Here is a 115,343-nt window from a genome sequence, read left to right as displayed (position 1 = left end):
ACCCAATATTGCAAAGAGCACCGTCAGTGCGATCAGTAGCCAACCGGCACTGAGGTGCAGGTTGACCACCCATTCGGCAAGCATGGCAGGAAGGCGCAGAAACCCCATGGCCACTGTCAGCAGGTTGGCACCGGCAAGGATCAGCAGGATCATCGCCGACATGCAGGCGGCACCGATCAGACTGGTCTTAAACATATCCCAGCTTAGGCTACCGGTGCACCAGGCCAACGCCAGAGAACCGACCACTCCAAGGGTTGCGGCTTCGGTCGCAGTGGCCCAGCCCAGGTAAATGGAACCAATGACAAAAGCAATCAGCGATAGGATGGGAAACAATTGCCGGGTATGGCGAAGTTTCTCGACCAAGGTCATGGAGGTGTTTTCCCGTGGCAATTTACTCGGGTTCAGCAATGACCAGATCACCACATAGGACATAAACAAGCCAATCAGCATAAGCCCGGGCAGGGCACCGGCCATGAACAGCCGTGAGATGGAAACCTCTGCAGAAACGCCATAGACGATCAGGATAATCGATGGCGGAATCAGAAAACCAAGGGTACCGGAGCCTGCCAGAGTACCCATGGCCATGCTCTCGGCATAACCACGGGCGCGCAGTTCCGGCAGACTCATTTTGCCTATGGTTGCAGTGGTAGCGGCGGAAGAACCCGATACAGCCGCAAAAATTCCACAGCCGATAATGTTCACATGCAGCAGCCCTCCTGGCAGCTTCGCCAGCCAAGGGCTTAAGCCTTTGAATAAGTCTTCCGACAGCCGGGTGCGAAAGAGAATTTCGCCCATCCAGATAAACAATGGTAAGGCACTGATGGTCCAGCTCGAAGAACCGCTCCAGATAGTGGTGGCCAGAATCATATCGATAGCACTTTGCTGGTTCAGTATCAGTGCCAGAATAGCCACGGAAAATAAGGTGGTTGCCACCCAGAATCCCAGACTCAGCAGGGTAAACAGGGCAATCAGCAGAATGATGGCAATTTGCAAGGTATCCATAAGGTTTACTCGCTGCCTTTGCCATTGTTTTCCGCGTTCAGGAAACTGGGTTTGCGACCAAATAGAATGCCGAACCAGTCTTGCAATACTGCCAGGAAAAACAGCGCCATGCCTATGACCATGGAGCTTTGTGGAATCCACAGCGGTATGGCAATAAAACCGGTGCTGACATCGTGAAACTCATAAGTTTCCAGACAGAATGCTGCCAAGGCGTAGGTGCAATAACTGATCAGTACCAGTAATAGTGTCAGGTTGAGTCGTTCCATCCATAAACGTTGGCCGCTATTCAGGCGCCCAAGTAGAAATATCACCCGAATATGACTGTTATGGCGATAACTGTAGGCCAGTGCATAGAACAGACTGGCCGCCAGCAGATAGCCGGAAAAATCCTCGGAAGATGGGATGATCAGGCCAAACCAGCGACCCACAATCTGCGCCAGTATGAGCAGACAGATACTGCTCATACTGACTGCTGCGATGACGATGCCTGTTTTATAAAGCGCATCCAATGACTTCTGCAACATGATGTATATGCCTGCCAATACGAAGGTTATGGTTTCAGTTCGGACAGAATTTGCTGCCCTTTCGGACCCATTTCCTGTGCCCATTCATTGGCCATGATTTGGCCGATCGCCGCGAGGTCAGACGCAAATTTGGCTGATGGCTGATAAACCGTCATACCGTTTTTGGCCAGTTCAGCGGTTTTGGTGTCAGTTTCTGCTTTCGCCATCTTCCAGCCACGGGCTTCTGCTGCCGTAGCGGCTTCCATGACAGCTGTTTGTACTGATTCCGGCAATCTGGCAAATGCTCGGGCATTAACGAACACCATGTTTTTTGGAATCCATGCCTGACTGTCGAGATAATAAGCGGTGTAATCCCAGGCCTGGCTGGATACTCCGGTGGTGGGTGAGGTAATCATGGCGTCGATAATGCCGGTGCTGAAAGCCTGTGGAATTTCCGGTGTTTGTACCGTCGTGGGCGACGCTTCGAGCAGCTCCGCGAGTCGCGAAGTGGTTGCGCTGTAGGCGCGCATCTTTATGCCTTTGAGATCGCCGATGTCTTCAATCCTGGTTTTAGTGTAGAAACCCTGTGGTGGCCATGGCACAGAAAACAACAGTTTCAGTCCTTGTTTCTGCAGGCTTTTTTCCACTGCGGGACGAGTCACCTGCCATAGTGTGTGAGCACCATCAAAACTGCTCACCAGAAATGGAATATTGTCCACCTGATAGATAGGGTTGTCGTTACCCAACAATCCCATGAAGATCTCGCCAATAGGCACCTGACCAGAGCGAACGGCCCGGTGAATTTCCGGGTGTTTAATCAGCGACGCACCGGAATGCACCACAATGTTTAACTCGCCATTGGTTTTCTCTGCAACTTCGGCAGCAAACTCGCGAATATTCTGAGTATGGTGGGTGCCATCACCGTAAGGGGTCGGCATGTCCCATTTGGTGGCGGTTATCGAAACACAGGACAAACTTGCCAATAAGCCTGCTATCAATGGTTTCATCACGTTTCTCATTGGGGGACTCCTCTACGAGTGGCATATATATTTTTATGCGTTTTGCATTCAAATTGGATGCGATTTGTATTTAAACAGCAAACAATAAGCCAATAATCTGCAGTTGATTAAAAGTCGTTTGGATATCAAAGAGTTATGAATAATTAGCAGGTAGGGTACGACCAAGCGATGCGGTTGTTTCGGTGCAGAAGTTACGATACTGCACCATAAACGATGAACATACAGACCCGATGTTACCTGTCTCAATCATGGGCGTGATGCGGCTGCAATGGAGGGCTGATATCGCTGTTTCAGGGATGGCTGTGTCCATACTGCGCGAAGATTCGGGTATGGATAAAAGCCATCTCTGTGGTCGTCCTGCATGGTCAAAGAGATGACCAGTACCCGATTTAGTGTGTTATTGGCGGCGCTGTTATGAGGCCAGTCCGTCATAAATCAGTTTGGTGCCGATCACTGCCAGAAACCCATAGCACAATTGGTAGAACAGTTTGTCCGATACCCGGCTATGCAGAAAAATACCCAAAATAATGCCGATATAGGCGAATGGCAGCAGAATCAGAGATTCAAACAGACGGGTGCCGTGTAATTGACCGAGAAAATAATAGGGAATCAGTTTGACATAGTTGATCACCGCGAAGAGCAGAATCGTGGTGGCCAGGTACTCAGTTTTCGGTAATCGCAGAGGCAGCAGATAGACATTGATCGGCGGTCCCCCTGCATGGGCAACAAAACTGGTATAGCCGGTTACTGCCCCCCAGAAGCCACCGGCGAGAGGCGAACCGGCGGAAGCGGCCTGATGACGTTTGAGCAGACTGTTGGCCACAAACGCCAGGCTCAGCAGACCGAGAATCAACTTCAGTACCTGTTCATTCATATACGCAAATGTCAGTGTACCGAGCACGATCCCCACTATGGCCGCGGGTATCAGTAATCTCGCCACCTGCATATTCCATTTCCGCCAGAACTTCTGTACCCCGAATATATCCATAAAACACAGTACCGGTAGCAGAATAGCCGCTGCTTCAACCGGACCCATTATTAATGTCATTGCCGGTACACCCATGACACCAAGGCCACCGCCAAAGCCGCCTTTGGAAATACCGATGAGCAGCACCACTGGGATGGCAACGAGAAAAAAATGCAGATAAGAAATATCCAACTGGGTTCCTTATATTGGCCCAACAAAACGGCTCACATGTTAAGAGAAATCCTCTTGTCTGATAAGCACCACAGAGCACAGCTTGTTCCAGACCACGAACAGCGGGCAGTGCGTGCCCGTTATGGTCGAGATCAATCGATACCTGATCAGGATTGCAGCACCAGATTCCTGCTCATAGAGGGGGAGCGGGTCATCAATACCGGAAACACGCTCTGGGGGATAGCCAATATGAAGGCTAAATACTCTTAACCCGACTGGTGTCAGGGGAAGTTAATAAAAGGGATTTTCATGGCTGGCGGTGGCTGAAATCAGCAAAAAAAGTGGGCATGATGCCCACTTCAGAATGGGAAAACCGTCGTTATTCAAACAACCAATATTTCCCAAAGGAGTAACACAATGGCTTACAAACCCTGTGACAGGTGATAGTAAGCAGCGTTCTGGCGTAGCTCGTTTTTGAACTCGCGGATGCTGGTGTTTTCATCAATCACCACCATCTCAACACCTGCCATTTCGGCATAATCAGCAATGTTTTCAACGGTCAGGTTCTGGCTGTATACCGTGTGGTGTGCACCACCGGCAATGATCCATGCGGCGGCGGCTACCGACAGGTTTGGTCTTGGCTCCCACAGCGCATGAGCGACTGGCAGGTTTGGCAGTTCCTGTGGTGGGGTAACGGTATCGACCACATTTACCAGAATGCGGAAACGATTACCCAGATCGATCGGCGATACGTTAATAGCCGGGCCGGCTTTGGCACTGAAGATCAGACGGGCGATATCTGCTTTACAGCCAATGGTATGGCGCTGTACTTCGATGCGTGGTTTTTCTGCCGCGATAGACGGACAGACTTCCAGCATGTGTGCACCCAGAGCCTGATCTTTGGCCCCGAAGTTATAGGTGTAATCTTCCATAAAGGAGTTGCCACCGTTACGGCCTTCAGACATGACTTTCATGATCCGCAGCAGAGCTGCTGTTTTCCAGTCACCCTCAGCACCGAACCCATAACCCTGGCTCATCAGTCGTTGAGTGGCCAGGCCCGGCAGGCTTGACAGACCGGTCAGGTTTTCAAATGTATTGGTGTAAGCACCAAAGTTGCCGTCTTCGAGGAACTTTTTCATACCCAGTTCCAGACGAGCTTCATTTTTGAGCATTGTCAGAGAATGTTCGTCTTTCAACAGCTCAGGGGCAATGACGTATTCAGAACCGTACAGATCCAATTGATGCGCGATATCGCTGTCAGACACACTGTTTACAACGTCAGACAGATCGCCCAGACCATAGGCATGCACTTCATAACCAAACTGGATTTGCGCAGAAACCTTATTGCCTTCAGTTACGGCCACCTGGCGCATATTGTCGCCGAAACGGGCCACTTTCAGGTTCTGACCTTCGTTCCAGCCTCTGGCAGCGCGGACCCAATCATCGATCTGAGCCTGTACCGCAGCATTTTTCCAGTGACCCACAACAATTTTGCGCTCTTCGCGCAGACGGGTACCGATGAAACCAAACTCACGGCAACCGTGGGCGCTCTGATTCAGGTTCATGAAATCCATATCGATCTCATTCCATGGCAGCGCATCATTGAACTGGGTATGTAAATGCATCCATGGTTTGTTCAATGCTTTCAGGCCAGCGATCCACATTTTGGCTGGTGAGAATGTATGCATCCACAGTACCAGGCCAAGACAGCTTGGATCAGAATTGGCTTCCAGACACACGCCCAGAATTTCTTCAGGGGTTTTTACCGTGCCTTTGTAAACTACGGGGGTGGAAATATTCCCGGCTGCATTCAGGTCATTAACAATGCTGGCGCTGTTGGTAGCAACCTGCTCAAGAACTTTAGGGCCATAGAGATGCTGTGACCCGGTAACAAACCATACCGCTTTTGAAGGTCGGGACGTGCTCATAGAAGAAACCTCTGGTGTGTACGTGTCTGTCGAAAACAGACGTCTTTATAAAAAATCAATTATGCGTCATTAAGGCCACAAGCCAGATTGACATGGATAATTTCCCTGCCAACGGCACATGTTCATTGAGTGAAAAAACACAGCCTGAGCGGCATGGCTACTTATTATTTGGCAGTATAGTGACTAAATTATGTGCGGGAATGAATGGAGAATTCGGGCGAACACCATGGAAAAAATTGCAAACAAAGCAAGTAATGATGTCTAAAGGTGAAATTATGTAAATGACTGACTGAAAATAACGTCAAAATCGTTCGCTGACCTCCGAATCGTCCCACCGAAATCCAACGATACCATTCGGCGCGTATAATCTGCTATCACAGGTTTAATGCTTCGTTGTACAAGTCAAAATACACCCGTTCGATAGAGGTTGAACTGGTGAGATACTGGGTACGGATTGACCCTATAAACGGATATTTTCCATGCTAATAACATGGATATAATGTAATCAATAGGTGAGTCTCCTGAATAACGACTCATCTATCCGCGATTTAATGCTTTCCACCGCTTGGTCAATAACAATTTATTGCCCTTAACGCTGATGATCCAGGAGCTGTTCTGCGAGTAAAACTGGAGCATTAACATGGATTTACCTATTGTCGCCAGATACCTGAAAAACCTCATTGGTTATCTAGTTTGTGACTATTGATACTACGAGACCGACTATGATGCCAGACTTTCAAAGTTGTATGCGACCGTTGTTGAATGCTTTGGCTGATGCTCAGGTATGTACCTTTAACGAAGTCTTCGGGCAGACAAAAGTGTCGTTCGTAACCGGGTTCACTGGACGAGGCCCCTTACGGTAAATTGACGGTCACTCCAAGAAACTGATCGCTGAAGGATTCTGTTCAAGTGAGTGTGCCCGAAAAAGATGATAAAGCGCCCACCTAGGGTGAATTATTGGATAATCATGCTGCGAGATTGAAATACGAGTTGCGTCTGTCTGCGAATCATTGTATTTCAGAGCTCAAATCCAATATCCTGAACTTGTAATTCTGGGCCAATTGAAAGGATCGTTGTTTTGGCGGTCCTTCTAAGAACTCATACCAGAATAGGATTACAAAAATGGAATTAACCTGTCACTGCGAAAATATTCACTTCACTGTTGAACGACCTAAACAAATCACTTCCTGTAATTGTTCTATATGCAGGAGATATGGCGCTTTGTGGGCCTACTACGACCCAGGAGCCGTTAACACAACGATCGGAAAATATGGGGTTGAGACTTATATCTGGGGAGATAAAGAAGTCGAATTTGTGCGTTGCGCTCACTGTGGTTGTATTACTCATTATCAAACCTTCGAAGGGGATCCGGAACCCAGAGTAGCGGTAAACTTTCGGATGGCCGATGAAGAATGGGTATCGGGTATTGATGTCAGATATTTTAATGGTAAAGAAGCCTAGGGAAACTCTGAAAAATGGCCTATTTTCGCGTAGGACGTTGTCAGCCCCAGTCTCACACTCTCATTTATGCCAGTACATTTCGGTGTTGCGAATGGTGCTTCCTTGCCTGCATCAAAACTATTCCTATTTTTCAGAGGTCTGCTAGTAAATGCAGCTGTTCGATGGCTGTGATCTCGGCATTGAAAGATAATTCATGCCTCTTTAGGTGCGATTTGGTCCCTGAATCTGAACCCCTGGAGCAATGATAATGACAGCATGCAGAACATTTCTTATATGCGGAATATTGCTGTATTTTTCATTGTTAAATGTATGCGGTTTTGGTGCTGTTTTCCGGTCAGTTATCCAACAATAAGCCATGAAAAACATCAGATAATTATGTCATTTATGGTGTATTAAATTTATGGTCTATGATGAGAAAAGTGTAACTGGCTTTATGTTTTTAGTAATTATGATAATCAAATTTTCGAATCGATCGTGCGAAGCACGACGCTAAACTACAATGACCTGCCTTAACTATTAAAATTAATAAAAATTCCGGAAAAATACATGAATGAAAAACAACAAGAATACCTTGATAAATATCTGAACACACTCACTGATGCAGAGCGTTCCAGCATTCCCCTGGTTTTAGCGGACTACTTTTGTGCCGATGAATTTAACGCCAATGAATGTGCCCGTCTGGTGAATACCGGCATTAAACGGGCATCGTGCAGTTTGAAGGCAGCATACGATGTTGCCAATGAACCATTTCCTGAAGTCGGCGCGCTCACGGTAGTGTTGAACTGGGCTCAGGAGCCGGTATGTATTATCAGGCTAACCGAAGTGTCTACATGCCCTTTTAATGAAGTGACAAGGGAATTTGCAGAGGCAGAAGGTGAAGGTGATGGAACTTACGAGTGGTGGCGTGAAGCCCATATTGAGTTTTTTACGCAATACGCCAGCGAAATCGGAGCTGAATTCACCGAAACTTCAGAATTGGTACTTGAGCGATTTGAAAAAGTGTATCCGCTGTAATTAACGGGAAATATTGAGGATAAGTTGTTTTCGTGACGTGTGATGGTATCTGTGTTGTCTGGCAGAAGCGTAATTATCAGAAATACTGACCATTTGGATGCTGCTATAAATTGAAAACTGCGATATGCCCCCGTCATCTGCTGGCGGGGGCTCTATCATCATGGCTAAGTATTGGTATTTACAGATGCCCTTCCCGGTACTCTCTTGGACTGACACCCAGTTTCTTTTTAAACACCCGCGAAAAATACAGGGCATCCTGATAACCCAGATGCCGCGATACCTGGTTAACTGCCAGGTTGGTGGTGATCAGCAGTTGTCGTGCCAGGCTGACGCGCTGATCTTCGATCCATTGTCGCACCGGCACGCCGAGCTGCTGCTTGAATAAATGCGAAAAACGGGAATTAGACATGCAGGCGATTTTCGATAATTCGGTGATGCTGAGTTCGGAGCCAAGATGTTCGTGGATGTATTGGCAGACCTGGTGGATTCGTTTGTCGATGGGAAACTGTGGGCGATTGGTATCGAGTTCGCAGCATCGGATCAGAATCTGTTCAAGCAGGTTGAAGGATAGCTCTTCCGATAACATGGTTTCGGAGTGGCTGACCCGTTCGACATCTTCAAACAGGCTTTCAATGCGTTGCATGGAGGCATCTGAGTCAATGCTGAGGAATCCGACGCCGGCAATCAAGTTGGCCCATTTGAGCCATTCGCTCCAGGTAGCTCGGGGGCGAAAATAGATCCATCGGTGATGCCACTGATCGACTTCAGGTGCCCGACCATAGTCGTGTTGTACACCGGTTGGCAGCAGCATCATGTCGCCCGGATGTACCCGGCGTTCATCTTCAGTGCGTGGAAATACCAGTCCGGTACCGGCAACTGTCAGGTTGATAATGAAACCTTTCAGGCCGGATGCACGGTTGATCCAGAAGTCCAGGTCACCATGTTTGTGAATTGGCGTGGAGCCGGCTACCAGATGGGCATTAAACGGATAGCCTGGTTTCAACGGGTCCAGCTGCGGTTCTCGGGTATCAAACTTATGTAGCATAAACGTCTTATTTTTATTGATTTATGGCAGGAGAAATATCCATGTATTGATGCTAAACCTCAATACACACCAAAACAACGTTTAATACTCAAACAGCTCTATATTTCTCAAAAAATACTTATAAATCAAATATTTATGAGAAAATATAAAAATGAGATAGTTAAGATTCTGAAAAATAATAGCGTAGTTGTCAATATACGCAGCAGTTTTTTCTATCACAATGTAGTCCATGTCAGGCCGCATAATTGTTGTCCTCCTTTATAGCCTGATCCTGGAACAAAAATAATGACTCAGAAAACAGTAATTGGGGTGGATTTCGGGAGTGATTCGGTACGCTCTCTGCTGATTGATGCAGAAACCGGCGCCGAACTCGCATCGTGTGTCGCTGAATATCAAGACTGGAAGCAGGGCAAATATTGTCAGCCGGATGCCCAGCAGTATCGTCAGCACCCCGCCGATATCCTTAAGGCCCTGACCCGTTGTATTACCGATTTACAGCCGATTGTCGGCGCAGAGATGATGAAAACCGTCGTAGGTATCGGTGTCGATACCACTGGTTCCACGCCAATTGCGATTGATCATGATGGTACCGCTCTGGCATTAAAAGAAGAGTTTGCAGTTAATCCCAATGCGATGTTTGTGTTGTGGAAAGATCATACCGCGATCATTGAAGCTGAGCAGTTGACGGCCAAAGCCAAGAGCTGGTCAATCGACTATACCCAATACGTAGGCGGTACTTATTCGTCCGAATGGTATTGGGCCAAGTTGCTGCATGTACTCCGTGAAGATGCGCAGGTTGCCGCCAATATTCATAGCTTCGTGGAAATGTGTGACTGGATTCCCGCCACGCTGACCGGTACGACCTCCCCGGCACAATTGAAGCGATCTCGCTGTGCTTCCGGACATAAGATTTTATGGCATGAACGCTGGGGCGGGCTGCCTGAGGATGCATTTTTCACGGCAGTTGATCCGTTGTTGAGCGGTTTTGTTGATCGTATCGGCCAGGACTCCTACACCAGCGATGTTTCTGTGGGTCAGCTGACTGCAGAATGGGCCGAACAGCTTGGTTTATCACAAACGGTGCAGGTGGCCGTTGGTGCATTCGATTGTCACATGGGCGCTGTGGGCGCAGGTGTCACTGCGAATGATCTGGTTAAGGTGATTGGCACTTCCACCTGCGACATTATGGTGGTGGATTATGATGCTATTGGCGATAAAGCCATTGCTGGTATTTGTGGTCAGGTGGACGGCTCGGTCATTCCTGGCATGGTGGGTCTTGAGGCCGGACAGTCTGCCTTTGGTGATTTCTATGCCTGGTACAAGCGCCTGCTGGCCTGGCCGCTGGCATTGCTGGGGGATTCACAGCTGGCTGAAAGTGTGGAGGCCAAAATTCTGCCGGAATTGGGAAAACAGCTGGCAGACTATCCACTGAGTCTGAAACAGCCATTGGCTACGGACTGGGTCAATGGTCGTCGTACACCACACGCCAATCAGCGGCTGACCACGGCCATTTCACAGCTGAACCTGGGCTCAGATGCGGTGGATATTTTCCATGCCGTGGTGGAGGCGACAGCGTTTGGTGCGCGGGCGATCAACGAGTGTTTCGAAACTCAGGATGTGCCGATTAACCGGGTGATTGCGATTGGTGGCATTTCCAGAAAATCAGCGGTAATCATGCAGTTGTGTGCAGATGTCATGAATAAGCCACTGGAAGTCAAAGCCTCCGATCAGTGTTGTGCTTTGGGAGCTGGTATTTTTGCTGCAGTTGCTGCCGGGGTGTTCCCTGATGTGGCCACAGCACAACAGGCCCTGGCCAGTAAAACCGAAAGTGTTTTTGAGCCACGGGCCGACAAAGCAGCACTCTATGGCCAACGTTATCAGCGCTATCAGGCGCTGGGTGGATTCATTGAAACGAGCGTGGCCAAGGAGTAACTATGTTGTTAGCAGAATTGCGTGAACAGGTCTGTGCGGCCAATAAAGAACTGGTGACGCACGGGCTGGTGACCTTTACCTGGGGCAACGTCAGTGGTTTTGATGAGGCTTCAGGGCTGATTGCCATTAAGCCCAGCGGTGTCGAATATGACCAGTTAACGCCTGAGAAAATGGTCATCGTTGATCTGGAGGGTAATGTGGTCGAGGGGGATTTACGGCCGTCTTCTGACACCCCGACTCATGCCGTGTTGTATAAGCGGTATCCACAGATCAAAGGCATCGTTCATACCCATTCATCGTATGCCACTGCATGGGCGCAGGCTGGCAGAGGTATTCCCGCATTGGGAACCACGCATGCGGATTATTTCTATGGTGAAATTCCATGCGCCCGGGCACTGACGGATGATGAAATAAACGGGGCATACGAACTTGAGACCGGTCACGTGATCATAGAAACCATTGCTGATGGTGACCCGATGGAAGTGCCCGGTATTCTGGTTCGTGAGCACGCTCCGTTTGCCTGGGGAAAAGATCCTCACAATGCTGTACACAATGCGGTAGTCGTGGAAGAGGTTGCTAAAATGGCCTTACATACGATGATGCTCAACCCGCAGGTGAGCAGTGTGAACCAGACCCTGCTGGACAAGCACTACCTGCGTAAGCACGGAAAGAATGCCTATTACGGGCAAAAATAATCCTTTCGGTTATATCGTTACCAGAGTACTGAACGCACTCTGGTAACTCTTCCTTTTATAGCTCTTTGTCCGCTAAAACGGCACAAATGTTACTTTACCAGCAGGTGCTGCTGGTATCTGTACCACTGGAGTCGCTTGCGCCTCTGACCCCGGTTTGGGTTAGGCTGAATACCGCGCACGCAGTGTCATTGGCCTGAACTTTTCCACTAACGGGAGTCGCTTTTAACAGGTAGCTGGTGGCGGTCAGATCGGCGTCTGCCACTTTGACGACATAATAACCTTCTCCAGAAACGATGCCGGATCCGGTAATGCTATCCACCACAGAGCATGTGCCCGCAGTGGATGGCTTGTAGGTGCCAACAGCGGTAAAACACCGTTGTAGTTGTTGGGCGACATTACTCAATATCACTTTGGCATCACTGCGATTGCTCTTTCGAACCTGGGACATATAGCTCGGATAAGCAACCGCCGCCAGAATGCTGATGATGGCAACGACGATCATAACTTCAATTAATGTAAAACCGGAAAATTTCTGTTTCATATATTTCTCTACTTAATCTGCCGCCAGGATATACGCCCTTTAGAACCACTCACGCCACTACCGACAAACGTTGAGATTGATGGTTTGCCATTGCCATCCGTATCACCAAGATCACTGGCGAGCAGATAAATGGTTTCTTTATCGACCACAGGTACCAGGTCACTCAGGATAGCATTATCCAGTTTGGTATTGGCATCCTCATTCAGGACAGAATAGTCTTTGTCATATAAACCTCCGACGCCGACCAGTTCCATAAGCCAGCCGACACCACCATAATCACATTGATTATCCGATGGCGTAAAGGTCGTTATAATCACACGATCATAGAGCAGCACAGGTTTGGTCAGAATACGCTCGCCTTCAGGATCGACATTGGCTGCCGGTGGTTTTAAATCCAGGAACCATCCTGCCTCATTTTCCCAGTCCACAGCAGTACTGCCGTCATCGTTGTCTCTATCGCCACTGATGACTCGCTTGCCTGAGGTTTCAGAGGTAATTTCCTTTTTGTGTAGCAGCGTGCTGCGGTTGGCCTGGCTCAGGTCAATACTGTTACCGTCATCCACAATGGCATAAAGGCTTTGTACATCGTCCACACCCACATCGGCGTTGGAATAGTATTTACCCGTACCGAAATAGACCATAACAGAATCCACATCCTGACTGCCGGTGGTATTCTTGCGCAGACTGTTCAGCCCAAGCGTGGGTGTTGCTGTGATGGGTTGAGGCTTGCCATCTTTATCAATAACTTTGATTAGCGGTTCGAGTTTAGAACCGGATTTATAGGCAACTTTCCAGCTGTTGGAGCTGCTGGCACTTAAGTCGAATTTCCACATATTGCCCATGATATCGCCGCCATAAGCATAAACTGCAACACCATGACCGTTTGGCAGCAACGATGCGCCAGTTAAACCGTTATCGTCTGCACCGGTAATTTTTGCCTCTGTGTCAATCGATTGATAGTCTGTGGCATCTTCAAGGTTAATAGTGAAAAGCCGGGCAGTACCGCTGGTGCTGTTGGTGCCGTTGGCGAAGACCGCAGTCCAGTTACCGTCAGCCGTAGGAACAATGATTGGACGACTCTGGACAAAACCCAGGCCATCTTTATAGGCAAGACCGCTATCATCGGCGCTGACATCAAAAATAACCTCTGGAACTTTGGTGTTATCGTCCAGAACGTCGGTGACATCCAGGGCAAAAAAACCTTTCGCTCCGGCACCGAAACCACCGACCAGTACAGTGCGCCATTTATCATTAAGATAAGCATCCCCGACATAGAGCGGACCATCCACAAGATACTGGTGGTTATAATCGGTATCGCTCAGCGTCGCGAGTTTGGGAAATACCGCCCGGGGTACATAGGCAAATATTTCAGTACCAGTACTGGCGTTGAAAGCATGCAACATGCCGTCGTTGGCACCAACAAAAACGACTGGATTCCGACCCCCTTTGTGATCGACATAAGCATTGTAGCTGGCAGAGCCATAGGCTGCTGGTAAGGCGTTATAGTGTTGAGATGCACTGCCGGCAAAAGCAGGGTCAGAATTGACAATATCACCCAGAACGTTATCTCGTGGCCGCAAGGTTGGGTCATCGGTGCCGAGCAGCCATTGAAAACGCTTAAAAGCCAGGGTGGCATCAGTGTCCGAGGCTTTTGTCAGCGCAGTTTTAAGATCCGGCAGGTTATTATTATTCCAGTTTGCCGAGTTGAGTTGACGCAGGCTACGGGCAGCAGCAGTACCATCATATGTATAAATTTTACGGCTGGATAAATTAGTCAGAGTGGTATCGGTATCCCAGGCAGCGTCACTGGTCATATCAACATTACCATCCTCATCAATCGGATATGCCAGTAGCTGACCGCTCCAGTCATCGCTGTTGAAACGCGCCTGGTAAACATAGGAGTTACCGGTGAGTCTTGCTGAGTTAGTAGCTGCCGTTGCAACTGAGCCAATGGTAGAGGCGACCTGAGTAAACGCAGATTCCAGAGAGTCTTTCAGCTTGCGGGCTTCAGTGGCATAAAAATAATTGGCTGGTGTGGATGACGCAATTTCGCTATCGGTCATATTATCATCTTCAAAACCACCCCATTTGGCCGCGTAATATAGGGCTGGCTTTAGAATTTCGCCACTTGAGGTACCGATATTATATCCTTTTGTAGTGGCACTGTTGCCAGATTGGCAGTTTAAACATTCGCTTGAATAGCTGAAGTTATTGATGCCGGAGTGAGCATGAAAACCATCTGAGGTAGTGCCGCTGATAATGTAACCAAATCCCATTCTATCGCCGGTGGATTGGGCAGCGACGTCGGTTGTGATGGTTACTTGGCTACTGGTGATGCTGTATTCCAGAGTACCCCACATATCCTGATCGTAGTCACCACCCTGTTCACTGTCCTCCCAGTTAACGTAAACCTTGCCGCTGGATAGACTGTCGGTAGTCGTTTGGGAAACCACTTTGAAGTCAACAATGGCGCAGTTGGCGTCAGGGTTCAAGCTGGTATTTCGACAGGCAGGTACAATGGCAACTGTCTTTTTGCCTGCTGTTCCAGGTACATTGACTTCTATTTTGGGCACTGCCGGTGCCAGTGCGACCCCAAATGTTTTGACTTTTTCACGATATTGGTCAATCCCGTCTTTACGGGCCAAAAAAGCTAGCCCTGAAAGGTCATAACCACCTTCCAAGCGAGGTGCTTCGGGGCAGCTACCCATGACCGATGACAATGAGGAAATGTTTTTGGCTGTACATAACTGATTATTGTCCGTACCGTTTTCTCCGACGAAATACTCGCCTCCGTGAATACCCTCTGCAGAACCAATTCGGTTGGTGTAATTATCTATAGCGGCGGAGAAATCAGTGCTCGCAGCCCCAAGGTCATCAGTATCGTACGAAGACGTAGAGGTGTTGAACTGCAGGATATTCAGTGGTGCACAATAGTTGCCATCGGAAGTAGTATCAATTGGATCTCCCCAGGTACTGACGCTGGTGAGTCCACTGATTCTTCCTGAATCATCGGTTGCATATTTGGGGTTGTTTTTTCCGGCCAGATACCGAAGTGATTCGAGATATATCTCAGCTTGAGGGTTACCCCAGTTGGAACAAGTACCATTGCTGAAACTGGTTTTGGCCCAGGAACAATTGTCATTTTGTCCCGACAAATTGTTGTCAAAATAAGTACCATTAGAAAAACTGTAGCCGTAAATATTCAGTAGGTTAATAGTATTGACAATACCACCGCCAGAAGGTGTCTTAAATGTCCCGTCGCTATTGATTTCATCCGTGATAGAACCAACTTTTTTTCGCAATACTCCGCCGGACTTGTTTTTACCGTAGGAACCGGTCATCAGGCCAAAATGAATGGAGTCATTTTCACCATAGGTTTGCAATAGGCCAGTTGGTTTATAGTGGGTCGTTGTTGAGGTGGTATAAGCGCTGCATTGCTCATCGTTGGTGCTGTCGATCAGGCTGCCATCGCAGACTTTTACCTTAACTTCATAATCGTAAAGTCCTAACCCATTATTGTTTGTATTAGGCGCAGAGCTATAAGCATTGATTCCACTCACTGAACTGTTGTTGTCGTTAGTCCCTGTTCCCCAGCGACATTGCCAGCGTTCATTACTGGCCCATAGGGAAAAATTGCCTCTGGCCACTCGCATTAATGGCTTATCGTTGCTGCCAATCAATTGTTGAGAGGGCTTGCTACGGTTACTCGGATCAGAGGTATTACAAATGGTAATCCCTCTTTTCTTAGGATCGAAATCGGTATTATTGCTGGAGAATGGTGTCAGTTTATTAATATCACTGCCGGCGTAGTACTTTGCAAATGAGTGTGCGTCATTCGGTAGAAAGGAGCGTTGCAATACAGTTTCTGTGGCGGTATCGGTTATACGATAACCGCCATAAAGAATTTTTCGTACCGCATCGATACGTGTCATGGTGGCCCAGTTCAGAAAGTTGCCACTCCATTGACCACTACTGCAGTAGTGATCGGTAGTGAAAGACTTCGGTTCAAAACGACTGCTACCACTGTTGTATTCGTAACATTTGTTACTGTCAAAGTAGCCATAGTAACTATAGTTGTTTACGTAGGTCGTATCAGGGATTCCGTCCAATGTGTCTGTTGAACTATTACCATCGGTGATATCGGAGTAATCATCATAGAGTTTAAAGAACAGTTGATGATCCCTGGACATATTCAGCATCATGATCGGTCGAACAGGAGAGCTGAGAAATAGTGGATTTTGGCTGGGTACTTCGGCAACTGCGGATGGAAAGTTTATGACGATAAACAATCCACATAGCGCTGGAGAAATGGCCCGATGCATAAGCTTTATAAATGCTGAGGTTGCTTTCATGGTCTATGAAACTCTGCTAAGGAATATAAGTGGATTGAACAACAGCAGTCGATTGACCGGAAACGCCCACTCCCCGGGCAGTGATTCGGTAATACTCGTAATCTGCATATTTTTCGGTGCTTTCAATATCGATGCCGCCGCCTTGACTGGCTTCCAGTGCGGAGACGATAATTTTTTCAATGGTGAATCTGGGCTGCTCACTCACACCGGTAATGGTATCAGCAGGTAGTTGTACGCTGTTGTTGGCCCATTGATCGTCTGTCCAAAGTACCGGGCGCAGACGATAAGGTCCTGAAGTACCAGACATAAATGGCCAGCTGCCTACCGTCAGCGTACCTTTGTTGCCATCGTCGTTGAGGTCCGGCCAGTATCCCGCGGTGCTGCCGGTGAAGCTTGGCAGAACATCTTTCTGCAAAGATTCCTCACCAATTCTCAAGGCGGCTTCGGCTGCCTGAAAGGCCAGGTTTCTGTCGCGCATGTTCCCGGCCATTCGTTCCTGCAAATCGGTACCGCGAACGGCGGCCAGCACAATAATCGTAAGCAGTAGCAGCATCACCAGGCCAACAAGTAGTGCTACGCCCTGCTGGCGATAAACTGCAACAGGTTTATCTCTGTAAAACATAAAGAGCTCCGGTCAATTGAGTCGACTGCGAATGCCAACGGTGCTGGAAAATACCCGGCGTAGACGTTTGTCTGAGGGCTTTACCGTCGTGTCATCAAATGTATAGCTCTGCGCTTCCGGCAGAACGTTGTTTTCTGTACTGGCAATCAGCAGTGAGATCTGAGTCGACACAACCCTGTTCCAATCCACTACGCTGCTGGCGGCCTGGTAGCTGTTAGGGATAAAGTCCTGTGAAGCATCGGTGTCAACACCATAGCTAATGGCCAGATCCTCGACGCCGGGAAGTAGTTCAAATTCAATGCCATTCTGGCTTTTCCACAGGCTGGGACGCCCGGAAGTTCCGGTTGCTATAAAGTAGACAGAAGTGGTTACAGTCATTATTTCTGAGCCGGCACCAAATGATTCTTCCGGATCAATGGAGTTCCCTCCCCAGCTGGATATGGCATTGCCCGGAGAACTACCGCTATTGCTGTGTACCAGGTTGACCTCATTACCGCTTTGAGTAACGTTTGTGACCTGAAAAATACGTGCCTTGGAGCAATCCGTTACCACCAGAATATCCCCTTCACAAATACCGCTGACTCTGTTTTTGTTACCTCCACAGCCACCGGCTTCTACCCCTGTATTGGTTACGAAGACTTGTGCAGCGTCGTTATTTTTCGAAACCTGTACGCCTGAACTGCCGGCAGAGCGGATCACCACGATATCAGTATCGGCGACAGGAGTTTTGGTTAAAGTGCCATTGGGTAACGTAGCGGCGGTGTATCCCTGAATCGCTGTTTGGAAAGCATATTTATAATCGCTTGAGTTGTTCAGGGTATTGGTAATCGTCATCGTGGTAGCGCGTGTTGCACACCCCATATAACCGGCCATACGAATGTCTTTTTCAAGAAATTCAACAGCCAGCCGGCCGGTATCCTGAATTTGGGATAAACCCTGTTGTGTCGTGTACATCCCTTTGGTAGATATGAAGGTCATAATGACCCCACCGGTGAGCACCAGTCCCAGAGTCAGGGCTATCATCAGTTCTACCAGGGATAATCCAGTTTGATTGCGAATGCCTTTATACATATAAAGCGCCTGTCTCTTCTTATATATTGGTTTGATACACAAACTCAGTGGTTGCATCGGGATTGCCAGTACCAGCAGCACCAAATATCTGCTCTTCAGACCATTTAACCGAAATTTTGCATAGCCGGGTTGCTGCCACGCAATTGATAGCACCTTTACCCGCTGGCAAAGTGCTGGCCAGATTGTTACGCCAGCTCCTGACATCCTGGACAGCCATTGCATTCCCGGATGGTGTGGCGTCGTAATCAGCGGTATAACTGGTGATGTTAATGCTGTCTTTGCCGCGGTTGATCCGGATACGATCCATGATTTCATAAGCCATGATATTGGCCTGTGATCGTAGCAGTGCGCTTTGATTGAGTTTGACGGATTGGGTTTGCATGGCAGCCATGGCCAGCAATGAAACTGACAAAATAACAACGGTCACTAACACTTCGATCATGCTGGTTCCAGTTTGTGTGTGCATTGTTCTCATGGTGCTACCTAACTGCATGTGGCGCTGGCGAAGTTAATCACGCCGGCATATCCGACGGTGATCATCCGGGCTTTACTCGTTGAACAGCCATTGGTTTGTATTTTGAACGTGCGTATATCGGTATCGCTGGCGCTCAACTTAGCCAACAGGCCGATGGTGTTAAACCGTAAAAAACTGAGTGACTGGGAGGTCCCTCGAACGGCACTGATTGCGATGTTGGTATTAATATCGTTCCAGTATAGTAATACCGTTCCTTCACTGACAGATGCTGATGATTCGCTGCTGACGTTGTCGACAAATACCAGCCATCCCTTGGTCCAGTCGGGCGAGGTGAGGCAGGTGCTTCCATTACTGGAAGAACAGATAGTGATATATGCTGATCGTTTAATCGCTTCCGAACGCGCAAAAGACAAGGCGTCCTGCAATTTGGTTGTGGTCGCAACGACATAATTGCTACGTATCTGTTGCACAAAGCTGGGGGCGGCAATCATTGCCAGTATTGCCATAATTGCTATGGTCACGAGTAACTCAATTAACGTAAAACCTTTTGAAAAACGCATTTAGTGACCTCAAAAATATAATGCTTCTTCTCCGTTTTTTTATTCAATAAATCAGGAGAGTACAACCAACCGTCCAGAGCTTAACCAAGTTTATGCCATGTTACCTTTCGGTATAGCATAGAAACAGATCTAGACAACCTCCAGCCCGAAACTATTCCGAATATCGTGAACAGCGTCTTATAAATGCAATTATAAAAACGGTTGTCATGATAAAACGATAAACATTCACCAGTTATTGATGATTTGACAATTTTTTTAAAACAGTAGTTTCAGCTGTTTGCTGGATAACCAGATATAAGTATTAGTCAAGGGTTTTAAGTGTTTGTTATTTTGGTAATTATTTGAGTGCCAACAGTGCAGGTCAATAACGATACATTTTGTAAGATTATGCTATTTAATGTATTGGCTTGTCGATTACATGATAGGGCAAAATGGTTACAAGGTTGCCTGCTTGTATATCGCGATCACCAATGAAAAATAGGAAAACTCAGCAGTATTAGAAGGCGCTCTGTCTGTTATAAGCAGTTCAGAGGGAGGGGGGCGTATTGTGGTGAAATATTTTGCATCGGGCGAGCAAAACAAGCGCATTATTGTCAAAAAAGGAGCCATTGGCTCCAAGTAAGTTTACAACCTCGAACAGGAAATGCTTTTTCAGGAGGGACTTATCTCACATACCGTACATTCGGTTTTTGGGCCTGATGTCTCAATATATCTGACTCGATGCCGGGCAGCACTGCGATTGGCTGAAACCATCATCCGACGCTTGTCTCTGTCAAGACTGCTGGCTGTGTTTTGCGGAGTTTGATGCTTGCTCATGTGTCTGCCTCCAGAAACATAAATTTTTCTAAATATTAGATTATTCTAAAATAAATGCAAGCTTCCAATATTTATTCACCCACTTGTTTACTCTGAATCGAGCATGGACATCAGTTGCCCTATATCACTGATTTCTATGGTGGGAGTGATATCAGATGAGCGTTCAACGTGGTTGCGGTTGATCCAGCAGGTATCAATACCATAGCGATTCCCTCCTCGAATATCGGTTTGCAAGGAATCACCGACCATGAGTACTTTGGATCGCTCGGGACGGCCCATTTTGGCAAATGAATAATCAAAAACCTCCCAGCTGGGTTTGGCATAGCCAATTTCTTCTGAAATAAACAGATACTTGATGTAGGGTTTGAGAGGCGAAATGGAGATCTGCTTGTGCTTCGCAATTGTGAAGCCGTTGGTCAGTAGTGCCACCTGACTGTATTTGGCCAGCTGCTCGATGGTTTCAAGCGCTCCAGGAAGTATCGTGCTGCACGTTGCCAGCTGTTCCAGGTAGTGTGAAGATAATTGCGAAACAGGTTTGAAGTCGAGTTCCAATTGTGCAAACAGGTCTTTGAATCGTTGTACCTGAACTGTGGCTGCATCTATATGGCCCTGTTCCATCTGGGTGAACAGGCGAGTATTTATTTGCTTGTAAACAGGACGGAACTCTTCCTTAAACTCCAGACCGAAGTCTTCAAACGTTTTGGTCAGGGCGTTAGCTTCGGTGCCCCGGTGGTCGTATAGAGTGTCGTCAATATCAAAAAGAAACCACTGGTACTGCATAAGCATCCTATTAACCTGATAATTAGTGGGAAACTACTGGTGTGTTCGGTTGAAGGCGGGTGTTATAGAGAGGAAACCCTTTGGTGTCAAAGGGTTGGTATTGATTCGTTGTTAACGGAATGATTCTGCACATCCCTGTGCTTCGATATTAGATTCCGCGGCAGGCGTTTTTCAGCCATGTGCGTTGCTCATCTGTCAGCAACGGAGAAATGGTGTCATACACCTTCTGATGATAATTATTCAACCACATGGCTTCGTTATCTGTTAACAATGAACGCTCAACCAGGCGCAGATCAAAAGGAACCAGTGTCAGGGCTTCAAATCGATAGAAGGTTTTGCTATCAGAACTGATTGCTTCATCCCGGGTGACAAACATCAGGTTTTCGCAGCGGATTCCATAACTGCCGTCTTCGTAATAGCCAGGCTCATTACTGATCACCATGCCTTCTTTTAAGGTGGCGTTGTTGCCTTTTGGACTGATGCGTTGAGGACCTTCGTGCACGCTCATAAAATGCCCCACACCGTGACCGGTGCCATGATCAAAGTCCAGTCCTTGCTGCCATAAATACTGTCTGGCCAGAACATCGAGTTGAGAACCGGTGGTACCCTCCGGGAAACGGGCCTGATCCAACGCAATATGACCTTTGAGTACCAGGGTAAAATTGCGTTTCATGGTCTCGGTCACATTACCGATGGCTATTGTCCGGGTGATATCCGTTGTTCCATCAAAATACTGGCCACCACTGTCGACCAGATAGATGCCGTTATCAGGTAATTTGGCGGGTGTGCCGTCTACGTGATTATAGTGACACATGGCTGCATTACTGCCAGCGGCGGAAATGGTATCAAAGCTGACCTCAACAAAAAATTTCTGCCGGGCTCTGCAATTGAACAGATAATTTGACAGGCTCGCCTCATCTGGCCGCTGGCCCTCGGTAACAATATTGTCCAGCCAGCAGAGAAACTCGATTTCGGCGGCAGCGTCACGAATATGTGCCTGTTTGAACCCCTGTATTTCAACACGGTTTTTACAGGCCTTGGGTTCAATGACCGGGTCGTCGGACTCGATGATTTTCGCTCCCACTTGCCGGAGTTTTAACATGCACCAGGCATTGGCTGTATCAGTGTCTACGATAACCTGCTTGCCAGCCAGAAGATTCAGGGTATCGCTCAGTTCACTTTCCTCTTTAAAAGTGACGCCAATACCAACGTGTTGTTCAATGCCCGCGGGCAATTTGTTGAGATTGCAATGAAATACCATATTGCCATTACTATGTAATACAGCAATGCCCAGAATAATTGGTAGTGACGGAATATCCCGACCTCGGATGTTTAGCAACCAGTTACATGAATCGGCTGCAAAGATCAGAGCAGCGTCGGCTTGCTTGTCTTTAATCAATCCTGCAATTTTGTCGCGTTTATCAACACTGGTCATGCCCGTAAACGCTTTGTCCAGCAACAGGGCTTTATTGACGATGGGCTTGGGGCGATCGTGCCAGCACAGATCAATCAGATTGGCTTCGGTGTCCAGCAACTGAATATCAGCACCGGCAAGTATTTCAGAGCATTTTTCGTACCAGGCGGGTGTTACTGTTCTGGAATCAAACCCTACCTTCGCACCACTTTTCAGCTGTTGGCTTAGCCACTCGGGCTGCGGATCTTTAATGAGATGAAAAATATCAAACAGGTCTTCATTAACTTGTTGACGAACCTGAACGGTATAACGACCGTCCACAAAAATAGCTGCACGATCCTTGAGAACAATAACCATGCCAGCAGATCCGGTGAAATCGCTGATCCAGCGCAGACGCTCGTTGTAAGCTGGAATATACTCGCCTAGGTACTCATCAGCACGCGGGACAATCAGGGCATCCAACCCTAGTTTCTCCATTTGCTCGCGAACCTGCGTGAGTTTTGACGCAACATCTGACATGTTTAAACACCTGTTATCCGATATTAAAGAACTAAATATCTCCTGAGAGACGCTAAAAGCCAAGTTCTGTGAAAAAATTTACTCACAATGTATTCAGTTTTGTGAGCGCCTGCCTGCCGCGTCATCAGGCTTTATTGTATTCCGTCAATCTGACGCGTGATTGGACACAAAAATGCATGACAACATTTTGTATCAACATACTTATTTTAAAAGTTTTCGGTAACGATGAAGAGATGAATCTATTGCTGATCAGTGATCCCAGGATGGGAAATCCGCTGCATGACGTTCGATCCATTCTTCAGCGGCCTGTTCCTGGGTGAGCTCCCTTTGTTCCTGCTCCCGAATTCGCTGACGATACTGCTCAATATAGCAGATTTGTTCAACCATTCGTGCAGCATATGCATCTTCTGTATTCTGAAAGCACACCCCACTTTCAAAACCCAGCAGACAGGTGTTGCACCATACAACCTGTGCATCCACTTCAAATGGCAAGTCGCCGATATGAATGCAGATTTTTAAATGTTTCCCCGGAGGTAAAGGTTCTTCGGTATTAATACACAGCCCTCCATTGCTGATATTGCTGGTGCGGGAGGCCAGGCCGTCAGAATCATCAGCAAACTGGTACTGTAAGGGTACAGTGATGGGATGGCGGATATAGCGACGCATCACAGGCCTCCATAGTGTCACATTGGTTTGTTCAGTGTAGCTGAAAATCTGACTCATCAAGTCAGATATGGAATTTTTACAACAATCCAGCTCAGCTAATCATAAGCATGACTTTGATGAATTAATTACATTTATCATAGAGCCTTAATTGCGCAAGATTGATCACCTGCTTAAATACTTAATAGATGGCAACATTCAGGGGTGGTGCAATGAAACGTGTTGTATTGGTGTTACTGTTGTTGTCGGCTCTGGCTGGTGTTGGTGGCTATTACTATATGACACAACAGCGCTTGCCGATGGCAGAGACTACCGAGCTGACACTATATGGCAACATTGACATTCGTGATGTAGCGCTGGGGTTTCGGGTGGCGGGCCGTATTCAGACCCTGAATCAGGAAGAAGGTGATCAGGTTCATCGCGGGGACGTGTTGGCTGTACTTGATACCGGACCGTTTATGGATGAGCTGGCGTTGCGCAAGGCATCGTTGCAGGAAACGGAAGCTGCTGTAAAAAATGCCGAAAAATTGTATGCACGTAATGCGGAGTTACTGAAAAAAGGGGCCATCTCCCAGGGTGCGTTCGATGATGCTATTGCTGCTCGTGATGAGGCTCGTGCCCGGGTCAAGACCGCGCAGGCAAAGGTCAACATTGCAGCAACGTCTTTGCAGGACAGCCGTTTGCTGGCACCAAATGACGGTATTATTCTGACCCGTGTGCGGGAGGAAGGGTCTATCGTTTCTTCTGGTCAGCCGGTGTATACCCTGGCGCTCAATGATCCAGTATGGGTACGGACATACGTTAATGAGCCCGATCTTGGTTACCTTTCACCGGGTCAGCAGGTCACCGTCACAACCGATTCACACCGGACTTATCAGGGGCAGATTGGATTTATTTCTCCCCAGGCCGAATTTACACCCAAAACCGTGGAAACCACCCAGTTACGAACCGAACTGGTGTATCGCTTGCGGGTCATTGTTGCTAATCCAGATCGTGGCTTGCGTCAGGGTATGCCGGTTACGGTCACGATACCAAAGCCTGCGGCAGGACAGTCATGAGTACTCCGGTGGCGGTTATTGATCATCTCAGCAAGCACTTCAAGGGTATGGACCGACCTGCTCTGGAAGATATTTCCACAGAGATCGTTCCGGGTCGTATGACCGGTCTGGTTGGCCCGGATGGAGCCGGTAAAACCACGCTGTTACGTCATTTGGTGGGTTTGATGCAGGCAGATAGTGGGAGTATTGCTGTCGCTGGACTGGACACCGTGCAGCAGGCTGGAGCAGTGCATGAAGTGACTGGTTACATGCCACAGAAATTTGGTCTCTATGAAGATCTGACGGTGCTGGAGAACCTGAAACTGTATGCGGATTTGCGTCAGGTAACCGGCCAGGCACGTATCGATAAATTTGCCCGATTGCTGCATTTCACTGCGCTGGAGTCATTTCAGCAACGATTGGCAGGAAAATTATCCGGAGGTATGAAGCAAAAGCTGGGACTCGCGTGTGCATTGCTTGGTGATCCGCAATTGCTGTTGTTGGATGAACCAAGTGTCGGGGTGGATCCAATCTCCCGCCGTGAATTATGGGCGATGGTGCGTGAGCTGTTATCCGCCGGCATGGCGGTGGTCTGGTCAACAGCTTATCTTGATGAGGCGGAAAAATGCGATACTGTTATTCTCTTGAATGACGGTAAAAAGCTGTATGATGGTGCCCCGGCTGAGTTGTTTCAAAAAGTCCGTGGCCGGGTGTGGCAAATTCAAGGGATTCCAGCAGAAACGCGCAGAAAGCTACTTACAGACATGCTGCGTCAGCCAGAGGTCATCGATGGCGTGATTCAGGGACATAATGTCCGTGTTGTGTTAGGGGCCGGGCAATCCCGGCCAAAATTGGACAGTGGTCAGTGGCAGTCTGTGGCACCGGGATTCGAAGATGCCTTTATCGATATTCTGGGTGGTGGTCCGGGAGGGCAGTCAGCTCTGGCAGCAGAAATGGCGGACAAACCGGCCAACGATCAACCGGTTATTGATGCCCACTGCTTGAGTAAACAGTTCGGTCAATTCACTGCAGTGGCAGATAACACCTTCCAAATACACCGAGGGGAAGTATTTGGCCTGCTGGGTCCGAATGGAGCTGGCAAATCAACAACTTTCAAAATGATGTGTGGATTGTTACAGCCCAGCTCCGGAGAAGCTTTTGTCACCGGATTGAATCTGAAAACCGCAACCTCCAAAGCGCGTGCACGTATTGGATACATGGCCCAGTCTTTTTCGCTCTACGCTAACTTGAGTGTATTGCAGAATTTAAGGTTTTTTGCCGGTCTCTATGGACTCTCGGGGAAACGCCGCCGACATCAGATTGAACTGATGACGGATATTTTCAATTTTGCCCCCTACCTGAAAATGACCGCCGGATCATTACCATTGGGTTATAAACAACGATTGGCACTGGCGTGTGCAGTCATGCACCAACCCGACGTGTTATTTCTCGATGAACCAACTTCGGGGGTGGACCCGATCACCCGGCGTGAATTCTGGATGCACATAAATGCCATGGTTGAGAAAGGGGTGACCGTCATGGTGACCACCCATTTTATGGATGAAGCCGAATATTGTGATCGTATCGGGCTGATATATCGGGGTCACAATATCGCTACCGGCAGCCCGGATGATTTGAAACTTAAGGCCTCAAATTTGTCCGGTATGGAGTCGCCCACACTGGAAGAAGCATTTATATCGTTGGTCCGGAATTATGACAACGATCCATTGGCAGAGGGGGCGGCGTGAGACGGTTGGTGGCATTGATCGGCAAAGAAATGCTACAGATCATGCGTGATCCAAGCGCTATTCTGATCGCCTTTGTATTGCCGTTGGTATTGTTATTCATATTTGGCTACGGCGTTAATCTCGATAGCAATCGTATCCGTATTGGGTTGGTCCTGGAAGATATGTCTCCGAGCGTTTCCAGTCTTGTGGAAACGTTTACTTCCTCGCGTTTTTTGGAGGTTGAAATCGGTCATGATCGACGGGAATTCGAACCGCAGTTGGTGGCTGGGAAAATCCGCGGCATAGTCGTGGTGCCGCAGAACCTGGTGGCCGATGCGATTCTGGATGGCCGCAGTGCAAGTATTCAGGTTATTGCCGATGGTTCAGAGCCGAACGTTGCCTCCTTTGTTCAGAATTATGTCAACGGTGTTTATCTGGTCTGGCTGGGCCATCAGATACGTGATCGGGGCGTTGATCTGACGCCCTCTTTGATCAGGCTCGATAACCGCTTTTGGTTTAACCCCGAACTGCGCAGCCGTAATGTTCTAATCCCGGGTTCAATTGCCATCATTATGACGCTGATTGGTACCCTGCTGACCGCGCTGGTGATTGCCCGCGAATGGGAGCGGGGCACCATGGAGGCGTTAATGGCCACGCCGGTTTCAATCAGCCAAATCCTGTTGGGTAAGCTTATTCCCTATTATTTGCTTGGGATGGGGTCGATGGTGGTGTGTTGGGCAGTAGCGACATTCTGGTATCACGTTCCATTCAGGGGATCATTTCTGGCACTGGCTGTGGCCACCTCTGTTTTCCTGCTTGGAGCCCTGGGTCAGGGGTTGTTGATTTCATCGGTGGCCAAGGATCAGTTTGTGGCATCTCAAATGGCATTAATGTCGGCCTTTCTTCCGGCATTCATGTTGTCTGGATTTATTTTCGAGATCAGTTCTATGCCGTTGCCAGTGCGTATGCTCAGTCATGTGTTTGCGGCCCGCTATTTTGTGACCAGCCTGCAAACGCTGTTTCTCAGTGGAAATGTCTGGCCACTACTGCTTTCTTGCATGGGCTCTATGATGTTTATCGGCCTGGTGTTTTTTGCTCTCACCGCGCGAAAAACCGTCAAGAGGTTGGATGTGTGAGAATCCTTGCGCTGATTGTCAAAGAACTGCTGGCTTTATTTCGCGATCCTCGCGGACGGATGGTATTGATTGCGCCGCCGATCCTGCAATTATTGGTGTTTAGTTTTGCGGCCACCCTGGAAGTCAAAAATGTCTCGCTGGCCATTTATAGCCAGGATACTGGTAAACATGGGTATGAGCTTGTACAACGGCTTGCGGCTTCTCCCACTTTTACGCATATTCAAATGGTCAACAGTCTGCAGGCGCTGCATCCTCTGATCGATGAACAAAAAGTCATGGCTGCTATTTTGATCCCACAGGACTTTTCCCGTCAGCTGGAGCGAGGCAAGGTAGCGAAGCTGCAGGTTATTCTGGATGGTCGTCGTTCCAATGCCGCGCAAATAGTCAGTGGTTACATTACCCAACTGGTAAATGGTTACAGTGCGGAAGTGCGTTTTAAGCGAGGCGGTGACGTATTGCCAACGGTGCTGGTGGGGCGTAACTGGTTCAACATGAATTTGTTATATTTGTGGTTCACAGTGCCGTCGCTGGTGGCGATTCTGGCCATGCTGATTACTCTGATCGTTACGGCACTGTCGGTAGCCAGAGAGCGTGAGTTGGGTACGTTTGATCAGTTGTTGGTCTCACCTCTTATGCCGTGGGAGATTCTGGTGGGTAAAACCGTGCCAGCGGTATTGGTGGGCCTGGCAGAAGGGATGCTGATCTGGGGATTCTCAGTCGGTGTTTTTAAGATTCCGTTTACCGGATCCTTCCTGTGGCTGCTGCTTGTTTTGTTCACATTTGTGATGGCAGTGGTGGGAGTCGGTCTGTTCATCTCTGCCATTTCCAAAACCCAGCAACAGGCCATATTGGGTGCATTTCTGTTTATGGTGCCGGCCGTTACGTTGTCCGGTTATGCTGCCCCCATTGAGAATATGCCGGGCTGGCTACAGACGCTTACCTGGATCAATCCGCTTAAACACAGCCTGATTACGGTCAAAGGTCTATTTCTCAAGAACATGCCGTTTGAACAGGTATGGACGAATACCTGGCCGTTGCTGGTGATCGGGTTGGTCACGTTATCTATTGCCGGGTGGTTTTTTACCCGGAGGCTGGAGTAGATATTCCGTCTGCATCAGGTATAGTTTTTGTCCGTTTAATTGAGAACCACATTTCATAACATCAGTTAGTTTGGTGAGATCTGTATTCAGCGGTTGTTTGCATATTTTTCTCCCGGTAGTATTTTGGCTTCTGATGGGGGTGATGTGTTCATGATGCGTTACATATGGTTATTGGGATTGCTGGCATTATTGTCTGTGCAGCCAGCCTTTGCTGAAGCAGGCAATGCTTCTGTGATGACCCATGCCATGAAGATGACTACCATGAATGGTTGTCAGGGTGTCGAAGATGGCAGTTCGTGCCAGCAGACATGCTGCCAACTTTCACAAGCCTCAATACTGCACTCCTGTCACTCTCCAATGCAATTGCAGGCAGCGTCCTATCCGACCTTTACGTCTCCACAACCCGGCCATCTGCCGGTTGACATCTTCCATCCTCCGATTCTGTTTTCCTGAGCCACTTTTTTTAATCTATTCATTGATAATTTAGGAAAACAAATCATGCGTATACTGATCGTATCAGCGTTGATGCTGATATCTGCGATTGCTGTGGCAAACCATAACCGGGGGCATGTAGATGTCAAAATCGGTGATCTCTCTGAAAAGGGCCAATATGGGCAACAGGTCTTTAACCAGAACTGTGCTGCCTGTCATGGTGTCAATGCCCAGGGCACTCAGTCGGGGCCGCCGCTGATCCATTCGATTTATAACCCTGGCCATCACAGTAACGAAGCATTTTATCGGGCGATTAAAAATGGTGTGCAACAGCACCATTGGCCCTATGGCAATATGCCTTCGCAACCTCAGGTTGGTTTCATGGAGATGACAGCCTTGCTGGTGTTTATTCGGGAAACTCAGAAGTACAACGGTATCAAAACTCAGGAACATAAAATGTAGCCGTTGAGCACAGAAAAACCGTGTTACCATGCCTGCCTTCACATAAGATTTCGACAGCGGGGCGGGCATGGCAGCTATCATTTCTATTAAGCAGTTAAACAAGATATATGACAGTGGTTTTCAGGCTCTGAATCAGGTTGATCTGGAGATTGAGGCCGGCGAAATATTTGCGCTACTGGGCCCGAATGGTGCGGGTAAAACGACGTTGATCAGTATTATCTGTGGCATTGTAAACCCGTCTAATGGCCAGGTTATGGCAGATGGGCATGATGTGGTTCGTGAGTATCGGCAGGCACGAGGAAAAATCGGACTGGTGCCTCAGGAATTGTCGACGGATTCGTTTGAAACGGTATGGGGTGCGGTCAACTTCAGTCGAGGGTTGTTTGGTAAAGCGCCAAACCCGGAATATATCGAAAAAATATTGCGGGACCTGTCTCTATGGGAAAAGAAAGATGCCCGCATAATGGCATTGTCCGGTGGCATGAAACGGCGATTGATGATTGCCAAGGCCTTATCGCACGAACCTAAAATTCTGTTTCTTGATGAGCCAACCGCTGGAGTGGACGTGGAGCTGCGGCGTGATATGTGGGAGATGGTACGTGGTCTTCGGGAAAATGGAGTGACCATTATTTTGACCACTCACTACATTGAGGAAGCCGAAGAAATGGCGGATCGCATCGGGGTCATTAATAAGGGCAAAATTGTCCTGGTGGATGATAAAAAACAACTGATGCAGAAGCTGGGTAAGCGTGAATTGCGGCTGGCGTTGAAAGAGCCGTTGGATGATATTCCGGCAGTATTAAAAGACTATCCGCTGATGCTGGCTGACGATGGGTATCAGCTCATTTATACCTTTGATTCTCAAAGCGATCATTCTGGCATATCAGAGTTGTTGCGTTTATTAGGTGAACAGGGGATCGATTTTAAAGATCTGCAGAGCCGGGAAAGTTCCTTGGAAGATATTTTCGTTAGCCTGGTTCGTTCACAGAAACAGGATACAAATAACACCATTTCGTCGTAGTGGGGATGACGTCCGAATGAAGATTATAAAGGCCAAGGACTTTGTTGCTGATCGTGCCTGGGGAGCGCTGGATATTGCCAATATGAACGGAATCACCACCCGTTTGCACTGGACTGATCAGCCCTATCGATGGCATATCAATGACGGCGAGGAAGTGTTTGTAGTGCTCGATGGCGAAGTGGATATGCATTATCGTCAGGATGGTCACGAATATGTCCACCGCCTGTCAGCCGGCGATCTGTTTTACGCTACGATTGGTACTGAACATGTGGCCCACCCAATTGGTGAAGCCAGAGTGCTGGTGGTGGAACAGGAAGGAAGTGTCTGACGCTGATGTGCTGCAAAGGCAGGTAGCCTCTCATTACTGTAACCGATATGTTATTGCCTTACTTTTTCGTAAGGCATCAAAACTTCAACCTGTACTATTTTGTAAGCGACTGAACACGACATCTTTATCGAGAATTTCGAGATATTTTTGATAATCCAGGCCAGCGTTAAAAATATAGTGCGTCAGCAATTCCCGAACGGTTTTTTGTAAGTCTGCCTGTTTCCAGGGTTTTTCAATATAGTGGTCGATGCCGGCCTGATTGATCGCAGTAATGGTATCCTGGTGTGTTGCCAGCCCGGTCAGAAGAACTTTTTTGGTCTGGACAAACCGACCATCTACTTTGACATCGGCAAGGAAATCAACGCCGGTTTTGTCTGGCATGACGTGATCGCTGATAATCAGGGCAATCAGATCGCCCTGGCTATCGAGATCTTCCATGACTTCCTGGGCTTCTTCGGCCGATTCGCATTCCTCAATGTTCACTTGTGGTTCAAAGATTTTGAGGTCTTCGGCAATGGTATTCAGTACTTCCCGCTGGTCGTCTACGCAAATGATGTTGATGTTTTTCATATTAATTCACCGGTAGTATGACTTTGAATTCTGTATTGCCTGGTTCACTGTTCAGTTCTATCGAACCTCCATGTCCCTCCACCAGGCGTTGAACAATGGAGAGCCCGAGTCCAAGCCCAAACGATAATCCCTCCACTTTAGTGGATACGTTTGGGCGGAAGATTTTGTGTTGAATGGATTTCGGAATACCCGGCCCATTGTCCTTGATTGTAACTTCTATCTGTTTCTGGTTAAGGTGAGAACAAACCCATAGTGTCGGTGATTCTGTGTTGTTGGCGGTCACGCTTTCCGCTGCATTCTTGATTAAATTCACGAATACCTGCATCAATTCGCCGCCACTACCAAACACTTCGGGTAACGGATCTTCGATTTTGAGTTCCAAACGAATGTTTTTAAGCATGCTGCTTAAAATAGCCAGTGCCTCATGCAGACTTTTGTTAACTTCCACACCATCGTGGTGTTGTCGGTGGCGAGCGCCCAGTTGCCGTACAGAACTGACTACGTGAGTCGCCTGACGGGCAGCGATGCCCATATCATAAAAAGCCGCACCAATTTCCCAGTAGTACACTACCCGTTCAGCGGCTTTGCGCAGATCTTTGGTGCCTAAAGATTTTAGCTCGCCGGCGGCCAAGCCGGTTTTGGCAATTTTCCGTGCCAGGGCATGATCAAATTTTAGCTCGTGTTCAAACTGCTGACGGTTACGGCGTACTTCGGAACTGGATAAATATTGCCCGCGGTGCAGCCCCTGTTCAAAAAACGGGAACATCCGATGTGCATCTTTTTCGTTCAAATATTCGGCGACAATTTCTGCCAGCCAGGTGGTTTTGCTGGCCAGCACGCCAACGGCATTATTGAGTTCATGGGCGAGACCTGCCGCCATCTGCCCGAGAGTGGCCATTTTGTCCGCCTGCATCAGTCGTTTCATGCTTTCCTGTTTCTCGAAAGCCTCTTTGCGGGCAAATCGTTGGCGGGCTGAGAGTTCGCTCAGGGCCAGGGAAACCACAAAGCTGGAAAATTCGTGATCCAGCATGCGGTCCTGAAATTCATCGGCCTCGATATAGGCCAGCGTGGCGTCGGTGCTGGCAACGATTTTGGCATAGCTCTGATGATCTTCAGAAAAGAACGAGTGCACGCCGACAAATTGATCTCTGATACTTTCGAAGATCTTATATTCATCGCCAAAACGGTTGGACATATATCCGGTAATACAACCGCTTAAAACAATATAAAGACGTTGGTTGTAAGCCAGTTCATCGTACAGAATCTCACCTGCCCGGACTTGAATAACCTTGTCAGGATCAGAGAAATATTTTTCCTTGATCTGTTGAACCGTGAGTCTTTGAGTCATAGGAAATTAATCATTTTCAATAGATAGATCATCAAGAAACTCATTAGTATGCCAATGATGCCGATACTGACACCCATGCGTGCCATATCCCTGGTTTCGCAGTTGCCGGTAGCAAAAGCCAGAGCATTGGGAGGAGTACTGATTGGCAGCGACATTCCCAAAGAGCATGCAAATGTGACACTCAGCAGAAGTGTTTTCATACTGTCAAAATTTTCCAGCCCGGCAAGAGACGTTCCCAGAGCAGCCACCAGTGGTAATAATAAGTTGGCAGTAGCCGTATGAGACATGAAATTAGCCATTAGCAAGGCAACCACACTGACCATAAATATAATGATTAATGGGGAGAATCGCTCAAATGGAATGCTGTGAACAACGTGTTGAGCCAACCCGCTCTGTTCCAATGCCAGTCCCAACGCGATACCGCCAGAAACCAGCCAAAGAACGTCCCAACTGATGCGTTTTAGATCTTCTTTAGTAATGATTGATGTCACTGAGAACACGGCCACAGGGATCATGGCGACGACGTAGCTGTTCATTCCATGCAGGAAATCTGTCAACCAGAGCAGAATCGTGATCGCAAATGTTATGTAGACAATAAGAGCTTGCGGGGTTTTTAGAAATTTCCCTTTGATGGTGAGTTTGAATGCTCTGGGAGCGGGTGGATAAAAAACGATCAACAATATCCAGGCAATGAACAGCATGATAACGACATAAGGAACGGCAAACGCCATCCATGCCCCAAAACTAATAGCGTGTTCACCAGTCAGATACTTAAGTGCGATAGCGTTGGGTGGCGTACCGATAGGAGTGCCTATGCCACCTACATTGGCGGCAAATGGAATGGCCAGCGAAAACGCAATGCGGCCCCGGTCATTGTTTTCAAAAACAGCCAGTACTGGAACCAGAATGGATAACATCATGGCAGTAGTGGCAGTATTGCTCATAAACATTGAAAATACAGCGGTAATGAGCATCAGTCCAAGCATGACAAATTTCGGATTGCTGCCAAATGGTTTAAGTAAAACTCTGGCAAGATTTTGATCAAGCCGGTACTTCGTGGCGGCCATTGCCAGAAAGAAACCACCTAGAAAGAGAATAATGATTGGGGATGCGAAAGTTGCCATGATTGCTTTATAACTGACCAGAGTGCCGAAATTGTCCGTATTCGACTTAACCAGAGGTTTAAAGCCTTTATCTGATAGTGTGATCAGTTCCAACAGGATGACCAGCAGCGATGTGGCATAAATGGGAATGGGTTCAAGTACCCAGAATAATGCTGCCAGCATGAAAATGGCGATGACTCTGGTTTCTACCACCGTCATGCCGGTAATGGGATACGCCTCCGGGGGAATCAGAATAATAATAAAAGGAATGCCAAGGCCTATGGCCAGTTTGATCAGTATATTCATGATGGACCGTCTATGTATTATTGTTGTTTTGTAGGTTGAAAGTATCAACCTGGTGGCCTGGTACCTCAGCAACATGTCACAGCCAATAAGGTTAGTATATGACATCTATCAATAAGCGCTGGAAAAACACGAAGAAACAAATGTAATGCCCGCCAGCGGCGAATCATCCTGGTAGGTCGTTCGTAGGAGGTTGAGTGACACTGAATTAAATTCAATGCCACTCTGAGGAATGTGTTATAGGGGCAGTGGCGCCTGACCTGCTATCGGCCAATATGTTTGAACATTTGGTAACTGCGATAACCGCCAGTCAGATTTTTCACTTTGAAGCCGTGTTGGCATAACATCCGGTAGGCCACATATCCCCGTAGCCCGACGGCGCAATAAACCACAATGGTTCTGTCCTTGGGTAATTGATCTAGCTGTTGTCGAAGTGTTGGCAGAGGAATGTTGACGGCATGTTCGATTTCCCCACATGCGCTGACTTCATCGGCATTGCGGACGTCGAGTATCAGCATGTCCTGCGCGTTATCCATCAGTTCGCCAGGTTGGCAGATCAGATGATCACCGCGTATGACATTGCTGGCGACGAAACCAGCCTGATTAATCACATCCTTGGCAGAACCGAAAGGCGGGGCATAACACAATTCTGCTTCTTCCATGTCAAAGACGGTCATCCCGGCTCTAATCATAGTTGCCATAACATCTATACGTTTATCGACACCTTTTTCCCCGACGGCCTGTGCTCCCAGAATCCGACCATCGTTGGGATCGAACAGTAATTTGAACGCGATGGTCTTGGCTCCTGGATAGTAGGTTGCATGATCAGCGCCATGGACATAAATTTTTTCGTATCGGGCACCACGCCTGCGCAACGCTTTTTCGTTACTGCCAGTGGCCGCGACGGCATAATTGAATACCTTGCAGATAGCGGTTCCCTGAGTATTGCCGTACTGAGACTGGCGACCGAAGATATTATCGGCTGCGATTCTTCCCTGGCGGTTGGCTGGGCCAGCCAGAGGCACCAACGCCGGTTCCTGACTGATGAAGTCTTTTACCTCAATGGCATCGCCTACCGCATATATGTGTGGCACCGATGTTTCCATTCGTTCATTCACCAGAATTCCTCCACGCGGGCCGATCTCCAGCCCGGCGTTATTGGCCAGGGTGGTATCGGGTTTAACTCCGATTGCCAGGATCAGCAGGTCTGTGGTCACCGTATTGCCGTTCTGGAGCGTAAGATGCAGAGCGTTGTCCTGTACATCCATACTTTCCACCGACTGACCCAACATCAGTCGAACGCCATGACGACGCAGCTCTTCGTGTAACGGTACTGCCATCTCTGGATCAACCGGTGCCATGATCTGATTGGAAAGCTCTATCAAAGAGGTTTCGATGTTTTGCTGTACCAGAGCTTCGGCCATTTCGACACCAATGAACCCGCCCCCAATTACCACCGCCGATTTGGGAGCGTCCATATGAATGGTGCGAATGATCCGGTCCATGTCCGGGATGTTTCGCAGGGTAAACGTTTTATCATTAGGAATACCGGGAATGGGTGGAACGAAGGGTCTGGCACCCGGGCTCAGAATCAAATCGTCGTAGGACTCCTGATATTCCCTGCCGCTGTTCAGTTCACGGGCCTGGACGGTTTGCTGGACCGGATCAATGGCCAGGATTTCTGTCTGGATACGAATATCCAGATTAAACCGGGCGTTCATCGATTCCGGAGTCTGCACCAGTAAAGCATCGCGTTCCTTAATTTCTCCACCAATGTGATAAGGCAGGCCACAGTTGGCAAAACTGATGAACCGATCACGTTCAAAAATGATGATTTCCGCTTCTTCTGACAGTCGTCGTGCTCTGGCGGCAGCGGATGCACCGCCCGCTACGCCACCAATAATAATAAGTTTTCTGGCCATCTCGTCTCTCCTCCCATTTAAATCTATATATTAGAATTATCTAAATTAATTGATCAAAATGGAATGATTTGTATCAATCTGGCCAGTCACGGTTGGATAAAAAAAGCCCGGCGAATGCCAGGCTTTTGCAGTTCAGGAAGACGGTCAGCTGGAGACCCAGAGCAGGACTGCAATGACCTGCGGTGAAAGAATTCGCAGACACATTACCAGTGGATAAACGGTTGCGTAAGATAATGCTGCTGCGCCGCTGGAAGAATGAATGGAATTGGCAAACGCCAGAGCTGGCGGATCTGTCATCGAACCAGCCATTAAACCGCACAGAGTCAGATAGTTTATTTTCATCAAAGCCCGACCCACCAAACCTATGATTAATAGCGGAATCAACGTAATGGCTATGCCATAGGCCATCCAGGTGGGGCCTTCTCCATCGAGTAGAGTCGTCACAAAATTCGCACCCGAATCAATACCGACAACGGCCAGAAACAGCACGATGCCGATTTCCCTTAGAGCCAGGTTGGCACTGGGAGGCATAAACCAGTACAGCCGGCCGATGCTGCCGATCCGCGCCAGAATGATCGCAACGATCAGCGGACCACCAGCAAGACCCAGTTTCAGAGGTGCAGGTAGATGTGGCAATTGGAACGGAATGGAGCCCAGTAACACACCCAGGCCAATGCCGATGAAGATGGGCAGCATCTGAACGTGATGCAGTTTGCTGGTAGCGTTACCGATCAGTTTCCCAACGTTTTCGATATCCGCCTCGGCACCCACGATATTGAGGATGTCCCCAAACTGCAGCACAGAATCTTTGTTGGCAACCAGTTCTACGCCGGACCGATTCAGGCGTGAGATCACCACATTATGGCTGTGTTTGAAATTCAATTCGCCGAGATGCTTACCAAGTACTTTTTCATTTGTGACGACGACACGATCACTTTTTAATAATGTTCCCTTAGTGGAAAGAGACTCTGCGACTTCCTCGCCAACGATGACAGTGGCTTTGTGCAACAGATCCTGATTGGGGCCGACGAAATGTAGAAAATCGCCAAGGTGGAGGACGGTGTCAGCCGATGGAACTTTGAGTTCGCCCTTGGCTTTCATTCTCGAACAAATCACCTCTTCACCAACCAGTCCGGATAACTCCGAGAACTTCATTCCGTCGATGTTGGGATTTTCAATCACTACATTGATCGACAACAGGGCTTTCTCTTTGCTGCCGCTGTTGCTGTCGAATTTATCCGCCTCGTTATCCACGTTAACTTCGAACACAATCCGGATTACCCACATGGATAACAGGATACCGAGAATGCCAAATGGATACGCCATGGCATAACCGAGCCCCAGCATATTGGTTTGTTCCTGGACCATCCCAAGCTCCTGCAGAATCTGCTGCCCGGCAGCCAGCGATGGAGTATTGGTCACTGCGCCAGAATAAATACCCAGAAAGATATTCAGTGGCAGGTCAAAGATAAAGTGCAGGGCCACGGCGGTGAGTCCCCCAAGAATGACGATGCCTGCAGCCAGGCCGTTCAGTCTTAGACCACTGCTTTTCAGGGAAGCGAAAAAGCCGGGGCCGACTTGAATGCCAATGGTATAGACGAACAGAATCAGTCCAAATTCTTTGATGAAGTGAGTAGCATGGCCATCAAGATGCCAGCCAAATTGATTGATAAAATGCCCAACCAGGATACCGCCAAACAGCACACCACCGATGCCGAGGCCAACTCCTTTGATTTTGAGCCCTCCTAACCATAAACCAATCACTGCCACTACGGACAGGACCAGTATTGAGAGTGCAACTTCGCTCATGTTTTGTTTCCGCTCAGAGATTAATAAACCGGTTTGATTACAGAAGGTCCAAGGCGATGGAATAACGGCGCACAATCATACTGTTCTTTTTATTGCATGGTATGCCGCTTAATTATTATTGGATCGCCAATGCAGGCCCTGCGTTTATTTCTGTTACACAGTATAAGACCTTCGTCGTATGTTGCTATTGATTTGGGTTAATCAATTTCGATGAACATTGGAAATCCATTTGCTCTAGACATCAAGCCCGAGCGTTTTAGTCTGACTTGTTATTTTGTTTTATCGTCATATATTTTGCAGCATAACTTTTTTAAAAACAGAAACTTATGCCTATGTCGGGGCGGAGAAGATCAGGCTGACATTGGTTCCGCCAAAACCGAAACTGTTGCTCATAACGGTTTTTAATTTAGCGTCGATCGTTTCACGCAGTATAGGTTGGTCCGCCATTTTGGGATCAATTGTTTCTATATTGGCAGACGCCGCCATGAATCCCTGGCTCAGCATAATTAATGAGTAGATCGCCTCATGCACGCCGGCAGCACCCAGGCTGTGACCGGTTAATGATTTAGTGCTGCTCAGCGGCGGAAGCTTGCCATGGAAAACTTTTTTGCAGGCCTCCAATTCGACATCATCACCCAATGGGGTGCTGGTGGCATGGGTGTTCAGATAATCAATCTGCCCTTTGTATTGCTCCAGTGCATACATCATCGACCGCTGCGAGCCTTCGCCGGAAGGACTCACCATGTCGGCACCATCTGAAGCAGTACCATAACCTGTGAGCTCAGCGATTATATGTGCGTTTCGGCGTTCGGCATGTTCGAGACTTTCCAGCACCAGTACTCCTGCGCCAGAAGCAATCACAAAACCGTCACGGTGCTGGTCATACGCACGGCTGGCTGTTTGTGGTGATTGATTGAATCCGGTGGACATGGCCTGCATGGCATCAAACAGCGCTGATTTTGACCAATGTTCTGATTCTGCGCCTCCGGCAAAGACAATATCCTGTTCTCCCCAGGCAATCATTTGAGCAGCCAGACCAATGCAATGGGCGGATGTTGCACATGCTGAAGAAACGCTGAAATTCAGTCCTGTAATACCAAATCCCGTCGACAGACAGGCTGAAACGGTATTCGTCATGGTCGAAGTTACCCGGTAAGGGCCGACTTTTTTGATGCCTTTGTTTCTGAGAGCATCAGCTGCTTCAACGATATCCTTGGTTGATGCACCACCTGAACCCATGATCAGCCCGGTTCTTGGATGTTTCACCAGGTGTGAATCCAGGCCGCTGTGAGCAATGGCATCTTCCATGGCAACATATGCCAGTTGAGATTCTTCTCCCATAAATCTTTTTAGCTTACGGGGTATATCCTGGGTCCGCTCTGTTTCCGATTTTCCGGCGATTTGCGATCGCATGCCAAGCTCAGCATACTCAGGCATGGAACGGATACCGCTGATTGAGTGTCGTAAATGATGCTCAATTGTTTGGAGATCGTTACCGATTGGTGATACTGCGCCAATACCTGTGATGACAACTCGTCGTGGAAACATATAATTCACTCACATAGTCTCTTAAGGAGACCAAAATATAAACGTCAAGAAAACACAGGTCAACTATGACACGTACTCGTTTTGATCAGTTTCCCTGCTCCATCGCCCAGACACTGAATGTGATTGAAGATCAATGGGCATGGTTGATTATTCGTGATATTCGTATGGGAAATCACCGGTTTACCGGATTACAGCAGGCACTTGGAATCTCCAAAAAAGTCCTCACGGCTCGACTGAATGCATTGCACCAGCATGGTCTGGTCGAACCAATAGAAGCAGGAATTCCTCGCAGTGGTTATCGTTTGACCCAAAAAGGGCAAGAGCTCATGGGAATTATGCAAATGATGATCTCGTGGGGCGACAAATGGTTGTATGGCGGTAGTGGTCCTATAACGTTTACTCATACGTGTGGTAAAACCAGTCACGCGAAAGTCGTATGTGATCAATGTGGCGAAGAAATTTTGCCTGGCAGCATGCAGGTAAGCCCCAGTGATCAGATGCCAGAATCTGACCGAGAAAAATGGTTCCGTTATTTTGATCTTTCCGAAACCTAATAAATCAGAATTCAAAAAAGTTTCTTTTTTGCCGTTATGAGATCAATGCTGTCCGCGAGCATTGCTTGGGCCCTCTGAATAAGAGTACTTTTTTAAAAAATGTTAATAAGAAAAAATACGTTAGGCATAAGTATTTTGTTCATTCGGCCAATATTTTTTGTTGATATAGCGTCAGTAAAACCACAGTCAGATTTGATGTTTTGATATCTGCGAAAGGAAGGTAAATTGATCAGGAAAAAATGGTCAATTTGATGTAACCGTCTGCTAAAACTATTGAATCCGGCGTCTATTGAGTGAATTCTGATAATGTTGTATTGAGGTGTGAATACCTGTAACGAGACGTAATGTAATTGTGTGAGAGAGTTACAGGATTTTGTCTGTGTACATTGACGCACCAAACCGGCGCAGTCGGGGGAAGAAAGACGAAAATCTCACGCCGATTCAGTTTTGATTCAGAAAACGTATGAGAAACGGTTGTTTTTTGTCTTCATGAGCTATAAAAGAGCTTTATAGTTACTATAAAACACTCTATATCAAGAAAGTTAGGGTGGTAGATAAAAATTGCAGGGCCACAATTAAATTGTGGCCCAAAAGATGATTGTTAGTACGAGTGTTTTCAATAATTATTTACTTGAATGTAGCTGAGCGCCTGCGCTGCGCGGACTTGGCAGACTTAGTAAAGATCAGGTACAAAATAGCAATTGAAAATAGAATGACGGTAGACATAAAAATCTCCTCCTGAGGTCGTTAATTATCCTTCCAGGAGATTATAAAATAAAATGCAAAACTGTTCACTCTTGTGAATCTATTGCTCATTCATCCGATTTATAAAAATAACAAATTACTGTATTTGTCTTTTGGCATAAATGACGAACAAAGGAGGATGTATGCAACATTTATTTACTTATGGATCATTGATGTATGACCGTATATGGCGGGAAGTGATTGGCACTACATATGTTTGCCAGCGGGCCTGGCTGGATGGTTATGAACGTTTGGGGGTAATTGATGCTGATTACCCGGTGCTGGTGCCAAACAGCGATAGAACCGGGTTGGAGGGTATGTTAAGGCTGAACGTGTCTGATGAAGATTTTATAAAAATAGATCGTTATGAAAGTGAGTTCTATCGCCGTTTGACAACTCCGGTTTATACGCTCAATTCACTGGGAGAGACTATTCAGGTTCGTAGCAGTCTGTACGCGTTGAATCCTGAATATCACTATATATGTGATGGTCAGGCTTGGGATATCGAGTATTTTGAACAGCTTCGAAGCGTTTCCCGAAAATCTTACTGAATAGTTTCGCGAGTGTGACCCAGCGAGAAGCTGTTGTTTCTAAAATGTGTTCTCCGAAAACTTACATGGCTATTCCTGGTCATAGAGTTTAGTTTGCTGATGACTTTCTATCTTTTCAATTGCTGATGCGCTTAATGCTATTTGTTGTTGCTGCATTGGCCAATCTCAAAATAGAGATATTTTTCCTTCATCAGACAGTTTGTCGGCTCATATTTAGTTGCTGATTATTAAGGGATCGAAATTGCCTCGGACTCATGCCGTACTGGTGTCTGAAACGCCGGGCAAAATAATTGGGGTCCTTAAAGCCGCAGGCATGTGAAATATATTTAATATTGTAACGGCTGAGAGCTAATAACTCTCGTGACTTTTCCAGCCTCAATCTGAGTAAATAAGACGCCGGACTTTCGCCATATAATTGGGTAAACACCTGAGTGAAATAGGGCCGTGAATAGTTGGCGATTTTAGCCAGATCCGACATGCTGATTTCTTGATCCAGATTTTGTTCAATATGCATTTTTACCCTATCCATGGCATCAGGATCTCTGGCGCTGGAATGCTCCATACTGGTGGCATCGAACAGTGCCATAGTCAGTTCGTAAGCTTTGGCAGAAAGGTGTCCTGTTGTGCTGCTGGTTTCGGTCAGGATTTCATGCACAATAAGCTCCATACGTTTTATCACCAGATGGTTGAAGCTTTGAACCGGACCACGATTAAGCAATAAGGAGTCAAACAGCCGGACGATTTCATGGCCGCCCAATGTGACCCAGAAAAACTTCCAGTGAGAGTTATCTCCCAACCAATAACGACTGTTTTGGGGGATTCTCAGCAGCATGGTATGACCTGAAGCAATTTCGTAATACTGATCGTTGATCATCAGATTTCCGGAACCTGACAGTGTGTGTTGGATAATAATAAGATCCGAATTGCCGCGTTTCAGTCCATGCCAGTCATAACTCGGATCCACACAGTATTCATAACCTGCCGCTGCAATAAATGTATTCAGAAGCTCGTGGCTGAAATTGTTTTCGTGTAAGTCAAAACTTCTGACACATGATTCTTTATAAATATCGAAGATAGAAGACAATTTTTGTACCTGCAATTTATTATTTTTGTTATGTAGACCGTGCTCAAACAGCGGGTCATTGCAGATTGTTGATTTCCACTTGCGTTGCGAATACGGCGTTAAAAATTATCCCAAGGAGCGCATTTATGATCTATAAATAGTGCTTTACTGATAATTTTTACCCTGTTTTTGCTGCCTTAGCGGGAAAATCAACTGCCTGCTAGTATGTCTGACGAAACAAGACATTGAGCTTGGTCATGGATAATATAACTATTTTGTTTAAGAACGTTTTCAAGACAAATAGTCCTTATAAAATAGCATTATTGTTATATATATCTGTCTGTATGTCAGAATATTACAAAGTCTGACATAGAGGTTTAACTTTTTGGGCTACATATATGGATGAAATTGCTGCATTGATAAATCAGTAGATTTTTATTTTAATTCTCTATGTACACTGTTGGTTGTGGGGGGTTGATAAAATTAAAACCGAAAGGCCTTCCTGAAACTGAAAAGATAAGTTTTCCTTTAAAAAAACAACTATTAAGGCATCCCCAGATTCCCTTGAGGAGTAATTTGGATGTTCAGCCTTGGGAGAATGTAAATGACAAGTTTGAAATCTCTTGCCGCTGCAGCGGCTATGTCCTTGCTCGTTGCTCTACCTGGTGCCGCGTTCGCTAAAGATAAGGTGGGTATTTCCATGCCAACCAAATCTTCTGCACGCTGGATCTCTGATGGCGAAAGCATGGTTAAGCAATTTGAAGCAGCTGGATACAAAACAGATCTGCAATATGCGGAAGATGATATCCCAACCCAGCTGTCACAAATTGAAAATATGATTGTGAAAGGTATGGATGTCCTGGTTATTGCCTCGATCGATGGCACTACATTGTCTGATGTGTTGCAACAGGCTGCTGACATGGACATCAAAGTTATTGCGTATGACCGTTTGATTCGTGATTCAGGCAACGTCGACTACTATGCAACATTTGATAACTTCCAGGTTGGTGTTCTGCAGGCCAGTTATATCGAAAAAGCACTGGGCCTGAAGAATGGTAAAGGACCATTTAACATCGAACTGTTTGGCGGTTCTCCCGATGATAACAATGCTTACTTCTTCTATAACGGTGCAATGTCGGTGCTGCAGCCATACATTGACAGTGGCAAACTGGTTGTAAAAAGTGGCCAGATGGGAATGGACAAAGTTTCCACACTTCGCTGGGACGGTGCCACTGCCCAAGCCCGTATGGATAACCTGTTGAGCGCCTACTATACAGATGCTCGTGTTGATGCAGTTCTGTCTCCATACGATGGTATTTCCATCGGAATCATCTCCTCTTTGAAAGGTGTTGGATACGGTGGTAAAGATTTGCCGATGCCAATAATCACAGGTCAGGATGCAGAAGTTCGTTCTGTTAAATCCATTTTGGCTGGTGAGCAGACTTCCACAGTTTTCAAAGATACCCGTGAACTTGCCAGAGTAACTGTTGGTATGGTTGACGCGTTATTGAAAGGTGGTACTCCGGAAATTAATGACACCAAAACCTATGACAATGGTGTAAAAATTGTACCTTCTTATCTATTGAAACCCGTCAGTGTTGATAAATCCAATTGGGAAGAAGTACTGATCGGTAGTGGTTATTACACTAAAGATCAGGTTATGTAATGCATATCGATTCCGATGCCTTTTTGGCATCGGAATCTGGTTGGCTTTCATTTGATTATCAATACATTGATTTAGTATTTGGCGTCCGCCAAAGAGAGGTTACTCAATGGATACCATCCTTGAAATGCGCAATATTACCAAGTTGTTTCCTGGTGTTAAGGCGCTTGATGATGTCACGGTTAAAGTGAAGGATGGGGAAATTCATGCCTTAGTTGGTGAGAATGGCGCAGGTAAATCAACCCTCATGAAGGTGTTGAGCGGCGTTTACCCTCATGGCAGCTATACTGGTGAAATTCTGTTTCAGAATCAGGTTCGTTCTTTCAAAACCATTGCCGACAGCGAAAAGCTTGGCATTATTATCATTCATCAAGAATTAGCATTAGTTCCCCTACTTTCCATTGCGGAAAATATATTTTTAGGTAATGAGCAGACACAACACGGCGTAATTGACTGGCCCCATACATTTGCTAAAGCCAGAACCTATCTGCAAAAAGTTGGTTTGTCTGAATCTCCCGAAACCAAGGTAACAAATATTGGCGTTGGCAAGCAGCAGTTGGTTGAAATTGCCAAAGCGTTGTCGAAAGACGTAAAACTTCTGATTCTTGACGAACCCACTGCCAGTCTTAATGAAAAGGACAGCGATGCTCTTCTGGAACTGTTATTGGAGTTCAAGAAGCAGGGAATTACATCGATCCTGATTTCCCACAAGCTGAATGAAATTCGTAAAGTGGCAGATACGATTACGGTTATTCGTGACGGCACCTCAGTGAGCACCCTGGACTGCACTACGCAGGATATCAGTGAGGATAAAATTATTGCTGACATGGTTGGCCGGGATCTATCAGATCGTTTTCCACCTCGTACTCCGAATATTGGTGACACCATTTTTGAAGTTAAGGATTGGAACGTATATCACCAGCAGCATGCTGATCGTCACCTGATCAAAGATGTGAGCTTTCATGTCAAGGCTGGAGAGGTGGTTGGTATTGCTGGCCTGATGGGGGCTGGTCGTACCGAATTGGCGATGAGTATTTTTGGCCGCTCATATGGCCAGAAAATATCCGGTGAAGTATTGCTTCATGGTCAGCCGGTGGATCTCAGTAATATCAGTAAAGCCGTCAAGAATGGTCTGGCCTACGCGACAGAAGACCGGAAAACTTACGGCCTGGTATTAATGGAAGATATCAAGCGTAATATTTCAATGGCCAACATGGAGGGTGTGTCCAGCCATTCGGTTGTCGATGACAATAAAGAGCTGGCCGTGGCTAATGATTATCGAGCCCGGATGAATATCAAAAGTCCAGATGTCTTTCAGAAAACCGGCAATCTTTCCGGTGGTAACCAGCAAAAGGTTGTGCTGTCAAAATGGTTGTATACCACACCGGAAATTTTGATCCTGGATGAACCTACCCGGGGAATTGATGTGGGTGCCAAGTATGAAATCTATGGCATCATTAATGAACTGGCCGCGCAGGGCAAAGGGCTCATTGTGATCTCTTCAGAAATGCCAGAACTGCTAGGTATCAGCGATCGTATTTATGTGATGAATGAAGGTGAAATAGTTGGCGAGCTATCTAAAGAGAATGCGTCTCAGGAAGCTATAATGACTATGATCATCCAATCTGGGAGATAACAAGAATGTCCACACAAACATCTACAGAAGCAGTACCAGTGGAAAAGGTATCTGCCGCGAGGTTCATGAAGAGCAATATCCGTGAATACGGAATGTTGATCGCACTTGTCGTTATTATTGGTTTCTTTCAGATTGTGACGGATGGCGTATTGCTTAAGCCGCTGAATTTAACCAACCTGTTCCTACAGAACAGTTATGTCATCATTATGGCTCTGGGTATGCTGTTAGTGATCGTAGCCGGGCATATTGATTTGTCGGTCGGGTCGGTGGTCGGTTTTATCGGCGCATTGGCTGCAGTCATGATCGTGAATTACGAAATTAACTACTTCGTTACTATTCTGGTTTGTCTGTTTGTCGGTGGTCTGATTGGTGCTGCCCAGGGCTATTGGGTTGCATATTACCGGATACCTGCTTTCATTGTGACATTGGCAGGCATGCTGGTATTTCGTGGACTGACGCTGGCGCTACTTAGTGGCCAGTCTGTAGGACCGTTCCCAAGTGCTTTCCAGAAAATGAGTTCAGGCTTTATTCCTAACTTCCTGTCTGGTGGCCGTTTCCACATGACTTCCATGGTATTGGGAGTGGTCGTGGCATTGTTGATGATCTTTCTAAACATGAGATCTCGCCAGAAGCAGCAGGAACATGGTGTTATCAGCGAACCAATGAGTTTTTTCATTATTCGTAACCTGCTGATTGGTGGAGCCATTGTTTATCTGACGTATTTGATGTCGACTTATAAAGGTTTCCCAAATGTCCTTGTTATTATGGCGATATTGATCTCCGCATATAACTTCTTCACTAATCGTACAATTGCCGGTCGTCGTATTTATGCCTTAGGTGGTAATGAAAAAGCAGCCATGTTGTCAGGTATCAATACCAAACGACTGACCTTCTGGACCTTTGTCAACATGGGGGTACTGGCGGCGTTGGCGGGTATGGTGTTTGCGGCGCGTCTGAACTCTGCAACGCCCAAGGCTGGTGTGGCGTTCGAACTGGATGTGATTGCAGCGGTATTTATCGGTGGGGCATCTACAACAGGTGGTGTTGGCCGTATCATTGGTGCGGTGATTGGTGCATTGATCATGGGAGTGATGAACAACGGTATGTCCATCCTCGGTATCGGCATCGATTGGCAACAGGTTATTAAAGGTCTGGTACTGTTGGGCGCGGTTATCTTCGATATATATAACAAGAAGAAAGCCGGCTGATCAGTTTCTTCCAATACTCATTAACCCGGTGATCGAGTATGTTCACCGGATGAGCTCAAGGTCCGCAACGCGGGCCTTTTTTATGCTTGGGTAGTAATCCCCCCAATTACAATATCCACCATTAGCCGGATGTTCTCAGCCTGATAGTTTTGTTCCCGCTGGTAGACCTGCGGTCGAATCAATATTCTTTGTGCCAGTCCCATGATGGCATTGCTGATTGTCTTGGCGACAGTGGAAGTATCTGTGGAAGGCACGGTCAAATAGCCATTTTCGACACCTTTCGAAATCAACTGAATCAATGGGTCGGAATACGAAAGTTCAACCATCAGTTGTTCGTATTCGCAGTTGTCATAATCCCGGAATGAGAGATCGAACTGTGAAAAGTAATCGACAATTTCCGGATGACTCAGCAGCGTGTCAATGAAGTGATTCAGATAACTCCGTAGTTCAGCAACTGTGCCCTCCATGTTGGCAATGTCAGTACTGAGTAACTCGTGAAAGTCGCCAATCAACACCAGCAATATATCCATTGCCAGCAAATCCTTGTGTGGGTAGTAGTTGTAGAGCGTACGCCGCTCAACTCCCGCCTCATGGGCAATGTTTAGCATGGAGGTATTATTCAGGCCGTTGGTAATAAACAGCTTAAAGGCGGTTTGCAATAGAAAGTTTCGCCGTTGTCGGCGTGTGCGGCTTTCATGCTTGTATTGTTTCGGAAAAAAATCCATCAGTTGCTTCTTTTTTTCTGTGTCAAAACCGTTAATATTATAAATTACACTTAGTGAGTAAATTATAATGTCAACAGTACGGTCAAGGTACTGTACCTGAGGAAGTCTCTATGTTCGATCCTGTAACGATACTTAAACAATTAAATCAAGAAGAAAAAGTTCGGTTGCTGTGCGGTCTTGATGCCTGGCATCTGCATGGCATCGAGCATTTGGGGATTCCTTCCATTACCCTGACCGATGGCCCTCACGGAGTCCGGCTGGCGCAAGGCCAGGGTGTGTTCAACAGTGCAGATGCGACTGTTTTTCCTGTTGAAGCAGCCATGGCTGCTACCTGGAATGTTGGTCTGATCAAAGGATTGGCTAGCGCCATTGGCGAAGAATGTCAGCAGCTGGGGGTTTCAGTATTGTTGGGGCCAGGTGTTAATGGAAAACGCAGTCCACTGGGTGGCCGGAATTTTGAGTATTTTTCTGAAGACCCTTATTTGACCGGAGCCATGGCATCTAAGTTCGTTGAAGGAGTCCAATCGCAAGGGGTTGGAGCCTGTCTAAAACATTTTGCCGGAAATGAGCAGGAAACCAGGCGTTTTCTGATCAACTCAGTAATTGACGAGCGCACGTTGCAGGAGATGTACATCGCGCCATTCGCCAAAGCAATACGTGAATCAAGACCCTGGACAGTTATGGGGGCATATAACAGTGTCAATGGGCAATTTTCCTGTCAAAACTCGCATCTATTGCAGGATATTCTGCGTGATCAGTTAGGGTTTGACGGTTTGGTGATGTCAGATTGGGGCGCTGTAGGGGACAAGGTGGCTTGTCATCAACAAGGGCTTGATCTGGAGATGCCTGGCCCGGCAGATCGGGACCAGCAATTGCTCAATGCTCTGGACAATGGTGAAATGAGTGAAGCGGTTTTGGATAGCCGGGTACTGAAAGTACTGGAGTTGATTCACAAATCCGTAACCCATAAGCGCAGTGTGCAGGTGGATTTTGAACGCCACCACGAGCTGGCTATTGAGGTGGCCTGTGAAAGTGCTGTACTACTTAAAAACTGCGGTAATTTACCGTTGGATAAAAGCCGATCTATCGGGTTGATTGGACAGTTTGCCAAGCATCCTCGCTTCCAGGGAGGTGGCAGTTCCCACATGACTCCAAAACACTTGTCGAATGCCTTTGAAGCATTCTGCAGTCGTGCAGAAGTCAGTTGGGCTATAGGATATGAAGATTTGGAAGTGACTGATGAGACGCTTCGGGAAGCTGTTGCACTGGCGAAACGGGTTGATCAGGTGGTGTTGTTAACAGGCACTACGGACGCATTGGAAAGTGAAGGGTTTGACCGGTCAAATATGCGTCTTCCGGAAGCGCATATTGAATTGCTCAAGGCGGTGTATCAAGCCAATTCGAATGTTGTTGTGGTCATGTATGCCGGTTCGGCTATGGAAACCCGCCAGATTGACGATTATGCACCTTCTTTAATGCATGCTTGGTTACCAGGAGAAGGAGGCGGTGAAGCTCTAGCGAGACTATTGTTTGGAGAGGTCTCACCATCCGGAAAATTGTCAGAAACATTTCCTATTCGTCTGGAACATAATCCCACGTATGAAAGTTTTCCGGGCAACAAAGTCGACACTATCTACAACGAAGGCATATTTACCGGATATCGTTACTATGATACCAAAAAGTTGCCAGTACAGTATCCGTTTGGGTACGGGTTGAGTTACACCTCGTTTGCCTATAGCGATTTATCATATGAGGCATCCAGCCGGGAAGTGACAGTGAACGTGACCAACATTGGTGATGTGGCAGGTGCAGAAGTTGTCCAGGTTTACATCCATGATGAGTACAGTACGTTACGACGTCCGGATCAGGAGCTGAAAGGCTTCGCCAAAGTTATGTTGCAGCCAGGGGAAACTCAGCGTGTATCGATTACTCTTGATGAACAGGCATTTGCCTACTTTATCACGCATCTTCAGCGCTTTGCAGAAGAAAGCGGACGCTTTGAAATAAGGGTTGGCTCGTCTTCAAGAGACATACATGAATCTTTGTGGATTGAACTGGAATCTGACATCGAATGCCGTGAAATGCCGACCCTCAATGATACGGTAGAGGACTGGTTGCAGGACGATCGGACCCGGCCGATATTGGAAGAGGTATTTGCTCAGGTGGGATTCACCACTGATCATTCTTTTTATGGTTTAACGTTGGGTTTTCCCATGACACTGCTAAAAAAATTCATACCGATGATGGGGTTGACTGAACAACAGTCTGAATATTTGATAGACAAACTGGGGCTTGAGTAATCCGGCCGGTTCCGACAAAGCCTTTTGAAGCATATCGCTGAACGATTTTCGTTATCGGACATAAATGATGCTTCTATTTCGGAGGCCCGGGCAATGGCACGTATTGTCCGGGCCGGCTGGAGCTTAGGACGTTACTTTGAACTGTTTTACCAGACTTTCGAGTTTCAGGATCATATTATTGAGGTCATCTATGGCTGCCACTGCGGAATGTCCCCCCTCTACCGCCTGATCATTGATAGATTTGATGTGGCTGATACTGCCACTGATGCTGTCTGCAACAGAGCTTTGTTCTTCTACGGCGCTGGCGATGTTGGTATTCAAGTCGCGAATCCCTGTCATTGATTGCATAATTTCCTCAAATGCGTGACGGGCCTGTTCCGACAGTTCGACCATGGTGGCTGCCTCTTCAGTACTGCTGGCGATGGCGTTAACCGCTTCGGAGGCGCCTTTTTGCAGCTCCTGAACCACACTTTGGATCTCTGCGGTGGATTGTTGAGTGCGACCAGCGAGGGTCCGTACTTCATCGGCCACTACCGCGAAACCGCGACCCTGTTCGCCCGCTCGAGCTGCCTCAATAGCGGCATTCAGAGCCAATAAATTTGTCTGCTCAGCAATGGAGCCGATCATTTCCAGGATTTTGCCGATGGAAGTGCTGTTTTTATTAAGGGTATTAATAACTTCAGACGCATGAGAAATTTTCTGTTCCATCGAACTAACGGAGGTTGAAGATTTCTCCATGACCACCAGACTTTGCTGTCCGGTATTAAATGTTGCCTGCGACTGATGATCCGCTTCCGCGGCATGGCTGGCCACCTCCTGAAAAGATGCAGCCATTTCGGTAATGGAAGTACTGACCATATCTGTTTGTAGGTTTTGATCTTCCATATCCTTCTGGTTCTGGGAGCTGGTGGTTTTCAGAACAGAGGAAGACTGGCTCAGTGAGGAAGCAATTTCCCGGAGGTTCACTACAATATCGTGAATCTTCGAAACGAACTGATTAAATGCCTGTGACAGATCGCCAATTTCATCCTGTCTGTTTTCATCAAGCCGGGCGGTCAAATCACCGTCTCCATTAGCAATGTCCTGCAGAGTAAGAACGGTATGATTGATTGGTTTGACCAGCATTTTTGAAAATATAAAGCCGATCACCAGACTTATCACGATTACCAGAATAGCGATCAATATCGAGATAAATATCAGGTCTGACTTGACCCGGGCAACGGCACCAAAAGCCTCTTTGCTGTTCATTTCCCCAATAACCATCCAGCGTTGGTTGAAAAACTCGATTGGACGGTAGGCGATCAGCTTTTCGAGCCCGTTGGGAAGCTTAACGATGCTGGAACCTGTAGAACCGGAGAGGTTGGAAATATCGATCTTCTCCAGTCCAATATTGCTTTTCCGCGCTTCTATTGTCTTCAGCGTTGCCGGGTCGGTTCCGTTTTCCGACAGTGTTTTTATAAAGTCATTGAAATTCTCGATAATACCTCTGCGCATCGTACGGGTCAGGTTGTCGGGACCTACCATGACGACCTCACCCGTATTACCGAGCCCGGCACCTTTCCAGTTGTGCTCAAATGTTACCAGACTGTTGATATGGTCCGTGGAAAGTTGGAATGCCAGAATACCTTCGAGTTCTTGCTTATCATTGACTAACTGAGTGGCAATAAACGAACTGGGTAAATTCAGGTTTGGCACGTAGGGCACAAAGTCAGCGAAATAGACTTGACCCGGGTTGCCGGAAACTGCCTGATTCACTGCTTGAGCCAGTGGGCTGTTTTTAAACGGACCAGTGAACAGGGAAGTACCATAATCAATTTTCTTTTCTACAGAGTAAACAATGTAACCGTTTTCTGGGTTGATCAAGTAGATATCATCAAAATCGAATCGTTCTTTATAGCCGCGGAAATTGTGATGAAATTTAAGATGCGCGCGGGTATAGGACATGCCATCGCCCGAGTCGTCCATGGCTTCTTTGTCATTGAGGGGATTAGGGTTGTTGGCAATGTATTGAGCATGTACTGCGAATGTCTCATCTGCAAAAGACGATATCAGAGCATTAAGGTCCAGCGGGCTATTGGGATTAAGCTGGTTATAAGCATTAGTGAACGTATTTCGATAAAAATCTTCTGCCCGCTCTTTGAGTAACTCCGGACTTTGCTTACGTGCCATCAATGGTCCATAAGAGGTGAAGCTCGACTTCAGGTTGTTCATGGCTTTCAGAACATTGCTGTCTTGTGAATAGCTCAATATTTGGTCAGAACTGGCCTTCGTGAAGTTCTTGAGCATGCGCGAAGCACTATTTTGAGACAGGTTCATTTGTTGCAGCCTGGCTTCCCGCAAACCATCGTCAATACGGGCGATTGCACTCCAGCCGATGATAGCCGCCGCACTAATAACCGCGATGGTGGACAAGCCTGCCAGCGCAATCGTCAATTTGTTACCAATTCTCATTTGAAAGTTCCGATTATAATTCTTTTTGGCATATTAATAACTTTAGTCCGGAATAGTAAATTGGCAATTATCTGACTGTTATTTCATGACATGAAACAAGGATAATTGACGTTTAAGTTAGCTTATTAATTGCTCTAATTTGCCTATCGGCCCAACGGGCCCAAAATTGAGGGATATAAGGACTTATTGTTGGAAAGTAAACACTCCCGACCAGCTTTGCCAAGCTGAGTACGCGCTCTGTCTGCCAGAGAACTGATGTTGAAAATATTTCTTTCTTAGTTACATGCTACACCAGATGGCGTAGTACCAATAATCGAAAGACAGATCTACACCGTATGGTATTTCGTCCAATCAGTATGATATTAACAGTTGTCAGAAAGTGCACTCACGAGACTCACGTACACGAAGTTAGGGGGTGACATGCCTGGGTGCCTGTAGGCTTCAGAATAAGCGTAGCCCGGAAATCACTGGCTGCAAGCTCCATCATGGTGTAAAGGTCTGGGTTCAGGAAAAACAGAAAGAAGCAATTACCTCGGAACCTCTGAAAATAGCCTGTTTGCGCAGGATGTTGTCAGCTCCTTCCGAAGCCAGGCCCCTCTCTAATCCTCATTTTCGTCAGTAAACAGTGGTTTTTCGAGCGGCCCCTCCTAAACTATTCCTATTTTTCAGAGATCCTCCTAACTGACGAGCATGCAGGTGGTTAGCTGCGACCTGAAAAATGTCGTTCGTTCACTGTTAACCTTCTCCAGGATTACACTAAAGAGTTTGGAGGAGCAAAGGAGGATGTCCCTGACAAGAAGTCATCGATAATTACTAGGTTTTGATGGTTTCTTATTTGTCTGGTATCAATAATGCTTTTCGGTCTCAACAGGATAGCTATTTTAAAGTGCTTTGTGTGTATCTTGGGAACCTCTGAAAAATAGGCCGTTCTTCAGAGGTTCCCTTGTCAGTTGACCGCTAACCTGGCATACGTATTAACGTATTCCTTACGGGAGACAGCGTCTGTCTCCCATGCTTTCAGATCAGTAACGCTCAGGGCCCTCGGGCTTGTTACTGAGAATTTGCTCTATATTTTCCATGACATCAGGTGTCAGTAGAGGCAGAACATCCAGTGCCTGAAGGTTTTCCTGCAGCTGGTTCAGCTTTGACGCGCCTAAAATGGCACTGCTCACATTGGGGTTCATTAAAGTCCAGGCAATGGCAAGATTGGCCATGCTGACATTTAACTCACTGGCAAGGTGCATCAGTTGCCGCACTTTGTCTGCAGTACCATCGTCCTTTAATAGCTGGTTACGTAGATTTTCATAGCCTTCAAGGCTGAGACGACTGTTCTCTGGAATACCATCGACGTATTTTCCAGTCAGAATGCCAGATCTCAGAGGGGAAAATATTGTGGTACCCATACCAAAGTTTTCGTAGAGGGGTAGATATTCTTGTTCAAAGCGTTGCCGGGACAGCATATTGTACTGCGGCTGCTCCATAGTTGGCGGGGTAAGGTTTTCTCTTTCCGCAATCAAATGGGCTTCAGTAATCTGCTGTGAACTCCACTCTGAGGTACCCCAGTAAAGAACTTTGCCCTGGCGTACGAGATTATCCATGGCTCTGACTGTCTCTGATATTGGTGTATCGATGTCTGGACGATGGCAAAAATACAAATCCAGATAGTCAACTTTAAGCCGGGTCAATGCCGCATCGCAGGCATCTCTTACATGCTTGGCAGACAGTCCTTTTTGTGTGGGCAGTGAGCCACCCCAGAAAACCTTGGAGGAAACAATATATGAACTTCTTGGAAAACCGAGAGCTGAAATGGCATCTCCCATAATTTTCTCAGAGGCACCTGCCATATATCCTTCAGCATTGTCAAAAAAGTTAACACCAGCATCGTAAGCCGATTTGATTAACACTTTGGCAATATTGATATCAACCTGTTTACCAAAAGTAACCCAGGAGCCGAAAGACAGGGCTGAAACTTTCAAACCGGATTTACCTAGTCTTCTGTATTGCATTGTCAATCCTCTTTATAGAAGGAAAAAAACTATTAGTACGGATAGGATTGAAGGTAGCCAATTGTTAGCAGAGGTAACAAATTGCCGTGTCTAATACTTTTTGGCAGGACACACAGGCTACTCATAAAATCCGTGACAATACCATGATCACGATATCGTGATCATTGGCATAGGGTGTTTATTAACGGAGTGTTATATTGAACCCCTTACATGAGGACGAACTTGGGTTTGGTAAAACTCTGCCAGTTTCTGGTGTAGATCGTCACCCAATGGTGGTAGTGATGAAACCTCAGCATTTGCTCTGATCTGTTCCCCACGGCTTGCTCCGGTAATGACCGAAGAAACAGCTGGGTGATCCAGCAGCCAGCGCAATGCCATCTGAGCAAGCGTCATGTTTTCAGGTAAAAACTGTTTCAGCTCTTCGGCTAATTCGACACCTTTATTGAAGGGCAGCCCCGAAAAGGTTTCGCCGACATTGAACGCTTCTCCATCTTTATTAAAATTGCGGTGATCTTCGGTTGGAAATACAGTATTTGCAGACATCTTCCCGCTTAATAGACCGCTGGCCAGTCCCAACCGTACAATGATGCCAACATTGGCATCCTGGGCATGAGTCAGCAGTTCCTGATTCGGATCCTGGCGAAACAGGTTGAAAATGATCTGTAGGGTGGCAACATTCGCATGGTTAATGCAGTACAGAGCCTCTTCGACAGTTTCGACACTGGCACCGTAATATTTTATCAATCCTTCCTGTTGGAACTCTTGCAGCCATTCAAAAACGTCACCACGCTTGAGTTCATCAAATGGAATGCAGTGTAGTTGCAGTAGATCGAGCGCATCAACCTGTAACCGTTCCCGGGACTGTTCAATAGCTGTCTTCAGGCGATCACGCTGGTAATGATCGGGATATAACTCTGCAGTTCTACCTGCCTTGGTGACGATAACTCTGTCAGGATTTGGATGCTGTTGATTGAACTTGCCAATGTAGACTTCGCTGTCACCTGCACCATATACATCCGCAGTATCCCAGAATGTTACGCCGGACTCTTGGGCGGCTGACAAAATGTCTTCAGCTTGTCCTGACTTGAGGGCGCCCCAGTCGCCTCCCAGTTGCCAGCAGCCGAGTCCTATTTCTGAAACACTGAAACCGGTTTTGCCGAGAAATCTCTGTTTAACCATTAATATGCTCTCCTGTAAGGTAGCTGGAAGTGTGCGGTATTATGCTGCGATATTTATGAAGATTGTTAACATTAACGGCAATTTTGCCAAAAACAAGGGATCTATTGCCCGGGCAACCAAATTTTCGATGCTGGGTAGTTTTAAGGTTGGCCAGCAAGGGCTGCTAGCGACAGTAAATTGGGATGTTGGGCGCTTTTTTGTCTTTTTTATGTCGGCTTTATAGAGTTTGGGCTTTGGATATTGTGTAAAACAACAAAATTAAGCGAACCCGCTACAGCCAGGTATTCGCTTAAAGTCGTTAACTGCCCAATGAAAAACACTAATCATGCTAATTGATGATTTTAATTAGGCCTCAGCTTCTTCTACATAAAAGGCATCAACAACGTCATAGTAACCGGGTAGTACTTTTTCCAATAATTTACTGCCTTTTGCCTTAAGTTGAACAATTTTTGAACGACCGTCATTCGGATCTGGTGTGATTTTAACCAGTCCGGCTGCTTCCATGCTTTTCAGAGTGTTGGATACGATTGGTTTGGATATATCCATTTGTTCAACAATATCTTTGGCTCTCAAACGTTTTTTGTCGTTGGCATTGGACAATACCAACATGATCAGAAAACGAGTCTGAGACAAATCAAAACTTTGAAAGTAGTTTTCAATTTCTCTCAACAACAAGCTCGCTTCGCGAAGCATGCCTAATGCATAGTCCATATTTCCAACATCTTTTTTAGGAAACCTTAATTGGTAGTCCTCAAGAAGCTTTTCAGATGGCGATTCTTTTAGGAAAAACAAGTTTCTAACTCCTGAGTTGGTTAATGAAATAATGAACGGGCCAATCATACATTCATTTATCTAATTAACAATTTTATTTATGAAAAAAAATTGCAATTGAGATAATGCTGTAATTGCTTGTGTAAAGATAAATCTTAAGCCTTGGATATTTTAGGACTGTCTATTTAAAAATATCATGGGCGTACAAGCGACCCTTATACAGTATGTAATTTTTCCTCAACACATAAATGATATTTTTTGATGACCTATAACATCTCGTATTGGTTCATATTAGAAATATTTATGTAACCTCTTTCAGGAATCCAAGCCCGAGGCGGCAAAAGTTAGCCTTCTTGGGGATGTATTCTATTTAAAAAGGTTGTAATGCCCATAAATGCTTATCATTCCTGCTGCCCGAAAGGGGGGGGGGAATATAATCTATAGTTTGTTAATGAAAATAGTTTTTTACATTTTGTAATAAAAAACCACCTTGTCCGCCAGAGTATCGTTTTTGCTTTCCGTAACATGTGTCTGTATCTAGTCACGGTATTATACCGTTTACCGGAAGGAGGCCCCTTTTGGGTATATCACCTAAGACATTTTTACCAGATCACCTGGATTGTGATCGTTTCAGATATTTATTTGTCGGTGCTGTGCCGAAAAATTTGAAACAGAATAAATAATAACCGGGAGTCCGGGACATTGAGCCGAAGGCCTAAAAACGAATGTTCTTCAATATTGAAACTCATCCTTTTGGATGATGGTAATTATGATAAACAAAAAGTATTTTCTCATAATTTTTCTTTTTTACTGTTATGGCTGTATGGCAGTTATCTTGCTTGGCATTTTTTGAGTATTGTGATCGTCCTGCGGACATTTACCTCATATCCGGCAGACGATAAATCCTCGCGTTTTTATGACGCATCTTTTCTGTCCTAAGAATCGATTCAGTGCGTTGGATTATTGCTCAAACAGAGTTAGCCAAGTGTTGTGATACAAATTAGAAGGTAGTGATGAAGATGTCCCTCAATATAAAATTTAATTATTTACTGATTGGTTCAATGGTGATTGCACTTGTGGGTTACGTGCTTCAGGTTGTTCTGTCATCTGTTTCTCTGCTGGCGGTCAATGATAATTATCATCAGATTAACCGGATGAATGCTTTTGTACGTGATATTGGCAGTATTGAGAACGGCCTTTTGTCCCTGGAAACTCAGTTGCAGCGTTTAAGTCAAGAAAACCTGACGCACTTTGAGCAATCGCTGGAAGAGAGCGAGCAAGTGGTCAAACAGGTCAAGGAAGAAGCTTCAGCGTCTAATCAGAATATCGAGGAGCTCATACAACACGTTGAAACTTATAACCAGTTGTTAAAGCAGAGACTGGAACTGATACGTGGCATCGGTTTTGTCGGTCAATTTGGGCTGCTGCAGGAGCTCAGTCAGATGGAGAAAGAAATCAACAGTGCCTCTGTGCTTGACTTTACCTTTATAAAGTCTGCCAGATTAGGGTTGATCGATGCTCAAAGTGCATTTCTGCAATCTCCCAGTCAGGAAAACTCCGAAAACCTGAGCAAGGCTTATGAACGTCTTAAAAAAAAGTTGATCTCCCTAACCATGTGGGATCAGGCAGAGGATCTGATGATCCGCTATAAGAATGCGTTCGACTCATTGAGTCAGTCATACCTGCAAAATAATGTGCTCAAACAACAAAGCGACCAAGTGTACCAGCAAATTACAGTCCTACTGGCTGGTCTGAACGATCGAGTTGGTATGCAGATGGGCAAATTGGAGCAGGGGGCCGATGCTTATACCCACAATATACTGGTTGTGCTGTCGGCCCTGACGATACTGATTACAGTTGTTGTGTGTGGCATTTTATGGATGGTTATCCGCAACATCATTCATTCCCTTAGAAATTCTCAGCAGGCGCTGTCTTTTCTTGAGCAGGGCGACTTGACCCATCGCCAATCATTCAATCACAAACGTAATGATGCTATTGATCGATTGACAAATTCCATGAATAGCATGGCCGAAAAACTGTCCTCCGTTGTGAATAAAGTCAAACTGACCAGTGTCGATCTCAATGACGTGCTGATGACAATCAATGAACAGGTTAACCGCTCATCGCAGGCCAATCACGACATTATGAGCAGGACTAATTCATTGGCGACAGCAACGGACGAAATCAGTGCCACGATGCGAGATATCTCGTCCAGTACTGAAGCGGTCAATGACAGTACGGTGGCAGTCGCAAATGAGACTCGTCAGGGAGCCCAGATGGTGATGGAGGTCTCCGGTCATGTAACACAGACATTATCCGCAGTAGCGGAGATAAAGGCATCGATAGAAATGTTGTCAGTCCGGTCTCAGGAGATCGATACCGTTATCGAAGTGATTAATAATCTGGCTAACCAGACCAATTTGCTGGCATTGAATGCAGCGATTGAGGCGGCAAGAGCGGGCGAGGCAGGTCGCGGATTTTCTGTTGTGGCCGATGAAGTCAGAGCGTTGGCTGAAAGTACAGTAGAAGCAACTGCCAGGATTACCAGTACCATTCGTGCTTTCCAACAGGAGGCAGTAAGAGTCAGTGATGCTGTCGCCCACGGAGAAGAGTCTCTGCAACTTATGCGGCAAAGCAGTGATAATGCATTATCCGGAATACAGAACATCGAAATGATCGTGAATCAAAACTCTGCTGCCACAGAGCAAATGAGTGTTGCTATTACTGAAATTGCGCAAACCATCAATACTATGTCCCGAGATTCTGAGACGATAGCCAGAATGCTGACTGAGAGCTCTGAGTCATTTGGGCAGTTGGTGACCATGGGGCAGACCGTTGAAGGGAAGTCCGTACTTTTGAATGATCTGACCCGGCAGTTTAAAACCGCCGGATGATGATGACAAACGCCGTAACCAGATCCACATGGCTTTGGTTACGGTGAATGGGTTGGGATCAGGCGGTTATCTTGGCAAGTAATTGATCAAAATAGTCCATACCTTCCTGAATGGTGTCGTCGTTGATTGTCAATGGCGGCAGAAAACGAATGACGTTGCCATAGAATCCACATGACAACAGGATCAGATTATGGGCTGCAGCATGGGCGACCACTTGCTGGGTCAGTTCGCTGTTTGGTTGGTCATGGTCACCGTTTTTGACAAACTCGATGGCGATCATTGCGCCTTTGATTCGGATGTCACCGACCAGATCGGGATATTTTGACTTAATCTGCTCCAGTCGTTTTCCAAAAATTTCGCCGATAGTCAGAGCCCTGGTTGCCAGTTTTTCTTCTTCAATCACCTCCAGCACTGCCAGAGCGGCGGCACAGGCTACCGGCGAACCACCATAGGTCCCACCAAGCCCGCCCGGCATAGGCGCATCCATAATTGTAGTCTTACCTACAACGGCTGCGAGCGGATAACCACCGGCAATACCTTTCGCCATGGTAACCAAGTCAGGCTCGATATCATAATATTCAGAACAGAACAGCTTGCCGGTACGGGCAAAGCCAGTTTGGATTTCATCGGCGATCAGAACGATGCCATGTTCGTCGCAAAAGTGACGGAGAAATTGCATTAGCTCCGCCGGGGCATGATAAAAACCACCTTCTCCCTGTATGGGCTCGATAATAATTGCGGCGATATCCTCAACGGCTATCGAGGCTTTGGTCAGTTTGGTCAGTGCCTTAATGGTATCGCTGACACTGACTCCATGAATATCCATTGGAAAAGGCAGATGGTATATGTCGCCGGGGAATGGTCCGAAACTATGTTTATAGGGTAGTACCTTACCAGTTAACGCCATGGTCATATTCGTCCGGCCATGAAAGCCACCGGTAAATGCCAGTACTCCCCTGCGTCCGGTGTGAGCGCGGGCGATTTTAATGGCATTCTCCACGGCTTCAGCGCCAGTATTGACCAGAATGCTTTTCTTCTCACTCTGACCAGGTGCCAGGTTATTCAGTTTTTCTGCAAGTACCACCGCATGTTCATAAGAGTTTACCATCAGACAGGTGTGAGAAAAGTTCTCAACCTGTTGTTTGACTGCAGACACAATTTTAGGATGACTGTGTCCGGTGTTACAGACGGCAATTCCACTGCCAAAGTCAATATAACGATTCCCTTCTACATCCCAGACTTCAGAGTTTTTCGCTTTCGCCACAAAAGCTGAATAAACATTTCCCATCCCTCTGGCAAATGCATTATCTCTTCTTGCCTGAATGGAAGCGTTGGTTTTGGTACTCATATTCATGGTTATAGTCCGCCCATACACAAATATTTGATTTCGAGATATTCCTCAATACCGTACTTGGAGCCTTCACGACCGATACCTGATTGCTTGACCCCGCCAAACGGAGCGACAGTATTGGAGATGATGCCCTCATTAATGCCGACCATTCCGTATTCGAGTCCTTCGGACACCCGCCAGATCCTGCCAATATCGCGGGCGTAGAAGTACGCGGCCAGCCCAAACTCAGTATCGTTGGCAATAGCGATGGCCTCTTCTTCGGTATCGAATGGAATCAGAGGGGCCACAGGGCCAAAGATTTCATTGGCTGCAATGGGCATATCGTTGGCAACATTTTTCAAAATAGTTGGCTGGTAGAAAGCGCCACCTAGTTCATGAGAGTTGCCTCCGGTGACGACTTCTGCACCAGCCGTAACTGAATCCTGTACCAGTTTGTCGATATCCTGCAGTGCTTTTGAATGAATCAGTGGGCCAATGGATACACCTTCATCCAGGCCGTTACCCACCTTCAGCTCTGCAACGGCCTGAGCCAGTTTGCTGGCAAAAACATCGAGAATATTTTTCTGTACCAAAATACGGTTGGCGCATACGCAGGTTTGTCCGGCATTGCGGAATTTAGACGCAATGGCACCTTTCACAGCAGCATCCATATCGGCATCATCAAACACAATAAAAGGTGCATTACCGCCAAGCTCCATCGAAACTTTTTTAACGGTGGAAGCACATTGAGCAATTAACTGCTTACCGACAGCGGTAGAGCCGGTAAAGGAGAACTTAGCCACCTGTGGGTTTTCTGTGAATACTTTACCGATGCCTCGCGCATCTGTACCGGTTACCACATTGAAAACGCCAGCGGGAATTCCGGCCATTTCTGCGAGTTTGGCCAGTGCCAGGGCAGATAATGGGGTTTCTGAAGCGGGTCTGATAACAAACGTGCACCCTGCCGCCATCGCGGGAGCAGCTTTACGGGTGATCATGGAATTTGGAAAGTTCCAGGGGGTAATGGCTGCGACGACACCGACAGGCTGTTTGATCGTTACCAGCCGTCGGTCATTACTGGTGGTGGGAATGGTTTCCCCGTAAATGCGTTTGCCTTCTTCAGCAAACCACTCTACAAAAGATGCGCCGTAGGCCACTTCTCCTTTGGCTTCTGCCAATGGTTTACCTTGTTCGAGGGTCATGATGACACCGAGATCATGTTGATGTTGCATGATCAGCTCAAACCACTTGCGTAACAGTGTAGCGCGGTCTGCTGCGGTTCTGTTTTTCCAGGCTGGCAGTGCGGCTTTGGCTGCCAGTACTGCCGCTTCGGCATGGGAGGTATCACAGTCACTGATCTCTGCAACCACCTTGCCGTTGGCAGGGTTGTGGACTGCAAAGCGTTTGTCCACGCCCATCCATTGACCGTCGATATAAGCATCATTGACCAGAAGCTCGGGAAAATTGAGTTGTGCCATGCAGTCCTCCGTCGTGATTCAGAAAGTGGAAGTATTTGAAATGATTTGACTTTAAGGATAAATATTAAACTTTCAAACATAAGTTTGATGTTTATCAAACTAAGTCGAGACGTTATGAGAAAACATTCCGGTCTGCCAAAACCTGTTTCTGAATATGATCTGCGTCTGCTGCGAATTTTCCGTGTAGTCGTTGAGTGTGGAGGCTTCAGCGCGGCCGAACAGGTTTTGAACATTTCCCGTTCGACCATCAGTGTGCACATTAGCAATTTGGAAAAACGCATGAACGTCAGGTTGGCCCGGCGGGGGCGTAGCGGCTTTGCGCTGACAGAAAAGGGCAAGGCGATTTATGAAGGCAGCCTGACATTATTTGAGGCGCTGAATGAATTTTCCTGGCTGGTGGACAGCCTTGATGAGGAGTTGTCGGGAGAATTATCCATTTTATGCAGTGATGAAGTGGCCCTGGCCAGGCAGTTGAAGTTGCCGGAGACCATTGCCTGGTTGAATCGCAAGGCGCCCAAACTGCAAATCGCTCTGAATAGTGATACGGTGCCCGCCATCGAAAAAGCGCTGTTAAATGGCACCGCTCACGTTGGTATCATGCCTGAGTTTCGCAATATTGAAGCGCTGGAATATCAGCCCGGTTATGAGGAGGTTTTTTATCTGTGCTGTGGAGCCCGTCACCCGTTGTTTCATCGGGCGGATGAGACCATTGACGATGCCGAGCTGGCGGCTTGTGCCACTGCGCATCCAGGGATAGATGTCAATCTGGCCGGGATTGAGCAATTGCGCGGACTGAATCTGTCTGCCCGTGCGTATCAGTTTGATACCCGGACACCACTGGTGCTGAGCGGCTGTTATCTGGGATTCTTTCCCATGAGCTATATTCAGGGGTTTATCGAACGAGGTGAAGTGCGTTTGTTGCAACCGGATAAACGTTGCTATCGGGTTAATCATGCCTTTGTCCATCGCCAGGAACGGGTCATGGATGCCAAGATTGAGTTGTTTTATCAGGCTCGTCAGGCGGTCACCTGAGCAGATAGTTAGGCAGGTTGCTTTTCCATCAGAGGGTTTTGTGGTTTATTGCGGCACTTCAATATGACTTATTGTTTTCAATCTACAAACTCATCAGAGGGGTGTATATGAAATTGACCTGGATTACATCACTGTTTTCGGTGTGTGTGGCAGTCGCTGCAGGTGCTGCGGAATTGCCGGATCTTAATGGACGCACTGTGGTTGCGGTGACTGAGAATGCCTATACACCACTAAACTTTGTGGATGCGAAGACCGGCAAGGGAATTGGTTGGGAATACGATGCATTTAACGAAATCGCCCGACGCCTGAATATGAAAGTGGACTGGCAACTCAGCAGCTGGGATACCATGATACAGGCAGTCAAAGACGGTCAATACGATGTTGGCATGGATGGCATTACAATCACGGAAGAGCGCGCCAGTCAGGTGGAGTTTTCCGCTCCGTACATGGTGTCGGAGCAGTTCATGCTGGTCCGGGCCGATGAAACTCAGTTTGATGATGCCAAAAGTTTCGCTGCCAACTCCAAGCTTTTAGTAGGGTCCCAGCCGGGCACCACTAATTTTTATGTCGCTGTTTACGATATTCTGGATGGCGATGAGACCAATCCAAGAATCAAACTGTTTGAAACGTTTGGCGCAGCGGTACAGGCGCTGAAAAGCGGCGATGTGGATGTCACGCTGATGGACGCCACTTCAGCCCGTGGTTACATGGGAGCCAACCCCGGAGCATTCAAGCTGGTCGGTGGCCCTCTTGGGACAGAGCAATTTGGGTTTATCCTGACGCCGGGGTCGGATCTGACTGCTCCCATCAATGCCGCCATTGAATCCATGAAAGCAGATGGCACTATCGAAGCACTGAACCAGAAATGGTTTTTTGACTACAACCAGACAAACTGATCATTTGCACCACCGGTAGCGTTTGAGGCCGGTGGTCGCCCCGACATATCCATGACTATGAAATTCAAAGATAAACTGCAACAGGTTCCATGGTGGCTGCTGGTCGCTTTTTTACTGACGCTGATATTGGGCTGGAATATTCTCGCCGATCAGAGTTATGAGCTGATCTTTAATGCGCTGAGCAAAGGGATCTGGATTACTCTGAAAGTGACCTTTATTGCGTTTCTGTCAGCGGTGTCAGTGGGGCTGATCATTGCGCTGGCTGGATTTTCCCGCCTTCGTCTGATTCGTGAAGCCGTTCGTTTTTATGTTGAAATTATCCGTGGTATCCCGGTTCTGGTACTGCTGTTTTACGTGGCATTTGTGGCGGCTCCCGCCCTGGTTGACGGTTACAACTGGTTGTTGCAAAAACCGATTGAACTTGGGTGGCTGGACAGTGCCCGAACCCGGGACTTCAACATGGTATGGCGCGCCGTATTTGCGCTGACAATCAGTTACAGCGCTTTTATTGCGGAAATTTTCCGGGCAGGTATTCAGGAGATTGATAAAGGCCAGATAGAAGCGGCACAGTCATTGGGACTCAAAGACCGGTATGTATTCCGTTTCATTATTTTTCCGCAAGCGGTCCGTAAGGTTCTGCCTCCTCTTGGCAATGATTTCGTCGCAATGATTAAAGATTCTGCATTGGTTTCGGTGCTGGGTGTTCAAGACATCACCCAGTTGGGCAAAGTATACAGCTCCTCAACTTTCAAATTTTTCGAAACTTATAATGTGGTGGCTTTCCTCTACCTGATTCTGACCATAAGCCTGTCATTGATGGTCAGAGGGCTGGAGCGACACCTGCGGCGGTTTGAACGCAACTGAATAAGATGTTTGTAATGTTTGGCATTATTTCCTTACAAGTGCCGCTGTAGCAGTTGGCATCGGCTCTTTATCGGTATTGATATTCGGTCCTGCTATATCGGCAATTAACAATAGCCCGTCATCGATCAGTCGTTACCTTAAAAACCAATGACACTTTCTTTCAAGGTCCTATGAGTATTGGATATCCGTAGTTCATAGCAGACTGCTTTCTACTTAATTACCAAAATATACTAGAAGGGCTTCCGGGCCGGAGAAGCAGATTTTTTGCACGGATAATCCGTGAAGTGCTCAAAAAATAATCAAGTTACATATTGGTAACTATTGATGGAAATCAGGGTTTGTGAAAAACACTGATAAGAGTCCATTTTCAGCTGGAGGAAGGCATGTTATCAGGTTACTATTTTGTAACTTAATTGGAGGTAACTACTATGGGTGGTCAGAAAAAAAATCCTGAACTGCAAAAGGCTTGTCCAGTAAGGGATGTTTTGGATCGACTCGGCGACCGCTGGACGGTTCTGGTCATGTCTGAACTGGAGTCAGGTACGCTGAGGTTTTCAGAAATCCGCAAGAGAGTTATGGATATTTCACCTCGAATGCTGGCTCAAACACTCCGCAACCTTGAGCAGGATGGCTTGGTTAAACGTGATGTATATCCGACAGTGCCGCCAAAGGTTGAATATACGTTTACGTCACTTGGCGAGTCCTTTTATGAGCGCGTCAAAGCCATGATCAATTGGGCTGCTGATAATCATGATGCTGTTCGTGCTGCCAGAGAACGTTACGTAGCGCCAGAGACGCATCATGCCAAGTAAGCTGGTGCAGCGGTGAGTTGACCGCTGTGGCATGAGGAGCAGCTAAGTCTTCAGGGTTATATGGAAAATGACCAGGGAGTGTATTGATGTATTTCCTAATAAATAGCTTGCAATTAAGTAGTGCACTATTTATATTTGCACGATCAAAATTGAGTCGAATCGAAGAATGAATTCACCGCTGAAACTGGAAGACCAACTGTGTTTTGCACTGTATTCAACCATGCTGGGTATGAATAAAGTGTATCGGAAAGTGCTTCGCAGACTGAATCTTACCTATCCGCAATACCTGGTCATGATGGTGTTGTGGCAGCAGGACAGTCAGACGGTTTCGTCGATTGGCGAGCGTTTGTTTTTGGAATCTCCCACTCTGACGCCGTTGTTAAAGAGACTTGAAACCCGAGGGCTGATTACCCGTCAGCGTTCCATTCAGGATGAGCGACAAGTGATCGTGACAGTGACAGATGAGGGAAAAGCCCTCCATGAGCAAGCTTTGCAGATTCCAGAACTGGTTCTTGCAGCAGCAAATTGCAGTGTCGACAAGTTGGCGCAATTAAAAAATGACCTGGTCGATTTGCGGAAGGAGTTATTTGCGAGTTCGGTCGAGTAAAAAAATTTAATTAAAAAGTAGTGCGCTATTTAATTTTGAAAAACCAATTTCGGACGTAAATCCGAAATATTGCAAATGTGATTAAACATCAGAGGAAACATATTATGTCTATAGAAAACGTACTTTACAGAGTCAGTGCCGAATCCAAGGGTGGTCGTGATGGACGTTCAGTTTCAGAAGCGGTTGGTCTGGATGTAAAAATGGCCACACCAAAAGAGTTAGGGGGTGCCGGTGGTGAAGGGGTGAATCCAGAAGCCTTGTTTGCTGCAGGATACAGTGCCTGTTTTATTGGTGCGATGAAATTTGTTGCTGCTCAGAACAAGAAAGCTTTGCCTGCAGATACAACCGTTAAGGCAATTGTCGGTATTGGTACCATTCCGGCGGGCTTTGGTATTGAAGTGGATTTGCAGGTGTCAATTCCCGGCTACAGTCAGGAAGATGCTGAGTCTTTGGTCGAACAAGCCCATCAGGTCTGCCCATATTCAAATGCGACCCGTAACAACATTGATGTACGCCTGAGTGTCGTTGCCTGAACCTTGCTGTTCCAAGGCTCGTTAACCTTATCGTTCCTGGCAGCGATAAGGTTGGTTAGTTGTCAACAATGGCTTGACCATCACTTTCCAGTGACAGGTGATTGTGCTCGTGTTCCAGTTTGCGAACGAGGTTCATTATTCCAATATTGACGTTGGGATAAGCCTTGCGGCTGGAGACACTATATTTACCGGGAGTATCCATGGCGGTATAGCAGTGGATCTTAAAATTGAGTTCATGGGCACGATGTTTCAGGCGGTTGATCGTTGCTTTTATCTCGAAGACACGTTGCAGGGTTTCCTGATCCAGAGACTCAACATCCGGGTGATTGGTTTTCAGGGTCTGCAGCGCTTCGATATGGGTTTGTGCCTGGGACTGCAGTTCATGTTTCTCATCTTTCAGGTATTGAAAATGTCGGTCCAGCGTATCTGACAAACCGATCTGCAATTGAGTGATAACATAGGTACCGTTGCCAAGCTGATTAACGACAGCCGTCTTACCCACAATGGCCTGACCACCGATCAGAATACCCTTGCCCCCTTCCTGTCCCAGGAACAGACCATTTCCAGCATACAGCTCAGAATGCATACTGTATTCTCTCAGGTGAATATCGTGCCCTGCGTATATCTGGACAGAGCTGACAAAGCGGGCATGGACGTCACCTTTGGCCCGGATATAACATTCAAAGTGTTCCGGCAGAACGACATCATCCTTGGTTTCCTGTTCATTCCCTAGAATGCCACCCGCAATATAAATGTTGGCTCCCGACTCGACCAGCGCACTTTCAATGGTTCCTCGAATGAAAATATCACCCGTCGCCTGAACCTTCATACCCGGTAAGATGTCACCATTGATTTCGAGAGAACCATCAAACTTAACGTGTCCGGTTTTAAGGTCAATGGCTTTAAACTGCAGGGATTTGTCAATGCGGGCGCCGGGATTCAGGTTAACCGGATGGCCTTTATATTTGGCAACATAGATATTGGGGTCATGATAAGCCTGTTCGATGCCTTCCCAGTTTCTTTCTGCTTTTATATCTTTGCCGTCTGCACCGTTGAGAGTGTGACCTCGAATGTCATAACCGTCTGAACCTTTTTCCGCAGGTACATATTTCAGTACTGAAGCGCCCTGATCGACCACCAGATATTTTTTTCCGGCCCTGAAATCTACAATGCCTTCGTCATTGCCCACAAAGTGAACGGAGGTTTCCTCTTTCTCCAGTAACCATTTGAAATACCCATTTTTGCCAATGACAGATTGTTTTCCTGTGGCGACTTGCATTTTATTGGTAAACGGCAGGGTGATCAGTTTCTGGATGGCATCCATATCCATTGCCTGTTCAATGACTCCCTTGTTTTTCAGGGCTCTTACGACATCGTCCGCAGTCAATGTGGCACCGCCATATGCCTGGGTGGTTGTGGCATAGGCTTTCATATGGTCGTCTGCAACGCTGATACTGATTTCGGCATCGCGCTTTTCGGCAATGTCTGCCTCACCGGCATCTTCATTGCTGGCTTTGAAAAGAAAGTTCTGGATGGCTTCATCGCGAAAAAAAAGATCACCAAAACCGGCATTGACTACTTGTTCAATTAGATAGTCATGGTCAATTTTGGCTTTACCCTTTGCTTCTCGGAAGCTTGCTGTCAGCACACCTGACTGCGAATCCAACTCAAAATCCAGTTCCGGGTAAATCGGGTTGGTATCAGTTGTTTCAGTCATGGAGTTATCCAGCGACGTTTATCACGGCAATCATAAACCTCTAACGACTCGGCTGTGAATACTATTCATATCAGTGTAGCTCATATGTATCAACCGTAAACCTTTATACAGGTTTCACCTGTGCAGAAATGCCTGTAGCAGACATGAATGATACAGCATTAGAATTGCTATCGAGATAATATTCTTATCCAGAACTGTAAAAGGCAGAACACTCAGTATTTGTGGTGCTGAATCTTGCAGAAGCACCGCCACCGTGTTTCGTTAGCAGTCGTCAAATACTACAGATACAACTGACTATTGTTGCATTGACTGCGCTCTCTCAAGATATTGGTTATATGATGGAATTGCGACAGCCAAAATAACACTGATCATAAGCAGCGGAATAATGAACGCACATAACCAGTGCCAGATTTTATTTGGCGGCGGCCGGTGACCATAATCGTTTGTTGCAGGTGTCCCGGGTGCGAAGAGTATCCAGAGCAGGAACAATACGTTCAGCAGTGGAACGATGGCCAGCAGGCAGAACCATCCGGAACGATTCAGGTCATGAAGTCTCTGAATCATTAATACTACGGAAAAATATATCATTACCAGATACAGCGGGATTGCCAGCAGTAATAGTTGAGAAACCGATATTGCTCCTGAGTTAAGTAACATGGGCGCGACGACAGAGACCAATGCTGCAGCCAAGTAAAATATCAGTGACGCAACCATGAGGTAGGCCAGGTACCGTATCCTGCCAATACGCGTCGAAGGCGAAAACAACCGGATTTTTCCATAGGGTTCATTTTGTTCAGTCAACTCACCCGTAGGTGCCTGATAAGGGTTTTGTGTGCTCATGTGACATGCCTTGTTAGTTGATTGATGTCGATATTATGAGGTTTAGAACTCTTTGCGCCTAATTTAACTTGTAAAGTTCGAGGGTAGAACCGGGTTCTGCACTGAACAATTCTTCAGTATGACTATTGGATTCGATCACTCTGGCAGTCAATGGTCAGAAAGCATTGGTTGTGGGCATGCGTGACCGTTCTGAATCGCAATTTTGCACGTCCTTGATCGTGTTTCAGGTCTTTTGAGTACATGCTTCTCGCTATACTGCCGGCTTGATTTAACAATTAAGGAAATCGGATGAGGTTGATATTTGTTTTAGGTTTGTTGGCTATGTGCTGTCAGGTTTCTGCGCAAACCGTGGGGTTCCATCAACAGGTGATCGGGCAGCACAGTACCCGACCACTGGCTGTCACGATCTGGTACCCAGGTGAACAAACAGGTACGGCAGAAAGTATTGGTGAGAATCCTGTTTTTTATGGAATTTCTGCCATTCGGGATGCGGTACCCGAAAAAGGGCGCTTTGGTATTGTGTTGCTGTCCCATGGGTATCGTGGCAACTGGCGTAATTTGAACTGGCTGGCTGCCAATTTGGTGCAGGATGGGTTTATCGTTGCGGCAGTCGATCATCCCGGTACCACATCCCGTGACCACAACCCTTTGCAGGCGTCACAATGGTGGCAGCGTCCGAAAGACCTTTCCAGGGTACTTGACTGGCTGGTGACCGAATCTCAGTGGCAGCCATTTTTGGACAGTCGGCGTGTTGCCGCTATTGGCCACTCTATGGGAGGCTGGACAGTCATGAATCTGATTGGTGCCCGTTTTGATCGAGAACTTTTTAATCGGGATTGCCAAAAATTGCCGAACCCCAGAACCTGTGGTTTGGCTGGTGAATTCGGGCTGGATGTTCCACAACCGGGAGAGCCGGATACGTTATTAAAGGATGATCGGATCAAGGCGGTGGTGTCACTGGATCTGGGAATGGCCCGGGGGTTTTCGCCCAGCAGCCTGGCCGCTATTGAAGTACCTAGCCTGATTTTGGCGGCAGGTGTGGATATTGGTGATTTGCCGCAGCAAATGGAATCAGGTTATCTGGCTGATCATATTCCAGAAAACAAACGCCAGTATCGGGTGTACGAGGATGCAGCTCACTTCAGTTTTATGCAGCTTTGCAAGCCGGGAGCGGCTGAACTGCTTGATCAGGAACAACCTGGGGATAGCATCATCTGTTTTGACGGTGGTGAGCGTAGCCGTGTGGCGCTGCATCAGGATATGTATGAACAGATTTCCCGCTTTTTAAAGACCGTCTTAAAGGATTGATCCGTGATCGTTCGACTGTCGGGTCGATTCCGAGCGCCTGTAGGCGCTCGGGGTGTTGTTGGTTATGCGGGAAAACTCACGGTTAAAATTGGATTTGGTTTGAAAGCCCGAGGCCAGATAAATCTGCGTGATCGAATCTTGAGTCGTGGTCAGTAATCGCTTGGCCCATTCAATCCGGTATTCATTAATGAGTTGGGAAATATTGCGACCATGCATCGCATTCATGGCCGCAGATATCCGGCGGGCCGGGATACCGGCTTTTCGGGCCAACCGGTTCAGGGTTAGGTCCGGGTCCAGGAACAGCTGCTGCTCGCGGATCAGATGATCGATCTGTGTGGCAATTGTCTGATGTTCCAGGTCATCAGTCTCTTTACGCTGGTCCGGTTCGACCAGGTAATCACCATCACCATGGTCAATAACAATAGCATTGCTGCCGGTGATGACCGCGATACTCAGCAGTGGCAGTAAGGCTAGGTGAGCGGCTGTCATAATCGTCATGATGTGACGACCTTCAAAAACGAACAGATCCCATGCAATCAGGCCGTCGATCAATGCCGAAAACACCAACAGGCCTCCGGCAAAACAGGCGATTTTGTGGACGTGGGCAAGGTCCGAAATTCGTACCCGTTGCAATGTCGCTCCTTTGCGGAAGGATATTCTGAGCACCGCTGTGCCATAACCTAGGTAGAGTAAGAGCAGCAGAATATCCAGAGGGGCGCGCCAGAATGACTGAAGCAACAATAATAATAGTGTCAGCAGTGGGCCACTCAGGTGCCAGAGGGACAGGCGTGTTTGCTGCATCAAGGCAAAACAGTACCACGTGGCTGGCGGAATACAGGCCGCAGCAATAGGTTGCAGCCAATGAATAGCCGGAATTGTCTGGGTCCAGCGTAGCCCGGTGATGACAACCATACAGGTACAACTGAGTAGAAAAATAACCTTCGGTCTGAGGTTGGCTTCCCGGCGATAACTAACAACCGCTGTCAGTAACAGCAATAGAAGTGCAATGACAAACGGCAGAGGTATGGCACTCATGGATGGTTCGGTGGCAGTTTTTTGGCTGGTTTCGGGGAACAAAAATCCCCGAAACAGATATTAGATATGCTGAACTTCGTCAATCTCGTATTCAACGGTACCGCCGGGCGTTTTTACCACCACGACATCACCCTCTTCCTTACCAACCAATGCGCGGGCAATCGGTGAGGTTACGGAGATTTTTTTATTTTTTACATTGGCTTCGTCTTCACCAACGATTTGGTAGGTCACTTCTTCCTCAGTTTCGGTATTAATCATGGTTACCGTAGTACCAAAAATCACTTTTCCAGTGTGAGGAATCTGGGAAATATCGATGACCTGTGAACTTGACAGTTTGGCCTCGATCTCTTTTATCCGGCCTTCCGCAAAGCCCTGTTGTTCACGTGCAGCGTGATATTCTGCGTTTTCTTTCAGGTCGCCATGTTCTCTTGCTTCGGCGATCGCGGCAATGATCCGTGGCCGCTCCACGGTTTTTAAATGTTGTAACTCGGCTTGAAGGGCTTTTTCACCTTCAACGGTCATTGGAACGCGTTCCATTTAATAACCTCTGTTTAATATGTTGGCAAAGAACTATGCCACGAGACAATGTAACAAGTTGGTCACACATGCTACCGCATAGAGAGGGGGGATATAAACCCCCCTTTAGCAGAAGCTTGAGTGTGGTCAGGCTCCGTGCAGGTCCTGCAGACGACGTACCGGACTCTCTTCAATATGTTGCAAGGCTTTGACTGTCGCCTGGGCCGCTGCAAGGGTTGTTGTGTAATACACCTTGTTTTGCAGAGCTGTGCGACGAATTTCAGAGGAATCATTGATTGATTCACGCCCTTCCGTGGTATTGATGATGAAACAGATTTCACCATTCTTGATCATATCCACCAGGTGCGGACGGCCTTCTTTCACCTTGTTGACAACCGCGCAGTTCACTCCATGTTCTTTGAAGATACTGGCGGTACCGGAGGTTGCATGGATTTCAAAACCCAGGCCCACCAGACTTCTGGCTGTCTCAATGGCGTCCGGCTTGTCGTTGTCACGAACACTGAAAATGACTTTGCCAGGTTTGGGCAGTTTTGCACCGGATCCAAGTGCGGCTTTGCCAAACGCTTCGCCAAACGTGGTACCGGTACCCATAACTTCGCCGGTGGATTTCATTTCGGGGCTCAAAATCGGGTCAACAGTTGGGAACTTATTGAATGGGAATACCGACTCTTTGACCGAAAAATGGGTCGGAACGATTTCTTCAACAAACCCCAGTTCGGTCAGCTTACGCCCGGTCATCACTTTGGCTGCCACACTGGCCAGAGAGGTTCCAATGGCCTTGGACACGAACGGAACTGTCCGAGATGCACGGGGATTGACCTCAATGACATACAACACGCCATCCTGCCAAGCCATCTGCACGTTCATCAGCCCCACGACACCCAGTTCCAGCGCCATGGCTTTTACCTGTTCCCGAATCTGATCCTGGATCTCTTTGGACAGGCTGTAAGGAGGCAGCGAACAGGCTGAATCACCTGAATGGACACCGGCTTGTTCAATATGCTGCATGATCGCCCCGATCACGACATTTTCGCCATCACTGATGCAGTCGATATCCACTTCAATGGCATGATTCAGAAAACGGTCCAGCAGAACCGGTGCATCATTGGAAACTTTAACCGCAGAGGTCATGTACTGCACCAGTTCGGATTCTTTATACACAATTTCCATGGCTCGGCCACCCAGCACATAGGATGGTCTGACAACCAGCGGATATCCGATCTCGGTGGCTTTTTGGATGGCCTGTTCGGTACTGCGTGCAGTCGCGTTTTCCGGTTGGATAAGCTGCAAATGATGGATCATGGACTGGAAGCGTTCACGGTCTTCCGCACGGTCAATGGCATCCGGTGAGGTGCCGATGATCGATACGCCGGCAGCTTCAAGATCGCGAGCCAGTTTCAGAGGTGTTTGTCCGCCATAATGAACAATGACACCTTTGGGTTTTTCAACCGCTACAATTTCGAGTACATCCTCAAGGGTGACCGGCTCAAAATACAGTCTGTCAGACGTGTCGTAGTCGGTGGATACGGTTTCCGGGTTGCAGTTGACCATGATGGTCTCATACCCTTCTTCCTTGGCCGCAAATGCCGCATGCACGCAGCAGTAATCAAATTCGATGCCCTGGCCGATCCGGTTGGGACCACCGCCCAGAATCATGATTTTTTCGCGCTCACTCGGGTTGGCTTCGCACTCTTCATCATAGCTGGAATACATATAGGCTGTGGTGGACGCAAATTCTGCAGCACAGGTATCCACCCGCTTATAGACCGGGTGCAGGCCCAAGTCATGACGATGGGTGCGGAGTTCAGCTTCACTGGCATTGAGCAGAACGGCCAGCCGTGCATCGGAGAACCCTTTGCGTTTTAGCCTGCGCAGCTGTTCGGCAGTCAGAGCAGTAACGCTTTGATTGGCCAGAGCTGCTTCATCCTTCAGAAGATCTTCAATTTGTACCAGGAACCAGGGGTCGATACCGGAAAAACGATAAACCTCATCAACGGAAAAACCAAAACGGAGTGCATCTGCCACGTACCAGAGGCGATCAGGGCCGGGTTCCTTCAATTCGTGGATAATACGATCTTTGGCGCCTTCGGCCTGCCGATCGATCATCGGTTCAAAGCCGGTAGAACCGGTTTCCAGTCCCCGTATGGCTTTTTGCAGTGATTCCTGGAAGTTCCGGCCGATAGCCATGACTTCACCGACCGATTTCATCTGTGTGGTCAAACGGTCATTGGCCTGGGCAAACTTCTCAAAAGCAAAGCGCGGGATTTTAGTGACCACATAATCGATACTGGGTTCAAAGGATGCTGGTGTTACGCCTCCGGTAATATCGTTCTGCAGTTCATTCAACGTGTAACCAATTGCCAGTTTGGCAGCGACTTTGGCGATCGGAAATCCCGTTGCTTTGGATGCCAGCGCTGAAGAACGGCTGACTCTGGGGTTCATTTCAATGACCACCATGCGGCCGGTATTCGGATTGATGCCAAACTGAACATTGGAACCACCGGTCTCGACACCAATTTCCCGTAGAACCGCCAGAGAGGCATTCCGCATCAATTGATATTCTTTATCGGTCAATGTTTGCGCTGGTGCGACGGTAATTGAGTCGCCGGTATGCACACCCATGGCATCGAAGTTCTCAATGGAACAGATGATAATGCAGTTGTCGTTTTTATCGCGGACAACCTCCATTTCATATTCTTTCCAGCCAATCAGCGATTCATCGATCAGCAACTCGCTGGTTGGAGACAAATCCAGCCCCCGAGCACAGATTTCTTCAAACTCATCTTTGTTGTAGGCAATACCGCCACCGGAGCCACCCATGGTGAAAGATGGCCGGATAATCACCGGGAAGCCCAAGCCTTTCTGGATTTCCCTGGCCTCTTCCATGTTGTGAGCGAGGCCTGAGCGCGGAGTTTCCAGACCGATGGCTTTCATGGCCAGATCGAATCGTTCACGGTCTTCGGCTTTGTCGATGGTATCGGCGTTGGCACCGATCATTTCCACACCGTATTTTTCCAAAACGCCATGGCGTTCCAGATCAAGAGCACAGTTTAGTGCGGTCTGGCCACCCATGGTTGGCAACAGCGCGTCCGGTTGTTCCTTGGCAATGATTTTTTCCACTTCCTGCCAGACGATGGGTTCAATATAAGTGGCGTCTGCCATGGCCGGATCGGTCATGATGGTCGCTGGATTGGAATTTACCAGAATGACCCGATAACCCTCTTCCCGCAGAGCCTTACAGGCCTGGGCACCGGAGTAATCGAATTCGCAGGCCTGACCGATAACAATCGGTCCGGCGCCTAAGATGAGAATGCTTTGTATGTCAGTTCTTTTGGGCATGAATCTGTACGCTCTAACTATTCACCGGGTTACTGATTTATGCATGTGCACCATGCAATCGCTTACATCCAATAATGTGATCAGCGTCGTGCCTGCATCAATTCAATGAAGTGATCAAATAATGGTGCGCAATCGTGGGGGCCTGGGCTGGCTTCCGGGTGCCCCTGGAATGAAAACGCGGGTTTGTCAGTCCGGTGCAGGCCCTGCAATGAGCCATCAAATAATGATCGATGAGTCATGACAAGGTTGTCGGGCAGGCTGCTTTCATCCACCGCAAAACCGTGATTCTGGCTGGTAATCATAACGGTCTTGGATTCAATAATTTCTACCGGGTGGTTGGCGCCGTGATGGCCGAATTTCATTTTCTGGGTTTTGGCACCACTGGCCAGCGCCAGTAACTGATGTCCGAGACAAATGCCGAACACCGGGATATTGGTTTCCAGAATCTCAGCAATGGCGCTGATGGCATAATCACAAGGTTCCGGATCACCCGGGCCGTTTGAGAGAAAGACACCATCCGGATTCAGTGCCAGAACTTCGCTGGCGGGGGTCTGTGCCGGGACAACAGTCAGTTTGCAGCCTCGGTCCGCGAGCATCCGCAGGATATTGCGTTTGATACCGTAGTCGTAGGCAACTACGTTAAACTTTGTCGATTCAGGTGTGGTATAGCCCTCGCCAAGTTTCCAGGTACCTTTGTCCCATTGGTAGGTCGCAGTGACTGAAACTTCTTTGGCCAGATCCATCCCTTTGAGTCCAGGGAATGCCCGGGCCTGTTCCAGAGCTTCCTGTTCAGACACGTTATCGCCGGCTATAAGACAACCGTTTTGTGCGCCTTTTTCCCGCAGAATCCGGGTAAGGCGGCGGGTATCAATATCTGCGAGGCCTATGATATTTCGGGACTTCAGATAATCACCCAGACTTTGTTCCGAACGGAAATTGCTGGCGAGCAGTGGCAGATCGCGAATGATCAGCCCTTGAGCCCAGATTTGGGAAGACTCTTCATCTTCGGAGTTGACACCGGTATTGCCGATGTGGGGGTAGGTCAGAGTGACAATTTGTTTTGCGTAGGAGGGGTCGGTAAGGATTTCCTGGTATCCCGTCATTGCGGTATTGAATACCACCTCACCCACAGAACAGCCAGTCGCACCAATGGCTGTTCCCCGGAATATGCTGCCGTCTTCAAGCGCAAGCAAAGCTGTTGTGCTCAATGCTGGTTCCTCTTCGGGGGGTTGCTGGGTAAACTGTCAGATAAGACTTTCTCAGGCTGATCTGACCGATGGAACTTGGGTTCAGCATTTGCCTGTCGCAGCTGTTGGAGCTGCGACCACTTTTTCATAGCCCAAATTGGCGCGGATTGTACGGATTGGACCTATTCCTGTCCAGCTAAAGTCCCGTGAATCAAATACCCTGGTTTAAGGAGTTTTATTATGTCATTAACCGAATTGCAGTCATGGCTGCAATTGGCTGTAGATACCGCTCAGAAAGCGGGTGAACTGATCCGCGATGAGCGACAGAATCATACTCTTGATGTTGACTATAAAGATGGTATTGAACTGGTTACTCAGGCCGATAAAAAAGCAGATGCTTATATTACATCGGCGCTGTTGAAAGCCACTCCTGGGTTTTCCATTCTGGCCGAAGAGTCAGAAAATGATTTGAGTAAAGCTGAAGAAGAAGGGTTGTCCCTGTGGGTCATCGACCCGATTGATGGTACCGTCAATTATGCTCATCATCATTATCAGGTTGCGGTTTCAATTGCTCTGGCAGTGGATCGTGAGGTGCAGGTAGGGGTGGTGCACAACCCGTTTTTGCAGGAAACATTTACTGCCATCCGTGGACAGGGCGCTTTTTTGAATGGTCAGCGTATCCGTGCCAGCACAACCACAGAACTTAACCGGGCGGTTGTCGCAACTGGTTTTCCCTATCACAAAAATAACCTGCAACAGTTGATGCAGGAAGCCGGTACTATTTTGCAACATTGTGCGGACCTTCGCCGGCTTGGATCGGCCGCGCTCGATCTATGCTGGGTGGCGTGTGGCCGTCTTGATGCTTATTACGAACACCAGGTCAAACCTTGGGATATGGCTGCTGGAAGGTTGATTGCCCATGAGGCTGGCGCAATGACGGGGTCATATGCTTCGGAAGCCAGTGAGTATGGTGACTTATCGGGTCATAAAATACTGGCCTCCTCAAGTTCCCTGTACGAGCCTTTGCGGACTTTACTCTTGGCCGGAACCAAGTAGAGAATTTTCTCCTGCAATACCTGAAATTGCCGTTTTTCCCGTTTGCTCAGCAGCCAGCCTCTCTGGTTGGTGAGCTTCTGTTTGATCCATGCCCGGTGTTTGCATCCGGTTACGGCCAATAGTGGCCAGAAGATAACCGTAGATGGCAGAACCATCTGTAGCAGACAGGTCAGTACTACAATCATTGTAATGGCTGCCACTGGGATGGAGATAACTCTGAGATGGCGGGGCAACATCAGAAGAAATTCCTGCACGGGCCACCAGACCAGAGCCGCGGAAAAAGACAATAGCAGCCAGACAGGGGCCAGAAGCAGGTCGATTGGGCCTGGCAGTTTGTTGGGCAGTCTTTCCACTGGCAGGCTGCTGAGCTGGGACTTGAGCTCCAGCCATTCAGCCAGTACCTGGCTCGACAGGCTACCATTGACCAATTGTAATGTCTGGAAAAAAGGAGCCCCCTGATTAGCTGCCATGTTGCTGAGTAATCTCGGGAACCAGTCGTGGTCCTGTGGCAGGTAGCGATCCAGGTTTTTACGCAGGAATATGTGCAGAATTTGACCGGTCAGCGGTAGTTGGTTGTGGTTGTTAATGAACATCGAAGGACCGGACTCCAGGGTGTAGTTTCCGCCCAGAATCTCCACATAGCGGTTACACAACAGCAATGGAATCAATTCCGTCGAGGTCGCTGTCAGCCGATTCAGATGGATTGCCAGCTTCTGGCAGTCACTGGCCAGGCTTGTACTGTCCAGGATGATGACTTTAATCTTGTTCGGATTTTCCAGGTCGGCTTCATCAATGGCTGTAGTGCTGTTCAGGTCTCTGGGGTTGAGGCGGTAAATAAGTGTATTTTTCGGTAGCAGAGACAAAAAGAACCATTCTTCGATGTCATATTCGGATTTGCAGAACAAAAACACTTTTCCAGAGAAATCCTGGTGTCGGCTTAGTACGTTTTCCGTAATTTGATGGATCGTGGTCCAGGTAATGAATTTTGCCATCAGTCGGGAGATTTTCATGAGGTCGTTCCAGCCGTTTTGTGTTGCTGAAACGAATGCTACGGTTTGCTGGGCAGACAACAATCAAAATTTTCAAAGTTGCACAATACTATACTGACGGTATAGTTTTTCGATACCAAATTCGAAGGACACAGATAAACCATGGCGCAGACGATTGCTCTCATCGATACCATTAAGCGAAATCTCAAGCAACGGAAAATCACCTATGCAGATCTGGCAGTGCGACTGAATCTCAGCGAGGCCAATATCAAACGGATGTTTTCCAAACGGGATTTTACCCTGCAGCGACTGGATGGCATTTGTCAGGTATTGCAGATGGATTTCACCGATCTGATTCAGGAGATGCAGTATGGCAGCTCTGAGTTGGAGGAATTGTCTATTGAGATGGAAACAGAGCTGGTCTCGGATCCCTATTTAATATTGCTGACATTGTTGGTGATATCGCAATGGGAGTTCCAGGATATTCTGGATACCTATAAATGGACTCTGCCTGAGCTGACCAAGCTAATGGCCAAGCTTGACCGTATGCGTATTCTTGATTTGTTGCCAGGTAATAAATATCGGCTGTTGTTATCGCGTCATTTCAAGTGGCAAAAACGAGGCCCTGTGCATAAGTTTTTTGCAGAGAAAGTTCAGCAGGAGTTTTTCAGCACCCAATTTGATACCAAGAAAGGTGAGTTGTTGCTGGTGGTCAATGGCATGCTGAGCCGATCTTCAAATAAACAGATACAGCGATCGATACAACGATTGGCTAAAGAGTTTGATGAGTTGAGTAAGGAGGATGCCAAGTTGCCGCAGAGTGAGATCTTTGGAACCAGCGTGGTACTGGCGATCAGGCCGTGGGAACTGAAAGAATTTACGGACTTTAGAGTGAAGCCTCTTGATAAAAAGTTTTGATACTGACATTGGCAAGCCGGAAGTATTTGAGCACAAAAAAAAGAGGCTGCCAGTTGGCAGCCTCTTTCTGCAGTTTCACTCTATCTTTTTGACGTTTTGCTTTGGTTGATTTTTCGTGAATCCCGCCTTTTCGCATGATAGGGTCAATCGCATAGATATTGCGTTTCTTTTGCTTTGTTTTCATAGTTATCTCCTGAATGGAACTGGCAATTCTAGAGAAAACCCTGACAATTTGCATCCGCTTTGTCGTTAGCGGGTGGCGATGGCGGTAGCCCTGCTATGATAAACCGCTCTTACGATCACCGCTGTTAAGACTACTTTTACCAAATCCCCTGGGATGTACACCCACATGATTGCGGCAGACATGAGCAAACTTTTTTCAGTCATCAGGCTGAAACCAACAATGCCAAACAGGTACTGAACCACAATTCCACCCAGTACAGAGGCAAGGGTGACGGCTACGACCAGAGGGAGTTTTTTAAACATCAGCGCAAAAGCGCCAACCGCCATTGCGGAAAACGGAAAGCCTATAACAAATCCCACGGTTGCCCCAGAAAAGACACCCAGTCCACCTCGTCCGCCGGCAAGTAAAGGCATGCCTATTGCCACCAGCAAAACGAATAATGCCATTGATACAAATGCTCGCCATGGACCCAACATGATGCCTGCGAGCATGATGCCCAGTGTCTGTGCGGTAATGGGGATACCGGATAAAAATGGGATTGGGGGAATCAGGCCGAGGGCAGCAATCAGAGCAGCGTATAAGGCGATTTCAACCAGAGCTTTATCTTTCATAGGGTTTCCTGACCGGTTTGTTATTGTGGTAAAAGTATTCTGACAGTTATACCTGAGGTATGCGGTGGTGTTCCGCCTGAGTTTTTATCAACAACCGCTATGAGCACTTGTCTGTATGACGGTTGTTGTCTTTTCCTCTATTCAGGCTGTTACGACCATAGGTGGTATGATCGAGTCACAAAACCACTACGGTTGTGATGATGACTGCCTCAGGCTTGAGCGTGTTTTGTCACATTGATAGTGCACCTAGTCAATATGGTTTCAGTTGTTTTTGGCGTCTGGTGAGATGCCGCCGCGGGTTGCTATGGCTTCTGCCACCGTGTCTGACATCTTCAACGTAATTAACATCATCGGGATAATCAGTTTCCAGCGCTGATAACCTCCCCCTCTGGCTTTCCACGCTTCACCGAGGGTATTCATGGTCGCCATCAGCACCGGAACAAAACGGATGAACAGACTGATGGCAAATGCAATTCTGTTCGGTTGTATACCGAAAATCTTGAGAGGTATAAAACACGGGCTTATGGTAGCAATCATGTCCTCCATACGGGTTGTCAGAGTAACCAGATTGGCCAGCAGAATCATATTGATCATACGAACGATTAACGCTGTCGCAGCATCCGGCCCGGTAGTCCACCACTGTAATATGAAAATTGCCGCCAATAACCATTGCATGGGTCTGAGTACGCTGATGTGGTTTAGGCCTCGTGTACCAAGACTGGCGTAGGATGCAACGATCAAAGCCAGTACCGCAACTTGAATCCAGCTTTGTTGGACGGGAAACAGCAGCACGCTGCTTACCAGCAGCAGAATGATTTTGGCACCCGCTGGAATCCGGTGCAGCCAGGATGGTTGGTGGCGATACAAGCTGATCACGAATGATGCTCCAGTTGCGAAGCCACCCATTGCCGGTAATGATCGATAATCGCTGGCGCAGGCCCATCTTCACGAACCTGTCCATGTTCCAGCCAAATGACCCGGTCAAAATGATATATTGCTTCGAGGTCATGGCTGATCATCAGCATCTGGGGTGCCTGTTGGTCCAGTATTCTCAACAACTGTTTTTTGACTAACAGATCCAGGGCAGAAAAAGGTTCATCAAGAATCAGTAGTTTTGGTTCCATCAATAAAACGGCAAAAATACATACAAGTTGTTTTTGACCCTCTGACAGCGCATGTACTGACATATTAGCCCACTCTTCATGACCATACTGGTTCAATAGGTTCATGGCTTGATCATGCGCTTGTTTGCGGGTTCGGCCTATATTCATCAGACCAAAGCAGAGTTCCTCCAGCACCGTGGGGAATATCAGCTGGTGATCCGGATTCTGAAAAATGAATCCAACCCGTCGATGCATCGCTTCGATCCCTTTTTTCGGATCTTCTCCACAAACGGAAATGGTGCCGGCCGTGGCCTGTAGCAATCCATTGAGCAGTCGTGCCAGTGAGCTTTTTCCAGAACCATTGCTGCCAATCAGGGCAATTCGTGCTTCCGTCAGATGTAAGTTGATATTATTGAGGACAGTAATGCCCTCCCGTTCCAGACACACACCGGTTAGAGAAATATGATCTTGCAAATCGGAAATATCCAAAATTTAGGAAAGGCGGGATAATAACAAATCTGTCGAACAGGCGGCTATTGAGAATAAGCCGGGCAGGTCGTTCTGTTAAATGCTTCCGGGTATCTATCCGGAAACTATCTGTCCTCTATACATCTTTCTGGAACTACGACTCTTTTCTTCTATGCCGGTTTTGCGTGGTTCTGTCATCAGTGTGCCTCGATAGGTTTTGGTGACATATTGTTCACTTGACGATTCCTGAGATGTCAGTAGTTCTGTCCATGGAGAACCAGCCAGTTGCATAAGTTCTTTGATCAAGGCTTTAACGATGGTATCTGCGTCTTTCTGGTAATGCTTTAGCAACTCATCCAGCAAATCAGGGTTGGCCAGTTTGATGTTTGGTTTCAGGTTTGAAGGCACCCGTCGGCGAATTTCGTACACCAGTTCTATCATGGGTTTGCTGTATAACATGATGTCCCCTGTTTGTTGCAATATTAGCGACAGTCAAAGCAATATACACACCAATGATAATTTTATCCTGGTTCTGGATTTACGGCGGTATGAAGCGTTGGTACGCCGGTTAAGAGACAGGAACAATGGAATGCTTGCACCTAAACGAAACAATCAGCATTTTTGCGCCATAGAATAATGCAGGCTCAATATTTTGGATGTTCGGTGACCTGTTCAGGTTCTGGGGTTGGCTAATGCTTCATTGTATGGAAATACATTTTCATACACGCCATATGCAATATTTTGTTGGCATTTTTGCCAGAACTCCGGTTGCATCAGATCGTTATGATGCCGCACAAATAATCGACGCATGGCAACATTGTTAAATAAAAAGACCGGAAACTCTTCAGGAAAAACATCCAGAGGTGCAACCGAATACCAGGGCTCTGCTGCCATTTCGTCTTCTGGATAACGAGGAGGAGGGATATGGCGAAAGTTACACTCAGTGGTGTAACAGATTTCGTCGAAATCGTAAAAAATAACTCGTTGGTGCCGGGTCACGCCAAAATTTTTCAGTAGCATGTCACCCGGAAAAATATTGGCGGCGGCCAACTCCCGAATGGCTTTACCGTAGTCCTTGAGGATATTTTCCTGTTCCTTGTCGGTGGCGGTTTCCAGGTAGAGATTCAAGGGCGTCATGCGCCTCTCTATATAGCAATGTTTGATGACAATTCGGTCGCCATCTATATCCTCGCTAAGGCTTAATGGAATTGTCTTCTTCAGTTCATTATAAAGCTCTGATGAAAACCTGTGTTTGGGAAAGGCGACATGGGAATATTCCCAGGCGTCGGACATGCGGCCCACTCGATCATGTTCTTTGACTAATTGATATTTCTGTATGACAACGTCTCTGGTCAGATCTTTTTGTGGAGCGAATTTGTCCTTGATGACTTTGAAGACATAAGGAAATGATGGCAGGGTAAACACTTCCATCACCATCCCTTTGATACCTGGAGCAGTGATGAATAGGTCATTAGAGTGCTCAAGGTGATGTAAAAAAGCACGATAAAACTCGGTTTTTCCAGCCTTTTGTAACCCAATTGCAGTATATAGTTCGGCACGGGACTTATGTGGCATCAGCCTGAGCAGGAAGTTAACCAGTGCCAGTGGCGACTGGGTGTTAACAAAAAAATAGGATCTGGCGAAACCAAAAACAACCGCCATGTCATCTTTATCCAGTAGCAGAGTATCGGCATATATGCTGCCTTTTTCAGTATTGAGTATGGGAACAATAAACGGGCTTTGGGTATCGTTATAGTTAAGTCTGCCAACTACATATGCACCTTTGTTTCGGTAGAATACCGGTATCAGGATATCGATCGTAAAATTATGCAGCTCGGTGGATGGGATGGAGGCGGATTGCCGAAAAACTTTCAGCAGGTGGTTGATATCACGGCTTATATCTTCAAACGGCAGAGTGAATTCCAGGTTCTGGAGGATATTTCTCAGTGTGGCTTTCAGACCACCTTCGATAGTGTATCGTTGATATAGTTGCTCTGGAGGGCTGTAGTATTGCCAGGCGGTATTGGTCTCTACAAATATATTTTGGTTATGATAATAAAATCGTTCAAATAACCGACAATACACTGAATTATAGAACGTTTCAGCCAAATCCGGTTGGGGGTGAGTAAGCAATATTTGCTGGTAATGGTTTTTCACATCATGCCAGTGTGGTTCGCTCAGCCAGGAAGAATTGACTTCTGTACGGATTTTCGTAATCGCTTCGTTGACTCTGCGGTCGTAAAGTGCAATACGTTCTTTATGGGCTCGTTGTACTGCTGCCCAGTCCGCTGTTTCAAACAGCATTCGGGCCTGCCGGTTATAGCGGGTAAAATTGCCATAGTGGATATCGAACTCTTTGACTAAGAGTTCCGCCAGGAGATATGCATTGTTCATATGACCATTTATCCGAAACTGCAGTAAGATCTTATTATTATTGATACTGATTGTGCCGAGTGCACAAAATAGTAACAGTTGGTTCTGATATTTACAGATAATGATCGTAAATTATCATGTACGGAAGTGAGGATCACTTTTTTATCAAATTTCTGGATTGATGGTGAAACAGGAGAAGTTGTTTCACGCGGCTGGAGTATGAGTGCAGCCAAGCCGTAGTTGGGTGCACTGAGACATGATTTCCAGCAAGAATAAGCCTCGAGGTTCTCCGTGAGTATTGAAAAACGCTACAGTATTTTTTTTCTGATCAATCATGGCATGCATTTGCTTGATATTGCCGGACCCTGTCAGGCTCTGCATGAGGCAAACAAGCAAGCGCCATTGTTTAAAATCTATTTTGTCGGTTTCTCGCGGACGGTACATAGCCATCAGGGGCTCGACCTGACCAACATTCTGGAACCGCCGATCGAGTTGCCGGAACGCTCTATTATCTTCGTCTGTGCCTCCAAATATGAGCCAAACATATACTCTGATCCGGAGTCTGCCAGGAGCATTGAGTGGTTGAGGCAGGCCATTCGCGAGGACACCTTGGTTGTCGGTATTTGTACCGGTGCATTTATGTTGGCCAAAGCGGGGCTGGTGGATGGGAAAGAAGTGACCACTCACCACAGCCTGACCACCGAGCTGGCACAACAGTTTCCTGACATCCAGGTACTGACAGACCGGATATTCGTACGTTCCGATAATATTTATACCAGTGCAGGTGTCACCGCCGGGATTGATACAACGCTGTATCTGATCAGCCAACTGGCATCAACCCGTACTTCTGTGGATGTGGCCCGTGAGCTGGTGGTCCATCGCCGACGGATGGCAAATGACAAACAGATTTCCGATCATCTCAAGTATCGCAACCACATCAGTCCGCTGGTACACGCCGTGCAGGACTACATTTGTGAGCATTTTCGTGAATCGTTGAATATTGCTGATGTCTGTCATCTGCACCGGGTTTCCCAGCGTCACATGCAGCGCATATTCAAAGAACACACAGATATTACAGTACGCGACTATATTGCCAGTTTGAGATTGGAAGAGGCGCGTCAGCTGCTGGAAAATGGGATGGGGGTGGAGCAGGCTGCACACCTGGCCGGATTTCCAAACCCATCGTCTTTCAGGGATGCCTGGAAAAAACGCTATGGTGGTCTTCCAGGACATAAAAAGGCGACTGACAAGGCAGATGCCTTCATCGCCTAGCAATGATCGCCAGCTATTTTTTTGGCAACGCCGGTGACTAACCGACTCTGAGTGTCGATTGTGGATGGCTGGGAGGCATGGCCTGCGCCAGGTCCTCGATCACATCTTCAGGTTCCTCAAGGCCAATACATATGCGCAATAGATTATTTGATATACCAAAGCGCTCCCTTTCTTCGGCAGGGTAACGACAGTGCGTGGTGGTCGCCGGATGAGTGATCATGGTTTGGGCATCACCAATGTTGGTGCAGCGTTTTATCAAACCCAATCGGTCAATAAAAGCCAGGGTGCCGGTCTGGTCAGTATTCAGTCGAAAAGAAATAATCGGACAGTGACCTTTCTGTTGTGAGGTAATCAGAGAGGCATTTGGATGATCTTTGTCGAATGTCGAAATGACCTGTTCAACGGCTGGATGATTTTTTAGCCATTGGTAAATCTCCTGGCTGTTGCGCTCATGTAGCAGCATTCTTGCCTTAAGGGTTTCCAGTCCCTTGCTCAAAACCCATGCGTTGAACGGGCTCATGTTGACCCCCGTGGTTCTGAGGCACAGTCTGAGCCGGTCAATGTGCTCCTGGCTCCCGGCCAATGCTCCGGCGACACAGCGCCCCTGGCCATCCAGAAATTTTCCAGCTGAATGCAATACGATGTCTGCACCAAACTCAACCGGACGCTGAAACACGGGAGTCAGTAGGGTGTTGTCGACGACAAGGAGCGCGTTATTTATCCTGGCGATGTCAGCAAGTTGCCTGAGGTTTGCAATCTCCATCAATGGATTCGTGGGAGTTTCGACAATCACCATCCGGGTAGTGGGCGTCATGTGATCAGACCAGGCATCGAGATCAGATGCCGCAATCGTTGTTGTTGTGATACCAAACTGACCAAAAATATTTTTGAACAAATGGGTTGTGGTGCCAAATATACCGCTGGCCAACAGGACATGATCGCCCTGTCGCAGAAATGTTAGTCCGAGCAACAGATAAGCACCCATGCCAGATGCGACTCCCAGCGCGGCCTCGGTGCCTTCAAGTGCAGCCAGGCGATGTTCAAAAAGCTCTACTCCCGGATTGGTAAATCGGCTGTAGACGTTGCCGGCCTGAGCCCCTGAAAACCGTTGGGCTGCTTCTTCGGCAGAAGCAAAGTCATAAGCGGATGTCATCGCGATTGCTTCGGAATGCATGTCTTCCAGGTAGGTTTTGGATGCGTGTACCGCTTTAGTAACGTATTTCATAACAGACTCCCTTAGGTCTTGGACCCTAACGAATATTACCTGTTTACGTAATTTGCCACCGGCCTAAACAGAGGGACTGTTTTTACCAGTGGCATCATCCTGATAAAAGAACAATGGATCGTGCGAGTGTTATCAGACTCAAAGAGCTAGCGAATTCCTAGGAGCACTTTGAGAATGATAGGTTTACATATTCACGCAACCTCTCAAAACCTTATTTACCCAAGTAATGCCCAATGGGGCACCCTGACTGAGGTTTTTTGAGTGGCGTTTCCTGTCAGCACTAAAGCTGTCTGGATCAGAGGCTCCCATTTATTATTGTTCTGTCACCTGCGTTTGCGGGCGGGTGTGTTGTTGGATCATGGATTGGCTTATCAACTTTTAAGACTCTGCTGATAAATAGCCGCTTCTTTTTTCTGCTGGGTTTGCAGAATCAATGCCGCGAATACAGATACAACGCACATGCCAGCTACGGACAAAGTGACCCATTGATAACTTTGGGTCAAGTCAAATATGACACCTCCGGCCCAAACAGTGATAAAGACTGAAAACTGATGGATGGTAAATAAAAATCCAAAGATTTTGCCTTTGACCTGTGCTCCAAAAATACTCAGACACATGAGCGATGTGATAATCACCGTACCCATATAGCTAAGACCAAAGACGATGCCAAAAGCGATAAATATCGGTGGCGACTGGGTGTTGGTGATCAGCATCAGTGACAGAGCCCTGATGCCATACAAAAACGCAAGGAATAACCCTGGCTTCAGAAACCGCAACAACCATCCAACCCCCAGGGCACCCAGCAACTCCGCCATACCGAGCAGACTTAAGGTAGAAGCAATGGTTTCGCGATTGTTCTCGCTGCCATCAAGACTCTGCTGCATGACCGGGACGAGATGCACATCGATAAAGGCCATGGAAGAACCACAACCTGCAAACGAAATCGCGAGCAGTATAAAAGCGGCACCACTGATTTGCCGATGCAATGATAAACCCGGTGTCAGCTGCGTCTCTGAAGGTGTCGCGACGATGCTGGGCAACGTCCGGTTGAGCAGCAGGAGTGCAGGAATCACGATGACCAGAAACACAGTGCCGATAGCAACACAGACAAGGCTCCAACTGACAAAACCATTAAGCCATACCCATAAAGGGGACAAGACCATAAAACCAATGGCAGTGCCATTGGTAATGGCGGCAAATGCCAAGCCTTTATGCTGTTGTTCGAATATTCTGTCAACCAGTAGACCAAGTGGTACAAAAGTCATGGCGGCCAAAGCATATGCTGCAATCAAGCCGTAAAGTATCAGGAACAGGAAGTAAGATTGAATAAAGCCGAGTAGGAAATATACCAACACTGTTGCCACAGCACCCGATAGAATGGTTTGTATGGCACCATACCGGTCGCATATCCAGCCAACGAGCGGCGACATTAATCCAATGGTCAGCCCAAAGATGGCACCGGTCAGGGCAAAAGTGCCACGGCTGCGACCATACAGTTCTGTCAGATCAACGAAATAAACCTGATAACTGCCTTTGATGGCTGAGGCCAGAAACGTTACCAGAACCCCAACCAGAATCGCCAGAGTCAGTTGATATCGAGACAGATTCAATGTACTGACTCCACCAGATCCAGTTCATTCAGCTTTAAGTGCTCGTAAATACCTTGATACATGGCATAAAAGTATTGGCAGGTACGATCGATAGCATCCAGAGCCTGTTTTTGCATTTCTTCGGTAATACAGAGATCTGTCACCAGTGCCAGTCCTTGTTTGACATGGCCGACATCTTCTTTCTGGTGGACAGAAAAAAACAACAGATCCTCTTCTTTGAGTTGATATATTCGGCCAAGAATGCTGTGTCTGGCTTCTTCTCCCAGGGTTTCCAGATTCTGTCCCTCACTGGCAATCAGTACAGCAGCTGCGGCGATATGATACAGCTCTGGGTTCTGACAGGCGTGCATGCGGTAGTCAATCAGCTGCTGGGTGGCAGGCAAAGGAGTGGCGGCATCCCGCTCGGCGTCTGAAATGCCCAGTGCGCGAATGAAATCGTGCAGCAGTTCTACATGGTTTTTGGTGCGTGATAATGCCCCCGTTTCCTCCTCATACATATTGTGCAACAGGATGCGTTTGTGTTTTTCGATAGGGCAATAAAAATAAATATATTCGATATAAGTCAGAAAGTGTTTGGTTAACTGATAACCTTGAAGCGTGGTGAACTTCAACAGTTCCGGATTAGGGTTGTCGGCATCCATCAAATGTTTGAACAGCGGATTAGCAAGCGTCAAGTGCTTTTCCAGCATTGCCCGCATCTTATGTTTGAATTTTTCTTTGGCCATTAACATAGCCTACTCCCCTTACTCATAATAAAAATGGACTGAATGTTTTGAATGATGAGGTCTGCCTGGTTCTGTTTCGTAACGCAGAACCGATTCAGGCGAGGACAGTTAGATCCCCGGCGGCTTCACCCACATGTTTAAATTTATTCCACAGGTCTTTAACCTGCATATGCATGTAATGGCCGCGATAACTTCTGCCTTTATAACGACAATAGTCCGGTAATATGCCAAAGGTCATAAAGCCTATTTTTGACCAGAGCCTGTGGGCGGCGGAATCTTCTCTGACATCCAGAGTAAAGAGGTCGATCTGGTGCTGAATGGCATAATTGGCAATGTGATACATGGCTTCGCTGAATGCGCTCGTGCCCCGGTAGTTCGGATGGATAAAACCCTTTTGAAGGTCAGCAACGTGTCGTGTAGTGGTTTGGTTGCTCTGTTTTAGAATGCAGGAAAGAATGGCATCGTGTTCAGGGGTTTGGGCAGTGAGTATTTTTATGCTGCCTGCAACCAGTTGGTCATTCAGTGATCGCCGATAGACCTGTAACTCCTGCTCGGTAAAACTATTCTCAAAACCCAGAATGGCGTTATCACCAGAACTCAGCTCGAACAGGTGAATCAGTGAGCGATATATCAGATCCAGCTGTTCCGGTTTTTCCAGGATAGTAAAGGTATATGGTGATCTCATGTTGGCGTGACCTGATACTGCGTTTGGATGTAAGGCCATTATTTAAGGCCTGAGCCCAATATGAAAGTTAAAAAAGCGACAAATATAAGGCAAAAAAGCGATTTCAAATGACCCAAAATTCAATGTTTCGCATGAATCTTTCAGTTAATTTCAGAGCATCTGTCGGTTGCTGGCGTTGTTGGTGAGGGCATGCGGATCAAAATTTTATTACACAATAAAAACAGCTCACGAATTTAGGGTATTAATGATTTGTTACGTTTTACGTTGCTTCAAGCTGATATTCCTTCCGCAGTTATAGGTATCGATCTGGTCCTATAGTGTAAAACAGTATCATTTGTTGCTGTTTTAGTTGTTCCCGACGGGTTATGCAGAAATCTTATGGGAGGCCTTAGTGTAACCCTGGATAACGTGGTGGGTATACAGACATTGGTTTTTTTTGAGAATGGTTGATTATGTTTTTTCTTACCCCCTTAAATGCGTGTAAGATGGTTCTTAAATGCCTGATTTGCATAAAAGTATCGCGCTTTCATGTGAAAATCTTTTCATCTTAAGGCGTTTTGCAAAACAGTAATTGAGGTCTAAAGTTAACTAACGTTATTGGGTTTTTCTTCTGGGTTTTCGCATGAAAATAGGCAATAAACTGATGCTTGGGATCGCAGGGGTTGCTGCCTCTGCTGTTATTATTACTGCAGCAACAATTGGTTGGGGGGCAGTTTCCCGCATAGATGCTGGTCTGACTGAAGCCCGGTTGCAGCAGATGAGTCTATCGCAGGATAGCGCCTCCAGAATGGTACGGAACTTTGTCCAGTCAACCAGTAACCAGATTCTGAGTTTTGCCAATGACAATACTGTTTTAAAGACCATTAAGGTGTTTACTCCGGCATTTGAATCTTATCCAGCACAAGTGGTTCAGAAACTGGATGCTGATACGCTAAAGAAAGATTTCCAATCGTTTTATAACCAGGAATTTTTAACTGCCTATCGACAACAGAATCCCGGTAGTGACTTGGATGTGGCCGGTTTGATGCGACAGATTCCTGAAGAAAGTCTGTACCAGCAAGCCCAATACATTGCCAATAATGATTTTCCTATCGGCCAGAAAGGCAGTCTCGAGTTTGCCGATGACACCACTTTTTATACCCTGTCACATCGTAAATATCATGATCAGTTTCGCCGGTATGCTGAGCGTTTTGGTTTTGATGACATCTATTTGATAGAACCGCAGAATGGCATAGTGGTGTATTCCGTGGCCAAAAAGATTGATTACGCTACGTCTATGAACTCCGGAGTTTTCAAAAACTCCTCACTGGGACAGTTGGTAGAAAGGGCTTTGGCAGGAGTTCCGGGAGAGCTCTATTTTGCTGATTTTCAGCCTTATCTGCCTAACCTCAATTTACCGACCGCTTTTGTCGCGACACAGTTAATCAACAAGAACGATCAAATGATCGGCCTGATCGTATTTCAGTTATCACCTGAGAAGCTCAATAACCTCGTGACCTTTGGCAAGGGATGGGAAAATGCGGGTCTTGGTAAGACCGGTGAAGTCATCATGGTGGGCGGTGATGGATATACCCGTACCTTGCGACGAGGTGCAGTTGAAGATATGGACGGGTATCTGGAGATGCTGCGCCTTAATAATCGGGCTGATGCTACCACCCTTACCACGATTAAGGCTCGGGGTAGTAATGGTGGTCTGGAAAAACTCGATATACGGGCGGTTACTGAGGCACTGGCTGGTCGCTCCGGGTCCATGGAATTCATTTCAACAACGACTGGAGAGAAAACTCTGGTGGGCTACCGGCCCATTGATGTATTCGACCAGCGCTGGGCGGTGTTGGGCGAAATGAAATCAAAAGAAGCGTTTGGTGCAATTGATGCCGTGAAATCGGCGCTGTTATGGATTGCGGTGATTATTGCCTTGGTCCTGATAGCCGGGAGTGCGTTGGTCGGAACATTTTTCGCCAAAATGCTGGTTAAGCCGATCAACAGTACGGTGGCCGCTCTGCAGGATATTGCAGGTGGAGATGGCGACCTGACTGCCCGGCTGGACGAGGCACGAACTGATGAAATAGGAGACTTGGCAGTAGCGTTCAACCAGTTTGTATCGCGTATTCACGATATCGTGGTGCAACTGAGCGGTATTGCCCATTCGCTTGCTCAGTCTACATCGGTGCTGAAAAACACCAGTGATGAAAACCAGCAGCATGTTGAAGAACAAAACCTGCAAACCGACATGGTCAGTACGTCTATTACGGAAATGGCGGCTTCGTTCCAGGAAGTGGCCAATAGTGCGGCGGAGGCGGATCAGCGTTCTCAATCCACTTATCATACCGGACAGGAAAGCCTTGAGATTATGTCTCAGTCTGCAACCTCTGTGTCCACTATGCAGAATCGAATCGGTGAGGCATCCGAGGTGATCAATACCTTGAATGAAGACAGCCAGGCGATCGGTCAGATTCTGGAAATGATTGGTTCCATTGCGGAGCAGACCAATCTGCTGGCTTTGAACGCAGCCATTGAAGCGGCACGTGCCGGAGAACAGGGGCGGGGTTTTGCTGTGGTCGCCGATGAAGTTCGGACCTTGGCAGGGCGCACACAACAGTCCACTGCCGAAATTCAAAGCGTGATCCACCGAATTCAGCAACGGGCCAATGAAGCGGTCACTGCCATCAGTAGCAGTAGCGAAGAAGTCAACAACACGGTGAACTTGTCAGACAAAGCCCGTCATGCATTTGAACAGATTATGGCGGCCATGACCGGTATTCGGGATCTCAACACCAGTATCGCCAGTGCTGTCGAAGAGCAAAGCGCTGTGGCGGATAGTATCAGCGACAGTGTCAATAATATTAAGTCCCTTAATGATCAAACGGTCGAAGGTACTCAGAAGGCCGCAATGGCAATGACCGATCTGAATGAGATGAGCCGACAACTGGAAACGCTGGTCAGTCAGTTCAAAGTTGCCTGAGAGACTGCCAAATTTTAATGCAGTATTTGCAACCGTAATTTGTACATCAATAACCTGCCAGGGCGAGCTGGCTTTCAGTAGAAAGACTGGATTAGCGCCCATCGGCACTGCACTCAACATTGAGCGGATGAACGCCGGTCTCCGCCTGCCATAGTCGTCGTTGTTTTTTCTCGGTTGACCTTCCAGTTGATGGAAGGTCTACAATGCCTTTCAGTTGCAAAAACCGGAGGCGACCATGACAACCGACAGTCTGAACCACTGGATCGTACCCATTAGCGGGCTCAGTTGTGCCAGCTGCGTCAATCGTCTGGAGAAAGTACTCAGAAAGCATCCTGAAGTGCGCCAGGCCAAGGTCAATCTGGCGCTGGAATCTTTGGACGTCGAACTGACTTCAGCAGCCAGTGGCGTGCAATTACGGGAATGGGTACAGGACGCAGGCTTTGATGTACCCGTCAGTACCGAAATGTATGAGCTCGAAAATGTTCATTGCGCGGCGTGTGTGAACAAAATCGAAAAACAGCTTGGCAAACTACCGGGTGTCCAGCGTGCCCAGGTCAATCTGGTGAAATCACAATTGCAGATTGAATATGTGGCTGCACTGACCAGTGCACAAACCATTCGCCAGCGTCTGGCGGCATTGAATTACCCTGTTAAAGATGCGCCGGTTGCAGCTGCTGGATCGGTAAAGACCAGCAGCCCGGTGCTGCATTTCTGGGTGGGTGCAGTGCTGTCACTACCTTTAGTGCTCACTATGATTTTGGATTGGTTGGGGATTCAGGTTGGTATTCCCCATGTGGCACAGTGGCTGCTCGCAACCCCGGTACAGTTCTGGGTCGGAGCACGCTTTTACCGTGGCGCCTGGGCTAATCTCAAACATGCCAGTGCCAATATGGATACGCTGGTGGTGCTGGGAACATCGGCGGCTTACTTCTACAGTCTCTATCTCTGGTTATTCACCTCCAGTCGTCATCTTTACTTCGAGGCATCTGCCGTTGTCATTACTCTGGTGGTACTTGGCAAGCTGCTGGAGCATCGTGCCAAAAACCGTACCGGAGAAGCGATTCGGGCGTTAATGGATCTGCAGCCTGCCCGGGCCAGTGTCTGGCGTGATGGTGAGCTGGTGGAGGTGGCGGTAGCCGATCTTCATATCGGTGATGAAATTCAAATACAACCCGGTGCCAATGTGCCCGCAGATGGTGTGATCATCCGTGGTGAATCAGACCTCAACGAAGCCATGTTAACAGGTGAAAGCCGGGTAATTTTCAAATGCAGTGGTGATATTGTCATGGCCGGTACCCGTAACGAAACCGGGTCTTTACGGGTCCGGATGACCACCGATCCACAGCAGTTTCGAATACGGCAGATTATTCAGCTGGTGGAAAGTGCCCAGATGAACAAGCCCGAAGTACAGAAACAAGTAGACGTAGTTGCCTACTATTTTGTGCCGACAGTCATATTGGTGGCACTGCTGGCGTTTGTGTTGCAATGGTGGTTCAACGACTTCGGCAGTGCTTTGATTGCGGCTGTTTCGGTGCTGGTGATTGCCTGCCCCTGCGCACTTGGGCTTGCGATACCGACCGCCATTATTGCTGCCACAGGAGTGGCAGCGCGTCATGGTGTACTGGTGCGCGATCTCGATCAGTTGCAGCAATTGGTATCTGTCAAAACCGTCGTATTTGATAAAACCGGAACGCTGACTGAAGGTGAGCCAAAAGTTGTGAAAATCCATGAGTTTGCACAATCGCATGCCGACTGGCAGGGGCTGGTCAAGTCGATTCAACAGCAAAGCCAACATCCTTTGGCACGCGCTATGGTGGCATCTCTGACTGACTGTCCGGCGGGTCCTGCTCCGGAAAAAGTGATCAATATCGCCGGAAAAGGCGTGGTCGCTGAATATGCTGGAAAACGGGTGCTGCTGGGCAATGAAGCATTACTTGAAGCCAATGGCATGGGTATTGATGAGATGCATAAACGGTCTGTTGATCAGGAAGCCACTCAAGTCTGGGCGGTAATGGATAACCAACTGACAGCGTGTTTTGAATTGGAAGATCAGCCTCGTGAAGATGCCAGGCAGGTGATTGCGCAGTTGAAGCAGGCTGGGTTAACCACCTGGATGCTGTCAGGGGATCATCGCCAGGCAGCCGAAAAAGCAGCGGCAGCATTAGGCTTGGATGAAGTGGCTGGTGACTTGCAGCCAGATCACAAACACGAAATGGTCAGCAAACTGCGGCAAAAACAAGGGCCGGTCGTCATGGTGGGTGATGGTATCAATGATGCGCCGGCGTTGGCTGCCGCCGATGCCAGTATTGCCATGGGCAGTGGCACGGACATCGCCAAAGACAGTGCCGGTATCGTTCTGATGCGCTCGGACCTGACGCTGATACTAGTGGCGATGGACATTGCCCGCATGACCCGTCGGAAAATCAGCCAGAATCTGTTTTGGGCATTTTTTTACAACGTTGTTGGTATTCCGTTGGCGGCTTTTGGCCTGCTCAGTCCGGTCATTGCCGGTGCCGCCATGGCATTTTCCAGTGTGTCTGTTGTTACCAGCTCCTTAATGTTGCTGCGTTGGCGCGCAAAGGTAAAACCGGAGGTACTCTCATGAAAATCAGTGAAGCGGCCAGGCAGTCAGGTCTGCCGGCTAAAACCATTCGATACTATGAGTCGATCGGGTTGTTCAACAGTGAACGTCAGCAAAATGGCTATCGTGATTATCAGGAAAGAGATGTTAAACAGCTGCGATTTATCAACCGGGCACGACAACTCGGATTCAGTCTGGATGAATGTCGCGGGCTGCTGCAACTGTTCCGGGATCCTCACCGTGCCAGCCGACATGTCAAAGAGCTGGCTGAAAGTCGGATGCATCTGATCGATGAACAAATCGCCAATCTGATGGCCATGAAAGAAACCCTGTCCGGCCTGATCACACAGTGTCCTGGCAATGATGAGTCTGATTGCATCATTTTGGATGAGCTGGCTGATGAAAAGCACTGACCTGATATTTCCATTGCTACTGCTGTTAACAGCTTGCCAGCAACAGAGCTCCTTTCAACCCGATCTGACCGAGCGGGCAGATACTGGTCGCTGGTATAGCTCGGAGCAGGTGGAGTCCGGCAAAAAGCTGTTCGCTGCCAATTGTGCTATTTGTCATGGTGCTAATGCCCAGGCGACTCCCAATTGGAAGACCACTGACAGTAACGGTAATTTTCCACCTCCACCACTGAATGGTAGCGCCCATGCATGGCATCACCCGCTTGCAACCTTGGCAGAGGTCATTGAAGGAGGTGGACAACCGATGGGAGGCATTATGCCCCCGTTTGGGAAAAAACTGACTGAAGACCAAATTCTGGCCGTGATTGCAGGCTTTCAAAGCCACTGGGATCAAGTGACTTATCAAAAGTGGCTGAGCATTGAAAAACAATCCAGACACAGTGAATAACTCTGGATCTGAGATTTGAACAATGTTTAAGGAGGCTCTGAATAATGTTGGTGATTCAGATGGTGCCTAAAACCAACAAATTTGTAATACGACTGTGAGGTGATAATCATGTCAAATGTGGTTGAAATGAATATTGAAGGTGCCGGTTGTCAGAACTGTGTGAATGCGATTGAACAGGCATTGAAGGACGTTGATGGCGTAGCCACTGCCTCTTTTGATCTGGCTAAAGGTATTGCCACGGTAGAGGGAAACGCCGATACCGAACAACTGAAAGCTGCCATCGAGGAGGCCGGATACGAGGTGGTGTGAAAAAAAGCGGTAAACTGACGGACGTGCCTGGCGTGTTAAATATAATCGGCGTGTGATCGATAACAGAAGCTGACACGAGAGAACGTAATGAAGTTTATAACAACCGGTTTTTGCGCCCTGTCTTTAATCTGCGGGATGGCTGTGGCCCACGGCTCAGAGAATGAGCAGGTGAAACAGCGTCAGGATGTGATGGAATCTTATGAAGACTACCTCAAAGCCATTGGCAAAATGTTCCGTGGCCAGAAGGAGTACGATGCTTCTGTGGTAAAAGCCGGTGCAGAACAGATGCGGGATCATAGTGGCAGCTATCTATTGAGCCTGTTCCCCAGTGCCAGTGAAGATAAAGGTTCCCATGCCAAATCTTTGATCTGGGAACAATGGGACGACTTTTCTGATCAGGCAAATGATCTGCAGAAAGCGGCTGCCGGTCTGGCTGCCAATGCCGATACCCTTAAATCAGCCAAAGCCTACTACCGTGAAGTGGCATCCACCTGCAAAGGTTGTCACCGGCCATATAAGAGTCGTTAGGATTTAAAATTCGTCCTGGACGAATTCACTGAATGAGAGACCATCGATGATGAAATCGATGGTCTGACACTCCAAACGGAAGACTTATAAATGCTATCCGCCAAATATCCAGTCAATATTGACCAAATAGAACAGCCACTCGGTTAGACGTACATTTTCCGACCGATTGTGATTTATCAACCGCTTTCTTTTTGATCAGACATCACTCGTTGCCACAAAAACCAAACTCAGTACTGGCTCCGCCTGTCAGTGTTGCGTTCCAGGAGCTTCCCGATGCCGTCAGAATGGTGCCGGTTTGTGACCACTCTGCATTCCACAGGTTGGTAATGGTCACACCAATGTCTTGTTCGATAGTCCAGGTCAGTGGTGAGTCATTTGGGTTGGTTATGGTCATGTTGGCACAATATCCGCCGTCCCAGGAACTGACGATACTGAGAGTTGTTTGCGCTGGTTGCTCAGTGCCGGTATCGCCGCCATTGTCATCCGGTGAGCCATCATCGCCGCCGTTGTCATTGCCTCCATCGTTATAGGCCGGGAATTGTGTGCCGGTATCGATCTCGGTGGTCAGCTGTAATGAGATACCTGCAACTTCAACACTCTGATCCCAAAAATCGGTGATCTTGAAATCGTAGGGGCCGATACCAAACCCGCTTTCAGCCAGAAAATAATTAAAAGGTTTTCTGGGCAGAGTGGTGTAATCGGCTCCTGATCCGCTGATTCGATAGCCGAGAGATTTGATGGGATACAAATGGTCGCGTACCTGCACGGCAGTCCACCATTGGCTTGAACCTTCTTTGAAGTAAAGCTTCATGTTGCCGGCGATGGGGTTGGCAATATAATGCCAGTGAATGGGGATGCGCCCGGCAACCAGTTCGGATATTTCAGCGAAGGCATCTTGGCTGAGATCCACATCTCCTGGAGCGCATTCCGGGCATTGGTCGTCAATTCTGACGGTTACACTGAGACCGGTGTTTTCGTTGGTGACCACGATGACTCCGCCACAGGCTGCTGAGTTGTCGTAGTCGGTTGCATTCATGGCAGCGGTCAGAATATCGTCTGGTGGATCAACATAGCTGCAGTTACCCCCGCCGTCGTAACCATAGAACGTACCCTCGCCATTATGAGTGGAATTGTCCGCCTGAGCACTTGTGAATAATGTTGTGAATAAAAATATGGGAATGAGGTACTGCACTGCGATTCGACTGCTCATATCTGAGCCTCCTTTTCAGTGGGAAAAAGGTGTGGATAACACCTTTTTACAGGCTATCGCAGATATGGAAATTTAACAGTCCAAATAACCCGCTTTGTTGTCTGGTTATCAAATTTGATAACCAGATGTGAGTGTTACGACCTGATTATGATTGCCCGGCTTGGTTTTCTGGATCTGCACGACCCACTAATTTTCCATGATGCTTTTTGACCCAGTCTGATATCTGCTCAATGGTCACCAGCATCCCCGGTACCAGTAACAGGATCAGGACGGTGCCAAACAACAGTCCGAAAACAATCGTAACTGCCATCGGGATAAGAAACTGGGCATCGAACGATGTTTCAAACAACAGCGGAGTCAGGCCCGCAACGGTGGTAATGGATGTCAGTAATACGGCCCGCAGTCGCTGAACTGCTGCCTCGATGGCTGCCTCTTTGACGGCCATGCCCTCGTTTCTCAGACGATGATAAAAACTGATCAGAACAATAGAATCATTGACCACAATGCCACTCAACCCAAACAGCCCAAACAGACTCAACAGACTGACATTCAGGCCCAGCAACCAATGCCCGAACAAGGCACCGGTCAGCCCAAAGGGAATGGCAATAACCACAGCCAGAGGCCATACCCAGCTTTCAAACACCCAGGCCAGAATGCCGTAGATCATTAACATCGCGACCAGTACACCGATCTTCATCTGATTCAGCACTTCCTGTTCATCATTGCGATTGCCTTCTATCGCAGCATCCACATGATATGTGGAGGTCAATTCCGGCAGTACATCGGTTTCCACAGAAGCGAGGATCTGATTGGCATTAGCGATATTGGCATCCACACTGGCGGTCACATCAATCGACAGTTTGCCATCTTCACGATTCAGGGATTCAACACCGCGACGAATTTCCAGGTTCAGGAGAGAACCTATGGGCACCCAATCACCGTTATCGAGCGCGATTGGTAAAGCGGTCAGCATTGCCAGGCTGTTGGCCTGACTTTCCGGTAGCCGGACATAAATATCCAGCTGTTCGCCATCTTCCTGGATGAAGCCAATTTCGCGGCCATTCAGCATGGTTTGCAGACGCGTGGCCAGGGTGGTCAGGTTAAGCCCCAGGCTGCGTGCTGCCGGCGTCAGCGTAAAACGCCATTGCTCGGTACCAAAAGGCAGATCATCGCTGGGGTCGCTAACCCCTTGATACGTCAGGTACTGCTTTTGAAGTTCCAGAGAAGCCTGTTTGAGTGCATCCACGTCGTCGCTCGACAGGCGAATGGTCAGGTCAGCATTGTCGAGGCCCCAGCGTGAACGGCCAAAACTGATTTTTTCGACACCGGCCGGGATCTCCACTTTTTTGCGCCAGTGGCTGACCAGTTCCTGATTGGTATAGGGTCGTTGAGTGTCGCTGATCAATTCAACTTCAATGGAGGCATTTTCGGCTTCGTTGCTTTCACGGTGATTGAGCACCAGGCTTTTAATAAAGTGGTAATTGGTTTCCTGCTCCACAGATTTCAGCTGCGCCACCATGTATTGCAGAAAGTCGTTGATTCTGGTTTGCGAGGTGCCTTCGGCGAACTCGACCGCTACTGACATGCCGGTACCTTCGACATTGGGGGGCAGGTTGACTTTCAAGCGACCGCTGGTCACCAGTGTAATGCTGAGCATGAACGCAACAACGACCAATGCCGCTGTGAGCCAACGATATTCGACAGCACAAGTGGCCAGTGGACGGAAAAAATTATCCCGAAAACGGTTAAAGTTATGATCGACCGCAGCGCGAAAACGACTGGGCTTCTTATGCAGTTTTTTATTGTGGGCCAGATGTCCTGGAAGAATCAGAAAGCACTCTATCAACGAAGCGGTAATGGCGCAGACGACGACATAGGGGATATCGATGAGCAATTCTCCCAAACGGCCTTCCAGCAGCAGTAACGGCATAAAGGCAGCAACAGTTGTCAGGCTGGAGGCCATGACCGGTGGCCACATGCGAATCGCTGATTTGATGGATGCTTCCATAGGGGAAAGCCCACGGGCCTGAAGCACCTGCGTATCCTCACTGACGACAATGGCGTCATCCACAATGATGCCGACCGCGATCATGAACCCGAATAAACTGAGCGCGTTGATCGTAATGCCTATCATGTTCATAAAAATGAATGTCGCCATAAAGGATACCGGAATACCCAGGGCGACCCAGACGGCAATCCGGGTGTTCAGAAAAACAAATAAGATGATCAATACCAGGACCATTCCGGCGATACCGTTTTTCAGAATCAGACCGATGCGTGATTCCAAAAACTGCCAGCGCTCGTTATAAGGCTGGATTTTGATATCAGCGTCATCGGGCAGATTCAGTTCCTTGAGCCAATCGAGGTAAATCTGTGCCGTATCAATGGTGTCTTGGGTCGGGTTTCGGCGCAGGCTGATTTTGACTGCCGGCAGACCTTCATAAGTGATGTATTGATAGTCATCGGTAAACTTGCGAACCACTGTGGCCACATCACCCACTCTGATCATCGCACCGGTGCTGCTGTCGGTTAACACTGGCAGTTGGCTGATTTGGCGGGTATCACGGGCGAGTCCCTGGGCGCGTAACTGAGTGGAAACGTCCGCTTTGCCGGCGATACCGGCGGGTAGATTCTGGTTGTCACTGGACACGGCAGAGCCAAACTGATCCAGAGTCATACCAAGGTCCAGCAGGTTCTCGGCATTGACCAGAATCTCAAAGCGTTCATCCGGGCTGCCTGTCAGGGCAATTTGAGCGATGCCACGTGCGGTCAATTCATCGGCATAAGTACGTGCCCGGGCAATCAGTTCTTCGATGGGTTTGTCACCATAAACCAGCAGGTCGGCGATTGGTTCGAAGCGCTGAGCCCGACGGACCGAAGGTTCATTCACGTCGTCTGGCAATGATACGGATGTTACTGCGTCTTCAATCAGGGTCTGTACGTCACGCAGATCCACGTCTTCATTGACTCGGATAAACAGCCGCACATAGCCTTCTGAGCTGGAGGTTCTGACAGAATCAATGTCAGAAACCGCCAGTACGGCATTTTCGAGCGGGATCGCAATGGCTTCCTGCACATCTTCGGCACTCGCACCACTCCAGGAGGCAGTGACGATGATGGCGTTGAATTCAAAATCCGGAAAGAACTGCCGGTTAATGTTCTGATAAGACCAGAGACCGATAATCAACGTCAGTACCATCAAGCCGTTGGCAGCAATCCGGTGTTGGCCGAGGTGTTCTATCCATCGGCTCATGATGCCTCCTTGACCGGAACGGAGACCTTCAGGCCTCGGCTGGCATTTGGCAAACGAGTCACCAGGATCTGATCTCCAGCTTTGATGTCACTGCTGTCAAAGATGTACCAGGTGTTTCCATCGATCAGCGTTTGTCCGGTCACATTGACTACGGTATCCACCAGCTGTTGCTGTTCTACTTTATAAACCAACTTGTTTTCGTACAGGCTGCTGGCAGGAACTGCGAATACATTATTTTGGGGGGGCAGGACAACGGTCATGGCCTGATGTTCACCCAGGGTGATTGTCACCGGGGTTATGAACCGGAACTTGGCGGCCACTGCACCACCACTGGCCAATGAATCCAGATCGCTTAGCTGAAGGTTGTGTTGTTGCCCGGCCAGATCTGTGAATGCATAGATCTGCTGATTTGCGCTGTTCAGTCCTCTGAGTTGGTTGACCGGAATTTTGGTTTCCAGGCCCAGCAGGCTGTCATCGTAGATGGTAATCAAGGGTTCACCCTGGCTGATTTCATCGCCAAGGGTCACAGCAATTGAGGCGATAACGCCGTCAAATGGTGCTTCAATGGTGGCATCTTTGAGCTGTGATTGAAGCTCCTCAACCGCCAGCTGTTGTTCGTTCTTCTGAGTGATCAGTTGTGCCATTTCATCTGCCTGACGCGCCACAGCCAGTTGCTGGGATTGCACCGATTTGAGCTGGTTTTGATATGCCATCAACGTGGCTTCATAGTCATTGGAGCTCGATAGCTGCAGGTTATTCAGGTTTTCATAACGTTTGACCGATGCTGCCTGTATGGCCAGCAGTTTTTCTTCGATCTGCAGGCTCTTCTGATCTGCCTCGGCCTGCAGCTTTTGCAGGCGAATCTGGGCATCAATACTGGATAACTGGTTTTGGGCCTGTTTCAGGCTGCGCTGGAGGTCATCATCGTCCAGCTTCAGCAGCAGTTGGCCTGCTTTTACCCGCTGGCCGGCATTGACCTCCAGCTGAGTCACTTCACTCGATAGTCTGGATAGAATATTGCGCTGCTGATAGGAAAACGTCTTACCAAACAGTATGAGCTGGGCAGACCAGCTGTCCGGCCATATTGTCATGGTTTCCACCGTTGCTGAGGTGGTGGCACCAAAGCGACCGCCACGGCCGCTAAAACCACTGCCACGCTTGGTTTGACTGCTTTCATTGTTCTGCTGCTGCAGTTTTGCCAGGAAGGCTTTTTGTTCTTCAGGGGTCATTTTTTCAAGTTTTGCTTTCTGCGCGTCCGTCAGCTCTGGAGCAACCACTGTCGTCGCATTGGAAGAGGTAACCCTCTTAGCGGTGCTGGCTGTCTGATTCAGCCAGAATACGACCAAAACACCCACCAGGATGACAGTCAGGGGAATTGCAAATTTATACACCACCGGTTTCATATGAGATCCTGAAAAAATTAATCCGTCGTAGCTGGAACAAGCGCTTAAACTTCAAACTACCCAATTCTTGAGGATTCGTATACGGTTTACAAAATAGAGACTTGCATCCGTCATGATATTTATGAAATCTTGGCAGTTCAGGAAGAACATCAAATCTATGATCAAAGGAGTGAGCAGTGAGTCTTGCCGTTGTCCATACCCGTGCCAAAGTCGGCATTGAAGCACCATTAGTGACCGTGGAGGTCCACCTGTCTAACGGTCTGCCTGGCCTGACTATGGTTGGGCTGCCGGAAACGGCAGTAAAGGAAAGCCGTGATCGGGTGCGCTCTGCCATTCTGAATGCGCATTTTGAATTCCCGCAGCGACGCATTACTGTAAATCTGGCGCCGGCAGATCTGCCTAAAGAGGGTGGTCGCTTTGATCTGGCGATTGCGCTGGGCATTCTGGTGGCGTCCGGGCAGGTACCGGGTAAAGATCTGGAAACCTGTGAAGTGCTGGGCGAGCTGGCGCTGACCGGTGAACTGAGGCCGGTGCAGGGGGCATTACCGGCCTCAATGGCGGCAATAGAATGTCAACGCGTTTTAGTGGTACCGCTGCAGAATACCGAAGAAGCCTGCCTGCCCGATCAGGCGCAAGTGTATGGGGCCGGTCACTTGCTGGATGTCTGTGCTCATTTGTCAGGCCAGCAGCGTTTGAGTTTGTATGAAAAGCAGCAAACATCGAGTGCGCTGCCCGATGCCGACCTGATGGATATCAGTGATGTCAAAGGCCAGCAGGCGGCTAAGCGAGCGCTGGAAGTAGCGGCTGCCGGGCGTCACAATTTACTGTTTTATGGCCCTCCCGGTACCGGTAAAACGTTATTGGCCAGTCGCTTGCCAGGTATTCTGCCGACCATGTCCGATCAGGAGATGCTGGAGGTGGCCGCCGTCTATTCGATTTCCGGTCAGCATCAACATCATTATCGTTTACGGCCATTTCGGGCCCCCCATCATACGGCTTCTGGAGTGGCGTTGGTGGGAGGCGGATGTGAAATATAACAATAGATGCGACAATATAATAATAAATGCGATAGACTGGCATTTTTATTACTCATGAAGTAGTCGTCCCTATTGCAGTATTGACGGCAACCGGTCTATTTGAGGTTTCAATGCCAATACAGCTCCCTGGAAGAATTCTACGCACCAATCCCAGCCCAAGACTTGTTGATTCACTTGCTGATCTAAATGGCAATATGGTCGCATGGTGGTATTGTGGGCTATATAAGAATCAAAAAGCGCAATCACAACCTTTAGCGCTGGTCGCTTTTCGAGAGCTTGGCAAGTCAGGCGATTTATCAGACCAGCTTACATATCGTAGAGTACCAATAACTGCTCTTGGCCAAGTCAGACATGGAAGTATATGGTCTGGGGGCATGTGCCATGGGGTGCACGAATTTGAGACAGAGACATTTCAGGTGGATTTCCTTCAGGGTGGGTGGAAGTTCACGTCATTCAATCAAGCCTATGAAGAAGAAAGAACTTCTCCATTCCCAAATGAAATATATCCACTTAAATACGACAGGGATAGAAACTGGCTGATTCAGTTCTTTTTGCCTGATGATGGAACGCTTGTTATACCCTGCCTGGAGTTTTTTACTCGCTGTTACGGCTATTCTGGAGAATTAAGACGTATTTTAATGACCTATCCCTGGGAAGGGACCGGTGGATGTGAGGATAGAATATTCTGTCCAATTGATGAGAAGGAAGAGCAAGGTAAATGGAAAATCAAACTGTCAAGGGACCTTCGAAATGGTGATGCTATATTTGCGGCACATGCTAAATATGATGGCTACACAAAGTTTGCAGCTAAGGAAATCTACTCCAGGTTGGAGTCTTCATTTGATCCATACTTTAAAAAGCCTTCGTTTATTCGCATAGGTCCTTGGTTTCGTGGGCCAGCACTTATTAAAGTTAGAGGCATAAGCTTTAATAGTGGAAAATCTTTCTTAGGTCTTCAAATTGTGGGCAGTAGTGATCCTGGTGGAGTCCCCATTATCCGCGATAGGGTGAATCGCAATAACGCTGAAACACCAGCCGGTCCCGATGCTCCTGGCAATGCTTGGCATGGTGCTCCAAATCGACAAGTATGGCCTTCTGCAGAAATATTAGACTTAACTGCATATCAAGAACCTGACCATGGTAGTGCAACTGTAGATGTTGAAGACCCTGAATTTGAGGTATTAGGTGAACCGCGGATTGTTCATACTCATATGGATCAACAAGCGCAAGATACAGGGGGTCCATCTGTTGAGTCATCTGACACGACTACGGTTTCAGCAGGAGAACCCCATGGAGATAAAAAGGGCATTGATAGAGCATCAATTCATTCTCGCCCAGTCATGGAATCTCATGGCACTCTCCGGGATATGTGGAATGCCATGCTTTATCTTTCAAAAAAATTACCGGAAACAATTACGTCTGTCGAATGGTTCTCCTTTTCTGAAGGCTTTCAAAAGGATGAAGAGCCACACTTGATTGCATTGGAAGCGTTTGCCTCAAAAGATGATGTTGATAAAACTACTCGAAGTTGGCCTTATATGGATCCCAAGACTCAAAAAGATAATAGAGGCATACTTGTAGCTCGTATTAACTGCTTAGGAAAGCATATTTATATCGTTGAAATACAGCGTCGTCTGACTAGAAAGAAAAATAAGAAAGGAGAATTTGTTGATAAAGAAACCTACAGAGGACTTGTATTTATATTGAATGATAATATTGATGATGATAAGCGTGATAAATGGATTCGATTTATCCAGTCAGAAGTCCGTAAGGTAAGAGGAGTTGTGCAAAAACTCACGAAATATTGTCCTGGCAAGGCTGCATCTTTTAAGCATAACCCATCTAGCAGGGATACAATTTCTTGTGAAGGTACATTGGGAAATGCACTCGAAAAAATGGGTATTATGCTAACGAGATAAAACTAAATAACTCACTATGCGAAAATATTGTTAGGGCGGTTAATAACTAAAAAGGCTGGATGGGTTATACAAGGTTAATAGATTGAAAGAGCATATCACTTTACGGAAGTACACGAAATCGAATGTTAAAAGAGCTGGAAAAATATTATCCAATCCTGAAAGAAGGTCAAATCCCGCTGATTTTAACTGGGCGATGGATGTATTGTCATGGTGGCGTTACCAACATGAGCAACCACTAGAGAAGGCTTACAAGCTTTTGCAAAAAGTAGCAGCAAAGAAACAACCGGATTCTATTTTGGCCAAGCGATTGAAGAGGGAAGAATCAATAACCAAAAAACTATCTCGTTTTCCTGATATGATGCTTACAAATATGCAAGATATTGGTGGGTGTCGAGTGATTTTATCAACCGTGAAGAAGGTCGATAAAATAAATCGAGAACTCAGGAAGTGCAAAGAATTTAAGGATGCAAATGGTAGAGTTAAAGTTAACGATTACATCACTAATCCGAAGCCAGACGGTTATAGAGGCTATCATCTGAAAGGAAGCTTTCCAGGGTCTGAAGATCAAAGTTTTCGGATTGAGATCCAAGTTCGAACGAAGCTGCAACATAGTTGGGCGACAGCCTTGGAGATAGTAGATCTGTTTACTGGCCAGGCGTTAAAATCCAACGATGGAGACAAACAGTGGCAAGAGTTTTTCAAACTAGTTAGCCAACAATTCGCAGTCATGGAAAAGATTTCTAGGTTTGATCAAATATCGAATGAACTCAAATTCGCCAAGTATTCTGAAACGATAATAAGAGATAGCTCTGCCCTCTCTGATTGTGGAGAGTGTCAAAGATTATCGAAGTCTCTTGATGTAATGAATAAATTTAATGCCTATGCAAATTCACTAGTAATGGCTGACAAGCATATTAAGGCATCCAGAATCGAAGGATTTGTATTAGTAGACGTAACGATTGATAACCTTGATAACCGTAAAAAAGGAACTGTTCGCACCACGATATTCTCAGAAGACGAATCTGCTCAAGCAGAAAATGAATATATTAAACGCGAGAAGGAAGCGTCAGAACAAAATAAAGGTAGCTTGGTTGCATTAGTATCTTCAACAGCCGTGGGAGGAATTAAAGAAGCATATCCTAATTTTTTTGCAGATACGACTCTATTTATGCAGCATTTGGTTTTTATAAATGGGATCCAGAATTACAAACTTAGAGATAAATTTATCAAAATGCTGTGGCCATTTAATCAAAGTTAACATTGTAATTAAAATGCTGTGACGTATCTTTGCTATGGATAATATATATACCACCGCCCTGTTTCCTGGCGGTATATAAAGCTATGTCGGATTTTTTGAACCTTTTCCATTTTAGTATCTAGTATTTTGGGGTGATAAACTCGGTCCTTATTTGATATGCTGTCAGGTAGGTTGTTACCATGATTGTCATGATTCCTGTTAATGCATTTTTTCATTATCTATAAATACTGGGCCTGTATTCTAAATAAGGGAACTGGCATTTAGAATTTTGGAGGACATTGTTGTCTCTGGTATCGCTGTACAGTATGTTCGTCACTATGAATCTTCACAGCGTTTATCAAATGTACAGTCATGGATTTTTTGTCTACAGATAGTGTTTCCTCCCGTATATCATCCGGGTTATTTGGGAAAGCTCTTGTTTGAGCATTGTCAGCTTCAAGAGGTGTTATTTCCAAAACACTATAGGAACGTTCTGGACCTTCATCGGTAGGAATGTAAGTGTCTGCCCGAAGTTCTGTACCTTCCGGGAAGTCAAGTCGCTTACATCTGGCTGCTTTATAAAACAAAACAACATTAAAACCATTACCACCTACTTGCACGGATGGGTATAGAATTCCGTCAATGGGAACTTTACCTTCTGTTGCTAAAAAATCTGACACTGCTTGTGTTGGTAAATATTCAAGCAATTGATTATTTGGCATGACTGGTCTAGCAATGTGGTTAGTGAGCGTTCTCAAAAACGTCATTCGACTTAGTCGATTTGCAAACGCTTGATCAAAAATGCTACCAGTTTCATGAACATCATTTAGAGCTGTAAGATCAAGTAATCTTATTGGTCGGGTAATTTCAAAACGTACTGTTGCGACTTGACTGCCAACAGGAGGTCTTACCTCCGCTAGTGCTACTTCAACAGATGTTGCGCCATAAAACACGGAGATTCCCTGTGCATTCATACGGCCGGCACCTGCTAACCTAGAGGGTGGTGCTCCGAGTTCTATATCGGGCCGAATCATTGCAGGTATGAGTTCATCGTCAGACTGGAACACTCTTGCCCTAAATAAATGGGTATATCGCGAATGAGGACCAGCACTAATGATAAGCGGTTGGCCGGATTCAGTATGCATTTCATCGATAGTATCGAATAATTCACTCAATTGAGCTGAGGCAGTCCTACTAAAAAAGCGAGCTTCATATTTGACCGTTTTTTCAAACTGTTGCCACTTTATATACCATTCTCCGCTGTCGGGCATACTTTCAATGTAATGAGCATCTGAATCAAATTCGCATTCTTCACCCATAGCTGCGCTATCAAAATCGGAATGCCGGTTTTCCAGAATTTTTTGAATATCCTCGGCTGCTTCATACGGTATATCTGCAGCAGCTCCGATCACATCTATAGTAGAATCTCCTTGGCGTTCCCAAGAATAGTTAAAATCTTCATCCCTCATCATTGCATATTCGAATGAGTCGGGTTCAGTAGAAGTTCGTATATAATGTTTCTCAAATGCCTGCTCAATATGGTTTGCCATATCTTCCAAGGAGATTGTGAAGCCTTCCTCTGCACAATAAGAACACCGGCCTTTCTGTCTACTTTTTTCAACCAGGTTCTTCAGAAAACTCTCACCAATACACTGAGAACAAATGTTTTGATTGTCTACTTCTTCAGCTTCATATGACTGCATGCTAACTTCCTAGAGGAATTAACAATTTAAGGTTTGCACAAACTTTCACAAGGAATGCCATCTTTATTTCGATCTAATGAACTTAAGCCACATTGATTCAGATAATACTTTGCTTGCGCACACGACTTCATCTGTGAACAGGTATGTATTTCGGGTTGACACTGATTTTCATCAGAGGAAGAAGTTAAGGTCTGTTCTTCCTCTGATATCTTCTCAACAGTGCAGTCAGTGCTTACATAGCAGTTTGAATTTCCTTGTATGTTCAAGATACGAGTATTTAGCTGCTTTTCATCCTCATCTACTGGATCCAGTTTAGACCAGGCATCAAATAATTGTGTTTGCTGTCGACTGATCTTGAGACCATATCGGTCACGCATATAAAAATAGATTCGGGCAACGTCTCCCTGCCGATCCTCAGGTGGCTCAGCTCGATGACTTTTAAAGTCAACTTCAAAGTTGCACTGGCCATATGCCCTTGGTTCTCCTTGAATGATACCGTAACGGAAATTGGATCGATCACCATTGAGTTCTCCTACGGCAGGCACCAAATTGTGTAGGTCTGACTCCATGATATTGAAATAATGGTCAGTGCTCGTACATCGTGCTCGACCACCGTTTTGCCAGCATTGCCGTTGATGTCCAAATTCCCACGCTGGAACCACATGCTCCCATTCCAATCTTGCTCCTCGTTCCGGCTGTTTGCGTGGCTGATAACCACAATTACTTGGGAGTATAGTGTTATCCTTAAAGTCGCAACCGCAGTAAAATGTTTGGTGCTCATCGGCGTGGATGGATGAGGCAATCTTCTTTGCTTCGCTAAATGAGTTTGCATGCTCTGCAAAAGCAAACGTTGTGGCAGAAATTAAACAGCCTGTCAGAAGAAGTTTTTGCATATTATTTCTTAGTGGGTTTTTCATGCATAAAAAACATTTGTCGTTGAGGCTTAAGTTTGATGAAGTCCGTGCTCTTAATTGCATTTGCTGATCGACGAGTACCACCAGAATCTGTAATCACCTCAAGGTCAGAATTTTCAATGATCATGTCGTGGATATCATCACTGTGAGCTGGTGTTTCACTATAAATTGCAGAATAAAAATCCTGCATTAAAAGCATGTCTCCAGATTCAGAAATGAATCGGGGTATATCGTCGTATAAATCTGCTTTGGCAGACTCTCTGGATGATTCATTAAAGAGATAGAGTTGTCCTTCATTGGATGGATTGTATGACAGCATTTTCAGCCCTGATCTACCGAAGTGCGCTTGCTCAACATCATCATCGTGAAGTATATCGTTATATACTTGTCTGGCACGATAGCTCTTAGCAAAATGCACAAGCCAATATTTCCATCCATTGGGGTTGTGAATTGAAAACGGACTTACATATACGGCGCAATCTCGCAAATGGTTGGAAACAATCTGTTCTACTCTACCTAACCATTCTTTTTTATTTATGACCACATTAGTATCACGTAAAGCTGCATATATCTCCGTATCCATTTGTTGGCTGACAATTGTTCTAGGTAGATTTGGGTCAGTAGGTAAATAAGACAATAATGTTTCAATGGCAAATGTAAAAAGTACTTCGGAGGACTTCCAACTGTTCACAATATCCCGGATTGTAGACAAGCTGACATGAGAAGTTCCACACTGATCCAGGTTGAAAAATACATTCGAATAACTTCCATCAGAGATCTTCTGTTTGATGTCAGGATAGATTTTTTCAAAAGGCTTGCACTGATAGATAATTTCCGTCTTGATATTATTATGGGTTCGTATTACAGCTTCCAAAGGGGCAATATTTTGCTTCAGTTTATCAATTGCCACTTTCTGTAAATCATTAAAAATAAAGAGGCATTCTATCGATAGTGTTCTGAAACCATCTGCAATTCGTTTATGGTTTATGAAGTTTAAGGCATTAATGACGGTTTCAAGTAGAATTAAAGGAGAACCGTGTGTACCGCACGCGTATTCGCCTGAGCCAGAAAAGCCATCTACGACCGCCAGACGAAAGCGCTCCATATTTGGGATTCTGCATCTGACGAGCAGGTATTGTTCGAAGTATTTAGCGAGGATTGTATGTTTTTTTCTAGAGTGGTCCTCTAGTACTGCTCCATTCTCCCAATCATAGTCTTTTTTAGCCACTGAATGTCCTTAGAGTAGAATGTTAAGTCTCCCTGAGAATATTGTGGACATCCAGTGATTTGTCAAGCAATCGCGATGATATTCAGTGACGGCATTTGATCCCATACTTTTCCAGACAAAATTCGGCCATTATCGCCCTTCGAGCGTTTTTTGCCATCAGCACCCCAGGCTCCCCATTGCTTAAAGAAGAAGGGTACATTCGAATCAAGACATTGGCTCTTAACATTATCAGCCCAAATAGGTTTCATTTCTCGCGCTTTTCTTCCCGATTCCCCGCCTACGATAACCCAGTGTATGCCTTGCAGGTTGAGGATTCCTAAGTCTTCCAACAAGGGTTCAATGGAAAGAAATCGGACTTCAGCATCAATTTTTCGCAGTTCATCGATTCTGGGTTTGCCATATTTCTGGTCTTCTACAGACACGCCAACCCACGCGTTATGTGGTACAGGCCTGCTGCTAAAGTACTTTGCCATTCGTTTGGCACGTTTAGTCAATATTTGATAGGTATGGTGAGGGGTTTTATGGATGACCTCCATGACTTGATCTACATAGGAGAAAGGTACCTTTTCATGAAACAAATCACTCATCGAGTTCACGAAGTACATGGTTGGCTTTTTGCGAAGTAATGGTTGTGTGAGTCTTTCAGGCATTAGTGAAAGCTTAAAGCCATTCTCATAGCCAGGTGTATTCATTGCCCGTAGACGTTTAGCCATTTCCTCGGCATAACAGTGTTTGCAGCCGGGAGAGATCTTTGTGCAGCCTGTTACTGGATTCCAGGTTTGTTCAGTCCATTCAATTTTACTATTCGTAGCCATTCGATTGCCCTAATCGGTATGTAAGCCATTACGACTTTGACATTGTAGCTTAACTCTGTGATTATTCAAATATTCATGTATTAAGAATATTTGAATAATGAAAGAAAAATTAATGAAAGCAGTCCAATTTTGGTTGGAACAAAATGAGGCAACTCAAGAGAAACTAGCTGATCGAGCGAAGGTCAGTCAGGCCACCGTTTCCAGGGCAGCTACAGGAAATTGGAATAAGCTCACACCCAAATTAAAGGCTTTGTGCCGGTTCTTCGATATTGAAGTGGTGGAAAGAGATCCAAGAAATTGCGATCAATTAATGAAAGTTATTGGCGAAATGTGGGATGGCACCACTGCAGGGGAAGAGTCTTTGGTTAGGCTCTTAAGGTCTATTCAGGCATATAGACTGTAGTATCAGTTTTGGCTTATTCACGCACAATTGACAATACTTGAGTGCCATTTCGGCCATATTTATTTTCTACACTTAAAAGTAACTTCGATTCCTGCACCAATATTAGATCCAATACCAAATACTTTTCCTTCAGCAAGTAGGTCTTAATGTTTCCATTTTCAACAGCCGGCAGACACTGGTTCTCACATTTTGTGTTGTCTTCGTAAGAGCATCTATCTTTTCAGTGATGATAGATTTATGTGTGCCTCCTATTTTTTTTAAGTCATATCTGTCTAGGCGGTGAGTTATGAGAGATGACAGGAATCTGGGTTTTCTTAGTTTCTGAACCAAAAGCACTTATTTGATAGACATAAAATAAAGGTAGTTATTTTTACTCGAGAAACCAATTTTCCACCGCCCATTAATGTGTAACATGTATATGGAAAGAGTAGTATCGGTTCAGTATGCATATTCTGCCTGATCTTGATCACCCATTCTGGTTTTAATTGATCACCTGTTCTGGAACATCATGATCGCCGATTCTGGTTTTATTTGATCACTTTTTCTGGATTTCCAGAATCACTGATCAAGTCCCCGGAATCACTGATCAAGTATTTCCAGAATCGCCCGTGACGCATTGATTCATAAGCCCTCCCGGCTAACCTCCCGCTCTTTGTCTGCGAGGAGTGTGACCGGTGGGTGCCAAGAGGTTATCAATGCGTAAAATCAAAGAAGTACTGCGGTTGCATTATCAGGCTGGCTTAAGTCGGCGTAGCGTCGCTGTCGCACTCAAGATCAGTTATGGCAGTGCCGCCAACTATCTCAATCGCGCTCAACAGGCTGGTATTACCTGGCCGCTGCCTGAGGGGATGGATGAGCGATCCTTGGCTCGGCTGCTGTTCCCATCTCAGGCCGCAACGGGTCAGCGCCGCTTCAGCGAGCCAGACTATCCCACGGTTCACCAGGAACTGAAACGCAAAGGCGTGACCAAATTGCTGCTCTGGGAAGAGTATCGCCAACAGCACCCCAACGATGGCTACAGCTACGCCCAATTCTGCCATCGCTATCAGGAGTGGCTGGGCAAGCAGCAATGCAGTATTCGTCAGCGGCATCGTGCCGGTGAAAAACTCTTTGTCGATTATTGCGGCCCAACCATGTCCGTTGTCAATCCAGATACCGGTGAGGTGCGCCAGGCTCAGGTGTTTGTTGCGGTATTGGGCGCCTCCAATTACACCTTTGCCTGTGCCAGCTGGAGCCAGAATCAGGCCGACTGGCTGAACGCCCATGTACAGGCGTTTGAGTTCTTGGGCGGCGTACCGGAACTGGTTGTCCCGGATAATTTAAAAAGCGGCGTCAGTAAGATCCACCGCTATGAACCCGACCTCAACCCAGCCTATCAGCAGCTGGCCTCACACTACGGGATTGCCGTGGTGCCGGCACGCCCCTACAAACCCAAAGATAAATCCAAGGCCGAAGTGGCGGTGCAGATCGTTGAGCGCTGGATCATGGCGCGGCTTCGTCACCAGACCTTTTTTACCCTGGCCAGCCTCAATCAGGCCATCCGGTTGTTATTGGAGGATCTGAACCATCGCCCGTTTAAAAAGTTGCCCGGTACCCGTCACAGCCAGTTCGAGCAACTGGACAAACCGGCACTACGGCCATTGCCCGCTCACCCGTATCAATACGCGGACATCAAACAGGCACGGGTGCATATCGATTACCACATCGAATACGACAAACACTATTACTCCGTGCCACATCACCTGGTGAAGGAGACGGTTGACGTGCAGGCAACGGCAACGACCGTGGCCATCTATCGGCACGGCCAACGCATCGCCAGCCATCCTCGCAGTTATCGTCAGGGCGCACACAGCACCTGCACGGAGCATATGCCACACAATCACCGCGCCATAAGTGAATGGACACCGGAACGCTTTCTCAGTTGGGCGGGTGATATTGGTGAATCAACACGGGAAGTCGTCCATCACATCCTGCAGGAGAAGCGCCATAAAGAGCAAAGCTATCGCCGGATATTGGCGTTGCTCAGCAATGCCAAAAAGTATGGTCGGGAGCGGCTCAATAAGGCCTGTCACCGAGCGCTATTGATCAACTCCCCAACCCGCAGCAGCGTGGAATCCATCCTCAAGCAAGGGCTGGATCAACGACCACTGGAACAGGAGTGCGCCCCCTTGGTTCAGGAGGAGCAGCTCAGTCTGGACTATCACGAAAATGTACGCGGCGAAGCCTATTACCACTGATACACATTCAGGAACAAAACCATGATGACAAACCAAACCCTGCAAACCTTACGCGCCCTGAAACTCACCGGCATGGCCGAAGGCCTGGAGCAACAATGGTCACAGCCCGGTACGCACGAAGAACTGGGGTTCGACGAACGGTTCGCGTTACTGGTGGACCGGGAAGCCACCCACCGCCATAACAATAAAATCAGCCGCTTGCTCAAGGTGGCCAACCTCAAACTCCAGGCGTACCCCGAGGATATTGATTACCAGCACCCACGAGGGCTGACGAAAAGCCAGTTGGCCGATCTGCTCAGCAACCAATGGGTACACCAGCACCACAACGTACTCATCACCGGACCAACCGGCTGTGGCAAAACCTACCTCGGCTGTGTACTGGCGACTCAGGCCTGTCGTCATGGCTTATCCGTGCGTTACTTCCGCACCTCACGCCTGATGGAAATGCTTAGCATTGCGCATGGTGACGGTCGCTTTGCGAAGCTCATCCAGCAACTGGCCAAGACGGATCTGCTGGTACTGGACGACTGGGGTCTGGAGAAAATGACGTTGAGCCAGCGCAACGATCTGCTGGAAATCATGGAAGACCGACACGGCCTGAAATCGACACTGATCACCAGTCAATTACCGATCACGCAATGGCACAAGATGATCGGTGATGCCACGCTGGCAGACGCCATTCTGGATCGTCTGCTGCACAACAGTCACAAACTCACACTGAAAGGAGAATCGATGAGAAAGATGATGAGTGAAGTTGATCACTCAGGTTGTTAATATCCACACGAACGCGTTACGGGATTAGGGCGATCAAATAATTCCGGAACGGGTGATCACGTTCGCCAGAATACGCACAGTACTAATATGGCGT

Annotated in this window: 96 protein-coding genes (2 of these 96 cut by a window edge); 42 read left to right on the top strand and 54 right to left on the bottom strand. The window is 47.3% G+C overall.

The genetic code is table 11. From position 1 onward, the window contains the following. The 4 genes from ACQY6I_RS23745 to ACQY6I_RS23730 form a co-directional block, all read right to left on the bottom strand. Positions 1–1,002: the 5' portion of a TRAP transporter large permease gene (locus ACQY6I_RS23745; RefSeq protein WP_428244099.1), read on the bottom strand. Its footprint begins 309 nt before the window's first position; the window shows 1,002 of its 1,311 coding nt (coding positions 1–1,002); its start codon is at positions 1,000–1,002; the stop codon falls past the left edge of the window. Between the two features lie 5 nt (positions 1,003–1,007). Beyond that, positions 1,008–1,526, bottom strand: coding sequence for a TRAP transporter small permease (locus tag ACQY6I_RS23740; RefSeq protein WP_428244098.1), 519 nt, complete (start codon positions 1,524–1,526; stop codon positions 1,008–1,010). A gap of 26 nt (positions 1,527–1,552) precedes the next feature. Continuing rightward, the gene (locus ACQY6I_RS23735; protein ID WP_428244097.1) at positions 1,553–2,524 is read right to left on the bottom strand and encodes a TRAP transporter substrate-binding protein; all 972 of its coding nucleotides are present in this window, start codon (positions 2,522–2,524) and stop codon (positions 1,553–1,555) included. Between the two features lie 412 nt (positions 2,525–2,936). Further along, positions 2,937–3,683, bottom strand: a complete 747-nt coding sequence (locus ACQY6I_RS23730; protein WP_428244096.1) for a sulfite exporter TauE/SafE family protein — start codon at positions 3,681–3,683, stop codon at positions 2,937–2,939. Positions 3,684–3,737: 54 nt separating this feature from the next. Between ACQY6I_RS23730 and ACQY6I_RS23725 the strand changes: the two genes are divergently transcribed. Then, a complete protein-coding gene (locus ACQY6I_RS23725; RefSeq protein WP_428244095.1) occupies positions 3,738–3,932 on the top strand; it encodes a hypothetical protein in 195 nt (64 codons plus the stop codon). Positions 3,933–4,084: 152 nt separating this feature from the next. On the opposite strand, the gene araA is transcribed toward ACQY6I_RS23725, so the two are convergent. Next, positions 4,085–5,590: an L-arabinose isomerase gene (araA, locus tag ACQY6I_RS23720; protein ID WP_428244093.1), complete on the bottom strand. Its 1,506-nt coding sequence runs from the start codon at positions 5,588–5,590 to the stop codon at positions 4,085–4,087. A gap of 1,221 nt (positions 5,591–6,811) precedes the next feature. Between araA and ACQY6I_RS23715 the strand changes: the two genes are divergently transcribed. Together ACQY6I_RS23715 and ACQY6I_RS23710 are read left to right on the top strand one after the other, a co-directional pair. Continuing rightward, entirely contained in the window at positions 6,812–7,051 is a 240-nt protein-coding gene (locus ACQY6I_RS23715) for a hypothetical protein (protein ID WP_428244092.1), read from the top strand. Positions 7,052–7,597: 546 nt separating this feature from the next. After that, positions 7,598–8,065, top strand: coding sequence for an ASCH domain-containing protein (locus ACQY6I_RS23710; protein WP_428244091.1), 468 nt, complete (start codon positions 7,598–7,600; stop codon positions 8,063–8,065). A 178-nt stretch (positions 8,066–8,243) separates the two neighbouring features. Here the strand turns inward: ACQY6I_RS23710 and araC are convergent, their stop codons facing one another. Beyond that, on the bottom strand, positions 8,244–9,110 hold the full coding sequence (gene araC, locus ACQY6I_RS23705; RefSeq protein ID WP_428244090.1) for an arabinose operon transcriptional regulator AraC: 867 nt from the start codon (positions 9,108–9,110) through the stop codon (positions 8,244–8,246). 285 nt (positions 9,111–9,395) lie between these two features. Between araC and ACQY6I_RS23700 the strand changes: the two genes are divergently transcribed. Together ACQY6I_RS23700 and ACQY6I_RS23695 are read left to right on the top strand one after the other, a co-directional pair. Beyond that, positions 9,396–11,042 carry a ribulokinase gene (locus ACQY6I_RS23700; protein WP_428244089.1) on the top strand — a complete coding sequence of 549 codons (1,647 nt, stop codon included), beginning with the start codon at positions 9,396–9,398 and terminating at the stop codon, positions 11,040–11,042. A 2-nt stretch (positions 11,043–11,044) separates the two neighbouring features. Beyond that, positions 11,045–11,737, top strand: a complete 693-nt coding sequence (locus ACQY6I_RS23695) for an L-ribulose-5-phosphate 4-epimerase (protein WP_428244088.1) — start codon at positions 11,045–11,047, stop codon at positions 11,735–11,737. Between the two features lie 94 nt (positions 11,738–11,831). Here ACQY6I_RS23695 and ACQY6I_RS23690 read toward each other — a convergent pair whose 3' ends face one another. From ACQY6I_RS23690 to ACQY6I_RS23650, 9 genes are all read right to left on the bottom strand, one after another. Next, positions 11,832–12,278, bottom strand: a complete 447-nt coding sequence (locus ACQY6I_RS23690) for a type IV pilin protein (RefSeq protein ID WP_428244087.1) — start codon at positions 12,276–12,278, stop codon at positions 11,832–11,834. An 8-nt stretch (positions 12,279–12,286) separates the two neighbouring features. Next, positions 12,287–16,630: a pilus assembly protein gene (locus ACQY6I_RS23685; RefSeq protein ID WP_428244086.1), complete on the bottom strand. Its 4,344-nt coding sequence runs from the start codon at positions 16,628–16,630 to the stop codon at positions 12,287–12,289. 16 nt (positions 16,631–16,646) lie between these two features. Further along, the gene (locus ACQY6I_RS23680) at positions 16,647–17,252 is read right to left on the bottom strand and encodes a pilus assembly PilX family protein (protein ID WP_428244085.1); all 606 of its coding nucleotides are present in this window, start codon (positions 17,250–17,252) and stop codon (positions 16,647–16,649) included. A gap of 12 nt (positions 17,253–17,264) precedes the next feature. Beyond that, entirely contained in the window at positions 17,265–18,323 is a 1,059-nt protein-coding gene (locus ACQY6I_RS23675; protein WP_428244084.1) for a PilW family protein, read from the bottom strand. Positions 18,324–18,342: 19 nt separating this feature from the next. Beyond that, complete coding sequence (gene pilV / locus ACQY6I_RS23670; protein WP_428244083.1) at positions 18,343–18,789, bottom strand: type IV pilus modification protein PilV; 447 nt, start codon at positions 18,787–18,789, stop codon at positions 18,343–18,345. Between the two features lie 17 nt (positions 18,790–18,806). After that, positions 18,807–19,358, bottom strand: a complete 552-nt coding sequence (locus tag ACQY6I_RS23665; protein WP_428244082.1) for a GspH/FimT family pseudopilin — start codon at positions 19,356–19,358, stop codon at positions 18,807–18,809. Between the two features lie 903 nt (positions 19,359–20,261). Beyond that, positions 20,262–20,960: a YjjG family noncanonical pyrimidine nucleotidase gene (locus tag ACQY6I_RS23660; RefSeq protein WP_428244080.1), complete on the bottom strand. Its 699-nt coding sequence runs from the start codon at positions 20,958–20,960 to the stop codon at positions 20,262–20,264. 142 nt (positions 20,961–21,102) lie between these two features. Further along, the gene (locus ACQY6I_RS23655) at positions 21,103–22,887 is read right to left on the bottom strand and encodes an aminopeptidase P family protein (protein ID WP_428244079.1); all 1,785 of its coding nucleotides are present in this window, start codon (positions 22,885–22,887) and stop codon (positions 21,103–21,105) included. A 249-nt stretch (positions 22,888–23,136) separates the two neighbouring features. Further along, entirely contained in the window at positions 23,137–23,553 is a 417-nt protein-coding gene (locus tag ACQY6I_RS23650; protein ID WP_428244078.1) for a PilZ domain-containing protein, read from the bottom strand. A 209-nt stretch (positions 23,554–23,762) separates the two neighbouring features. On the opposite strand from ACQY6I_RS23650, the gene ACQY6I_RS23645 reads away from it, so the two are divergent. From ACQY6I_RS23645 to ACQY6I_RS23610, 8 genes are all read left to right on the top strand, one after another. Further along, positions 23,763–24,608: an efflux RND transporter periplasmic adaptor subunit gene (locus ACQY6I_RS23645; protein ID WP_428244077.1), complete on the top strand. Its 846-nt coding sequence runs from the start codon at positions 23,763–23,765 to the stop codon at positions 24,606–24,608. Beyond that, positions 24,605–26,335 carry an ATP-binding cassette domain-containing protein gene (locus tag ACQY6I_RS23640; RefSeq protein WP_428244076.1) on the top strand — a complete coding sequence of 577 codons (1,731 nt, stop codon included), beginning with the start codon at positions 24,605–24,607 and terminating at the stop codon, positions 26,333–26,335. Before ACQY6I_RS23645 ends, ACQY6I_RS23640 begins: the two co-directional genes overlap by 4 nt. Further along, positions 26,332–27,450 carry an ABC transporter permease gene (locus ACQY6I_RS23635; RefSeq protein ID WP_428244075.1) on the top strand — a complete coding sequence of 373 codons (1,119 nt, stop codon included), beginning with the start codon at positions 26,332–26,334 and terminating at the stop codon, positions 27,448–27,450. Before ACQY6I_RS23640 ends, ACQY6I_RS23635 begins: the two co-directional genes overlap by 4 nt. Then, positions 27,447–28,550, top strand: a complete 1,104-nt coding sequence (locus ACQY6I_RS23630) for an ABC transporter permease (RefSeq protein ID WP_428244074.1) — start codon at positions 27,447–27,449, stop codon at positions 28,548–28,550. The genes ACQY6I_RS23635 and ACQY6I_RS23630 overlap by 4 nt, the downstream gene beginning before the upstream one ends. 150 nt (positions 28,551–28,700) lie before the next feature. Then, positions 28,701–29,003 (top strand): hypothetical protein, encoded by a 303-nt coding sequence (locus ACQY6I_RS23625; RefSeq protein WP_428244073.1) that lies wholly within the window; start codon positions 28,701–28,703, stop codon positions 29,001–29,003. Positions 29,004–29,048: 45 nt separating this feature from the next. Then, positions 29,049–29,444 (top strand): c-type cytochrome, encoded by a 396-nt coding sequence (locus ACQY6I_RS23620; protein WP_428244072.1) that lies wholly within the window; start codon positions 29,049–29,051, stop codon positions 29,442–29,444. 67 nt (positions 29,445–29,511) lie between these two features. Further along, the gene (locus ACQY6I_RS23615) at positions 29,512–30,465 is read left to right on the top strand and encodes an ABC transporter ATP-binding protein (RefSeq protein WP_428244071.1); all 954 of its coding nucleotides are present in this window, start codon (positions 29,512–29,514) and stop codon (positions 30,463–30,465) included. Positions 30,466–30,481: 16 nt separating this feature from the next. Next, a complete protein-coding gene (locus ACQY6I_RS23610) occupies positions 30,482–30,793 on the top strand; it encodes a cupin domain-containing protein (protein ID WP_428244070.1) in 312 nt (103 codons plus the stop codon). An 84-nt stretch (positions 30,794–30,877) separates the two neighbouring features. On the opposite strand, the gene ACQY6I_RS23605 is transcribed toward ACQY6I_RS23610, so the two are convergent. The 6 genes from ACQY6I_RS23605 to ACQY6I_RS23580 form a co-directional block, all read right to left on the bottom strand. Further along, positions 30,878–31,363: a response regulator gene (locus tag ACQY6I_RS23605; RefSeq protein ID WP_428244068.1), complete on the bottom strand. Its 486-nt coding sequence runs from the start codon at positions 31,361–31,363 to the stop codon at positions 30,878–30,880. 1 nt (position 31,364) lies between these two features. Beyond that, positions 31,365–32,711 carry an ATP-binding protein gene (locus ACQY6I_RS23600; protein WP_428244067.1) on the bottom strand — a complete coding sequence of 449 codons (1,347 nt, stop codon included), beginning with the start codon at positions 32,709–32,711 and terminating at the stop codon, positions 31,365–31,367. Continuing rightward, positions 32,708–34,120 (bottom strand): SLC13 family permease, encoded by a 1,413-nt coding sequence (locus ACQY6I_RS23595; RefSeq protein WP_428244066.1) that lies wholly within the window; start codon positions 34,118–34,120, stop codon positions 32,708–32,710. Before ACQY6I_RS23595 ends, ACQY6I_RS23600 begins: the two co-directional genes overlap by 4 nt. Positions 34,121–34,380: 260 nt before the next feature. Continuing rightward, on the bottom strand, positions 34,381–36,039 hold the full coding sequence (locus tag ACQY6I_RS23590) for an FAD-dependent oxidoreductase (RefSeq protein WP_428244065.1): 1,659 nt from the start codon (positions 36,037–36,039) through the stop codon (positions 34,381–34,383). 144 nt (positions 36,040–36,183) lie between these two features. Further along, positions 36,184–37,848 carry a putative transporter gene (locus ACQY6I_RS23585; RefSeq protein WP_428244064.1) on the bottom strand — a complete coding sequence of 555 codons (1,665 nt, stop codon included), beginning with the start codon at positions 37,846–37,848 and terminating at the stop codon, positions 36,184–36,186. A gap of 330 nt (positions 37,849–38,178) precedes the next feature. Beyond that, a complete protein-coding gene (locus ACQY6I_RS23580; RefSeq protein ID WP_428244063.1) occupies positions 38,179–39,396 on the bottom strand; it encodes a beta-ketoacyl synthase N-terminal-like domain-containing protein in 1,218 nt (405 codons plus the stop codon). Between the two features lie 65 nt (positions 39,397–39,461). Between ACQY6I_RS23580 and ACQY6I_RS23575 the strand changes: the two genes are divergently transcribed. Then, positions 39,462–39,950, top strand: a complete 489-nt coding sequence (locus tag ACQY6I_RS23575) for a winged helix-turn-helix transcriptional regulator (RefSeq protein ID WP_428244062.1) — start codon at positions 39,462–39,464, stop codon at positions 39,948–39,950. Between the two features lie 887 nt (positions 39,951–40,837). Next, positions 40,838–41,245, top strand: a complete 408-nt coding sequence (locus tag ACQY6I_RS23570; RefSeq protein ID WP_428244061.1) for a gamma-glutamylcyclotransferase family protein — start codon at positions 40,838–40,840, stop codon at positions 41,243–41,245. Between the two features lie 190 nt (positions 41,246–41,435). Here the strand turns inward: ACQY6I_RS23570 and ACQY6I_RS23565 are convergent, their stop codons facing one another. After that, complete coding sequence (locus ACQY6I_RS23565; protein ID WP_428244060.1) at positions 41,436–42,329, bottom strand: AraC family transcriptional regulator; 894 nt, start codon at positions 42,327–42,329, stop codon at positions 41,436–41,438. Between the two features lie 583 nt (positions 42,330–42,912). On the opposite strand from ACQY6I_RS23565, the gene chvE reads away from it, so the two are divergent. From chvE to mmsB, 3 genes are all read left to right on the top strand, one after another. Then, complete coding sequence (gene chvE, locus ACQY6I_RS23560) at positions 42,913–43,974, top strand: multiple monosaccharide ABC transporter substrate-binding protein (RefSeq protein ID WP_428244059.1); 1,062 nt, start codon at positions 42,913–42,915, stop codon at positions 43,972–43,974. A gap of 106 nt (positions 43,975–44,080) precedes the next feature. After that, entirely contained in the window at positions 44,081–45,607 is a 1,527-nt protein-coding gene (mmsA, locus tag ACQY6I_RS23555) for a multiple monosaccharide ABC transporter ATP-binding protein (protein ID WP_428244057.1), read from the top strand. 5 nt (positions 45,608–45,612) lie between these two features. Beyond that, entirely contained in the window at positions 45,613–46,815 is a 1,203-nt protein-coding gene (gene mmsB, locus ACQY6I_RS23550) for a multiple monosaccharide ABC transporter permease (RefSeq protein ID WP_428244056.1), read from the top strand. Positions 46,816–46,895: 80 nt separating this feature from the next. Here the strand turns inward: mmsB and ACQY6I_RS23545 are convergent, their stop codons facing one another. Then, positions 46,896–47,540, bottom strand: coding sequence for a TetR/AcrR family transcriptional regulator (locus ACQY6I_RS23545; protein WP_428244055.1), 645 nt, complete (start codon positions 47,538–47,540; stop codon positions 46,896–46,898). Positions 47,541–47,650: 110 nt separating this feature from the next. On the opposite strand from ACQY6I_RS23545, the gene ACQY6I_RS23540 reads away from it, so the two are divergent. Beyond that, a complete protein-coding gene (locus tag ACQY6I_RS23540; RefSeq protein ID WP_428244054.1) occupies positions 47,651–49,840 on the top strand; it encodes a glycoside hydrolase family 3 C-terminal domain-containing protein in 2,190 nt (729 codons plus the stop codon). 123 nt (positions 49,841–49,963) lie between these two features. On the opposite strand, the gene ACQY6I_RS23535 is transcribed toward ACQY6I_RS23540, so the two are convergent. From ACQY6I_RS23535 to ACQY6I_RS23520, 4 genes are all read right to left on the bottom strand, one after another. Then, the gene (locus tag ACQY6I_RS23535; protein ID WP_428244053.1) at positions 49,964–52,291 is read right to left on the bottom strand and encodes a methyl-accepting chemotaxis protein; all 2,328 of its coding nucleotides are present in this window, start codon (positions 52,289–52,291) and stop codon (positions 49,964–49,966) included. 1,022 nt (positions 52,292–53,313) lie between these two features. Then, complete coding sequence (locus tag ACQY6I_RS23530; RefSeq protein WP_428244052.1) at positions 53,314–54,297, bottom strand: potassium channel beta subunit family protein; 984 nt, start codon at positions 54,295–54,297, stop codon at positions 53,314–53,316. A 192-nt stretch (positions 54,298–54,489) separates the two neighbouring features. Beyond that, positions 54,490–55,476, bottom strand: coding sequence for an aldo/keto reductase (locus tag ACQY6I_RS23525; protein ID WP_428244051.1), 987 nt, complete (start codon positions 55,474–55,476; stop codon positions 54,490–54,492). A 345-nt stretch (positions 55,477–55,821) separates the two neighbouring features. After that, positions 55,822–56,316 carry a MarR family winged helix-turn-helix transcriptional regulator gene (locus tag ACQY6I_RS23520; RefSeq protein WP_428244050.1) on the bottom strand — a complete coding sequence of 165 codons (495 nt, stop codon included), beginning with the start codon at positions 56,314–56,316 and terminating at the stop codon, positions 55,822–55,824. A 950-nt stretch (positions 56,317–57,266) separates the two neighbouring features. Here ACQY6I_RS23520 and ACQY6I_RS23515 point away from each other — a divergent pair. Continuing rightward, complete coding sequence (locus ACQY6I_RS23515; RefSeq protein WP_428244048.1) at positions 57,267–59,141, top strand: methyl-accepting chemotaxis protein; 1,875 nt, start codon at positions 57,267–57,269, stop codon at positions 59,139–59,141. Between the two features lie 58 nt (positions 59,142–59,199). Here ACQY6I_RS23515 and gabT read toward each other — a convergent pair whose 3' ends face one another. Together gabT and ACQY6I_RS23505 are read right to left on the bottom strand one after the other, a co-directional pair. Then, entirely contained in the window at positions 59,200–60,495 is a 1,296-nt protein-coding gene (gene gabT / locus ACQY6I_RS23510) for a 4-aminobutyrate--2-oxoglutarate transaminase (RefSeq protein ID WP_428244047.1), read from the bottom strand. A 2-nt stretch (positions 60,496–60,497) separates the two neighbouring features. After that, positions 60,498–61,949, bottom strand: coding sequence for an NAD-dependent succinate-semialdehyde dehydrogenase (locus ACQY6I_RS23505; RefSeq protein ID WP_428244045.1), 1,452 nt, complete (start codon positions 61,947–61,949; stop codon positions 60,498–60,500). Positions 61,950–62,063: 114 nt separating this feature from the next. Here ACQY6I_RS23505 and ACQY6I_RS23500 point away from each other — a divergent pair, with 114 nt between their 5' ends. The 6 genes from ACQY6I_RS23500 (at position 62,064) to ACQY6I_RS23475 (ending at position 66,693) form a co-directional block, all read left to right on the top strand. Then, a complete protein-coding gene (locus ACQY6I_RS23500; RefSeq protein ID WP_428244044.1) occupies positions 62,064–62,981 on the top strand; it encodes a LysR family transcriptional regulator in 918 nt (305 codons plus the stop codon). A 107-nt stretch (positions 62,982–63,088) separates the two neighbouring features. Then, positions 63,089–63,877 carry a transporter substrate-binding domain-containing protein gene (locus ACQY6I_RS23495; protein ID WP_428244043.1) on the top strand — a complete coding sequence of 263 codons (789 nt, stop codon included), beginning with the start codon at positions 63,089–63,091 and terminating at the stop codon, positions 63,875–63,877. Between the two features lie 51 nt (positions 63,878–63,928). After that, positions 63,929–64,741: an amino acid ABC transporter permease gene (locus ACQY6I_RS23490; RefSeq protein ID WP_428244042.1), complete on the top strand. Its 813-nt coding sequence runs from the start codon at positions 63,929–63,931 to the stop codon at positions 64,739–64,741. Positions 64,742–65,169: 428 nt separating this feature from the next. After that, positions 65,170–65,553: a winged helix-turn-helix transcriptional regulator gene (locus tag ACQY6I_RS23485; RefSeq protein ID WP_428244041.1), complete on the top strand. Its 384-nt coding sequence runs from the start codon at positions 65,170–65,172 to the stop codon at positions 65,551–65,553. A 166-nt stretch (positions 65,554–65,719) separates the two neighbouring features. Next, positions 65,720–66,160, top strand: a complete 441-nt coding sequence (locus tag ACQY6I_RS23480) for a MarR family winged helix-turn-helix transcriptional regulator (protein ID WP_428244040.1) — start codon at positions 65,720–65,722, stop codon at positions 66,158–66,160. A gap of 104 nt (positions 66,161–66,264) precedes the next feature. Beyond that, positions 66,265–66,693, top strand: a complete 429-nt coding sequence (locus ACQY6I_RS23475; RefSeq protein WP_428244039.1) for an organic hydroperoxide resistance protein — start codon at positions 66,265–66,267, stop codon at positions 66,691–66,693. 55 nt (positions 66,694–66,748) lie between these two features. Here ACQY6I_RS23475 and ACQY6I_RS23470 read toward each other — a convergent pair whose 3' ends face one another. Then, positions 66,749–68,410: a DUF342 domain-containing protein gene (locus tag ACQY6I_RS23470; RefSeq protein ID WP_428244038.1), complete on the bottom strand. Its 1,662-nt coding sequence runs from the start codon at positions 68,408–68,410 to the stop codon at positions 66,749–66,751. A gap of 294 nt (positions 68,411–68,704) precedes the next feature. After that, the gene (locus ACQY6I_RS23465; RefSeq protein WP_428244037.1) at positions 68,705–69,250 is read right to left on the bottom strand and encodes a DUF805 domain-containing protein; all 546 of its coding nucleotides are present in this window, start codon (positions 69,248–69,250) and stop codon (positions 68,705–68,707) included. Between the two features lie 288 nt (positions 69,251–69,538). Between ACQY6I_RS23465 and ACQY6I_RS23460 the strand changes: the two genes are divergently transcribed. Continuing rightward, the gene (locus ACQY6I_RS23460; protein WP_428244036.1) at positions 69,539–70,558 is read left to right on the top strand and encodes an alpha/beta hydrolase family protein; all 1,020 of its coding nucleotides are present in this window, start codon (positions 69,539–69,541) and stop codon (positions 70,556–70,558) included. On the opposite strand, the gene ACQY6I_RS23455 is transcribed toward ACQY6I_RS23460, so the two are convergent. The 4 genes from ACQY6I_RS23455 to carA all read right to left on the bottom strand — a co-directional run bounded on the left by ACQY6I_RS23455 (position 70,547) and on the right by carA (position 76,677). Then, a complete protein-coding gene (locus ACQY6I_RS23455) occupies positions 70,547–71,593 on the bottom strand; it encodes a helix-turn-helix domain-containing protein (RefSeq protein WP_428244035.1) in 1,047 nt (348 codons plus the stop codon). The two genes, ACQY6I_RS23460 and ACQY6I_RS23455, sit on opposite strands and share 12 nt — an antisense overlap. 60 nt (positions 71,594–71,653) lie before the next feature. Continuing rightward, a complete protein-coding gene (gene greA / locus ACQY6I_RS23450; RefSeq protein ID WP_428244034.1) occupies positions 71,654–72,130 on the bottom strand; it encodes a transcription elongation factor GreA in 477 nt (158 codons plus the stop codon). 126 nt (positions 72,131–72,256) lie between these two features. Continuing rightward, positions 72,257–75,469, bottom strand: coding sequence for a carbamoyl-phosphate synthase large subunit (carB, locus tag ACQY6I_RS23445; protein WP_428244033.1), 3,213 nt, complete (start codon positions 75,467–75,469; stop codon positions 72,257–72,259). Positions 75,470–75,549: 80 nt separating this feature from the next. Next, positions 75,550–76,677: a glutamine-hydrolyzing carbamoyl-phosphate synthase small subunit gene (carA, locus tag ACQY6I_RS23440; protein WP_428244032.1), complete on the bottom strand. Its 1,128-nt coding sequence runs from the start codon at positions 76,675–76,677 to the stop codon at positions 75,550–75,552. A gap of 219 nt (positions 76,678–76,896) precedes the next feature. Between carA and ACQY6I_RS23435 the strand changes: the two genes are divergently transcribed. After that, positions 76,897–77,712: an inositol monophosphatase family protein gene (locus tag ACQY6I_RS23435; RefSeq protein WP_428244031.1), complete on the top strand. Its 816-nt coding sequence runs from the start codon at positions 76,897–76,899 to the stop codon at positions 77,710–77,712. Here the strand turns inward: ACQY6I_RS23435 and ACQY6I_RS23430 are convergent. After that, positions 77,640–78,722 (bottom strand): hypothetical protein, encoded by a 1,083-nt coding sequence (locus ACQY6I_RS23430; RefSeq protein WP_428244030.1) that lies wholly within the window; start codon positions 78,720–78,722, stop codon positions 77,640–77,642. The two genes, ACQY6I_RS23435 and ACQY6I_RS23430, sit on opposite strands and share 73 nt — an antisense overlap. Positions 78,723–78,863: 141 nt before the next feature. On the opposite strand from ACQY6I_RS23430, the gene ACQY6I_RS23425 reads away from it, so the two are divergent. Then, positions 78,864–79,619: a helix-turn-helix domain-containing protein gene (locus tag ACQY6I_RS23425; protein ID WP_428244029.1), complete on the top strand. Its 756-nt coding sequence runs from the start codon at positions 78,864–78,866 to the stop codon at positions 79,617–79,619. Here ACQY6I_RS23425 and ACQY6I_RS23420 read toward each other — a convergent pair. The 6 genes from ACQY6I_RS23420 to aceK all read right to left on the bottom strand — a co-directional run bounded on the left by ACQY6I_RS23420 (position 79,588) and on the right by aceK (position 84,379). Next, complete coding sequence (locus tag ACQY6I_RS23420; protein WP_428244028.1) at positions 79,588–79,803, bottom strand: hypothetical protein; 216 nt, start codon at positions 79,801–79,803, stop codon at positions 79,588–79,590. The two genes, ACQY6I_RS23425 and ACQY6I_RS23420, sit on opposite strands and share 32 nt — an antisense overlap. A 65-nt stretch (positions 79,804–79,868) precedes the next feature. Then, positions 79,869–80,414: a biotin transporter BioY gene (locus ACQY6I_RS23415; protein ID WP_428244027.1), complete on the bottom strand. Its 546-nt coding sequence runs from the start codon at positions 80,412–80,414 to the stop codon at positions 79,869–79,871. A 261-nt stretch (positions 80,415–80,675) separates the two neighbouring features. Continuing rightward, complete coding sequence (locus tag ACQY6I_RS23410; protein ID WP_428244026.1) at positions 80,676–81,290, bottom strand: energy-coupling factor transporter transmembrane component T family protein; 615 nt, start codon at positions 81,288–81,290, stop codon at positions 80,676–80,678. Then, positions 81,287–81,991 (bottom strand): energy-coupling factor ABC transporter ATP-binding protein, encoded by a 705-nt coding sequence (locus ACQY6I_RS23405; protein ID WP_428244025.1) that lies wholly within the window; start codon positions 81,989–81,991, stop codon positions 81,287–81,289. Before ACQY6I_RS23405 ends, ACQY6I_RS23410 begins: the two co-directional genes overlap by 4 nt. Before the next feature lie 108 nt (positions 81,992–82,099). Further along, positions 82,100–82,444 carry a hypothetical protein gene (locus ACQY6I_RS23400; RefSeq protein ID WP_428244024.1) on the bottom strand — a complete coding sequence of 115 codons (345 nt, stop codon included), beginning with the start codon at positions 82,442–82,444 and terminating at the stop codon, positions 82,100–82,102. 213 nt (positions 82,445–82,657) lie between these two features. Continuing rightward, on the bottom strand, positions 82,658–84,379 hold the full coding sequence (aceK, locus tag ACQY6I_RS23395; protein ID WP_428244023.1) for a bifunctional isocitrate dehydrogenase kinase/phosphatase: 1,722 nt from the start codon (positions 84,377–84,379) through the stop codon (positions 82,658–82,660). Positions 84,380–84,649: 270 nt separating this feature from the next. Here aceK and ACQY6I_RS23390 point away from each other — a divergent pair, with 270 nt between their 5' ends. Further along, positions 84,650–85,630: a GlxA family transcriptional regulator gene (locus ACQY6I_RS23390; RefSeq protein WP_428244022.1), complete on the top strand. Its 981-nt coding sequence runs from the start codon at positions 84,650–84,652 to the stop codon at positions 85,628–85,630. A 37-nt stretch (positions 85,631–85,667) separates the two neighbouring features. Here the strand turns inward: ACQY6I_RS23390 and ACQY6I_RS23385 are convergent, their stop codons facing one another. From ACQY6I_RS23385 to ACQY6I_RS23370, 4 genes are all read right to left on the bottom strand, one after another. After that, positions 85,668–86,855, bottom strand: coding sequence for an aminotransferase class I/II-fold pyridoxal phosphate-dependent enzyme (locus ACQY6I_RS23385; RefSeq protein WP_428244021.1), 1,188 nt, complete (start codon positions 86,853–86,855; stop codon positions 85,668–85,670). A 371-nt stretch (positions 86,856–87,226) separates the two neighbouring features. Continuing rightward, on the bottom strand, positions 87,227–88,465 hold the full coding sequence (locus ACQY6I_RS23380) for an MFS transporter (protein WP_428244020.1): 1,239 nt from the start codon (positions 88,463–88,465) through the stop codon (positions 87,227–87,229). Next, positions 88,462–89,196 (bottom strand): TenA family transcriptional regulator, encoded by a 735-nt coding sequence (locus ACQY6I_RS23375; RefSeq protein WP_428244019.1) that lies wholly within the window; start codon positions 89,194–89,196, stop codon positions 88,462–88,464. The genes ACQY6I_RS23380 and ACQY6I_RS23375 overlap by 4 nt, the downstream gene beginning before the upstream one ends. An 88-nt stretch (positions 89,197–89,284) precedes the next feature. Continuing rightward, a complete protein-coding gene (locus ACQY6I_RS23370) occupies positions 89,285–89,875 on the bottom strand; it encodes a GNAT family N-acetyltransferase (RefSeq protein WP_428244018.1) in 591 nt (196 codons plus the stop codon). Between the two features lie 622 nt (positions 89,876–90,497). Here ACQY6I_RS23370 and ACQY6I_RS23365 point away from each other — a divergent pair. The 6 genes from ACQY6I_RS23365 (at position 90,498) to ACQY6I_RS23340 (ending at position 97,116) form a co-directional block, all read left to right on the top strand. Then, positions 90,498–92,840, top strand: a complete 2,343-nt coding sequence (locus ACQY6I_RS23365) for a methyl-accepting chemotaxis protein (protein ID WP_428244017.1) — start codon at positions 90,498–90,500, stop codon at positions 92,838–92,840. Positions 92,841–93,075: 235 nt separating this feature from the next. Continuing rightward, a complete protein-coding gene (locus ACQY6I_RS23360; RefSeq protein WP_428244016.1) occupies positions 93,076–95,445 on the top strand; it encodes a heavy metal translocating P-type ATPase in 2,370 nt (789 codons plus the stop codon). Then, on the top strand, positions 95,442–95,834 hold the full coding sequence (gene cueR, locus ACQY6I_RS23355) for a Cu(I)-responsive transcriptional regulator (protein ID WP_428244015.1): 393 nt from the start codon (positions 95,442–95,444) through the stop codon (positions 95,832–95,834). Before ACQY6I_RS23360 ends, cueR begins: the two co-directional genes overlap by 4 nt. After that, a complete protein-coding gene (locus ACQY6I_RS23350) occupies positions 95,821–96,279 on the top strand; it encodes a c-type cytochrome (protein WP_428244013.1) in 459 nt (152 codons plus the stop codon). Before cueR ends, ACQY6I_RS23350 begins: the two co-directional genes overlap by 14 nt. Before the next feature lie 108 nt (positions 96,280–96,387). Then, positions 96,388–96,588, top strand: coding sequence for a heavy-metal-associated domain-containing protein (locus ACQY6I_RS23345; protein ID WP_428244012.1), 201 nt, complete (start codon positions 96,388–96,390; stop codon positions 96,586–96,588). A gap of 87 nt (positions 96,589–96,675) precedes the next feature. After that, a complete protein-coding gene (locus tag ACQY6I_RS23340) occupies positions 96,676–97,116 on the top strand; it encodes a c-type cytochrome (RefSeq protein WP_428244011.1) in 441 nt (146 codons plus the stop codon). 202 nt (positions 97,117–97,318) lie between these two features. On the opposite strand, the gene ACQY6I_RS23335 is transcribed toward ACQY6I_RS23340, so the two are convergent. The 3 genes from ACQY6I_RS23335 to ACQY6I_RS23325 form a co-directional block, all read right to left on the bottom strand. Then, a complete protein-coding gene (locus ACQY6I_RS23335; protein ID WP_428244010.1) occupies positions 97,319–98,326 on the bottom strand; it encodes an expansin EXLX1 family cellulose-binding protein in 1,008 nt (335 codons plus the stop codon). Positions 98,327–98,471: 145 nt separating this feature from the next. Beyond that, complete coding sequence (locus tag ACQY6I_RS23330) at positions 98,472–101,579, bottom strand: efflux RND transporter permease subunit (RefSeq protein WP_428244009.1); 3,108 nt, start codon at positions 101,577–101,579, stop codon at positions 98,472–98,474. Further along, the gene (locus tag ACQY6I_RS23325; protein WP_428244007.1) at positions 101,576–102,982 is read right to left on the bottom strand and encodes an efflux RND transporter periplasmic adaptor subunit; all 1,407 of its coding nucleotides are present in this window, start codon (positions 102,980–102,982) and stop codon (positions 101,576–101,578) included. Before ACQY6I_RS23325 ends, ACQY6I_RS23330 begins: the two co-directional genes overlap by 4 nt. Before the next feature lie 176 nt (positions 102,983–103,158). Between ACQY6I_RS23325 and ACQY6I_RS23320 the strand changes: the two genes are divergently transcribed. The 3 genes from ACQY6I_RS23320 (at position 103,159) to ACQY6I_RS23310 (ending at position 107,196) form a co-directional block, all read left to right on the top strand. After that, a complete protein-coding gene (locus ACQY6I_RS23320) occupies positions 103,159–104,019 on the top strand; it encodes a YifB family Mg chelatase-like AAA ATPase (protein WP_428244006.1) in 861 nt (286 codons plus the stop codon). Positions 104,020–104,129: 110 nt separating this feature from the next. Beyond that, positions 104,130–105,938 (top strand): hypothetical protein, encoded by a 1,809-nt coding sequence (locus ACQY6I_RS23315; protein ID WP_428244005.1) that lies wholly within the window; start codon positions 104,130–104,132, stop codon positions 105,936–105,938. Between the two features lie 82 nt (positions 105,939–106,020). Next, positions 106,021–107,196, top strand: a complete 1,176-nt coding sequence (locus ACQY6I_RS23310; protein WP_428244004.1) for a RelA/SpoT domain-containing protein — start codon at positions 106,021–106,023, stop codon at positions 107,194–107,196. 260 nt (positions 107,197–107,456) lie between these two features. On the opposite strand, the gene ACQY6I_RS23305 is transcribed toward ACQY6I_RS23310, so the two are convergent. The 4 genes from ACQY6I_RS23305 to ACQY6I_RS23290 form a co-directional block, all read right to left on the bottom strand. Further along, positions 107,457–108,878, bottom strand: a complete 1,422-nt coding sequence (locus ACQY6I_RS23305; RefSeq protein ID WP_428244003.1) for an RES domain-containing protein — start codon at positions 108,876–108,878, stop codon at positions 107,457–107,459. 26 nt (positions 108,879–108,904) lie between these two features. Continuing rightward, the gene (locus tag ACQY6I_RS23300; protein WP_428244002.1) at positions 108,905–109,771 is read right to left on the bottom strand and encodes an endonuclease; all 867 of its coding nucleotides are present in this window, start codon (positions 109,769–109,771) and stop codon (positions 108,905–108,907) included. A gap of 1 nt (position 109,772) precedes the next feature. After that, on the bottom strand, positions 109,773–111,020 hold the full coding sequence (locus ACQY6I_RS23295) for a three-Cys-motif partner protein TcmP (protein ID WP_428244001.1): 1,248 nt from the start codon (positions 111,018–111,020) through the stop codon (positions 109,773–109,775). Between the two features lie 62 nt (positions 111,021–111,082). Continuing rightward, a complete protein-coding gene (locus ACQY6I_RS23290; RefSeq protein ID WP_428244000.1) occupies positions 111,083–111,835 on the bottom strand; it encodes a DUF5131 family protein in 753 nt (250 codons plus the stop codon). Between the two features lie 97 nt (positions 111,836–111,932). Here ACQY6I_RS23290 and ACQY6I_RS23285 point away from each other — a divergent pair, with 97 nt between their 5' ends. From ACQY6I_RS23285 to istB, 3 genes are all read left to right on the top strand, one after another. Next, the gene (locus ACQY6I_RS23285) at positions 111,933–112,238 is read left to right on the top strand and encodes a hypothetical protein (RefSeq protein ID WP_428243999.1); all 306 of its coding nucleotides are present in this window, start codon (positions 111,933–111,935) and stop codon (positions 112,236–112,238) included. A gap of 695 nt (positions 112,239–112,933) precedes the next feature. Next, on the top strand, positions 112,934–114,475 hold the full coding sequence (istA, locus tag ACQY6I_RS23280; RefSeq protein WP_428243998.1) for an IS21 family transposase: 1,542 nt from the start codon (positions 112,934–112,936) through the stop codon (positions 114,473–114,475). A 21-nt stretch (positions 114,476–114,496) separates the two neighbouring features. Then, positions 114,497–115,249: an IS21-like element helper ATPase IstB gene (gene istB, locus ACQY6I_RS23275; protein ID WP_428243996.1), complete on the top strand. Its 753-nt coding sequence runs from the start codon at positions 114,497–114,499 to the stop codon at positions 115,247–115,249. Positions 115,250–115,331: 82 nt separating this feature from the next. Here the strand turns inward: istB and ACQY6I_RS23270 are convergent, their stop codons facing one another. Next, a protein-coding gene (locus ACQY6I_RS23270; protein ID WP_428244241.1) for a lecithin retinol acyltransferase family protein crosses the window boundary here: on the bottom strand, positions 115,332–115,343 show its 3' end. 477 nt of this gene lie beyond the right edge of the window; the window shows 12 of its 489 coding nt (coding positions 478–489); its start codon lies off the right edge, out of view; the stop codon is at positions 115,332–115,334.

This window comes from Gynuella sp., assembly GCF_050297175.1.
Taxonomy (GTDB): domain Bacteria; phylum Pseudomonadota; class Gammaproteobacteria; order Pseudomonadales; family Natronospirillaceae; genus Gynuella.
This window is presented reverse-complemented; position numbering and strand designations above follow the sequence as displayed.

Coding starts and splice junctions, on each gene's coding strand:
- ACQY6I_RS23435 (WP_428244031.1), top strand. CDS start 76,897: ATGTCATTAACCGAATTGCAGTCATGGCTGCAATTGGCTGTAGATACC.
- ACQY6I_RS23580 (WP_428244063.1), bottom strand. CDS start 39,396: ATGTTTCCACGACGAGTTGTCATCACAGGTATTGGCGCAGTATCACCA.
- ACQY6I_RS23290 (WP_428244000.1), bottom strand. CDS start 111,835: ATGGCTACGAATAGTAAAATTGAATGGACTGAACAAACCTGGAATCCA.
- ACQY6I_RS23465 (WP_428244037.1), bottom strand. CDS start 69,250: ATGAGCACACAAAACCCTTATCAGGCACCTACGGGTGAGTTGACTGAA.
- ACQY6I_RS23360 (WP_428244016.1), top strand. CDS start 93,076: ATGACAACCGACAGTCTGAACCACTGGATCGTACCCATTAGCGGGCTC.
- mmsA (WP_428244057.1), top strand. CDS start 44,081: ATGGATACCATCCTTGAAATGCGCAATATTACCAAGTTGTTTCCTGGT.
- ACQY6I_RS23535 (WP_428244053.1), bottom strand. CDS start 52,291: ATGAGAATTGGTAACAAATTGACGATTGCGCTGGCAGGCTTGTCCACC.
- ACQY6I_RS23455 (WP_428244035.1), bottom strand. CDS start 71,593: ATGAGTGCCATACCTCTGCCGTTTGTCATTGCACTTCTATTGCTGTTA.
- ACQY6I_RS23500 (WP_428244044.1), top strand. CDS start 62,064: ATGAGAAAACATTCCGGTCTGCCAAAACCTGTTTCTGAATATGATCTG.
- ACQY6I_RS23615 (WP_428244071.1), top strand. CDS start 29,512: ATGGCAGCTATCATTTCTATTAAGCAGTTAAACAAGATATATGACAGT.
- ACQY6I_RS23305 (WP_428244003.1), bottom strand. CDS start 108,878: ATGCAGTCATATGAAGCTGAAGAAGTAGACAATCAAAACATTTGTTCT.
- greA (WP_428244034.1), bottom strand. CDS start 72,130: ATGGAACGCGTTCCAATGACCGTTGAAGGTGAAAAAGCCCTTCAAGCC.
- gabT (WP_428244047.1), bottom strand. CDS start 60,495: ATGAATATGAGTACCAAAACCAACGCTTCCATTCAGGCAAGAAGAGAT.
- ACQY6I_RS23375 (WP_428244019.1), bottom strand. CDS start 89,196: ATGTTAATGGCCAAAGAAAAATTCAAACATAAGATGCGGGCAATGCTG.
- ACQY6I_RS23345 (WP_428244012.1), top strand. CDS start 96,388: ATGTCAAATGTGGTTGAAATGAATATTGAAGGTGCCGGTTGTCAGAAC.
- ACQY6I_RS23685 (WP_428244086.1), bottom strand. CDS start 16,630: ATGAAAGCAACCTCAGCATTTATAAAGCTTATGCATCGGGCCATTTCT.
- ACQY6I_RS23430 (WP_428244030.1), bottom strand. CDS start 78,722: ATGAAAATCTCCCGACTGATGGCAAAATTCATTACCTGGACCACGATC.
- ACQY6I_RS23740 (WP_428244098.1), bottom strand. CDS start 1,526: ATGTTGCAGAAGTCATTGGATGCGCTTTATAAAACAGGCATCGTCATC.
- cueR (WP_428244015.1), top strand. CDS start 95,442: ATGAAAATCAGTGAAGCGGCCAGGCAGTCAGGTCTGCCGGCTAAAACC.
- ACQY6I_RS23300 (WP_428244002.1), bottom strand. CDS start 109,771: ATGCAAAAACTTCTTCTGACAGGCTGTTTAATTTCTGCCACAACGTTT.
- ACQY6I_RS23675 (WP_428244084.1), bottom strand. CDS start 18,323: ATGTATAAAGGCATTCGCAATCAAACTGGATTATCCCTGGTAGAACTG.
- ACQY6I_RS23480 (WP_428244040.1), top strand. CDS start 65,720: ATGAATTCACCGCTGAAACTGGAAGACCAACTGTGTTTTGCACTGTAT.
- ACQY6I_RS23710 (WP_428244091.1), top strand. CDS start 7,598: ATGAATGAAAAACAACAAGAATACCTTGATAAATATCTGAACACACTC.
- ACQY6I_RS23330 (WP_428244009.1), bottom strand. CDS start 101,579: ATGAGCCGATGGATAGAACACCTCGGCCAACACCGGATTGCTGCCAAC.
- ACQY6I_RS23595 (WP_428244066.1), bottom strand. CDS start 34,120: ATGAATATACTGATCAAACTGGCCATAGGCCTTGGCATTCCTTTTATT.
- ACQY6I_RS23365 (WP_428244017.1), top strand. CDS start 90,498: ATGAAAATAGGCAATAAACTGATGCTTGGGATCGCAGGGGTTGCTGCC.
- ACQY6I_RS23325 (WP_428244007.1), bottom strand. CDS start 102,982: ATGAAACCGGTGGTGTATAAATTTGCAATTCCCCTGACTGTCATCCTG.
- ACQY6I_RS23370 (WP_428244018.1), bottom strand. CDS start 89,875: ATGAGATCACCATATACCTTTACTATCCTGGAAAAACCGGAACAGCTG.
- ACQY6I_RS23690 (WP_428244087.1), bottom strand. CDS start 12,278: ATGAAACAGAAATTTTCCGGTTTTACATTAATTGAAGTTATGATCGTC.
- ACQY6I_RS23415 (WP_428244027.1), bottom strand. CDS start 80,414: ATGAAAGATAAAGCTCTGGTTGAAATCGCCTTATACGCTGCTCTGATT.
- ACQY6I_RS23695 (WP_428244088.1), top strand. CDS start 11,045: ATGTTGTTAGCAGAATTGCGTGAACAGGTCTGTGCGGCCAATAAAGAA.
- ACQY6I_RS23485 (WP_428244041.1), top strand. CDS start 65,170: ATGGGTGGTCAGAAAAAAAATCCTGAACTGCAAAAGGCTTGTCCAGTA.
- chvE (WP_428244059.1), top strand. CDS start 42,913: ATGACAAGTTTGAAATCTCTTGCCGCTGCAGCGGCTATGTCCTTGCTC.
- ACQY6I_RS23570 (WP_428244061.1), top strand. CDS start 40,838: ATGCAACATTTATTTACTTATGGATCATTGATGTATGACCGTATATGG.
- ACQY6I_RS23490 (WP_428244042.1), top strand. CDS start 63,929: ATGACTATGAAATTCAAAGATAAACTGCAACAGGTTCCATGGTGGCTG.
- ACQY6I_RS23735 (WP_428244097.1), bottom strand. CDS start 2,524: ATGAGAAACGTGATGAAACCATTGATAGCAGGCTTATTGGCAAGTTTG.
- ACQY6I_RS23700 (WP_428244089.1), top strand. CDS start 9,396: ATGACTCAGAAAACAGTAATTGGGGTGGATTTCGGGAGTGATTCGGTA.
- ACQY6I_RS23460 (WP_428244036.1), top strand. CDS start 69,539: ATGAGGTTGATATTTGTTTTAGGTTTGTTGGCTATGTGCTGTCAGGTT.
- ACQY6I_RS23315 (WP_428244005.1), top strand. CDS start 104,130: ATGCCAATACAGCTCCCTGGAAGAATTCTACGCACCAATCCCAGCCCA.
- ACQY6I_RS23475 (WP_428244039.1), top strand. CDS start 66,265: ATGTCTATAGAAAACGTACTTTACAGAGTCAGTGCCGAATCCAAGGGT.
- ACQY6I_RS23660 (WP_428244080.1), bottom strand. CDS start 20,960: ATGCTTATGCAGTACCAGTGGTTTCTTTTTGATATTGACGACACTCTA.
- istA (WP_428243998.1), top strand. CDS start 112,934: ATGCGTAAAATCAAAGAAGTACTGCGGTTGCATTATCAGGCTGGCTTA.
- ACQY6I_RS23585 (WP_428244064.1), bottom strand. CDS start 37,848: ATGAGCGAAGTTGCACTCTCAATACTGGTCCTGTCCGTAGTGGCAGTG.
- ACQY6I_RS23505 (WP_428244045.1), bottom strand. CDS start 61,949: ATGGCACAACTCAATTTTCCCGAGCTTCTGGTCAATGATGCTTATATC.
- aceK (WP_428244023.1), bottom strand. CDS start 84,379: ATGAACAATGCATATCTCCTGGCGGAACTCTTAGTCAAAGAGTTCGAT.
- ACQY6I_RS23545 (WP_428244055.1), bottom strand. CDS start 47,540: ATGGATTTTTTTCCGAAACAATACAAGCATGAAAGCCGCACACGCCGA.
- ACQY6I_RS23610 (WP_428244070.1), top strand. CDS start 30,482: ATGAAGATTATAAAGGCCAAGGACTTTGTTGCTGATCGTGCCTGGGGA.
- pilV (WP_428244083.1), bottom strand. CDS start 18,789: ATGCACACACAAACTGGAACCAGCATGATCGAAGTGTTAGTGACCGTT.
- ACQY6I_RS23605 (WP_428244068.1), bottom strand. CDS start 31,363: ATGAAAAACATCAACATCATTTGCGTAGACGACCAGCGGGAAGTACTG.
- ACQY6I_RS23655 (WP_428244079.1), bottom strand. CDS start 22,887: ATGTCAGATGTTGCGTCAAAACTCACGCAGGTTCGCGAGCAAATGGAG.
- carB (WP_428244033.1), bottom strand. CDS start 75,469: ATGCCCAAAAGAACTGACATACAAAGCATTCTCATCTTAGGCGCCGGA.
- ACQY6I_RS23470 (WP_428244038.1), bottom strand. CDS start 68,410: ATGACTGAAACAACTGATACCAACCCGATTTACCCGGAACTGGATTTT.
- ACQY6I_RS23340 (WP_428244011.1), top strand. CDS start 96,676: ATGAAGTTTATAACAACCGGTTTTTGCGCCCTGTCTTTAATCTGCGGG.
- ACQY6I_RS23625 (WP_428244073.1), top strand. CDS start 28,701: ATGATGCGTTACATATGGTTATTGGGATTGCTGGCATTATTGTCTGTG.
- istB (WP_428243996.1), top strand. CDS start 114,497: ATGATGACAAACCAAACCCTGCAAACCTTACGCGCCCTGAAACTCACC.
- ACQY6I_RS23530 (WP_428244052.1), bottom strand. CDS start 54,297: ATGCAATACAGAAGACTAGGTAAATCCGGTTTGAAAGTTTCAGCCCTG.
- mmsB (WP_428244056.1), top strand. CDS start 45,613: ATGTCCACACAAACATCTACAGAAGCAGTACCAGTGGAAAAGGTATCT.
- ACQY6I_RS23495 (WP_428244043.1), top strand. CDS start 63,089: ATGAAATTGACCTGGATTACATCACTGTTTTCGGTGTGTGTGGCAGTC.
- ACQY6I_RS23425 (WP_428244029.1), top strand. CDS start 78,864: ATGGCGCAGACGATTGCTCTCATCGATACCATTAAGCGAAATCTCAAG.
- ACQY6I_RS23285 (WP_428243999.1), top strand. CDS start 111,933: ATGAAAGAAAAATTAATGAAAGCAGTCCAATTTTGGTTGGAACAAAAT.
- araA (WP_428244093.1), bottom strand. CDS start 5,590: ATGAGCACGTCCCGACCTTCAAAAGCGGTATGGTTTGTTACCGGGTCA.
- ACQY6I_RS23400 (WP_428244024.1), bottom strand. CDS start 82,444: ATGTTATACAGCAAACCCATGATAGAACTGGTGTACGAAATTCGCCGA.
- ACQY6I_RS23335 (WP_428244010.1), bottom strand. CDS start 98,326: ATGAGCAGTCGAATCGCAGTGCAGTACCTCATTCCCATATTTTTATTC.
- ACQY6I_RS23515 (WP_428244048.1), top strand. CDS start 57,267: ATGTCCCTCAATATAAAATTTAATTATTTACTGATTGGTTCAATGGTG.
- ACQY6I_RS23350 (WP_428244013.1), top strand. CDS start 95,821: ATGAAAAGCACTGACCTGATATTTCCATTGCTACTGCTGTTAACAGCT.
- ACQY6I_RS23420 (WP_428244028.1), bottom strand. CDS start 79,803: ATGAAAACAAAGCAAAAGAAACGCAATATCTATGCGATTGACCCTATC.
- ACQY6I_RS23665 (WP_428244082.1), bottom strand. CDS start 19,358: ATGCGTTTTTCAAAAGGTTTTACGTTAATTGAGTTACTCGTGACCATA.
- ACQY6I_RS23645 (WP_428244077.1), top strand. CDS start 23,763: ATGAAACGTGTTGTATTGGTGTTACTGTTGTTGTCGGCTCTGGCTGGT.
- ACQY6I_RS23620 (WP_428244072.1), top strand. CDS start 29,049: ATGCGTATACTGATCGTATCAGCGTTGATGCTGATATCTGCGATTGCT.
- ACQY6I_RS23525 (WP_428244051.1), bottom strand. CDS start 55,476: ATGGTTAAACAGAGATTTCTCGGCAAAACCGGTTTCAGTGTTTCAGAA.
- ACQY6I_RS23385 (WP_428244021.1), bottom strand. CDS start 86,855: ATGAAATACGTTACTAAAGCGGTACACGCATCCAAAACCTACCTGGAA.
- ACQY6I_RS23590 (WP_428244065.1), bottom strand. CDS start 36,039: ATGGCCAGAAAACTTATTATTATTGGTGGCGTAGCGGGCGGTGCATCC.
- ACQY6I_RS23520 (WP_428244050.1), bottom strand. CDS start 56,316: ATGATTGGCCCGTTCATTATTTCATTAACCAACTCAGGAGTTAGAAAC.
- ACQY6I_RS23640 (WP_428244076.1), top strand. CDS start 24,605: ATGAGTACTCCGGTGGCGGTTATTGATCATCTCAGCAAGCACTTCAAG.
- ACQY6I_RS23540 (WP_428244054.1), top strand. CDS start 47,651: ATGTTCGATCCTGTAACGATACTTAAACAATTAAATCAAGAAGAAAAA.
- ACQY6I_RS23600 (WP_428244067.1), bottom strand. CDS start 32,711: ATGACTCAAAGACTCACGGTTCAACAGATCAAGGAAAAATATTTCTCT.
- araC (WP_428244090.1), bottom strand. CDS start 9,110: ATGCTACATAAGTTTGATACCCGAGAACCGCAGCTGGACCCGTTGAAA.
- ACQY6I_RS23650 (WP_428244078.1), bottom strand. CDS start 23,553: ATGCGTCGCTATATCCGCCATCCCATCACTGTACCCTTACAGTACCAG.
- ACQY6I_RS23680 (WP_428244085.1), bottom strand. CDS start 17,252: ATGTTTTACAGAGATAAACCTGTTGCAGTTTATCGCCAGCAGGGCGTA.
- ACQY6I_RS23575 (WP_428244062.1), top strand. CDS start 39,462: ATGACACGTACTCGTTTTGATCAGTTTCCCTGCTCCATCGCCCAGACA.